We start from the raw sequence: 115,343 nt of genomic DNA on the forward strand, positions 1-115,343 counted from the left end.
GCGCCATCGGCTGGCTCGCCTGGGCGAGCTTCATCCTGTCCCTGCTGCTGCAGATCCCCGCGCAGCTGCGCGGAGTACGGGCGCCCGCCTGCCCGGCCTGCAGATCAGCCAGCGCGCCGCCGCCGCGCTCGTCGGCTCGCTGCTGGTGCTGCTGCCCACCAGCACGGCACTGGCGGCCACCTGCCGAAGCCGCACCCGCACCGTAGCCTCCGCCAGCGCTGCCACACAGTCGGCCGGCGGTTCCCACCAGGCTGCTGTCGCCTCCGCCGATGCGGCAGCAGCCGGTCAGACGGCGAGCGACCGCGATCACCTACACCGTCCGCGACATGCGCCCGGCCGAAAGTCTCTGGTCGATCGCGGAACACCTCTACGGCAACGGCGGGTTGTACACCCACCTCGCCGACGCAACGAAGGCCGGCCGATGGCCGACGGCAGCATCTTCCGGGCCGACGCGCCGATCCGCCGGCTGGATCCTGCGGCTGCCGTCGGCATCCCGCGCCACGACACAGCCTCTTCAGCCGACAACGCGGAAGGCGGGCCGTCGCGCAGACCAAGGAGACCCGGCCCGCAACTCATATCGTCGCACCCGCCGAGACCTTCTCCCAGATCGCCCATCAGGAGACGGGTGACGCGGCGAACTGGCCGAAGCTGGCTATGCCGCCAGCCGCGGCCACAACCCGACGGACTGCCGCGCATCACCGATGCCAGCCTGATCCGCCCAGGCCAGCACATCACCATCCGGCCACACCCCCGACGGCGACCGAGACGCCCCGCCGGCGACCAGCACGAGAGGCAGCCGGATTCCGAAGAGCGCGGGAAGCAGCCTGATCGCAGCGGCGCGGGGGCAGAGCAGGACGGTTCCGACACGGCGCGCGACCCGGAACGGGGCAGCGACACGGACGCGCGGGGCAGCCGCTCCCCCGACATCGACTCCGTCCGCAACGCCCAGCCAGCGCGGCGTCCCCGTCTGCGCGGCCTGGGGGTGCCGAGGGCGCAGGGTCTCTTCGGCCCGCCTCCCGACGAGCAGGCCCGCCGTCGGCTGCCACCTCCGCGTGCCATCGGCATCGGCATCCGGCTCCGAGCGCTCACGGCCACGGCACCTCCTCGCCGGGACAGGCCGGTCCAGGAATCTTCGAGTGTCTCGCTGCAGCAGGGGGCAGGCGTGGGCGCGGTGCTGGCTGCCGCGCTGACCGGAACGCTCGCCTGGAGGCGGCTGCGGCAGCGCCGCTCCCGCAAGCCCGGCGCAGACCCTTCCCGACACCGTGCCAGCGGCGGGCAGAGGAGCGAGAGTTGCGGACGGGCGGCTCGCGGCGGCGCCGACGGCATCCAGCGGCTCCAGGCCGCGCTGGCTGCCCTGGCGAGCAGGGCGAGGGCGCTCCGCCGCCGTTGCGGAGCGCGCGTGTCACCGCCAACGGAGTGCGCAGAGTTCTGCCCGACGAGGTCACCGCCGAGCCGGCCCGCCGTTGCACTTTGTCGCGGGCGGGGTGGTGGCACCTGCCCGACGACATCACACTGCCCGCTGTATCTGAGGAGGCAGACCGCCTCTCCGGCGCGCTGGTCACCCTAGGCACCGATCCGGCGGGCAGTTTGGTGCTGGTGAACCTCGAAACCCGCTCCAGGTGCTGCTCGTCGAGGGTAATCCGGCCGACGGACCGAAATCATGGCTGGTCTGGCTACCGAGCTGGTCGATCGGCCCGCACGCCGAGCACGTCGAGGTTCTGGCCTGTGGCCTGGGCGCGGGGGGCCGACCTCGGAGACACTCGGGGTGCGCTACCTGCCCGATCCTCGCCTGGTCGCCGGGAGTTCGCCGCACGCATCCTCAGAAGCCCACCAGGACGCTGAAGACCGCGGCATCCCCTACATCGTGCTCTGCGCCGGCGGCCTGGACGACGACACCGCCTGGCAGCTCGCCGAAACCCTCGACCGCTCCCACGACCTGACCCCGTGTGTCCTCATCCTGCCCGCCGCTGCTGCTGCGGTGTTCCCGGACGCGGAGACAATCTGACGCCGGCGTCTCCGACGCCCAGCGCATAGATGCACTCGGCGTCGATGTCGTTCTGCAGCGCCTGGACGCCGCATCCCTCGCCGAACTCGCCGACGCCTTCCAGCAGACCAACCGCCCGCCGAAGACCCGCACGGCGTAGTGAACACGTCCCTCAGAGCCCGTCGAAGTACCCAACTCGGCCCCCGCCGTGCGCGCCGTCCTCGACCCACAACAACACACCGATTTCGACACCGGAAGGTTCCCCAGCCCGCCGGACCGTTCCGGAAGCCCTGCGCGCGGATGCCCCGGCGACCGCAGAAGGGCACCACCGTCGCATTCCAGGTCCTGCTGAATGCGTCGGCCGACCCGGGCGGGCAGCGCTCGCAGCCGCCCCAGCTGCTCCCGCCGAAGGCGGCGACGGGCCGGCCGAGCAGACAGAGCGGATCGGGCCGCGGTTCCTCATCCCGCCGGTCCACGCCCTCCTCGCCCCCGAACGCACCCCGCCGATCCCCGAGTCCGATGCCGACCAGGCACTCAGCCAGGCCGGGCCGGACGACACCGCACCCCGCCTGCGGGCGCTGGGAACCCTCGACATGCAAAACGCCGACGCCCTGGAGCCGCGTCTGATCGAACTCGCCGCGCACCTGCTCCTGAAACCGGACAGCGGCGCCGACCGGCTGTGCGAAGACCTCGGCGACGGCGCCCCCTGGTCCCCGAAGACACTCGGCTCCCGGCTCCGGGAACTACGCACCCGCCTCGGCACAGACGTCGACGGGAACCCCTACGTTCCCCAGCGCAAGGGCAAGGCCTCCCCTACATGCTCTCGGAACAAGTGCGCTGCGACTGGTGGGAGTTCGAGCGACTCGCCACCCTCGGCCTCACCCGCGGCGAAGACGGCCTGCCCTACCTGGAGCGGGCCCTGGCCCTGGTCGACGGAATCCCCTCAGCCAGCACCCCGCCCGATGGATGACCGGGCTGCGCACCACGATGCAGGCCCGCATCGCCGACGCTGCCCACACCGTGGCCAGCTACCGCACAAGTGACGGGCCCCACCAGGACTTCCACACCGCACGCCGGGCCTGCACAACCGGCCTGACAGCCGACCCCCACGCCGAACCCTCTACCGGGCCCTCATGCGCACGGAAGCAGCCGCTGGCAACCGCAGCGGGCTACAGGCCGCCGTCGCCCAATGGCACAACGTGAACGGACACCTGAGTCGCGAACACCTCGACAAGGAGACTCTCGCGCTCGCCGACAAACTGCTGGCCGCCTCCTGATGTCCGCTTCAACAGGCAATCCCAGACCGCCGAACGCTGAAGGGCAGCACCGCGAAACCGGCACCAGGCACACCGCCACCTCAGGTCACCCGTGCCCATCGGTGGCTGATCGGGATGATCGTTGGCGGGGCGGTGGTGATCGCGGGTATCGGTTTCGCCGGTTCGTACGCGGCAGTCCGCGAGCTGGCCCTGGCCAGAGGGCTTCGGGAACTTCTCCTACGTCCTGCCCATCGGCATCGACGCGGGCATCTGTGTGCTGCTCGCCCTCGACCTGCTGCTGACCTGGATCCGGATCCCGTTCCCGCTGCTGCGGCAGACGGCGTGGCTGCTGACCGCGGCGACGATCGCGTTCAACGGCGCGGCGGCCTGGCCCGACCCGCTGGGCGTCGGCATGCACGCCGTGATCCCGATCCTGTTCGTCGTCTCGGTCGAGGCGGCCCGGCACGCGATCGGCCGGATCGCGGACATCACCGCGGACAAGCACATGGAGGGCGTGCGCATCACGCGCTGGCTGCTCTCCCCGTGCCCACGTTCCTGCTGTGGCGCCGGATGAAGCTGTGGGAGCTGCGTTCCTACGAGGCCGTGATCAAGCTGGAGCAGGAGCGCCTCGTCTACCAGGCCCGCCTCCACTCCCGGTTCGGCCGGGCCTGGCGCCGCAAGGCCCCGGTCGAATCCCTGATGCCCGCTGCGCCTCGCCCGCTACGGCGTCCCGCTCTCCGACACCGCCCCGGCGGGTCTCGCGGCCGCGGGGATCGAGCCAGCGCGGCAGTCCAGCGATCCGGACACACGCACCAACCACAACATGCCGCCACCGCCCGAAATAGCCGCCACAGCACACTCCGCGGCAAGCCCCTTCCCTGCAACCAGATCCCGAACATGAAGAAGCAGAGCGGCACCCGCGGAACCCGTGTTTCGCACCCACCGAGACGCTGCTGGATCAGACACCCAACACGAAGGCCTCCCCGGCGCCCTCCAACAGCCTCCGACAGTCCATGGAGCACCAGTCGGTCTCAACCAGTCCGCTCACGGCCAGCACCACGTACATGGCGCCGTCCAGCCCGGCCAAAGCCCAACGATGCACCGGCCAGAGCCCTTCCTCGCTGAGAACACCGAACTGCCCAACCTGGTCGGGCGGGCCCTGGACAGGGCCACCACGCCAGAGGCCCAAGTGGGCGCCGACCCAGAGGCGGAACAGGTCGAGTCGTCGCTCTACCAGGAGGACGACCAGTACCTGAGTCAGCCGAGCACTCACCTGCGGCCGGACCAGCCCCACGGGTACCCGCCACCTCCGAAGCCGGAGCCGGAGCCGGATGAGGCACCGGACACGACGCCCAGATCAGTCGTCCCACCGGCCCCCGTGCCATCCAGGCAGCCCCGCAGCACGATTGACGTCCCACTCGGCCAGAACGCCGCCAGTGCATTTCAAAGCACACCGTCGGAAGCGCCGCACCTCACGGCCCCCGACCAGTACTTCCTCGCCTACCAGCACTACCTCAACACTCACAACAACACAGAACCCAAAGGCGCGGCCGCTTTCGAAGAACTCTCCCAACACCTCGCTGACCTGGGCATTCGCGGAGCCAAAGGTAGGCCAGTCAGTCCCAGTACCCTGCGCCGCTACGCCCTCGAACAACGCATCTACAAACGGTGGCCGAGCAATACGCAGAACTGGGCGAGCCACCATCCCCTGAGGCTCTCCTCAAACGACTGGCCCAGGACGGCATCCGCGCCGCAAAGCCGCCACCCCACCCTCGACGACGTTAAGCAGAGCGCAACAACTAGCCTCCGGCTTCCGACGCCGCCACACAACCCTGCGCCACCACCAAGAAGACAACACTCGCCCGTAGTTCCAATCTGGAGCGTGTCTGACTCCCGCCCGCAGGGCGGGACTCCAGGCCGCCATCCGACGTCTGGCCTACCCTGCTCAGGCGGGACCGATCGCCGAGCGCTGCGGGCCGCTCGCGCGCGTGTCGGCCCGGAGATGGGCCTGCAGGGCCCGACTGCTCCTACTCTGCGGCCTCGCGCTCGCGCCGCTCCTCCATCTCGCAAAGCTGCGATTAACGGTGTCAGCGAGCCCAGGTGAGGCAGAGAGGCCGGCATTGTCGGCACCGCGATAGCGACCCATCCAGTGAGAACACATCGTGATTTTGCATGTGATGTCATGAATGAGCGTGTCCTCTTGAACTAACCGGCCAAATATATGACAAAAGTATGTACCTACAACAAGTGCAGGATGGGGTCACGTGGTCAGCAGCAGTCCAGTCAGCCGTCGCCGGGTCCGTACCGCGCTGCTCGCCGCCGCGCTCGCAGCCTCTGTCGTGGGCCCGTCGGACCAGCCTGGCCCACCTTCCCGGCGGCTGGCGCTTCGCCGCCTGCCAGGGGCAGATGTCGTCGAGAACGCCGACACCGTGAAGATGGCCTGGGTTGGAACCCCGCTCAACGCCCTGCGGATTCCAGCCTGTTGACGCTTCAGGCCGCACTCAACGCTGCCGCCGACGGGCGAGACGGTGTCGTTCGACCCGAACGACTACGTCTTCGCCAAGCGGCTCACCGTACCGCGCCGGGTGCTGCTCGACGCGTCGGGTGCGTCGACCCTCTTCGCCCAGTTCACCGTGGCCGGGGGCGGGTTGAGCGCCGCGAGTGCTGTGACGTTCGGTGTCTCCGCGACGGGCGCGACGGTTCTCGTGAACACCGCGGACGCCGCACTCGACGGCATCAAGGTCGTCAGCCAACGCCGTCCTGCGGCCCACCGGCATCCAGCTCGCCGCCGCTGCGACCGGTGTGAGCATCAGCCGGTTCACGATGCACGGCGGCGACCAGACATCTCCTCCTACGGCATCAACCTGACCACCGGCTCCGCCACGGTCACCGACCCCGCCATCAGCGGCGTGGCCACCGGCATCACGGCCACCGCCGCCTCGACGGCCTCCGGCATCGCGATCAAGGGCGGCACCGTCTCCGGCGCGACCAGCGGCATCTCGCTGGGCACCGCCACCGCGCCCGCCGTCACCGGCACCACCGTGACCAACACCGCCACCACCGGCACCGGTATCGACCTGGCCAACTCCAGCAGCGCCACCCTCACCTCCCCGACGGTCACCGGCTTCTCCCGAGGCATCGGCGCGAGCACGACGAGCACCGCGCCCGGACCGACCATCGACGCCGCCAGAGTCACCGGCGCCGGGAGGGAGGGCATCGCCCTCGGCTCCACCGACAAGGCCACCGTCACCTCGGCACACGTCACCGGCACCGACACCGCGAACTCCGTCGGGATCCAGATCCACAAGGCCACCGGCGTCACCCTCGACCAACCCGTCGTGAGCCACTTCAGCAACGGCGTCTACACCCACCTCGACAACGAGGGAGCCGGCCCGAAGATCACCTCCCGGTGGTCACCGCGCGTGACGACCGGCGCGCATCGCCCTCGGCTCGACCCAAGGCGCGAGCGTCACCGAACCGGAGCTCACGGGCGTCGGCACAGGAAGCGGCATCAACCTGATGAACGCCGGCCGGGCAACCGTCACCGGCGCGACAATCAGCGACTTCAACACCGGCGTCGCAACACAGAGCTCCTTCACGCCCGCCTCCGACCGCACCGGCATCACGCTCAAGGATCTGAAGATCACCGGTCCGGTGGCCTCCTCCACCGGCATCTCGCTGCTCGCCACGAAGAGCCCCGAGATCAGTGACGTACAGGCGGAGGTCACCGGAGGCGCCGTCGTGGTGCACCAGTCCACCGATGTAGACGTCAGCAACGTGACCGTCACCGGGCATCTGAAGGGGCCACCGGGCCCGCCGGTTCTCGCGATCCTCAAGGCATACGACTCGCAGGACGTCGCCGTCGACCGCTCCTCGATCGACGGCGGCGCCTGCGGTTCTTCTACTCGGGGACCTCGGGCGCCACCGTCACCGCCTCGAAGCGTCGCGAACGTCGCCGAGAACGCCCTGTACAGCCGGGGCGTCGCCGACCTGGAGGTGAGCGGCTCGACCTTCAGCGACAACAAGGCGCTCGGCAGCCTCAGCGCCGGGGACGCGGCCTTCGGCGTCAGCCACGACATCGACGTCCACGACAACACGATGAGCGGCAACCGCGCCGGGCTGCGCCTGTACACCGGCACCAGCACCGTCACGTTCACGAAGAACACCGTCTCCGGCCAGCCGAGCACGGTTGTCGCCGCCCCGGCGCACGGCGTCACCGTCGCCTCCAACACCGTCACCCAGTCCGAGCCCGCCGAGAGCCAGGCAGCGGTCATGGCCGCCCCGCTCTACGAAGACGCCGCGACGTCCGGCTCGTACTCCTCCTCGGACATCGACGTACGCGACAACACGTTCAAGGGCACCGGCACGTGGATCAGGTCGGCTCCCGGACGCGAGCGCACCCGACGCCGCCCGCCGGACCCTGCGGGACCCGCTGCTCGCCGTCGGCAACACCTTCCCGGCGGACTCGACCGCCGTACGGAACTACGCGAACGCGGTGGCAGGCGACGACACCGCAGCCACGGCGAACCGGGCCCGCCAGCGCGCGGCGGACACCCCGTCGCCGTCGACGCGCGCGACTATGACAATCCGAACGACTGGGGTTCGCCGTGCCGGGCCACCGGGTACCGCGATGGGAGCCTCGTCTTCGACGGTGGTGGGGCGCAGGTCCACGAACTCACCGAGGCGCCCGCGCTGTATCCGACCGACTGTTCGGAACTGTCCCTCACCGAGACCGTCACCGGCAAAGACTCCGCGGACCACCACGTCGGCGACCTCGTGACCTGGGAGCTGACACCGCACAACGACGGTCCCGCCGCCGCCCCCGCGGGCTGGTCCATCCACCAGCTGCTGCCCGACGGCGTCGACCTCGTCTCCCTGAGCGGCTCGAGGCTACACGGTGAAGGGCCTGACGGCGACGGCCGGCACCGCGCTGCCTCCCGGCGCCGACGGGCCCGTGCTCACCGTCACCGTACGCATCACTGCCGAGCCGAGCGCCCGTACGACGATGAAAAACGTCGCCTACGTTGCGCCCCTCCCCGAGGACGAGGCCACCGACCTCGACGGCGACGGGTATGCGGACGTCATCGCCGAGCACCTCAACCCGCTCGTCGTGCCGACGCTGGACACGGACACCGACCGGTCCGACACCGACAACGACGCCCAGGGTGTCTGGACCGTCGAGGGAGCGGCCCTCAGCCCTCACCCAGTCCGACCCCCACCTCAACGGTCACGCCTTCGCCGGCGCCCAGCCCTTCGGGCGGGAATTCGGGGTCCGGCGGCGGTCTGGCGGACACCGGCACGGACCGGACGGCAACAGCGGCGGCCATCGGTTCCGTCCTTCTGCTGAGCGCCGGAGCCACTGTCATGACGGCCGTACGGCGTCGACGCCGCCGCGTCTGAACCGGTTCCGCGTGCGGGGTGCTACGAGACGAACGGGTTGGTGTGTGCCCGTCGCTGCACCGTGTTCCCCTGGCGGGAAGCCGGGCCGTCATCAGGTGTTGGGACGTCTGGTCGACACTGCAGGGTGCAGGAATGCCGTGCCCGAATCCGGTGAGGGGCACGAGCGCGGAGCGGCGAGCCGGGCGCGGCCTTCATGCGCTGGGCCCAGGCCAGGGACGTGGCCTGGTCGTGGGTTTCGTTGAGGAGGAGGACTGGGCCCTTGCCGCGGTTCCACGGGCCGGTGTAGCGGGGCAGGTTGGAGCGGTCGCGCAGGCTGCGGCAGGTCGCGTAAGCGGCGGTGATGCCGGAGCCATCGACCAGCGAAGCGGCCCGGGCGGCACCCAGATGCCGGCCCATCCGGCCTCGGTGCGCGGGGTGAGCGGGAAGTCGAGGCAGTTGGTGACGATCGAGACGTCCTCGCTGGTGTGGTCGGCGCTGTAGGAAGCCAGGGCGCGCTGTCCGAGGGCGGCTCGGGGACGGGCTTCAGCTGCGGCAACCGCAGTTCTCTTCTTCCGTCGGTGGGGAACACCGCCTGGTAGAGGCCTGGAGGTTCTCGGCGGCGGGCCGCGCTCGTTCGGCCGGAACGTGTTGCCGAGGGCGCAGGGCCGTGCCGACGGTCTGCAACCACGCCTGGAGGAAATCGACGCCACCTGCGCCGGTGCTGCCGAGGCGCTTGGTGAGCCGGTCGTACTTGGACTGCGCGCCGCCCGCGAACGCGCATGCGGACCGGCCCGCCCGGTCGCAGGCCATGAGCATGGCCGACATGGTGCGGTTCGACTCGTAGGCGTCGGAGACGACGTAACGCCGGAAGTCGTTGAAGCGGGCCGGGTTGTCGACAACGCCGTGCAGCACCATCGAACGCACCGTGTTCGGAAAGACGTTGCGGTACACCGCGCCGATGGTCGTGCCGTAGGAGACGCCGAAGTAGTTCAGCTTCGGGTCGTGGAACGCCATGCGCAGCCGGTCCAGGTCGCGCACGTTCTCCATCGTCGACATGTGCGGCAGCAGGGACGGGCGGGGGTGGCGCGCAGTCCGTTGACGGTGGCAGGACGCGGCCAGGGAGTCGGACGTACGCAGGGTGCCGTTCAATTCCTTCGTGGTGCGCGGCGCGCTGTAGGGGCCATCGCTTCGTCGAGCGCGTCGCGGGCCTGGTCGGTGGCCGCGCACCTCAGCGCCGGGGTGCTCTCACCGACGCCGCGCGGGTCCCAGGTCACCAGGTCGAAGTGGCGTTTGACCTGCGGGCCGACGTAGTTCTCCCAGCCGCCGCCGCGCGCGATGTCGATGCCGGAACCGCCGGGTCCGCCGGGATTGAAGAACAGGGCGCCGATCCGGCCCTTGGGCGTGTCGGCGGGCCGGTGAGCGATGGCCAGCCGCACCGTGGGTGCGGCGGTCCGGCCGGTGCGGCCGTAGTCCAGCGGTACGTCGACGTAGCCGCACTTCCAGCCCTGCGGCATCGGGTCCTCGCCGCTTGGGCTGGGTGCAACGCCGCGGGTGCACGTCCGGCGGCTGGCCGTCACCGCCGGCGTTCGGCGCGCTGTACGCGGTCGTGGCCGGGCTCACAGCCGCGCCAACCAGCAGCGCGATGCCGACCAAGCGAGCCATCAGCCCTCTGCCGCGCGGCAGTTGTGCCTGCACACCCATGGACCTGCACCTCCATGTCGGGGCGGCGCGGGTGCGAGTCACCGGCGCCGGCCGTCCCGTGCATGCATGTCCGTCTCGCCGTGCCCGCCTTCGGCGGACGGGGCGTCAGACCACGGATGCCGCCGAGGATCACCCGGGGAGTCGGTCCCGGGGTGCGAGGTGCCCGTGGCCGCTCTACCTTCGTGCGACAGCCACCACCACACGCTCCGACCGGCGGAGGGCCATGCGTGTCACGATCGTCCTGCTCGCTCTGACCGTCCTGCTCAGCGGTCCGGCATCGCTGCCGTCCGGCGCCGCCGCTGCAGCGGCCGAATGCCCGGCCACCACCGGGGTCAGGACCGCTTGTGTCGACCTGACCCACCAGCGGATGTGGGTGCGCCAGGGCCGCAAGGACGTCTTCGGGCCGGTCGACAGCCGCTCCGGCAGCAGGACATATCCCACCCGTACGGGCTGGAAGCGGATCCACCTGCGCAACCGGCATCACTACTCCACGCTCTACAACGTGCGCATGCCCTACGCCCAGTTCTTCGACGGTGGCCAGGCGTTCCACGGCGTCGACTACCCGCTGGATCTGCCACCCGGCTCCCACGGATGCGTCAACCTCTCCGAGGCCGACGCGGAAGAGCTGTGGAAGGTGCTGCGTCTGCAGGGATCCAGTGGCCATTTGGGGCCGCAAGCCCCGCAGTTGACACTTGGCCGGAACCGTTCACCCGATCGCACGCTGTACGTGCAGGCCGCAGCGAGAAGGCTTTCCTGTCGGAGAGACAACCGCCGACCCGAGGAGTGCAGCGATGCCCCCTGACGCAGCCCGCCCCGACTCCGCGGAGCCGGGCGTGGCCGTCGGCTGGGATTCGGGTCCGCTGCCCGGAACGAGGGAGCCCAGGGCCAGTGCGCAGGCGTGGCCCAGGACCGCTACCGGGCGGGGCGCGGCAAACGGTTCGCCCAGATGACCTCGCTGCGCGGCGGCGGCGCAGGTGGCGTACAGCGTGTGGTCCTCGAAGACACCGGGGCGACGCGCGAGCAGGACGTCGCGCAGCACGCCGCCGCCGACCGTGATGGTGCCCAGCAGGATGGCGGGCAGCCACCCGAGCCCGGCGGCCAGCGTCTTCTGCGCGCCTGCTGTGGTCCAGCGGCCCAGCGCGAGTACGTCGAGCAGCAGGTAGGTGCGTTGCCACAGGCGTCCGCCGAGCGCTATGAAGAACGCGACGAGCGCGGCGGACACGGCAACGGCGAGCTACCAGAAGTCGGTGAGGGCGACGGGCGTGCTGTGCTGCCGCAGCACATCGCGGATCATGCCGCCGCCGAGCCCGGAGATGATGAGCGGCGGAAGACGAACGGGCCTTGCCCGCACCGAGGACTGCGTTGGCGTCGACGCCGGCCAGGTCGAGTCCCCGGGTGACGTCCGCGATGGTCACGGCGGAGACCAGATCGGCCACGCCGTCCCCCCTCTAGGGCACTTTGGGCCGGTATGCGCAGACGTTCTCGGAACCGCAGACTGACCGATATGACGGGCACGAGTGAGCGCGAGGCGCCGGGTGACGAGGTGCTCTGGCCTGGTCGCACGGCTGGCGGAGTTGCTGGTGGCCGGCGGGTTCGAGGGCACCTGCGCTCCGAGGACCGACTGCGTGCGGTGGCCGCCGCCTATGGGCGACGGGCCGAGGTGACGGTGCTCGCGGAGTCGGCCGTGGTGGCGATGGACGGCGCGACCCGCGTGGTGACCGGGGTGCCGGAGATCCCGCAGCTCGACCGGGTCAGCGCCCTCAAGCCGTGGCTGGCCGCGGTGCGGTCCGGGCAGCTCCCGGTGACCGAGGCCAGACAGCGGCTGGAGGAGATCGCGGCATCGCCCGCGCCCTACCCGCGCCCTGGCTGCGGGTGCTCGGCGTCGTGCTCTTCTCCGTCGGATTCGGCGCGCTCGATCCAGCCCACCCTCCAGGAGGTCTGGATCACCGCCGTCCTGGGCCTTGCCGTCGGTCTGATCCAGGTCGGCGTGCAGCGCCTGGGCCGACCGGGTCGACTCGCCCCGCTCGTGGCGTCGGCGGTCGTCGGTGTGGTGGTGCTGACGGCGTCCCACGCGGGCTGGGTGACGGGCGGAACGATCGAGCTGATGATTCCGGTGCTGTTCGTGTTCATCCCTGGCGACGCGATCACCATGGCGATGATCGAGCTGTCCGTGGGGCGGATCACCGCCGGCGCAGCCCGGCTCGCGCAGTCCGTCGCTCTGCTCGGCGCCCTCGCGTTCGGCCCCGTCCTCGCCTCGGCCGCACTGGGCATGCCACAGAGCGAGATCCCGACTCGCCCGTCGCACCCGACCTGGGCTGGGTGGCGGCCTGGCTCGGCTGGGTGGTCTTCACCGTCGGGGTACTGCTGGTCTTCGGCATGCGCCGCGGCGACCTGCCTGGGCGCTGGCCGTCGTCCTGGTCACGTACGGCGTCCAACTGCTCGCCGTACGCGCTCTGTCCACACTCGCCGGAACCTTCGTCGCAGCCGCCGTGATGGCCGCGGTCTCGCCTCCTCCTCGGACGCCGCCCCCGTACACCGCCGCCCTACGTGCTCTACCTCGCCGCCTTCTTCGTCCTCACCCCGGCTCGCACGGGCTACGCGGCCTGGACGCCTGGCTCGGCGGCAGCCCGATCCACGGCGTGAAGGACATCGGCACCATGTTCGCCCTGATCGCGGCGATCGCCCTCGGCATGCTCACCGCCGCGACCCTCGCCCCCAGCACCCGAACGACCCCGCCCACAGGACTGGTTGAGACCGCCCACGAATCGTGAACGAACTGCGATTGGCACAACGCGCCCACTGCGTGCGGACTTCCTTCCTGCCGGCCCGGCGGCGGGAGCTCAGTGACGGGCTCGCAGTCGTCTACAACCACCTGCCCAAGCTCGCCCTCGCCCAGATCCCACAGCTGTTCCCCGACTCGCCCGACCGCCTCGCCCAGACCTGCCACAACGCCATCCTGCTCGGCAGCACACACCTGGACGAACAACTCGCTCCCACGACGACCTCGCGGGCTTACCCCTCTCTGCACCCCACCCGAACGGCCCAGTTCACCAACGCCGACCGGCCTCTCCAGCGGAGAGCTGGGCGCAGTCTCATCCCGCCCCCGGAGGCGCGCATGAGCACGATGGACGTGCGAAGACCTCCCACAGCGCCAGATCAGCGTGCCCGCCACGGCCGCACCGCCCGCCGCACCTCCACGATGACATGGGTGACGCTGGCGCTGATGACGACGTCGTCCGTGGCCAGCCTGCGGGCCGCACGATGGCCGTGTACGGCCTTGCCTGCGTGTTCCTGTACATCGTCCCCGCGATCGTGTTCCTGCTGCCGACGTCGCTGGTGTCCGCGGAACTCGCGTCGGGCTGGAGCGGCGGTGTGTACCGGTGGGTGGCCGAGGGGCTGTCGAAGCCGCTCGGGTTCCTCGCCGTGTGGTGCCAGTTCGCGATGACGATCTTCTACTACCCGAGCCTGCTGGCCTTCGTGGCGAGCACCATCGCGTACGTGATCGACCCGGCACTCGCAGCGAACGGCGTCTACACGGCGATCGTCATCATGGTCCTGTACTGGACCGGGGTCTGGGTCTCCTCACGCGGTACGAAGGCGCTCGCCAGGGCTCTCCTCGTGGGGCCTGGTCATCGGCACGCTCGTGCCGGGCACCGTACTCGTCGTCCTCGGCCTGGTCTTCCTCGGCCAGGGCAGCCCGTCGGCCGCGCCGATGGACAGCAGCCATCTGCTGCCCCGGTGGACGGGCCTGGCAAGCCTCGTCCTCATCGTCAACAACTTCCTCTCATACTCCGGCATGGAAATGAACGCCGTGCACGTGTCCTCGCTCAAGGACCCGGCGAAGGAGTACCCGAAGTCGATGTTCATGGCGATGGGGCTGGTGCTGGTGATCTTCATCCTGCCCGCCCTGGCGATCAGCTGGAGTGGTGCCGGCTCATCAGCTGAGCCTGACCGCCGGTGTGATGCAGAGCCTTCGACGCCTTCTTCTCGTACTTCCATGTGGGCTGGATGACCCCGATCGCTGCGGTGATGCTGATCTCGGCCTCGCTCGGCGGCATGCTGACCTGGCTGGCGGGACCGTCCAAGGGCCTCTGGAGATCTCCCGCAGCGAGGGTTATCTGCCGCCGTTCCTGCAGAAGCTCAACAAGTTCGGCATCCAGCAGAACATCCTCGTCACCCAGGGCATCGTCACCACGGTCATCGCCCTCATGTACGCACTGATCCCCAACGTCTCGAACGTCTACTGGATCTTCTCGACCATCACCACGCAGGTGTACCTCATCGTCTACTCTGCTGATGTTCGCCGCCGCGATGCGGCTGCGGAAGACCCAGCCGGACCATCCGCGCGGCTATCGCGCCCCGGCACTCGGCCTGTTGTGCACGGTCGGCCTGCTGGCGTCCATCGCCGCCCTGGCCATCGGCTTCGTACCCCCTCACGGTTCGGCAGCGGCAGCGTCTGGGCGTACATCGGCATCATCGGCGGCAGGTCTGGCGATCCTCGGCCTGCTGATCCCACTCGCCTTCCTCAAGCTGCGCAGACCTGACTGGAGCAAGCAGGATGGCGGTGAAACGGCATGAGCTCCCACCCAGCTCGCCCAGCCAGCACATGTGGCTGTACATCGGCGTGATCGATCGTCCTGCTCGCCTGACCGTCACGTCGGCATCATCCGGCACGAGAACGTGAAGAAGACCAACGACGCCACCGCAAGGAAGGCGAACCAGCTCGCCGACGCTGCACAGTCCGCCGGCTACCCGAGGCCGAACACCGACGCGATCGTCCGCGCCCTCGGCACGGTCGGACGGCGGGACGGTGCGCGACGATCCGCGTCCGCGCTGGAAACCGCCCTGTGGAAGATCAACATGTCCAACGGGGCGACGGGCCCAGGTCAGCGGCCCGTGATCGCCGACACCAAGGCCGTACGCGCCGAGGAGAAAGTCCTCGAGATCTACTGCCCCGACAAGCTCTCGACGACTTCCGCGACAAGGTCGACGACCCAAGACCGAGCACACCGTGAGGCGATGATCACGATGACCGCCACGCCGACGAACTGGGCCACCGCATCACCGGATTGATGGCGCGCGCCCGACCGATCTCACTCGAACTCGTCGCCATCCCTTCGGTCGCCGACCCACGCCAGTACCGCCGGAGGAGTGCGCCGCAGCAGGCAGCACAATGGGTCGCCGACGCCTTCACCGACGCGGGACCGCACGACGTACGCCTCGTCAGAGACCCCGACGGCACACACTCGGTCGTCGGTCACCGCCCACTACCACCACCCGGCGCGCCGACCGTAGCTCCTGTACTGCCACTACGACGTGCAGCCACCGCCCGACGACAACGCCTGGACCACTCGTTCACACTCATCCGAGCAAGCGACGGACGCTGGTGCGCTGACGCGGCACAGCCGACCGCAGGCGGGCAACATCGTCATGCACCTCACGGCACCGCGAGCCCTCGGCGACGACATCCCGGTAGGGCTGAAGTTCGCCGCCGAAGGGTCAGAGGAGCAGGGCACGGGCGCGGGCTCGAACAATACGTCGCCCAGCAGCCCTGAGGAGTTCCTGGCCGACGCGCTGCTGGTGTGCGACACCGGCAACGCCGAGGTCGGCGTGGGGACCGCGACGATCACCCTGCGAGGCCTCGCGAACCTCGTCGTCGCCGTCGACACGCTCCACGGCGAGGTGCACTCCGGCATGTTCGGCGCGCCCGCGCCCGACGCGGTCGCCGCCTCTGAGTCCAAGCCCTGCCGACACTCAAGCGACCCAGAAACCGGCGCGCGACCCGCATCAACGCGCCTCGACTGTGACGGCACATGGGAAGGCGTCGGTTACGACGAGCGCACAGTTCCGAGCTTCGACGCCGGAGTCCTCGACGGCGTGCAACCGACCGGAACTGGCAGCGTCGCGGACCGGCTCTGGGCCCGGCCCGCCGTCACCGTCCTCGGCATCGACTGCCCGCCGGTGGTGTCCTCGGCTTCCGTGCCACTCCACAGCACGGGCCGGGTCAGCCTGCGCGTGCCGCCGACCGACGCCGACGAAGCTCTCACGCCCTCTCACCGCCCATCTGACCGACGCTCGCTGCCCGTGCGCGGGTCACGGTGGAGCCGGAAAGCACCGGGTCCGCGCCTCCGCGCGCGCTCACCGACGGCCCGCCGGCGCCGCGCTCGCGAAGCGATGCACGTGCGGCATACGGCAAACCGCTGGCATACCTCGCGGCAAGGCGGCTCGATCTGTGCAACGTGCTCGCGCAGATCGCATCCGGCTGCGCGAAATCGTGCTCATGGGTGTCGAGAGCCATCGCTGTCTCTATCCACGCTCCGAACGAGAGCGTGGACCGACCGAGATCCAGCACATGGCACACGTGGAAGCACTGTTCCTGCAACGCTACGCCACGGCGTCGCGCACGAACTGACCGTTTGCCTCAAATGCGACCCGCAACTGTGCTCCACAACCCGGAGGGCCCTCCCAGCGGGTGCGTGCCCCGGCCGAGACCGCGACGCCTGTACGGGACAGCGATCCGCCCGACAGCAGCGACTGGAAGAGTCCGCTCGCGAGGCTGGGCAGCCTTCGGTCGAGTCCGCATCACTCAGCACGCTCTGTGAAATCAGGGCGAGCGAGCTGGTCAAGGTCGTGACCATCAGGACGGTGCGGGAGGTGAGGGAGCCGACGACTCGCGGGGACAACGCCGGCGCAGAGGCCCGCGACCGGGTTGAACCCGGCGATGGCCGCGTACGCCGTAGCTCCCCTCCGGGATGGAGAACAGGCCGGTGACGACTCCGGAGCCGACATCGGATGACGTCGGCTTCCCGAGCCCCGGCAGCCGCTTCGCAGACGGCCCGGTGTTTGCACACTCACCCGGCGAGGCCGCTGATGGCGTCCCCACGTACTTGGCTCCGAGCACGACGAGCAGCGTGGTCATGATGGCCGCATTGTGCCTGGCCATCCACTCCTTCCAACTGGCAAGCACATGGGCGGAGTTGGATCCGCCCAGCACATACACGGCGAGCGGCGCAAGCGCGCACAGTGAGCCGATGACGACCATCAGCGCGGCGGCGACGGTCCTGCCGCCGGCCGAGGCGTCGCTGCTTGCGATGGAGACCGCGCCGCCGAGGGCGAGGACCAGGTTCTTCGGGTTGGCGACGGCGAGCAGCGCGGCCAGGCCCGCCGCCTTGGCGGGGGAACTTGTCGATGGCCTGCATCCAGCCGGGCGTCTCGGCCTCGTGGCCCTCGCGCGGGCGCCCCTTCCACTGCTTGACGCCGAGCAGCAGGAACAGCACACCGAGGACCAGCTTGAGCCAGAGCGTCCAGGTGGCGGGACCGTCGTCGCCGGAGTGCGTCGGCGCCCGAGCCGAGCAGTACGACGGCCGTCACGACGACGCCGAGCGAGATCACCCAACTGACCGTGAAGGCCGTGCCGTTGACCTTCCCTCGCGGTGTGGCCAGCATCAGCACGACGGCGATCAAAGGCACCGGACTGATGGCGATACCGACCGCCGAGGCCAGCATCTGCCCGATGGCGTCACCCACCGTCGGCACCTTCGACGGGCTCGAACTCGCCGGGCCGCCACGACCCGTCGAACCACGGCTCCAGCGGCCCGTACAGGCGCAGCATCCCGAACCACGACTTTCCGGGCACGGTCTGGATCCAGTTCGTCTCCTGCCCGCGGGTGCGACGGGCCCGAAGTGGAGGTCGGTGGAGCCGTCGTCGTTGGCGGTGACCGTTCCGGGCAGGCTGCTCAGCGCCGGGTAGGGGTTGTCGGTCTGCAGGAGCGACCGGGATGCTGGGTGTCGTACAGGTCCATCGCCCAGAAGTTCTTCGCCGGAACGCCGGCGGGCAGTCGCGGCCGGTAGGTGCGCCCGCCGTCCAGCCAGGCCCCTGTCGAGTCCTCCGCCGTGTATGCGTACTGCGATCCGGTGCCGACCGTCTTGGCCGCCATCGCCGGGGTGATGACGGTGGCGAAGTAGTGGAAGAGGGTGCGGGCGTCGAGCAGTCGCGCCCCGTCCCGCAGGAACGCGTAACTCCCGCCCACGAAGGGCGTCTTCCACGACGACTCCCCGGATACAGGTAGACGGCCGGGTCGCGCGGCTTGTAGACCAGCGCGCGGGCGATCCCGGCGGCGATCGGCGCGGCCTGGGCCAGCAGTCCGCGCAGCCGCTCGTCGGGCGCGAAGGGCTTGCCCTTCACGATCCCGATCGCCGCCACTCGCCCGGCTCGCTCCGGGTCGAGGGCCTCCACCGGCTCCTCCTGCACGAGCGCGTCGATTTCCTCGTAGTACGAGAAGTCGTTGGAGTGGACGGTGTTGTGGCGGGTGTCGGCGATGTTGAGGTGGGTCATCGGCGGCGGGTCGTCCGCCTGCGCGAGCGGATACACCTTCGTGTTCTTCAGCGCGGGTACACCGCCCAGAGCCCGCACGACGAGCCAGTTGGTGAAGGTGGGCGAACGGAAGACGAAGTAGCCCTCGGGCACCTCGCCCTCCCAGCCTGGCGGCAGGAAGAGGTATTTGCCGCCCGCCCCTTCGTCGGGCCCGGCCATTCCGAGGTCGGCGACGTAGCGGAACCAGAAGTCGTCGACGACACACAGCGACTCTGGGCGGATTCTCGACGACGGTCGGCCCGTCCGCGCGCAGATCCAGGAACGTCGTCCCGTACGTGCGTCTCGGTGTTCGGCGTGAGGTAGTAACTCCCTGAATTGGCTCCGGGGATCGGTGAAGGCGAGGGTGCGCGCGTCCTTCACCCCGACCGAGCGCAGCCCGGCGCGCAGCGCGACGAGGGAGGCGCCCGGGATGGTGTTGAGGTAGACGTCGATACCGCGGATCAGGTCCAGCAGGTCGTACGAGGAGGAGACCGTGGCCGCGTCCGGAAGGCCGTCGAAGAAGGTGAGGCCGCCCAGCGGGGTGGCGATGTGGTCAGGCATCGCGATGGAGCGCAGGGCATCGGCCGGCATGGCGTCGTTCGAGCCGTTCATGAGGGCCTTTCGGAGCGGATGCGGATGCGGGCGGGGCCTCAGTCGGCCGGTTCGATCTCACCCGGCTGCCAGGTCTTGTCGAAGAAGGACGGCAGCGGGCTGTAGAAGCGCAGGATCGCGAACCAGTTGTGACCGGGGGCGGTCTGCACCCAGTTCCCCTCGGACACGTCCGCGGGACGCTCGGGAGCGAAGCGCAAAACCGTCGAGCCGTCGGACTCGGCCGTCGCGGCCGGGGTCGGATAGGCCTGCGAGCCGGCCCGCGGGAAGCGCTGCGGCGTGGCCAGCATGGAGCGGCTCTGGTTGTCATAGAGCGTGATCGACCAGAACTTCTCCGCCGGGATGCCGGGCGGCAGGGTCAGCCGGTAGGAGCGGGAGCCGTCGAGCGCCTCGCCACGCGCGTCCATCGTGACGCCGACGTACTGCGAGCCGATCCGCGGGAGGTTCATGCACATCGCCGGGGTGATGCCGGTGGCCAGATAGAAGAACGAAGTGCGCGCGTTGAGCATCTTCGCCCGCGGGTCGGGGAACGGCTTCACCCCCTCCTGGGTGATCAGCGGTGGCGGGGTCTGGAAGGTGTGGCCGCCGGCGAACAGCGGGGACGTCCACCGCGAGCCCGTGCCCGGATAGAAGTGGAAGCCCTCGTCCGGGTGCGGGCGCATCGCGACGGCCCGCGCATACGCGTTGGCGGTTGCCGCCGCGTCGTCGAGAACCGCCTCGACGGCGGGCGTCCGGCTGGAACGGCCGGTCCTTGACGATGCCGATCGCGGCGGCGCCGGCGACAACCTCGGGATCGAGGGCGGTGGCGGGCTCGGCCTGCACCGCCTCGTCCAGGAGCGTGAAGTACGTGGCGTCGACCGGCGCCACCGTGTTGATCGACAGGCCGCTGCCCTCGACGAACCGCGGGGTGCGCGGTTCACCGAGCAGGGGCGAGCGCGGCCTCGCCCAGGAGGAACGAGCCAATCGAGGTGCCGTAGCCGCCGGGCACGTACGGCGTGATCTTCAGCTGCTCCTTGATGCGGCGGGCCGCCGGCGCCGGATCGTCGTCCTCCAGGAAGCAGCGCCCCAGCATCCACACCCGTGTGGTGCGGACGTGGTGGACGAACATGCCGCCCTCGGGAAGCGGTCCGGTGTGGCCGGGCCCGACGAACAGGTAGCGCCCGCCCGCCCCGCGGTCCGGCCCCGAGTACGCCCAGGTCGGTCACCCAGCGGAACCACATGTCGTCCGCGACCGTGAGGCAGTCCTCGGGGATGTCGACCACGACCGGCCCTTCGGACAGGTCGACGAACGTGAAGAAGTGAGACGGTGTCCGCGTTCGCGGTCAGGAACAGCGACGCGCAGTCCATGAGGTCGGAGAAGAGCAGTACGTCGTTGTCGGCAACCCCCGCGCCGAGCATCGCCTTACGCATCGCCCACAAGGAAACCGCGGGCAGCCCCGCCAGATACGCCTCGACGCCGTGCATCCGATCCAGCTGCGCGTACACCGCCTCGACCGTCTCGGCAGTCGGCATTCCGTCGGAGAAGGTGAACGCGCCGGCCGAAGACTCCACAGTGTCGGGAGTGACCAGGGACGCGGGAACGTACTCACTCTCGGGCACGAGCCCCTCTCGGCACGGTCCGGTGGCGCCCCGGCGGCGCACCGATGGGAATCACGCTAAACGGAGCCCTCAAAAGCCGCATTTCAGTCGGCTTTTGACCGTGCCGTCTGCCCGTTCGTCCGGCTTCGGTCACGGCGCCCATCAAGACGTCGTCACTTGTCTGTGTCCAGGGCGTCGGCGAAGCGTTGGTGGGTTCGGTTCGTGGCCTGGGAGTCCGTGTCTGGACAGAGGGTGGTGGCAGTCAAATCCTGGTCCGTGAGGCTGTGGGGTGGAACAGAGCGGCTGGATCTTTGAGCGAGTAGCGGCAGTGTTGGTTTCCGTATCCGCCGACCGGCAGCATCACGATGCGCTGCGCTCCGGCCGCCTGAGAGCAAGCGAGGCGTTTATCCAGGTCAGCCCTGCGCACGATCCAGGCGTAGTCGGAGCAGGCGCACCACCGACGTCCGCCTGTCCCCTGGGGCTGGTCGTAATCGCTACGGCGAACCCCCAGCAAGCGCGATGCATCGCCGTCTTCCGCCGCTGTTCGCCCACGGCCGGCGTCGACACCACCCCGACCACCCGCCGGCCGTCCCGGGTCCGCGCGAGAAGAATCCCAGCTCACCAAAGAAGCCAGCACCGGACGAGACGGAAGCGGGCGGATCGGGGGCGCTCGTCACGACCTCTGATCGCGCGCAACATGGTCACCCCAAACAGGGAGTGCCGGCCCGTCCCAGCCCTCGACTGACTGCCTCGGCTCACTGCCACGACTGCGCAGGACGGCGTCCTCTCCCCGCGGCGCTCACGACGTCCCGGGCGCCGGTTCCAGGCGGTGCTGACCTGGCCACACCGGCCACCCCGGCCACGAGGGCCTCGATCATGGCCCGTCGGTGGCGCCGGATGGGTGAGGGCTGGTCGCGCGGTGCGGTCTCTTCTAACCCGGCCAGCAGGACAACCCCGCTACCCGCGTGCCCCTCGCCAAGTGGCACGCCGACCGCGAGTGACCCCTTCGGGAGTGGCCTACTCCTCCGGCTGCGGAGGGTTCCGGGTGATCTGCCGCAGCGCCTTCTCAACGTCGAACCGGGTGAGGGCCTTACGACGCGGTCGCCGCCGCGCCGCGTTGCACCCTGAAGCCGGTCGCGGTGGCGAGCTGCTGCCGATTCACCGCGACCGCGGTAACTTCCGCCGAGGCCGAGATCAGCGAATTGCTGCGCGGTATCCAACATCGCGGAACGGCGCGCGGCACGCGCCACAAACGTGTTCACAGACAGGCCAGCCGCCTCCGCGGCCTGCCGGATCGCAGGAGCAAGCTCGGCAAGGAAACGAAGCGTCATCGCGGAACAGATGTGACACCACTTGCTGGTGGCGTAACCCAGTAGCGCAGCTGGCAGCACGAGCGGACCCACGAGCTGGCCGGTCCGCTCGCTGGCCAGCGCCCTGACCACATAGGTTCGTCGGGTTGGTGGCCCTGGCGGTTGCATGGGCGTTGATGTTCTCATCAGCTTGCCTTCACCACCACACAGACCGCCCCCGTCTGCGTGATACCGGAGTCTGCGGGATCCACCGACAGGGTACGACCACGTACCCCGGAGACGGACGTGTTGTGGAGAACCAGGGCCTAGCTTCGACCGCGCTGATCTCCAAACGTCGCACGGTCACTGTGGCCGCCGTGCTCACCCTGGCCCTGTCTGCGCCGCTTCTCGGCGCCACACCGGACGCCTCCGCCAACGCAGCGCAGGCCGCGCCCCAAGTCCCGTACAGCAGCGGGTTACAGCTGCCGTCCCCTACCGGCCCGTTCCCCGTGGGCCGCCGTACCCTGCACCTGGTCGAGCGGAACCGCACCGATCCATGGGTGCCGACGGCGGTCACCGGCAGCTGATGGTGACGGTGTCCTACCCCGGCACGTTCGGCGAGCGGATTACCGGCGGCCTACATGACCGACGAGGAGGCGCAGCTCCTCCTGAAGGCGAGGGGACTCGGCGGTGTCGTGCCCCCGAAGCGGTTGCCGGGGCGCGTACCCATGCGTACCTGGGCACGCGCCCGGCGCCAGGTCGTTTTCCCCTGGTGCTGCTCTCCCCGGGGTTCTCCATGCCGCGCACCACGCTGACCTCGCTCGCTGACGATCTCGCCAGTCGCGGCTACGTCGTCGCATCGGTGGACCACGCGTACGAATCCGTGGGCACGGCCTTCCCGGCGGCCGGATGCTGACCTGTGTGGCCTGCGAGCGGGTCGACACCCCGGAGGAGCAAGCTGCTGTCGTACGCGGGCGCGCCAAGGACATGTCCTTCGTGATAAGCGAGTTGACCAGCGGCCGAGAAGGCGGGCGCGCTGTCCCGCATGATCGACCCGAGGCGGATCGGAATCGGCGGGCATTCGATCGGGTGCGACCGCATCGGCAACCATGGCCGCCGATGGTCGTGTGCGGGCCGGGGTCGACCTGGACGGCGACTTCTTTCTGCACCCTGCCGCGGCAGGGCTCGGTAGGCGCCCGCTCATGATGCTCGGCGCCGAATCCACGCACCGCCCCGACAGCCGGAGTACCGACTGGCCCGAGGCGTGGAAGCACCTGAGCGGGTGGAAACGCTGGCTGACCGTGTCCGGCGCTGAACACTTCTCTTCACGGATCTGCCGTATCTGGCCGGACAGCTGGGCCTGTCGGACCCGCCATTCCACTGTCGGGAGAACGCGCGTGGTACATCACCCGCGACTACGTGTCAGCCTCCTTCGACCTTCACCTGCGGGGCATATCGCAGCCGCTCCTCGATGGCCCCAAGGCCACGCATCCCGAAGTCGCATTCCAATGAGCGGAGCGTGAAGGTCCCCGAGTTCGGTGCCGTGGGTGCGTTGGTCGCGTCAGTTGCCTGCCGAGCGCCCGCGGCGCCAGCCGATCCGCAACGCACACACCCAGTCCCAAAGCCCTGCGCAGTGGTGGCAGGATGCGCCCGCCGGCTCAGCCGATCAGTGCCCGCCGCGGCGCTCTGGACGAAGCAGGACCAGCCCTGACCGCCCACCACGAACGGCCCGATGTCACGGTCCTTGCTGTCGCGCACGGCCACGCTCCCCTCCCCAGGAACGCCACCTCCACACACGCCCCACTGCCGTTGGACGCCTGCGCCGTGAACCAGTGAAGACCTTGCAGGTGCTCAAGACACTCACTCATGCCAACTCCTCAGCGGCACACACCAAACGCACAGGGAGCTCGCGCGAGCTCGGGGCGGCGGCTTCCCCGCAAGGGCAAGACGGGCTGCTGCCGCCCCGAGCCCATGTCGTGGAAAGCCGGTGCATCCACCCGCCCTGCACGAGCAGAACTACCAGCAGAGCTGCACGCGCCCGACCCGCATCGGTGCCCCACCTCCGCTCCACAAAAGGAACTCCAACCCTCCTGAGATTCCTCCGCATTTAGGCGGATGTCAATGGATTCGCAGAATAAGGCGATCCCTGGTGTTTCAGAGTCCACTGGTGGACGCGCGTAGGGCCTGTCGGCACCGAGGGACCCATGGCACGGATGATCGCTGCGAGATTGCCGGGGAATGAGGGACAGCACCGCCGCGTGCGGTGACGGCCGTCCTCGGCCAGAGTGTCGTCGACAGCGGAGTAGGGCGTGCACCAGAGATGGCCGGGGCCCCTCTCGAGAGAGGGGCGGCCATCTTGACCTCTCACACAGGGTGAGGACCTGGATGTACGTGGTCGGGGCGGTCCCGCCGATGTCTTTGAGGGCTCTGTGCGGCGTGAGTGCGCCGTTCGTCGAGATTCGAGGTCCCACTGTGCGGCAGCGGCATACTCGTCGATCACTCTGTGAGGCTGCCCCGCCGCTGTCACTACCTGCGGCGCTGAAATCAGCACTGATCGAGCGGTCCCCATGAGACCGCCCCCGCACCTTCGGAGTCCCGCTACACTCCCGCAACCCGACGAAGACCAGGTCAGACAGCGAACTCCTGCTGCAGTGCTCAGTGTCCTGCGCCGGAGATCCGCTGGCAGAAGCGGGCGAGTGAGTCGAGATCTCTTCGGCCGTCTTGGTCCAGGTGAACGGGGTCGAGGATTCTCGTTCCACCGCTTGACCCACGCGCGGATGTCGGCCTCCAGCGAACGCACGCTTTTGTGTGCGCCGCGGCGGATCTTCTGGTCGGCGAGGAAGCCGAACCACCGCTCCGCCTGGTTGATCCAGGAGGAACCTGTGAGGCGTGGAGTGCAGGTGGAAACCGCAGCGGGTGTTTGGCGAGCCATGCCTTGATGACCGGAGGTCTTGTAGGTGCCGTAGTTGTCGCAGATCAAGTGGACCTGCAGATGCTCAGGGACCTCATTCTCGATCTTGATGGGGAACTTCTTGAACTCCGCTGCCCGGTGCCGGCGGTGCAGTGAGGTATGATGACTTCGCCGGTCGCGACGTCGAAGGCTGCGAACAAGGTGGTCAGACCGTTGCGGACGTAGTCATGTGTGCGGCGCTCGGCGCACGCCGGCATCGTGGGCAGCACCGGCTGGGAACGGTCCAGGGCCTGGATCTGGGACTTCTCGTCGACCGACAACACCACCGCACCTTCGGGCGGTTGAAGCACAGGCCCACGCACGTCATAGAGCCTTCGCGACGAACAACGGGTCCGTCGACAGTCTGAAGGTGTCGGTCAGGTGCGGCTTGAGTTGGAACTTTCGCTTCAGCTCCGGCCCACGGTCGGCTTCGACAGGCCGCTGCGGTCGGCCATCGATGAGACGCGACCAGTGAGTGGCATTCTTCGGAATGTCACTCCAGCGATGCTGACCACAACTGCGTCCACTTGGTCGACGCTGATGCGTGGGTGGCCGGCACCGAGCCGCTCGTCCACCAACCCGTCCAGTCGGGCGGCCAGACCGGCGGCGCCATGCTTGCGGACCGTGTCCGCCGCGATCCGTAACTCCTCGCCACCACAGCAATCGGTGGGACATCAGCACCATCACACGCCAGCGTCAATGCGGGCCCGCAAAGCCACTGCCTGGGCGAGATGGCGCCCGCCGGGCCCAACGTTCCAACACCACACGCTCATCAGCGGACAGCTAAACAACGGTTCCAACCTCGGGCCACGACGGGGCACCGGCACATCTGAAGAAGCAGTCATACACAAACTAACGACGGATCTCCGGCGCAGGACACTAGCCTCACAACGCCTGTGGCCGCCGGAATTCACATGGCCCCCTGACTCGCTGGATGATCCGAGAGTGGTGCCAGCGCCACCCCCTGATTCGGGGCCTGGGTCAACTGCTTCAGCGAGCGACGGCGGAGGTAGGGCTGCTCCGTCACCAGATCTGCGGCCGGCAGAACCGGCAGCGACAACGGAGCGGAGGCCTGATGGCCAGTCACACACGGCGGAATCTGATCAAGGGCGCCGCGGTTGCGGCAGCGGGCAGTGTGGTCGGGAGCGGCCCGGTCCTGGCCTCTTCACGGCTGCGGCGCAGACGAGGGGCGCGACCGGGAAGATCGGTGTGGCGGGGGCAGTCCGTTCCTGCAAGGCGTTCGCTCCGGTCACCGAGAGTTGACCGCTCGACCTCCAGGTCACCGGCCGCATTCCGCGGGACCTGGACGGCCGTTACCTGCGCAACGGTCCGAACGCTCTGGGCCTCGAGGACGTCCGCGCCCACCACTGGATGCTCGGCGACGGAATGGTGCACGGGGTCCGTCTGCGCGGCGGGCGCGCGGAGTGGTACCGCAACCGCTGGGTCCGGTCCTCCCAGGTGACGACGAAGCTGGGAGAGGCGTACCCGGGCCAGGCGCCGCCGGACGACTTCGCGTGCAACACGCGCGTGATCCCGTACAAGGGCCGCATCCTGGCGATGCAGGAAGGCGGACCGCTGCCGTACGAGTTGGACGGCGAGCTGAACACCGTGCGCCCGTACGACTCCGCTCCACTCTCCAGGGCGCCTTCACCGCGCACACCAAGTACGACGCGCGGCCGACGAGCTGCACGCGATCGCGCACTACCCTCGCCTGGGACCATGTGCGGCACATCATGATCGACCGACTGGCCGGGTGGCCCGGACGACCCGCGTTCCCGTCGCGGACGCGCCGATGATGCACGACTTCGCGCTCACCGAAAGTACGTGGTGATCGTGGACGTGCCGATCACCTTCGACGGCGCCGCCGCCGAGGCGGGCGCGATCGTGCCGTATGTGTGGAACGACGAACATCCCATGCGCATCGGGCTGCGCTGCCGCGCGCCGGTGGCAGTACACGCTGGTTCGAGATCGCCCCGGTGTACTACTCGCACACGCTCAACGCCTACGACCAGGGCGACACGGTCGTGGTGGAGTACACCGGGTTCCCCGCGCCTCTTCTACGCGGCCGGCCGCGGTGCCGGCGGGCTTCGGCGACCGGTGCGCCGACACTCGACCGCTGGATGATCGATCTGCGCACAGGCCGGGTCCGAAGCAGCCGGCTGGACGACCGTCCGCAGGAGTTCCCCCGCATCAACGAGTCCCTGGTCTCACGACGGCACCGCTATGCCTACACCGCGAGCGCGGCCGAGATGTGGCGCGCGTACGGGACCGTCGACGGCGCACCGCCGGACGAGAAGTTCAGCAACTACCTGATGAAGCACGACATGCCGCGCGGCAGAGGCAGGTCCACCGCCTTGCCCGGGGCGCGGCGGCCGGCGAGGCGGTGTTCGTCCCGCGGCGCGGGGCGCGGGACGAGGACGACGGTTACGTGCTGTCGTACGTGAACGACCCTCGACCGCGGGGCGACCGACTTGATGATCTCCCGGCCCAGGACTTCGACGGCCGCCCGCTGGCCCTGATTCACCTGCCCGGTCGGGTACCAGCTGGGTTCCATGGCAGCTGGATCGCGGACGCCTAGGGACTATGGCGTACCGGCTTCTGGGCGCTGGCACCTCGCCCACACCGACCGGCCGGAGCATCACAGCGGAACGCGACGAGGCCGCATCCGCTGGTGGCGGCCCGGCAGGCTCATGAGGTTACGGGCACCTCCGTGTATGGCCGACCGGAGTCGGCAGCTGCGTGGGGGCCTGTCCCGTCGATGCGGCACCTAGGCGGTCCGGTGCGAGTTCGGCACGGCCGAACAGCAGCTGCGTAGCCAGAGGAGCTGGCGCAGGATACGGAGTGAGAAGGTCAGGACCGGCATAGGGCTGCGACGGCGCACAGGACGGAGCCGACGCGTCCCAGCGCGTAGGACCCACGGCGCCGCTGCGGGTGGCGAGTGTCCTGACGAAGGCCCAGCCGGTGAGGGGCTGGATGTCGGGGATCTGGGCAGTGAGGACGCGCGCAGCTTCGAGGGGCAGGCGGGCGGCCAGTTCGACGCGTTCGTCGCCTGTCAGCCGACGTCCGAGTCCGGCGAGGACCAGATGGACGGCTTCCCGGCTCGCTCCCGAGTGGGGTAGGCGCCTTCATAGCGAACCTTCTCCAGCATCTGCTTGTACGTCATGACGGGCAGATGCTGGAGGGTGCACGCCGCTCGGACATCACTGCGGTGTTCGCCTTCTGTTGCTGAGAGTGGTGGGGCCCGCACCCGAAAGGGGCGGGCCCAGGGCGGTCAAGTGTAGGGGCTGAGGGCGGCCGAAGAACAGGTCGTAGCCCGCGGGGAGCTGAACAGAATCTGTCCCAGCAGGTCGTCGCCGGCCGCGTCGGCGACCGTGCTGAGGACGGCGCTGACGTCCCAGGTCGCCGTCTGCTCGGTGGCGCCCTCGATCCAGGCCGCCGTTGCGCGCACGAACCGCTCCGGTGGAAGGTTCCGCGCTTTGCAGCGGATTGAGGAGGATCAGAGCGAAGCCTTCCGGCAGGCGCGCCGCCAGCTGGGCCCGCACCTGCCGACCAGGTGGGAGCCCAGCAACGCGAGGACGACACGCGCCGCGCGTTCCGCTTCCTGCTGACTCTCGTACTTGCCGCGTTCGGTCACCTGGTCGAGAACGCGTCCCGTCGCAAAGTCAGCGTCGGTCGCCCGTCGCCGCGTGAGTGATGCGGAGGACGGCACCAGTGAAAGTCAGGCGCCCGTCCTCCGCCATGGTTCGACTCCTCGTCATCCGGCTCAGCCGAGATCTCCTTGCGGTCGGCTCCTCCGCCGATCGCGATCTTGCAGGGGCTTGGCGCGTTCGGCGATCGGGATGCGTGCAGGGTGAGCACCCGGCGTCGTACTCGGCCTTGATGCGCTCGGTGTCCAGGGTGTCGGCGAGCACTGAACTGGCGAGAGAAGACGCCCAGTGGCCGCTCCGCCAGTTCCATCTGCACGTCGTCGGCTCCTCGCCGCGGGGCGGCGCTCGGCCTTGACGGTCAGCATGTTGCGTTCGACATCGATGTCGATCGACTCGGCGCTGACGCCGGAAGGTCGAAGGCGACCACGTACTCGTCGCCCTCCCGGTAGGCGTCCATCGCCATCGTGGCCGGCCGCGACCAGGTGCCCGGGCTCATCAGCTGCTGAGCGAGCCGGTCGAGCTCACGGAAGGTCGGTGCGCACTGCAACATGGTTGAACACCTCCAGCAGGTTCGGGCAGTTGCTGCCAATGCGCTTCACTGAATCCGTTGTAGCATGTCATCCAATGGATGACAACCACTCCGCGTCATCCGAAGGATGACAACCCGAGGGAGGAGGCACCCGTGACAGCAGCCGACGAGCCGGGGCCTGCCGATGTCGACACCCAGAGCCCTGCATCATTCCTCGCCGCCGCCACGGCCCTTCAAGCCATAGATGACGCCCTGCACGCCGCCCGGCAAGGCGTTCCTTCCGACCCGGACCCCGGCCCCGGCCCGGAGCAGGCCCTGGCCTCCCTCCTGCTGCTGCGGCAGGTGCGCGAGCAGCTTGCGGACTGGGAGACCGGCCTGATCGAAACGGCCCGCCACGCAGGAGCCAGCTGGGCCGATCTCGCCCAGCCCCTCGGCGTCGCCAGTCGGCAGGCCGCCGAACGCCGCTATCTGCGCAACCGGCCCGGCCCTGCCGGAACCACCGGCGAACAACGCGTCCAGGCGACCCGGGAACGCCGCGCCGTCGAACGCACCGTCGCCACCTGGGCCCGCGACAACGCCGCGGACCTGCGCCGCCTCGCCGGTCAGATCACCGCCCTCACCGACCTGCCCACCGCCGCCCGCCGCCCCCTCAGCCAACTCCACGCGGCCCTCGCTCACGACGACCCCGCCACGCTCATCAACCCTCTCAACGCCACCCGCCCCCACCTCGCCACCACCCACCCCGACCTCGCCGCTCACCTCGATTCCCTCACGCAGCCGACCACGTCCCCCACCGCCCCCGACTGACCGGCCGGGACGACCCACTCGACGAGCATGGTCGCCAAAGGCGCCCGGATAACGAGTCGGTCACCCGACAGCGGCCGGACCCCGCTCAACGCGCTGCGTGCCCATCAGGCTCTGCCAACGGACCGCACTGCGGGACCTGGGCAGCATCACGCACCGGCGTGTGGGTCAGCGGGCCGCGTGCCTGCGGAGGTACTGACCGACCACCTCGTTGAACTCCTCGGCGCGTTCGATCTGGGATCAGTGGCCGCACTGGCTGAAGAGGTGTGCGTCGGCGTGCGGGACGGTGTTCTCGAGTTCCCACCACGCGGGTTCGAGGCGGGAGACATGCCGACGAGGCACTGATGGCTGCCCACGCCGAAGTCGGTATGCCCCGAGGGGCCCCGCCCCTGTGTCAGGTCGAAGCGGCCAGGGCCGGCTCGGCGTCGCGGGGATCGGCGGGCGGGGCCCAGTCGCCGAGCCGGTCAGCGCCCTGAGGTGGCCTCATCGCGTGGCGCCCCTGCATCGGTACGTCACCCGGAACGTCACCGGGTCCGTTCGCGGATCATCCGTCGTGCACCGGCGACAACAGTCCGCCCACCCGCGCCGCCGTCTCCCGCAGCCAGATGTGGGCGGCGTCGTGCGTGTGCACGGGATGCCACCACAGGGCCTCCTGCAGGGACACCGCCTCGTAGGGCGGCTCCAGTACGCGGACGGCGGCGACCGGCGCCAGCAGGCGGGCGAGGCGGGCCTGAACGAGGGCGATGCGCCGGGTGCGCGCCACCAGCTGGGGCAGCAACTGGAAGCTGTCGACGGAGACTTCGACCCGCGGCTCGATACCGAGCATGCCGAGCTGCCGGACGGCCGGGGCGTCGTAGGTGCGCTGGTAGGTGACCCAGGGCAGGGCGGCCAGGTCCTCGCGGGTGAGCCGGTCGCCGACGTCCGGGTGGTCGTCGGCGACGAGGAAGACCCACCGGTCGTCGTAGAGGTCGGTGGCGGGGAAGCCGTTGATGACGCCGTGCGGCATGAGCAGTCCGTCGACGGCGCTGAGCAGGGTGGCGGTGTCGTCGACCACGGTGGGCGGGGTCTGCGCGAAACGCAGCCGGATCCCGGGGGCCTCCTCGTGCACGACGCGGGCGAGTTCGGCGCCGAACACCGAGACGGCGTAGTCGGAGGCCACCAGCTTGAACTCCCGGCTCTCCTCGGCCGGGTCGAACTCGGCCTGACTGGAGAACAGCCGCTCCAGGACGTCGTAGGCGGTGGAGGTGCGGTCGAGGAGGACCTGGCCGAGGGCGGTGAGTTCGTAGTGTCCGCCGACGCGGGCGAGCAGATCGTCGTCGAAGTGGCGGCGCAGCCGGGACAGTGCGGCGCTCATGGCGGGCTGGCTCAGTCCGACGCGCTGCCCGGCACGCGTGACGTTGCGTTCCTCCAGCAGGGCGCGCAGGGCGACGACGAGGTTGAGATCCAGGCGGGCCAGGTTCACGGACTTTCCCTTGCTGTACGGCGTCACACGACGCTGACCACGATAAATCTGTCCCGCGGATGACGGCTATCCACACAATCTATTTCCCTGATCTCTGGTGGCGGGTCCAGATTAGTCCCACCGCAATCAGGAGGACATGCCCGTGAAACCTGCACCCCCACCCGCGCCCTTCGTCGGCCCCTTCGCCCTCGCGTCCCTCTCGGCCCCGGACAGCCCGGCGTTCCCTGCCCTGGTCACTCCCGAGAAGCAGGTCATCGATCTGCGGGCCGCGCTCGGCGACGAGCGGCTGACCGTGCGCCGGCTCCTGGAGGACTGGCCGACGGTGCTGCCTCGGCTGCGCTCCCTGGCCGCCGACGCCTCCGCCGAGCGCAGGCCGCTGGCGGAGTTCCGTGTGCACGCGCCGGTCGAGCCGCGCCAGGTGTTCCAGTCCGGCGCCAACTACCGGCAGCACGTGATCGATCTGCACGTGGCGCACAAGGCTCCGGACGACGACCGCCCCGAGGCGGAGCGGCGCGCCGAGGCGGCGGAGATCATGGACCGGCGGGCCGCGGAAGACCTGCCGTACGTCTTCATCGGGCTGCCGAGCGCGATCACCGGCCCGTACGACGATGTCGTGCTGCCCGCGTGGGCCGAGAAGCCGGACTGGGAACTGGAGTTGGCGGCCGTCATCGGCCGCCCCGCGCACCGGGTGTCCGTCGAGGAGGCTCTGGAGTACGTCGCCGGGTACACGATCGCCAACGACCTCACCGACCGCGCCACCGTCTTCCGCCGCGACATGCCCCAGATCGGCACGGACTGGCTGCGCAGCAAGAACGCCCCCGGATTCACGCCGCTCGGTCCGTGGATCGTACCCACGGAGTCGATCGCGCACCCCGACGACCTGCGGCTCACGCTCAAGCTCAACGGCGAGACCATGCAGGACGAGTCCACCAAGGACATGATCTTCGACCTCGCCCGCATGGTGTCCTACGCCTCGCAGAGCGCTCAACTCCTGCCCGGAGACCTGGTGTTGACCGGCTCCCCGGCCGGCAACGGCATGCACTGGGGACGGCTGCTGTGCGACGGCGACGTGATGGACGCCTCGATCACCGGGCTCGGCACGCAGCGCACCCGATGTGTGGCGGAGGTGACGGCGTGACCCTGAACCGGGAGGACCCCGAGGGCGCGATCGCCAAGGCCGCCAAGGCGTACTCCAACTGGGGGCGTTGGGGCGAGGACGACCGGCTCGGCACCCTCAACTTCCTCGACGAGGCCAAGCGCAGGGAAGGCGCCGCGCTCGTGCGGCGGGGAGTCAGCTTCTCGCTCTCGCAGCGTTTCGACATGGACGGCCCGCAGAAGGGCTGGCGGCGCCGCACCAACCCGGTGCACACGATGCTCGACACCGGCACCGACGCGGCCCTCGGCAACCAGGGCTTCCCGCACGGGCTCGGCGGCGCCGACGACGTCATCGCCATGCCGCTGCAATGCTCGACACAGTGGGACGGGCTCGGCCACATCTTCGACCACGGCAAGGCGTGGAACGGGCGCCCGGCCGAGCAGGTCGTCACCTCCGACGGCGACCTGGTGACCGGCATCGAGCGCATGGCCCCGTACGTCGCCGGACGCGGCATCCTCCTCGACGTCGGCCACGTCGTCGGCGAGGCGGGCGAGTTGACGGACGGCTTCGCCATCACCGAGGAGCACCTGACCGCGACCGCCGAGGCGCACGGCGTGGCCGTCGGCCGCGGCGACATCGTGCTCGTGCGCACCGGCCGCCTCGCGCGGGCCCGGCGCGAGGGCTGGGGCGAGTACGCCGGCGGTCCGGCGCCCGGCCTGTCGTTCACCACGGCGGGCTGGCTGCACCGCACCGAGATCGCCGCGATCGCCACCGACACCTGGGGCTTCGAGGTCCGGCCGAACGAGTTCGAGCACGCCTTCCAGCCGCTGCACCAGGTCGCGATCCCCAACATCGGCCTGCTGATCGGCGAGATGTGGGACCTGGACGGGCTCGCCGCGGACTGCGCGGCCGACGGCGTGTACGACTTCTGGCTCACGGCCGCTCCCCTGCCGATCACCGGCGCCGTCGGCTCGCCGGTCAGTCCCATCGCGGTCAAGTAGTCCTCAACCACCTAGCGGAACAAGGGAGTTCCCTTTATGAGCACACCCCGCACGGTCCTCGTCATAGGCGGCGGCGCGGCCGGCAACGCCGCCACGATCCTGCTGCGCCGCGCCGGGATCAATGTCGACCTGATCGAGGCGAAGGACGACTGGAACGCCACCGCAGGCTCCGGCATCACCCTCCAGGGCAACGCCCTGCGCGTCCTGCGCGAACTCGGCGTGTGGGACCAGGTGGAGAAGTCCGGTTACGGCTTCGGCGCGGTCGGCATCACCGCGCCCGACGGCACCGTCCTGCATGTCGCGGAGGACCAGCGGACCGGCGGCGACGACCTTCCCGCCACCGTCGGCATGCAGCGCCCGCTGCTCCAGCGCATCCTCAGCGACGCGGTCCGCGCCAGCGGCGCCGGCATCCGGCTCGGGGTGCGCGCCACCTCCCTGGACCAGGACGGCAGCGGCGTCACCGTCCGCTTCACCGACGCCAAAGAGGGCCGCTACGACCTGGTGATCGCCGCCGACGGCCTGGGCTCCACCACGCGTGCGGCCATCGGCATCACGGACCGGCCCGAGCCGACCGGCATGGCGATCTGGCGCATCGCCGCGCCTCGACCGGTTGGCGTGACCCGCACCGACCTCGCCTACGGAGGCCCCGCCTACATCGCCGGGTACTGCCCCACCAGCGAGGACACGATCTACGCGTACGTCGTCGAGGCGAACCGGGACCGCGCCGCCATCCCGGCCGGCTCGTACGCGGACGAGATGCGCGCCCTGGCCCAGCACTACGGCGGCCACTGGCCGGAGATCACCACGAACATCACCGACCCGGCGAAGGTCAACTACACCTGGTTCGACCGGATGCTGGTCGAGGGCTCCTGGCACCGCGGCCGTGTCGTCCTCGTCGGCGACGCCGCACACTGCTGCCCGCCCACCCTCGCCCAGGGCGCGGCCCTGTCGATGGAGGATGCCTGGGTGCTCACCCAGATGCTCACCGCCACCGACACCTGGGACGACGCGCTCCTCCAGGCGTACTACGAGCGACGGATCGCCCGCGTACGCCCCGTCGTCGAGGCCTCCGTCCAGATCGGCCAGTGGCAGCTCGACGGAGTCCGCGACGCCGATGTGCCCGGCCTGATGGGCCGCACCATGACCATGCTCCGGGAGCTGCCGTGACCACGACCCCGCCGACCGTCGACGTGCACGCCCACGTCCTGCTGCCTCAGATCGAGGCGCTGGTCGAGGGCCTGCCGGGCCGCGCCGACGCGAAGGCCCTGGACGCCCGCCGCAACGGACCGGACGCGCTGAAGGTCAACAGCCCGATGGTCGGCGAACGCATCCCCCGCCTCACCGATCCCGCCCTCCGCCTCGCCGCGATGGACGGCCAGGGCGTGGACATCCAGCTGGTCAGCCCCTCCCCTTCGCACTACCACTACTGGGCCGACGAGGAGACGGCCGAGAAGGTGTACCGGCTCGCCAACGAGGCGACCGCCGCGCACTGTGCGGCCGCACCGGACCGGCTGCGCGGCCTCGGTCTCGTACCCCTGCAACACCCCGCGCAGGCGGTACGCGCTCTCGACCACGCACTCGCCCAGGGCCTGGTCGGCGTCGAGATCTCCAGCCATGCTCCCGGGCGCGAACTGTCCGACCCGGCCTACGACCCGCTTTGGGCCAGGGCCGAGGAGACGGGCGCGATCGTCTTCCTGCATCCCTTCGGCTGCACGCTCGACGAGCGGCTCGACCGGTGGTACCTGTCCAACTCGGTCGGCCAGCCCACCGAGAACGCCGTCGCGCTCTCGCACCTGATCTTCTCCGGTGTCCTGGACCGCTTCCCGGACCTGCGGATCATCGCGGCGCACGGCGGCGGCTATCTGCCCACATACATCGGCCGCGCCGACCACGCCTGGTCCACCCGGTCCGACGCGAGCTCCGGCTGCGACCACCTGCCGAGCAGCTACCTCAAGCGGCTCTACTTCGACTCGCTGGTCCACGACCCCTACGTGCTCCGCGAGTTGGTGCGCGTCGCCGGCGCGGAGCGGGTGCTGCTCGGCTCCGACTTCCCCTTCGACATGGGCACCGAGGAGCCGGTGGCCGCGCTGCGCGCCGCCCGGCTGCCCGACGCCGACTTCCACGCCGTCCGGGGCGGCACCGCCGCCGCCCTCCTCCGGAAGGACTGACCCCTCATGAGCAACCGTCTGCTCACCCACCTGCGGCACGTCGACCTGGCCGTGCCCGACTACGACAAGCAGCTCGACTTCTACTCCGGCGTCTGGGGCCTGACCAAGGTCGCCGAGGACTCCGGCATCTCCTTCCTGTCCGCCGAGGGCAGCCCGGAGAACTACGTCGTCCGGCTGCGCAAGGCCGAGGAGAAGCGCCTCGACCTCGTCTCCTACGGGGCCGCGTCCTCCGCCGACGTCGACACGCTCGCCGGGCAACTCCTCGCCGGTGGCGTGCAGTTGATCTCCCAGCCGGGGAAGGTCGACACTCCGGGAGGCGGCTACGGTTTCCGCTTCTTCGACGTCGACGGGCGCACCATCGAGGTCTCCGCCGACGTCGAGGTCAGGCAGCACCGCAAGATCGAGGAGAAGGAGGCCATCCCGGTCAAGCTCTCCCACGTCGTCCTCAACTCCCCCGACCTGAACCGGACTCGGAAGTGGTACGAGCGCCACCTCGGCTTCGCCCTGTCCGACACGCTGTCCTCGCCACACATGGGCGAGGTCATGCACTTCATGCGGATCTCCAACCAGCACCACTCGATGGCGATCGCGCAGGGCCCGCACACCGCACTGCACCACGTCTCGTTCGAGATGCGCGGCATCGACGAGTACATGCGCGGATCCGGCCGCGTGATGCGGGCCGGGTTCAAGAAGATCTGGGGGCCGGGCCGCCACCTCGCGGGCGACAACACGTTCACGTACTTCCTCGACCCGCACGGCAACACCATCGAGTACACGACCGAGTTGGAGTGCCTGGACGAGGACACCTGGCACCCGCACGTCTACGACTTCTCGCAGCCCGAGGTCACCGACCAGTGGGGCACCGCCAACGCGATGAACGAGCTCGTCGCCAAGGAGTCGTTCAACGACCCCGACCGCGGCGTGTTCATCGCCCCGCCGGTCTGATCCGACCGGCTCCGCCCCGAGTTCCGGGGGCGCGGCGGCCCTGTCCATGCCCTGGCTCCGCCTGCCGCGCCCCCGGTCCCTGCCTGCGCCAGGAGTACCCCGCATGCGTTTCGCCACCTACACACACGAACACCCCGCCGACGTACGCGTCGCCCTCGTCGGGAAGGACGGCACGCTCTTCCCGCTGCCCGGCACCGCGTCCCTCACCGAGTTGGTGCACTCCGGCGGCGGGCTGCCCGCCCTCCTCGACGCGGGCGCCGCCGCGCTCGCCGCACCGCCGGGACCGCACGTCTCCGAGGTACGGCTGCTGCCCCCGCTCCAGCCGTCCTCCATACGGGACTTCGTCACCTTCGAAGAACACGTGGAGGGCGTACGCCGCTCCGTGGACGGCGTCAGCGGCGTACCCGAGCAGTGGTACGCGGCCCCCACCTTCTACTTCACCAACCCGCACGCGATCTACGGTCACGGCGACGCCATCCCGATGCCACCCGGCTCCGCCGTCCTCGACTACGAGCTCGAAGTCGCCGCCGTCATCGGACGCGAGGGCCACGACCTCACCCCGGAAGAGGCCCGCGGCCACATCATCGGCTACACGGTCTTCAACGACTGGTCCGCCCGCGACCTCCAGTCCGCCGAGATGAAGGTCGGCCTCGGCCCCTGCAAGGGCAAGGACACCGCCACCACGCTCGGCCCGTACCTGGTCACCCCCGACGAACTCGACCCGTACCGCGATGGCGACGGCCTCCTGCGCCTGGCCCTGACCGCGGAGATCAACGGCCAGGTGGTCGGCAAGGACCTCCTCTCCAACATGAGCTGGACGTTCGAGGAGATGGTCGCCTACGCCTCGCGCGGCACCCGCGTCGTGCCCGGCGACATCCTCGGCTCCGGCACCTGCGGCAACGGCGGCTGCCTCGCCGAACTGTGGGGCCTGCGCGGCGAGCAGACACCGCCACCGCTCGGCCCAGGCGACACCGTCACCCTCACCGTCGAAGGCATCGGCACGCTCACCAACACTGTCGTGCCCGGTTCCGCGCCCATCCCCCTGCCCACCGGCCGACGCCGCCCCCGGGAGCGGCCGTGAGCGACCTGTACCCCACGCGGCTCCTCGGCAAGGTCGTGGTCGTCACCGGCGCGGCCCGCGGCCAGGGCGCCGCTGAAGCCGCGGCCCTCACCCGGGAGGGCGCCCGCGTCATCGCCACCGACGTCACCGAGGCGGCCGGCATCCATCCACTCGACGTCACCGACGAGGCACAGTGGACCCAACTCGCCGCCGAACTGCGGGAGTCGCACGGCCAGATCCACGGTCTGGTCAACAACGCGGGCATCACCTGGCGCGCCCGCCTCGACGAGGTACGCGCCGACGACTTCGCGCGCATCCACGCTGTCAACGTGACGGGCCCGCTGCTCGGCATCCAGCACCTCACCCCGCTGATGCCGCCCGGCGCCTCCATCGTCAACGTCGGCTCGTCGGCCGCGCTGACCGCGCACTATCCGGTCGCGTACACGGCCAGCAAGTGGGCGCTGCGCGGCCTGTCGAAGACGGCGGCGCTCGAACTCGGGCCGCGCGGCATCCGCGTCAACACCGTCCATCCCGGCTTCATCGAGACCGAGATGACGGCGTCGGCCGCCCCCGCCTTCAGAGAGGCCAACATCCGCGAGACACCGCTCGGCCGCACCGGCACGGTCGACGAGATCACCCCGCTGGTCGCGTTTCTGCTGTCGGACGACGCCTCCTTCATCACGGGCGCCGAGATACCGGTCGACGGCGGCTTCACCGCCCACGGCGGCGCAAAGTCGATCTCCGACGCCCTGCGGCCGGGAGCGCAGCCATGAAGCGTCTGGAGGGCAAGGTCGCCCTCATCTCCGGGACGGCCCGCGGCCAGGGCCGAGCGGCGGCGCTGCGGTTCGCCGCCGAAGGAGCGCTCGTCGTCGGTGGCGACCTGCTGCACGAACAGGCCCTGGAGACACAGCGGTTGATCGGTCGCGAAGGCGGCGTCGCCCTCACGCCGGCACCCCTCGACGCGACGGACGAGAACTCCGTGCGGGCCTGGATCGAGGAAGCCGTGTCCGCCTTCGGCGGTATCGACATCCTCTCCGCCAACGCGGGCGCCGTCCGCTTCGGCGCCGTCGGCACCCAGCCCTACGCGGACTAGGCGTTCACGATGCGCGCCGAACTCGACTCGGTGCGGCTCGCCGCCCATCTCACCTGGCCCCACCTCAAGCGCAGCCACGGCAGCACCGTGACCGTCGGCTCGACCGCGGGCCTGACCGGCTCGCTGAGCAACCGCCGCACCGCCCATTCCGCGTCCAAGGGCGCCGTCATCGCCCTCACCCGCCAACTGGCCGCCGAGGGAGACCCGTTCGGCATCCGAGCCAACGGTGTCAGCCCCGACATGATCGACACCGAAGGATCCCGCGGCGACCTCCTCGCCGAGGGCCACCCCCTGACGCGCCACAAACGTGTTCACAGACAGGCCAGCCGCCTCCGCGGCCTGCCGGATCGCAGGAGCGAGCTCGGCAAGGAAACGAAGCGTCATCGCGGAACAGATGTGACACCACTTGCTGGTGGCGTAACCCAGTAGCGCAGCTGGCAGCACGAGCGGACCCACCAGCTGGCCGGTCCGCTCGCTGGCCAGCGCTCTGACCACATAGGTTCGTCGGGTTGGTGGCCCTGGCGGCTTCCCCGGACTCGTTCCGCCGTCTGTACTCCGCCCCTTGCCTCGTGAATCCCGCCTCACGCATCACAGGAATGACGTACTCCCGGAGGAAACTGTTGAGACTCAGAATGTCGCGCACCTCTAGCCGACCGAGACCACGGGTTCGGGCCCTGGAAAGTCCGGAGGGAGCCCGTGCGGTTCGGCCGTCCCGGAACACAGCCAGGCGAGGTAGCTCGAGAGGCTGCCCTCGTGGTGGTACCAGTCGTCATTCCGCCCGGCCACCACGACTGTCCAGTCGTTGGGCTGCCCTGCTGTACGCCAGTGGAACCCGTCCCCATCCATCGAGCCGCCCCACCGCAGCAACCCACCCGGTTCCGGGAACGCGGGGTAGCCACCGAGCATGTCCTTCTGCGCCATGTCCTCGGCACCGGCGAGATCCACTCCCCTCCTCTCGACGAATCCGGCTTCGCGCCCCGGGGCCGGCGACAACACACGGAGGAACTGCCCGATCTCCAGCCGCGGGTAGGACTCCGCCAAAGTGATGTAGTCGTCCGGCAGCCCAGTCCCCAACCCGTCGAAGACCATCTGCCAGTTGATGCGCTGTGGAACCGCGAAACGCTGCGCCATCAGCCCAGGCAGCGCAGCCTCCAGGCATTCGATACTCAACAGCCACCCCTCCTTTATGTTCCTGCACGCGGCCCGATACGACTGCCGCGGGCCAGCCGTAACGGAAGAAGACGACGGTCGCCCCCAGGGAATCCCAGGGGCAACCGCTGTTCACCCGCCCCTGCGGACCGTCACCAGTCAGCCGACGCGGTCACTCAGCCCCTGCACGTCCGGGGCGTCACCGGGAAAGGCGCCGGGCATGCCGGGCACGGCGATCGTGTGCCCGTACACACCGGCCAGGAACCCGACCGCCCCTACCGGGAACTCGATCCAGTCGGCGTTGTCCGTGCGGACGACCACCGTCCACGCGTCGGGGTCCGCGGGGATCGTCCTCCAGTAGAAGACGTCACCGCTGCTGGACTCCGCCCAGGCAATCAGACCTCCCGGCTGCGGATAGGGGACGTAGTCCTCCATGTCCTCCATCTCGTAGAGGTCCTGGAGGATCTCGTCGTCCCCGGCCTCGGCCGCCCAGGACTCCTCGCCGCCGGGGCGCGGAAGGGACACCGTGAGGAAGTCGCCGATGACCAGCACCGGATACGCCTCCGCCAGTGAGCGGAAGTCTGAGGGCAGCGGCGTTCCGAGGCCCGCCTCCAGCGCACCCCAGTCCACTCCGCGCCCACCGGGCACCCGCCACCGCGTCATCCCCGGAAGCGCGCCCTCCAACCTTTCCAACATCCGGCTTCCCTTCCTACTTGATGGAGACGAGCCCGTCGGTGGTAATCGTCGGACGGCCGCTCGCGCCGACCACGATGATCTTCACCTGGTGCGTGGCGCTGCTGCCGAGCCGGTTTACAGCAGCAGTCGGCCCACCCGCCACCCCCAGGACAAATTGCGAGGAGGGGCTGTGCCGGATCATCCGACACAGCCCCTCCTCGTACGCACTCCTGCGATCAGAGCTGTCCGGAAACGCTGATCACTCGGTAGACACCGGCAGCGACGATCGCCACGCAGACGACCTTGGACAGTCGCCCTCGCGAGCGCGTCGTCACCGCACCGACCGCGGCGGCCGCGGCGAGGGTCACGCACACGACCGCGCCGAAGGCCCCCTCGCTGTCGTGCCGGCCGGGAAATGCCGCCGGGTCCTTGAGCGCCTCGATCACTTTGCCCTTCTGGAACGACGACAAGTCTCCCGAGTCGCACCCGAGCAGATCCGCGGCCGTGTCCACCTGCATGCTCACTTCACCGAACGAAGTGTTGGGGTCGTTGGTGAGGATGTTCTTGCCATCGTCCGCGCGATGGCCGGATCGTCCCGGCACCGGTCACTGCGGCAGCGTGGCCACGACGACCTTGGTGGTGCCCTGGTCCTTGCGGTCCGTGGCGTAGAACGCCACCTGGCCGTGGTTGTTGATGCCGACTCCTTCGGTGGGCACCCAGTGGGAGGTGTCGACCATGGCAGACAAGGCGTACATCCGGCCGTCGGGGTCCCACACCACGGCGGTGTCCGCGTCGGGCTCGGTCTCGGCGGTGCCGATGATCCAGCCCGCGTCGTTCACCTTGAGCGCCTTGGCGTCGAACCCGAAGTCGGGCAGCCGGGTCATGGTGCCGCCCGGCTTCAGCACGAAGGCGTCGTCGCCGCTGGCTCCGACGACGGTTCCGGAGGCGTTGACGGACGTGGCGTAGCTGTCTGCCATGCCGGGCAGCAGGCCCAGATCGGTGATCCTCCCGTCGGCATCCCAGCGCACGGCGTGCCTCTTGCCCTGCACGGAGGAGTGGCCGACCACGACGCCCGCGTCGTTGATGGCGAGCGGTTCGGTGAGCGTCCGGTTCTCGGTGAGGTGCGCCAGCTGGGTGAAGCCGTTCTTCGCGTCCCAGCGGAAGGCGTCGTTGACCTGCTGGTTGCCTCCGCTGGTGGGGTTCTTGATGTATCCGGTGGCGTTGCCGACGAGGACGCCCGACGCGTTGGCGGCGAAGCCCCGGTCGAAGGAGTACTGCTCCCAGTCCGGCAGCGGCAGGGTGGTCAGTTTCCCGTCGGCGTCCCACAGGCCCGCGCGGGTCCCGGCCGCCAGCGTGAGCTGGCCTGCCATGAAGTCGCCCGAGGCGCTCTGCCCGAGGACGTACGCGGAGCGGGCGCCGCCGTCGTCGAGGACCGTGACGCCGGTGTCGGGGTCCCACCGGATCGCGCGGCTCGCGCCGGAGACCTGCTGGGATCCGCCCACGCGGCCCGCGTCGTCCAGCCCGAACCCGATGGCCGGGCCGAAGCTGGAGGTGACGGTCGCCTGCGCCTGGGTGACCTTGCCGAGCAGGACGTCGCTGCTGCCGAGCACCGTGCCGTCGTCGTCGGCGAGCGAGAACCGGCCGACCAGACGGCGTCCCGACGGCGGCTGGGTGTCCGCGACGAGACGTCCGCGCACCGATGTCGACGCGCCCGACGCGAGGCGCACGGGCTTCTCGTCGTCCACGGTCACCGAGCCCAGCGACCTGGAGAACATCGTGTCCTGGATGTCGAACTCGGTGCTGCCGGAGGGCACATCGGTGCCCGCGATGTAGAGCAGGTAGTAGCCGGGCGCCGGGTTCTTCACGGTCAGCGACTCGCGGGCGCCGCCGTTGGTGGACGAGGCGACGACCGCACCGGACTGGGCGATGAGGTACAGGTCCAGGTCCGCGTCCGGGTCGGAGGAGTTGCCCGTCGACACTTCGAGGCGGGTCGCGTCGCGGGGCACGGTGACCTGCTTGCCGGTCATCTGCTGGTCGCCGAGGGTCACATGCTCCTGGGCGAGGGCGCCGAGCGCTCCCCCGGTCGCGTGCGCGGTCACCGGGGCGAGGCGGTTGACGGCGGTGAATGTCTTCTCCACGGCGGAGTGCGGCGCGGCCTCGTCGACCACGGACGACGCCGGGTCGAGCTGCGCGCCCTGCACGGCGGCGGTCAGCCGGAACGGGTTGTCGAGCACCATCGAGGTGCGGCGGCTCTCCACCTCCAACTCCCAGACGCCAGGCATCGGTTGCTCGTACGTACGGGAGTCCGCGTCGCAGTCCTCGGTGTCGGAGTAGTGCGTATAGCAGCGGGCGGCGGCGGTGTCGTCGACCGGCATGCCCTGCGGGTCGACGGCGAGGAACCGGGTCTGGCTGTCGCCGGTGATCCCGGCGAGGTCGACCTGGAGCGCGGCGGCGCCCTCGGGCACGGTCACGAATACCGAGTGCGTCGCGTTGCGCTGCACGCTGCCGCGGTCGCTCACGGTGTACGAGGGCTTCGCCGGGGCGTCCGCGACGACCACGGTGACGGGCACGACGCGGTCGACGCCGGGCGTCGCCGGGTCGTCGACGCGCAGCAGCGCCGAGTGCGCGCCGGTTTCCTTGGCCCGCGCGCGGACGGTGACGGTCGTGGCCGAACCCTTGGTGGTCCGCACGCGGTGCGGGGCGCTGAACGTGCCGTCGTTGCCGACCCAGGAGAGGTCGGCGGTGCCGCTGCCCACGCCGGTCCGGGTCAGGCGCACCTGGTAGTCCTTGGCGCGGCCCGGCTCCTGGCCGCCGTCACCGGCGGCGCAGCGGTTGTACACGCCGGTGCCGGTCTTGGGCGTGGTGAGCAGTCCGGCGAGCACACCGCAAACCGGGGCGCTCACGTCGTACGCGGTCGGCTCGGCGCCCTTGGCCAACTGCCGCCAGGCCGCGGGGACATCGAGCAGACCGTTGCCCTGCGCGTAGGCAGGGGTGTCGTCGAGGAAGCGCGCGGAGCCGGTCAGTGCGGAGCGCAGCGCGGCCGAGGACACCTTGACCTTGGTCTCCTTCGCCGCCGAGAGGAGCAGCGCCGCGGCACCCGTGGCCTGTGGCGACGCCATCGACGTACCGTTGAACATGCCGTATCCGGCGGGGAGTTCATAGCCCGTCTGCGGGACGCCCTCGCCTGCGAGCCAGGTCGGTATCGAGGAAACGGCGGCGCCGGGGGCGACGACCTCGGGCTTGAAGCCGCCGTCCTCGCGCGGGCCGCGCGCGGAGAACGGGAACAGTGCCTGCTTCGCGCTCACCTTCGAGCCGTAGTCGGCCCACCAGGTGTCCTTGCTGACGGAGGCGCCCACGGCGACGACCTTGTCGGCGACCGCCGGGTCGCCGACGGTGTTCATGCCCGGGCCGTCGTTGCCGGCCGAGGCGAAGATCTGGACGCCGTACTCGTCGATGAGCCGGTTGTAGAGGACCGCGCGGACGTTGGCGCCGTCGTTGAGGGCGGGCAGGCCGCCGATCGACAGGTTGACGACGTCGACGTGTTGGTGCACGACGGCGTCGATCATGCCTTCCGCGAGGGCGTACGAGGTGCAGCCCGACGCGAACAGGCAGACGCGCTCGGAGACGATGCGGGCGCCGGGCGCCGCGCCGTTCATCTTGCCGCCGAACAGGCCGTGGCCCGCGGTGATTCCGGCGACGTGGGTGCCGTGCGCGCCGGAGACGATGCCGATGTTCACGAAGCTGGCGGTCTTGCCGACGCTGGTGCCGCCGCGCGGCGACAGGTCCACGTCGTCGCGGTACTCGACGGTGAACGGCATCGCCTCGGTGACGTCGGTCGCCGGATCGTCGGTGCCGAACCGGCCCCACGTGCCGCTCTGCGCGTAGGGGGCGATCACGTCGGTGTCGCCGAAGGTGTGGTCGAGGTCGGCGTCGACCCAGATCTTGTGGTCGGAGGGGCGGTAGAGGACCCCGAACTTGTCCGTGTAGTCGCCGTCGCGGTTGACGTCGCCGCCGAGTTCGCTGCTGTAGGTGGTGGCCTCGGCGAAGGTGGCGAACTGGTAGTCGCCGTCGGGGGCGTTCCAGGTGATGCCGCCGGACTTGAAGGTGCCGCCGGCCGCGGTCACCTTGGTCTTCATCTCCAGCCAGGTCGGGTCGGCGTCGGTGGCCGGGTCGGTCGCCGTCACCCAGTCCGCGATCTTCGGCTCGCCGGTGGTCGTCTTCTGCAGGGCGGGGTGGGAGGGGTCGACGCCGGTGTCGAGGATGCCGACGGTCACCCCGCGGCCGTCCCAGGTGGGGTGGGCGACGGTGAAGTCGGTGGCGCCCGTGTCCTGGGTCGGCAGGTACGGGTTGGCGGCCGGGGTCTTCTTTCCGGGCGCGGCCGGGGTGTCGGCGGCGCCCTGCCGGTGCGCGGCGTCCTGAGTGTCCTTCGAGGTCACCGGCGACGGGTCGTCGACGGCGATCTTTTCGTCGAGGTCGACCGCGCGGACGGAGCCGAGCCCGGCGAGCGCGTTCACCTTGCCGGTGGGGACGGTGGCCCGTACGTAGCCGAGGGCGTCCTCGACCTTGTCGATCCGGCCGCCGAGCTCCGTCATCTGCTTGCGCAGCGCCTCGGTGTCGCCCTTGTCGGTGGCGAGCAGCACGGTGACGGTCTTGCGTTTCTTGCTCTGCGCCTTCTGCAGCAACGTACGGTCGTGGGCGCCGAGTTTGTCGCGCCCCTCCTTCAATGCCTTTTTCGGACTGTCGGGGAAGGCGGCGCCCAGGGGCTTGGGCACGTGGGCTGCCGCCTGTGCGGTCGGTGCCGACAGGCTCAGCAGCGAGCCGGTCAGGCCCGCCGCGAGGACGGCGGCGGCGAGCCCGCGTCTGCGGCGTGGGACGGAACGGGACATGAGTGCCCTCTCGAGGTTCGAGGTCCGCAAGGGACCGGGGCGGAGGCTGCGGCGAACGTGGGGCCGCGTGCTGCGGGTCTACCGACCCCGGCGCCTCTGCGACAGCCGAAACGGCTGTCGGATTGCGGCCACGTCGTGAAGTCGCCACGCCGAACACGCGGTGGACCGTGGCGACTTCACGACATGTCGTACGGCCGCCAACGGCACGCCTTCCGCCAAGATCGCCGACTCGCCCATGCTCGTCCGATGCCGGCCTCTCCCGCCCCTGTGGCACCGGGGAGGCACTGTCCTCGTCCAGAGCGGAGCAAGGAACCATGAGGCACGTCCCGAGACCAAGCCGCCTCGCCGCGGCGGTCGCGGTCACGGCGCTCGCCACCTTGGCGGCAGTCGTGAACCCGGCAACTGCCGCCCCCTCAGCGACCGGACCGACCAACGCCCGGGACGTGCTCGCATCCCTGGACGGTCAGGAGCTCGATGCCCTGCACCGGACCGCGTCCCTGGATCTGGGCGGCCTGCACATCACGGACAAGAAGGCGCTGCGCTCCGACGCGTCGCTCGACGTCATCGTGCAGCTGCGGACGCCGCCGGCCCGCACCGCCCGGCTGCTCGCCGCCGAGCAGGGGCAGAGCCTGAGCGACAAGGACGCGCGGGCCGCCGTCGACAAGGCGCAGGACGGGTTCCGCGACGCGCTGGGCGACATGTTCCCGAAGGCGCGGCAGGGCAAGGGCGCCAAGTCGCCGCGTCTGGGACGCACTTACACCCACAGCTTCGACGGCGTCAGCGTCAGCCTGCCCGGCGACCGGGTCGCCGATCTGCTGGACCACGACGAGGTCCTCGCGGTGTGGCCCGACGCCGAGGTGAAGGCACTGGCCGTCCCGGACAGCCCGACGGCGGACGCCTCCACCGCGCGGTCCGACGACGACGGCGTGACCCGGCTGCACGCCGAGGGGATCACCGGCAAGGGCGTCAAGGTCGGCATCATCGACACCGGCATCGACTACCACCACCCCGATCTCAAGGACGCCTACGCGGGCGGCCACGACTTCGTCGACGACGACCAGGACCCGATGGAGACCACGTACGCCGACTGGAAGGCATCGGGCCAGGCCGAGACGAACCAGGGCTCGACGTACTACACCGAGCACGGCACGCACGTCGCGGGCATCGTCGCGGGCCGCGGCGCCGCCGACAAGGAGCGGGCCGCGCACGGCGTCGCCCCGGACGCCTCGGTGTACGCCTACCGCGTGCTCGGCCCCTACGGCTCCGGGCGCACCAGTGACATCGTCGCCGCGATGGACCGGGCGGCGGCCGACGGCATGGACGTCGTCAACATGTCGCTCGGCGCGTCCGTCAACGACCCGCTCAGCCCCACGGCGGTGGCCGCGGACAACCTCGTCCTCTCCGGAATCACCACCGTCGTGGCCGCCGGAAACAGCGGACCCGGCGCCGGCACCCTCGGCACCCCGGGCGCCGCGGCCCTGCCGCTCAGCGTGGGCGCAGCGCAGCAGCCGATGACGCTGCCCGCCTACACGCTGGCGGCGGGCACGGCAATGGCCGAGGGCCGGCTGCTCGCCCAGCCAGACGACGGCACCCTGGACCGGCTGGCCGACGGCAGCTACGCGTTGGCGGACGTCGGCACCGGTACCGCCGCCGGGTACGCCGGCAAGGACGTGACCGGCAAGGCAGTCCTGGTCCGCCGGGGCGGCATCAGCCTGGACGAGAAGGTGCGCCGGGCCCAGAGCAAGGGCGCTGCCGCCGTCCTCCTCGTCAACGACCAGGCCGACCAGGGCCACATCCCCGCCTACCTCGGGGAGAGCCAGGCCTACGTGCCGGCCTTCTCGGTGACCACCGCGGACGGCGCGGACCTCGCGGCGCAGGGCGCCGACGCCCGCCTCACGGTCACCACCGCCGGGACGTTCACGCTCGGCGACGGCTCGCTGGCCGACTTCAGCTCGCGCGGCCCGGTGTACGGCACCGCCGCCATCAAGCCGGAGGTCACCGCGCCCGGCGTGAGCGTGCTGTCGTCCGTGCCGCTCGACACACTCGCCCCCGGCACCACCGACTACGGCCGCGCGTACGCCCGGCTCAGCGGCACGTCCATGGCGTCGCCGTACGTCGCGGGCGCCGCCGCCCTGCTGCTTCAGCACGACCCGGGGCTCAGCCCCGACGACGTCAAGACGGCGCTGATGAACACCGCTCGTGCGCTGCCCGGCAAGGTCAGTGTCTTCGAGGCGGGCGCGGGCGGCGTCGACCCGTACGCCGCCGTGCACGCCACCACCACACTCCAAGTGCCGTACACCACGGCGTACACCGCGCTCGACGGCACCAGCACGACGGTGGACGCCCGCTCCGGCGCCCTCGACTACGGCATGCTCGCCGAGGGCCGGTCCGCGCGCGTGGAGAAGCGGCTCCGGCTGGTCAACGACAGCGGCAGGCAGGTCACGTACACGGCAAGCGCCGTCTTCACCCGGGGCTCCGGCTCCGCGCAGGACGCCGACGCCGCGCACGTCACGCTGGGCACGGAGCGCCGCGTCACCGTCGGCGCGCACGGCAAGGCCTGGGTGGACACCACGCTGCGGGTGCCCGCCGATGCCCCGGCCGGCTACTACGAGGGCAGTCTGACCCTGACCCCGGCCGACGGCCGGGCAGGCACCACGCTGCACGTTCCCTTCGGGATGCGGGTGGCCCGTACCGGCTTCGACACGATCGAGATGACCAAGTCGGTGACCTCCACGAGTCAGTTCTCGGACGCCGGTTCCGCGGACGGCGGCACGGCTACCTTCGACATGAAGATGGCCGGACAGCTGCGCAGCGTCGACGTGTTCCTCGCCGACCGCAGCGGAAAGGACATCGGCTACATCGGCGGCCTGAGCACCGTCGGTCTGAGCGAGGGCGTGCTGTACGGCCCCGTCTCGGTGGGCCCCTGGTACTACCCGGTCACCGGCCGGGCCGCCACCCCGATCGACCCGCGCGGCCGCTGGGCCGACGACGGCGCCTACAAGCTGCGCATCGTCGGCACCGACGCGCAGGGCGGTACCGACACCGAGGTCCGCGACATCTACGTCGACTCGCACGCGCCGGCGTACGACGACGCGTACGGCGCCACGGACCCGGCGCACCCGCAGGTCGTCGAGATCCCGGCCAACGCCACCTCGTTCGATGTCGGCGGCACCCTGAAGGACGGTGAGACGGAGACCATCCGCCGCTCCGGCCTGGACATCGGGGCGGACGACAACACCCTGTACTACTCCGTCAACAGCCCCATCGCACCCACCGGGCACACCACCGCGGACAACGAGGGCCGTATCGACCGCACGATCGCTCTCCCCGTCGGACCGCCCACCGCCCTGGTCACGCTGTGGCCGACGGACGCCGCGGGCAACATCGGCGGCGTGCGCACCCTGAAGCTCATGAAGAAGGGCCTGCCCTACGTCGCCGGCGACGCCGACACCTCTGCGGCGCGGGCCGGGGACCGGGTGACGTACACGCTCACCGGCCACAACCTGGACCACTGGAAGACGTTCAGCAGCCAGATCCGCTACGACGACCGCAACCTGCGGCTCGTCTCCGTCGAACCGACCGCCGAACTGTCCGCGCACGGGCCGTCGGAGCTGCGCACGACCGACGTGTCGGCGGGCGCCTCCTCGTACCGCACCGTCGCCTTCGACGTCTCCGACACCGACGGGCTGACCGGTGACGCGATGCCGCTGCTGAAGGTCACGTACGAGGTGACGAACACGACCTGGACGGCATCGGCCGGGCTCAACACCGGCACCACGTCCGCCGTGAACACCACGGGCACCAAGGTGCCGTTGAACACCCAGTTCTACGGTTCCGTGCGGATGCTCAACCCGAAGTCGTCGTTCGGCGCCCGTCCCGCCGCGCAGGCCCTGCTCACCAAGGACAGCGCCTTCGACCGCGGACGCGACTACAGCGCCGACGGGTTCACGATGTCCCTCGTCGCCCCCGACGGCACCCGCACCCCCCTCACGGCCGACAACACGGCCCGAGTGAAGGCGGACGGGCTGGCTCCGGCCGCGCAGCCCTACCGGTTCGAGGTCGCGGTCCCCGGCCACTTCACGTGGCACGAGGACATCGACCTTGGGCTCGACGGCAGTTGGGGCGTGGCCGGCATCAGCGGCTCGTCGGCGCCCGCGCTGGTCGCCGGTGACGTGAACGGTGACGACGTCATCGACGTCCGCGGTGCCGCGCTCGTGTACGCGGCGCGCGGCACCGCCGACCGGGCCGCCGACATCGACCACAACGGCACGGTCGACGCCCACGACCTCCGGTGGGTGGTCACGAACTACCTCCAGCACAACACAAAGTCCGACCGGGTCACCGACGCCGTCACGTCCTCGCGGGGCAGGACGCTGGAGTACTTCGTGGACCGCATGTGAGCGACCGCCGGGTGCGCCTTCGGACGGCGAGGGCGCACCCGGCCGGCTCAGACCCAGTTGTTGCGCATGGCGTACCAGCCGAGCTGCACCCGTGAAGTGACGGCCGCCAGGTCCATCAGCGCGCGCACCCGTCGCTGCACGGTCCGCGACGAGGTGCCGAGCTGGTGGGCCGTCGCCGCGTCCGTCAGGCCGGACAGCATCAGCTGAAGGATGCGGCGGTCCGTCGGGCTGAGGTCGCCGTCCTCGCGCAGATAGGGGCGCGAGCGACGCCACACCGCCTCGAACAGCTCGACTGTCAGGGCCACCAGAGGCGGCCGCAGGATCATCGCCCGGTCCGATTCCACCTGGACCATCGCCCGCTCCTCGTCGGCGACGATCAGCTTGATCAGCGGCTGGTCGACGACGCGGACCTGATGGCCGGACGCGAGGCGTTCGTCGAGGGCGCGCAGCGCCTCGGGCTCGGCGAGAAAGTCCCGGTCGACGACGACGCGGTAGGCGGCCTCGGGGTTGCCGGTCTTGCGTCGGGCCGGATCGGGATGGACCGGCTCCTCCTCCGCGGTCATCGTCGTGGGCACGGGAGCCACGGTGTTAGCACCCGACTGGAAGCCGAAGATGGAGGCACGGGCCCCGTACTCCAGCTCGTACAGGCGCTCCGCCATCACCTCGCGTTCCTCGATGAACTCCATGAACCGGTCCTGTCCCACGGAGTGTTCGGGACCCCAGCAGCCCAGCGCACGGGTCAGAGAGTCGTCGGCCTTGCGCAGATCCTCCTGAAGTCGGGTGAACGAGGCGCGCAGCGCGGACACGGAAGCAGCTTGTGGCTGAGGTGTTCCCAGATCGGACGGCATGACTCCAGTGTCGTAGGCCGTCTTCCCACGGCTCACATCGGCCTCGGTACACACCCTGCTCACCGTGTCGGGATTACGCCATGGCCACCACCCGCCACCGTGAACCACCCCGTCGCAGCGGCGAGTTGGCCAGGCTGCTCCCACCGGTTCACGCCCCGCTCTTGGAGATCCGCATGAGACGCCCCAGACCCCGCAACGGTCACGCCGGCTGGCTCGCCGCCGCCGTCGCCCTCGCCCTCGCCTCCCCCGTGGCCGCGGCCCACGCCGACACCGACGACGGCTCCATGCCCATGAAGGCCGACGAGGGGCGGGCCGTGACCGTCACCCTGGTCACCGGTGACGTCGTCGCCGCCCGTGTGGACGCGGACGGCCGGGTGCTGTCGGCCGCCCTGCGCGGCACCGACGCCACCGACCACGCGGCGGCCACCTGGCGCAGCGGCGGCCGCACCTACGTCTTTCCCGAGGGCACCGAACGGCTCGTGGACCAGGGCCTGTTGGACGCGCAGCTCTTCGACATCGGCACGCTCGTCGCCGACCGCTACGACGACGCGCACACCGACTCCGTCCCGGTCATCGTCACGTACGCGGGCGGGCACGGCCCGCGCTCCGCGCCGCGGGGTACGAGGACCACCCACCACCTCGCCTCCATCGGCGGCGCCGCCGTCACCGTCGACAAGGACGCCGCCGACGACGCGTGGAAGAAGCTCGCCCCGCGCTCCGGCGGGGTCACGAAGATGTGGCTCGACAAGAAGGTGACCGGTACCGCGGCGCCCGAACTCGGCACGCCGACCGTGCCGCTCACCGGTGCCGCCACCGCCCACCGCGCCGGACTCGACGGCAGCGGCGTCAAGGTGGCTCTCCTGGACACCGGCGTGGACGCGGGCCACCCCGACCTCGCCGGGCGAATACGCGAGAGCAAGTCGTTCGTGTCGGGCGCGGACCCGGCGGACACCGAGGACCGCACCGGCCACGGCACCCACACCGCGTCCACGATCGCGGGCACCGGCGCCGCCTCCGACGGCCGCTACGCGGGCATGGCCCCGAAGGCCGACCTGATCGTCGGGAAGGTGCTGGACGACGACGGTTCGGGCACCCTCAGCAACATCGTCGCCGGCATGGAGTGGGCCGTCGGCGAGGGCGCCCAGGTCGTCTCCATGTCGCTCGGCGCCGACGGTTCCACCAGCTGCTCAGGCCCCGATGTGGACGCCGTGCAACGCCTCGGCGACAAGGCCCTGTTCGTGATCGCCGCGGGCAACGCCTCGCTGCACGGCACCGTGTCGACGCCCGGCTGCGCGCCGAAGGCCCTCACCGTCGGCGCCGTCGACCGCAAGAACGACACGGCCTCCTTCTCCAGCCGCGGCCCGTCCGCGGACGGCGTGAACGCCAAGCCCGACATCGCCTCCCAGGGCGTCGGCGTCGTGGCCGCGCGTGCGGGCGGCCGGGGCGACGAGGCGTACCAGTCGATGTCCGGTACGTCGATGGCGACGCCGCACGTCGCGGGCGGCGCGGCGCTGCTCCTTCAGCAGCACCCCGATCTCACCCCGGCCCGCCTCAAGGAGTTGCTCACCTCGGCCGTGCGGGACACCGGCGCCCCGGTCCTGGAGCAGGGCGCGGGCCCGATGGACGTGGCCCGTGCGCTGACCCAGCCGGTCGTGGGCGAACCGAACACGCTGCTCGGCGACTTCGCGTATCCGCAGTCCTCCCTCGACCCCGTCGACAAGCCGGTCACCCTGACGAACGTCACCGACGAGGACGTCACGCTGAACCTCGCGGTGCGGGACGTGCTCGGCGACGACGGCTCGCGCGTCCTCGGGTTCGCCTCGGCGGGCCGCGGCAAGGTCACCGTCCCGGCGCACGGCAGCGTCGACGTCCCGGTCCGCATCGACCCGGCGGCCCGCCTCGACGCGGGCGACTACGGCACGCTCACCGGCCGTCTCGTCGGCACGGGCGCCCACGGGGTGCGGGTCACCGTTCCGTTCGGCGTGCACCTGGAGGTGCCGTCCGCCGATCTCACGGTCAAGGGCCTGGACCGGCACGGCGATCCGGCGTCGTCGCCGTCGGCGTTCCAGCTGTTCGACGACCACCGCGACACCGCGAAGCGCTACACCCTCGGCTACCCGTCGGCGGGCAGCACGACGATCCGGTTGCCGCTCGGCACCTACGACCTCAGTGGTCTGATCATGACGCGGGACGAGGCGGGTGACGTCGGCAGCGTGGCCTCCGTGGCCCAGCTCTACCGGCCGAAGCTGACCGTCCCGGGCGACACCACCGTCACCCTCGACGCCCGCGACGCCGAGCGCGTCGCGTGGGACACCGACCGGCCGAGCCAGGCAGGCGGCTATGCGATCGGCCTGACGTACGGCCTCGACGACAGCAAGCAACTGCTCGCCGGTTACGTCACCTCCGTCCCGTCGTACGTGAAGGACATCTACGCGCAGCCCGTCCGGCACGCCGACGGCGTCACCTTCCTCGCGTCGGCCCGGCTGACCGCGCCGCTCGCGCGGCTCACCTCCTCGGGCGGCCGCGTCCTGGACTCGCTGCCGGTGCAGAAGAGCACCGAGTTCGACGGCAAGGGTTCCGCGGAGGTCGTCGCCATCGGCAAGGGCTCGGACGCGGGCTTCGCCGCCCACGACCTGAAGGGGAAGATCGCCCTGGTCGACGCGGGCACCGGCGGCGGCAACGGCTACACCTGGAGTTCGGCCGCCGCGAAGGCGGGCGCCGTCGGCGTGCTCGCCGCCGCTCCCGACTCCAGGGGCCGCTTCCAGACCACCGGCCCGGAGGGCGTGCCACAGGCCACCATCACCTGGGCCGACTCCCTGGCCCTGAAGGCCGAGGGCGACGGGGCCACGGTGTCCTGGTCCGGCACCGCGACCGCCGACAGCCCCTACGTCTACAACCTGGCGGCCGTCTCCCACGACGCGATCCGCCCGGGCACCGAGCGCGTGCGCGACAGCAAGCTCGCCGTCTCCGACGCCGGCTACCACATCCAGCAGGCCACCGGAGACGCCACGTACTGGTCCGACGTACAGGTGGGCCTGCCCGGCATGCCTTCGGTCTGGGCGGGCGGCACCACCCTGCCGCTGCACGCACCGCAGGAACGCACCGAGTACTTCACACCCTCCGGCAGCAACGGGCTGACGTGGACGACCCTGATGCGCCGTGACCTCGGCCCCTACGGCGGCACCGCCTACGACGGCCCGCACACCTTCCAGCAGGGCAGGTCCACCGCCACCTGGTACAAGGCGCCCTACGGCCCGGTCCGCAACACCTACAGCGCGCCGCTGATGAAGCGCGACAGCAACCGGCTCACGTACACGATCGCGCCGTTCGGAGATGCGGGCGGGCACGACTCCACGATCGCCCTGAACGACTACGGCACCCGCCAGCTCCTCGTGAACGGCGTGGCGCCGCTCGCCACTTCGGGCAGGTACACGCTGCCGCAGGAGGAGTCCGACGTCACCTTCCGGCAGACCTGGCGCCGCCCCGCCGCGGTGGGCAACCGCACCGGGCTCGCCTACAGCACCGAGTGGAACTTCCGCTCCGGGGCCGCCGACCAGGGCGCGCAGCGGCTTCTCGTCCCGGTCGTCGATCTCCCGTCCGACCTGCGCAACACCCGCCCGGCGGGGACGGCGACCACGGTCGGCGTGAGCGCCGTCGTGGACGGGGCGGACGCTCCCGTCGCGCTGGACGACGTCACGGTGGAGTACGCGTACGGCGACCAGGCCACCGTCGAGTCGGTCACCGACTGGTACCCGGCCAAGGCCGAGCGCGTGCACGGGAGTTGGCGGGCGAAGCTGCCCGGCGACGCCCCCGCCGGCACGTTCGTGCACCTGCGCGTCACCCTCGCCGACGGCGACGGGGCGCGGGTCGCGCAGACGATGGTCCGCGCCTACCAGGTCAGCTGACCCAAGCGACGGGGAGGTGCCGTCCCGGATCTCGGGACGGCACCTCCCCGTCATTTTTGGAACTGGGGTCTATAATCTGGAACTTGAGTGCGGCTCAGTCCGCATCCCCGACGAACCGCAGCCAGTACGGGTCGCCGATCCGCTTGCCCACCCGCAGGGCCGCATCCCGCACCGCCCTGCCGAAGCGCTCGGCCGCGTCGTCACTCAACTCAGGGGCGGGCAGGGCGATCCCGATGCCGAAGATCTGGCCGGTGTCGGAGTCGACGACGGCGGCCGAAAGACCGCCCACGTTCGGCACCCACTCGCCGCGGGACACGTCCACCCCGTCGGCCCGGATCCGGGCGAGGACGGCGAGCAGCTCCTTGCGGGTGGCCGGGGCCGTGCCCGTGGAGTGCTCGAGCCGGGCGTCGACGAGCCGCATGACCTGCGCGTCGTCGAGGCGGGCGAGGAGTGCGCGCCCCATGGAGGTGGCGTAGCCGGGGGCACGGGTGCCCGCCGGGGTGTAGGCCTGCAGGGCGCCGGCCGCACCGATGCGCATGTGCAGCACGAGCGATTCGGCGCCGTCGAGCACATCCACGTAACCCGTGTACCCGGTGTCGGCGACGAGGCGGGCGACCTCCTCCTCCAGCAGGGAGACGGTGCCGCGGGACGCCCTGAAGTGGTACGAGGCCTCCATGATCAGGCCGCCGGGGCGGTAGGCGCGGGTCGCCGGGTCGCGGTCGAGGAAGCCGTACTCGGCCATCATGCTCAGCGTCCGCGACACCGAACTCTTGGGCAGCCCGAGCTCCGCCGCGACATCGGTCACGGTGACATCGCGCTGCAGATGCGCCATCAGGCGCAGCACGTCCCGTGCGTTGGCGAGTGTGCTCACCGTCTTCTGCCCTCCCCGTCTGGTCAGGGTTCGATCGTATGTGCCGGTCAGGTGCCGTCCGCACCGGGCCTTCCGCGGCCGCTCCCGTCGGTTCACATGCTGAGAACACACCCGGAGGGCTTGACGACCGGTCCCCCTCCTCCGCATGATCCAGGCTCAGGTCCAGATATTGGCATCTGGTTCCAGATTCTAGAACAACCTTGTGTGGGTGCAAAGACATCGCCCACCGTTCGTCCGTCAGGAGCACCACCATGAGCACCGACGCCGCTCGGTCGGGTCCGCCCGGCACCCGGGCCCAGCACGACGCCGGCGCGGGCCATCCCCGCGCTCTCGCCCCCGGCAATCTGGTCCTGACCCTGGTGCTCAGCGTGTTCGGCGCGATCGTCGGCGTACAGCTGATCGCCACGCTCGGCGTCACCCCCAGCACGTCACTGGTCGGCGCGCTGGCCGCGATGACGCTGGCCCGGATCCCGCTCGTGGCGTTCCGTCGCTTCCGCTCGGTGCACGCCCAGAACCTGGCGCAGACGAGCATCTCGTCGGCCACCTTCGGCGCCGCGAACAGCCTGTTCCTGCCGATCGGCATCCCGTTCCTGTTCGGCTTCGACGACATGATCGTCCCGATGCTGATCGGCGTCAGTGCCGCGATGCTGGTCGACGCCTGGCTGCTGTACCGGATGTACGACACCCCCGCCTTCCCCGCGAGCAATCCGTGGCCGCCGGGTCTGGCCGCCGCCGAAGCCATCAAGGCGGGCGACGAGGGCGGCCGGCGCGCGAAGGTGCTGGGCCTCGGCCTGGTCACGGGACTCGTGGGCGCCGTGTTCACGCTGCCGATGTCCGCGTTCGGCGTCGCCCTGATCGGCGGGCTCGGCGCGATGGCCGCGTTCGGCGCGGGGCTGCTGATCATCAGCTACGCGGAGCCGGTGTCCGGCCTCGACCTGAACGCCATGTACCTGCCGCACGGCATGATGATCGGCGCCGGTCTCGTCGCCCTGGTCCAGGTCGGCCGCACGATCCTCCAGGCCCGCCGCACCTGCGGCCCCACGGCGGCCCCGGTCGCCGCGCAGGACGGTGCCCGCCGCCTCGGCACGTCGATGCGGCTCGGCTTCGGTGCCTACCTCGTCATCTCGATCCTGCTCGCGCTCGGCACCGGCGCCGCCACACACATGAGCATCGGCATGCTCATCGGGTTCATCGTCTACGCGTCCGTCGCCGCGTTCCTGCACGAGCTGCTGGTCGGCATCGCGTCCATGCACTCCGGCTGGTTCCCGGCCTTCGCGATCGCCCTGATCACGCTGCTGCTCGGCATCCTCATCGGCTTCCCGCCCGAGGCGCTCGTCGTCCTGTCCGGCTTCACCGCGGCGACCGGTCCGGCCTTCGCCGACATGGGCTTCGACCTCAAGGCCGGCTATCTGCTGCGCGGCGAGAACGCCGACCCGGCCTTCGAGCTGGAGGGCCGCCGCCAGCAGTTGATCGCCGCGATGATCGGGTTCGTCGTCGCCATCGTCGTCGTCGCCGTCTCGTACCAGATCTTCTTCGACAACGGGAAGACCGCGCCGATCGACGCCGCCTACGTGGCCGCCATCAAGGCGGGACCGTCGACGCACACCGCCGTTCAGTTGGCCCTGTGGGCGATTCCCGGTGCGCTGATCCAGTTCATCGGCGGGCCCAGGCGCCAGCTCGGCATCATGCTCGCCACCGGCCTGCTGATCACCACGCCGATGGCCGGCTGGATGGTCGTCGCGGGCCTCGCCGTCCGCGTCCTCGCGCCGCGCATCCTGGGCCACAAGGCCAAGGAGAACCTCGAGATCTTCGCCGGCGGCGCGATCGCGGGCGACGCCCTGTACTCGTTCGGCCACGGCATCTTCACCGCAGCCAAGTAGCCGCCCCGTCAGGGGCGCGGGGAACTGCGCGAGAAGCCCCGCGCACCCGCACCCGGCCGACTCACCCTCACCACCCGTACCACCCGCACCACCTCAAGGAGCCCCCATGAAGCGCCAGCTCACCCCCGACGACATCAAGGCCGCGGTCTACGGCGGAGCCATCCTCGGCGGAGGCGGCGGCGGTTTCGTCGAGCGGGGCCTGCGCACCGCCGAACTCGCCCTCCAGGTCGGCACGCCCGAGCTGTGGACCGCCGACGAGTTCGCCCCCGAGGAGCTGACCGCGACCGTCGCCCTGGTCGGCGCCCCCGCCGCGCCGGACCCGCTGGTGCTGCCCACGCACCTGCTGCGCGCGCTGGAACTGCTCCGCCGTGACCTGCCCCGCCCGCTCGCCGCGCTGCACACGAACGAGAACGGCGCGGAGACCACCATCAACGGCTGGTTCCACGCGGCGATGACCGGCCTCCCCGTCATCGACCTGGCCTGCAACGGCCGCGCCCACCCGTCGAGCCAGATGGGCGCGATGGGCCTGCACGTCCGTGACGGCTACCGCTCCTACCAGGGCTACGCGGGCGGCAAGCCGCACACCTATGTGGAGGGCTCGGTCACCGGCAGCCTGGACGGCACGTCGAACGTGGTGCGCCGCGCCTCCGTCGAGGCGGGCGGCTGGGCGGGCGTGACCCGCAATCCGGTCGAGGTCGGCTACGCGGTCGAGAACGGCGCCCCGGGCGCCATCAGCTTCGCGATCGAACTCGGCCACCGCTTCCTGGCCGAGGGCCCGGCGGCCGCGGCCGCGCACCTGGGCGGCGAGATCACGGTGACCGGCACGGTCCGCGCGTACCGCTGCGAGCAGCGCGAGGGTCTGGACGTCGGCGTCGCGGTCCTTGACGACGCGGCGGGCACGACGCTGCACTTCGTCAACGAGTACATGACGTTCGAGGCGGGCGGTGAGCGCAAGGCGTCCTTCCCCGACCTGATCACGACGTTCGACGAGGCCGGGCAGCCCCTCGCGTCGGCGGACGTGGCCGTCGGCAAGGAGATATCGGTCCTGGTCGCTCCCGCCGCGAACCTCCTCCTGTCCCCCACGATGTTCATGCCGGAGCTGTACGCGCCGCTGGAGGACCTGCTCGGCTTCTCCTTCGCCCCGGCCGCGAAGATCCTGGCCGATGCCTGAGCGAACCGCCGACCCCGTACTCGTACGGGAGTTCTGCGACGCCCGCTGGGACGCGCAGATGCTGCCCCCTGCTCGTCGGCGTACGCGGTGACATAGTGGCGATGTTGCAGCGGGTGAGGACGGCAACAACGTGGACGCGCGGCAGAATGCAGGGCGACGAGCGGAGATGTTGATCATCCGTTCGCGTCGGTCGCATAACCGGGTTGCCGGGGCGCAGCACCCCGCCGCCGAGCACTGAGGGAATCGCACACATCCAGGAGCGGCCCTCGCGGTTCAACCGCCCCGACCGTCACGGACTTGCCCGGCGGGAGCCGTGCGGGTCCAGGAGGCTTCGTGGAAGGGCGGGGCGCGAAGCCGGTCGGCCGCGCCTCCGCACCACGTGACGTTGACACGGCACGGCGCCTGTGGATGGCCTCGGAGCAGCTGACCGGAGTGGCGCTCCCGGTCAGCGTCGGCTGACCGGGAAGCCACGGAGGGCGGGCCCGGCTCGCCGCCCCGCAGCCGGCCGTCCGCCCTTCACTGCCCGCCGCAGTGACCCGCCGCTCAGGCCGCCACCGCGGCTCCCTGTTGCGCGTAGAAGATGTCGATGTCGACCTCCTCGCCGCCGACCGTCCGAGTGTCCCACGGTCCGCTGCGAAGAAGGGTGTGGAGCGTCTCGCCGCGCAGCGTCTCCAGATGGGCGCGCAACTGGGCGTCGTCCGGCATGCCGGGCAGGCGCGGCGCCAACCGGTCCCGGATGGAGCGCAGTTGATCCATCAGCGCCTCCAGATCAGCCTCCCGGCTGTGCGTGCTGTGGGGGCCTTCGGCGCTGTCCGCCGCTTCCGTGATGCCCTGCTCGATCACTTCCTTGATCGCGGCGGTCTCCCCGTTCCCGTCCGTGGTGATCATGGCGTTCCAGGCGCGACTCTTGTGCCGGTACTGCAGCATCGACATCGCCGCCTCGTGACGAACGAAGTCGGCGTCCCTGAGCGGACGCCCGCGCCATGTCCCGCTGAGCGTCCAGGCGAGCGAAACCGCTGATGCCAGACCGCTGTTGAGGCCACGCCCCGGCCAGAAGTGGATGGCGTTGGCGGCGTCACCGAGCAGGAACCCGTACGTTCCCGGAGTCGAAGCCGTGGCCGCGTACAGGCGTGCGGTGAACCTGGTGCGCTGCACCATGTCCAGGCGAAACGCGGTGACCGCGGTCAGGTCCTCCTCGGCCACGCCGAACAGCCGCAGCCCTTCCCCTACGCGCTTCCACAGGGCCGAACTCTTGATCAGCGCGGGCAGGAACAGGGTGCGGTGGGTATCGCAGAGGAAATCGCCGTCCGCGCCACGGTTCATCACGCACGGGCGGGAGGCGATGCACTCCTCGAAGACCTGCCGGACCGGGTCGATCCCCACCACCTCCCGCGCCTCGCTGTCCGTGAGCCGCATGTTGAGGAACCCCTCGCCGCGCAGCGAGTTGAGCAGGAAACGGTTCTGCGAGACCGTGAGCAGCACGGACATCGGGTCACTCAAGCCGGACTTGACCTTGAGGCCGAGGACCACGTCCTGCAGGTGCGCGCCGTCGAGCGAGTAGATCGAGGAGTCGGCCCGGCCGAACTTGCCCGCGAAGTGCTCCCTGGTCCGCGAACGGCCTCCCTCGCAGACGGCAAGGACATGAGAGGCGGCCGCCACCTCCCGGTGCTCGACGGCGTCGAAACGCTCGGGAACCAGCCGGATCCGGCCGGACTTCTCACCGGCGAGTTCGAGAAGTGCGTCCTCGACATGCGCGATACGTATGTTGCGCGGGGCGCGGCCGTCGACGGAGTCCGCACCCGACGGCCACATCTCGCTGTACTCGCCCTCCTGGAAGAGCCGTTCCCTGATCTCCTCGGCGAGCCCCATGTACTGCCGGCTCTGCACCGTGACCACCTGCTGGCGCCGGACGTTGCCCTGCTTCGCGTCCTTCCACACCACCCGGCCACCGTCACCGTCGCCGTCCCGGGTCCAGCGCCCGTCGTACACCGTGATGTGAACCCGCCGGCCGAGCAACGACTCCAGTTGAAGCGCGAAGGCGAGACCGACCGGGCCGCCGCCCGACACCGTGACCTCAAGGACCGGACCCGGCTCTTCCACCGGCGGCGGGGTGAGCGCGTCCAGGACCGACAGATCCAGGATCGTCTCCATCGGGTCGGCCGCCTCGAAACAGAACGACTCCTCTCCGATGGTGAACAGATCGCCGGGCTGCAGCACATGCGACGTGGCCCGTTCCCCGTTCACCAGAGTCCCGTTGGCGCTCCCCCTGTCATAGAGGACGAAGCCGTGCCCCTCGCGGCGCACCTCCGCGTGCAACCGCGAGATGCTCGCATCGGAGATCACCACACTGTTCCCGCTCCTGCGCCCGAAGGTGAGCGGCTTGCTCCCGATCGCGAACCTCTGTCCGGCCAGCGCTCCCCGATGGCCGACAATCTCTGGAGGCATGTCCCCAACACTCCGTCCCAATCGTCCCGTGAGCCACACTGCCCACGCGCCCTCATCGGGCACCCCTCCGCGGACGCCGGTGGCTCTCCCCTGTCGGTGCGGTACATACGAAGGTACGGGGCAACTCGCGCACGTGTTCAGGGAACCGCCTTCCGACTGCCGTAACCGTTTCTTTCTGCTCCGGCTGCTGCAACCACTCGCCCTGAACGTCCGGGGAAACTGGGCCGAGTAGTCGGTGTCCTCCCGGACCCGGTGTCCGGGCAGCAACTCCACGTAGGATCCACCGCTGCCGGCCGCCCGGCCCCAAGCCCATGGACCGCACGGCCGGGACGCGGGCGTCGCACGGGCAAGGATTGGACCGGGGGCAGTCACCTTCCGCCTTGCTGGAAGGGGTTGGTTGGCGGGCTGTGCGGCCAGGGCTAACCATGCTGTGGCCCCGATGTGCAGGCTGGCGTACAGCTTGTCGCCGCCGCTGGTGTCCAAGCTGACGGAGGATGCCGCGACGATGCAGCACCGTCGGCGTTCGGGGAGTGCGCCTGTACAGAGCGCAGCGTGGACAGCGGTTGGTCTGCGTGTCGCTGTCGCCTGAACTGCCGCGCGTTCGCAGTACGGTCACCAGGTGGGCGGTGCCCTCGGACAGGAGGGCTCTGACCGGTGGCAGGCGATGAAGAGGTTTTCGGAGCGTCCCCTTCACCTCCCTGCGCCACGGACAAAGCCTGTGCCCAGGACCCGCACGGCCATGGCGACCGGGACGCCGAGGTCGTACTCAATGGGCCTGACAGGGAACGTTTCGTCAAGGCGTCCGCTCTTCACGGTATGAGACGTGGCAGAGAGCGCAAGGCGGGCGTGAGGCGTTCGTCGGGAACTTGACCCCTCGACGAAACGAACGCCGGTTACGGCATCGACTCGGGAGCGGCTGCCGTCGCGCTCTCTCTGCTGAAGCGTGCGAGCCAGGGGCCGTTCCGTTGCCGCGGGACAAGAACAACACTGAGCTGGTCGCACCGAGTTCTTCGGGACCCAATCGCTGTTCGCGCCGAACACTCTGACCGGCTTCGGCCGGGTGGCCAGCAGTCACGGCAAAGACCGTTGCAGTACCGGGGGGTTACTGAAGTGGCTCCGGGGCGCTCGGTCGGTGCCCGTGGGCCCGGAGCGTGTCCACGGCGATGCGGGCTGCCGTGCCGATGACGGCGTCGGCGGCAGGCAGGATCGCGGCCGTGCGCACGGTGCGGGTGAACACGGCGATGGCGTAGCGGCCGGAATCCGGGTATTCGACGACGCCGATCTCGTTGCGCAGGGTGGGCAGGGAGCCAGTCTTGCCGGCGACGTGGACGTCGTCGAAGGGGAATCCGGAGGCGAGCCGGTGAGGCCATACCTGAAGGCTCATCAGGCGCCGGATGGCGGCGCAGTGTTCGGCGGTGCCCGCGGTGTCGTTCCAGATCGCGGCGAGCAGTCGGGTCAGTTCCCGGGGCGTGCTGCGGTTGGTCTGTGCGGGGTCGAGTGCGCGCAGGCGGGCGATCACGTGTGGGTCGGCGAGGGCTTGCGCGCCGCCGAGGCCCGCATCTTCCCTGACCATGGCCATCATCGTGGCGAAGGAGTGCTGGGCCCGGGTGCGGGTCAGGCCGAGGCGGATTGTGGTGCGGTTGACGGTGTCCAGGCCGACGCGGGCCAGGAGCAGGTCGGCGGAGGCGTTGTCGCTGACGGACATCATCAGATAGGCGAGGTCGCGCAGGGACAGGCGCGCGGCGTCCTGCATCGCCGCCAGCCCGGTCGGCCCCGCGGTCCGTCCGTGCGGCCGGATGTCGATCTGTTCGGTGAGGTCGAGGGCGCCGGCGGCCGCCTGCTCGTGCAGGGCGACCAGCAGGGGCAGCTTGTGGACGCTTGCGGTGACGACCAACTCGTCAGCGTGCCAGTCGAGTTCGGCGCCGGTGTCGAGGTCGAGTGCGTGCAGCCATCCGGTGACCCCGGCGTCGGCGAAGGCCGCCCGGATCGCGGCGGGGGCGGGGGTCTCGGTCATAGCCAGTACTCCGCTGCGGGGCGCAGGTGCGTGGGGCGTGTGGGGGTGTCGGGGCGGGCGTCCGCCGTTGTGCGCAGTGCATGGTCGGCGGCGTCGGCGAAGGCGCGCACGGTGGCGTCGCCGTGTCCGCTCGGCCAGGCCGAGGAATGTCGCCACGCTAGCGGCGCCGTGGCCAGCGGGCGCCACACGAGTTCGGGGTCGGTGATCTCGGCCCGGCTGTCGCTGGGAGTGAAGGCGACGGCCGCGGCGGACAGGACCAGGCCGCGGACGAAGCTGGCGCCGCGCCCGTGCCGTACGACGGGAGGCGTGTAACCGCCGCGTGCGCAGGTCGTCAGCACATCGTCGTAGAGCCCGGGAGACCCCTCCCGGGGGAAGAGGACCAGATCGTGGCCGGTGAGGGCGGCCAGTGGCACTTCGGGGTAGGCGGCGGCGGGCGCCTTGCAGGGCAACAGGACACCGAGGTCGCGGCGGAGCACCGGGCCGAGTTCGAGGCCGGTCACATCGCACGGATGGTGCAGCAGGCCCACGTCCAGCTCGCGGGCCGCGAACCGCTCGAGCTGCTCGGCGGTCGACAGTTCGTGCAGCTCCAACTCGGTGTCCGCGTTGCGTTCCTGGAAGTGTGCCAGCACCGCGGCGACCGTGGCCCCCGCGATGTCGGGCGGCAGCGCCGCGCGCAGCAGTCCGCTCTCCCCGTCGCGGACGCGCCGGGCGGCGGCGCGCAGGGTGCCGGCCCGGGCGAGGAGTTCGCGGGCCTCGGGCAGGAGCAGTGTGCCGGCCTTGGTGAGGGCGACCTGGCGGCTGGTGCGGTCGAACAGGCGCACTTCCAGCTCCCGCTCCAGACGCTGGATGCGCTGTGACAGAGGTGGTTGCGCCATGCCCAGACGCGCCGCGGCCCGGCCGAAGTGTGACTCTTCTGCAACAGCCACGAAGCACTCGAGATGCCGGATCAGGTCCACGAACAGGAATCATATCTATTCTTGATCAATTCACAAACCATATCCGTCTTGGACATGGCTTGGTCTGTCCTGTTCTCTTCGCCGCATGACGCACCTTCCCCTCACCAGGAGATCCGCCCGCTCTCCGCTCAAGGCCACCATCGCTGTCGCCGTGGTCTGCGCCGTGGCCGCCTCCGGTGCCTACGCGGCGGGAGTGGGCCCCTTCGACCACGGTTCGGACCCTCTCGACCCGGCGGCCGCCGCGCAAGCCCGGGCCTTCCTCGCCGACTGGTCCCACGGCCGCTACGACCAGGCCGGAGCTCGCACCACCGACCCGGCCCGGGCCGAGGACGTGCTGCAGAGCTTCACCGCGGGCCTCGACATCACCACGCCGAAGCTGACGCCGTCCACAGCCAGGAGCGCCGACGACGGCACCCTTCGCGTGCCCTTCACGGCGAAGATGCCGGTGAAGGGGCTCGGTACCTGGTCCTACACGTCCCAGCTGCCACTGAGCGAGGGCAAGGACGGCAGCTGGAAAGTCGACTGGTCCCTGGGAATCATCCACCCGCGCCTGAGCGACAAGGCCAAGTTCCGTCTCGAGCGCGAGGACGCCGGCCTGCCCGAGGTCGCCGACCGCAACGGGGAGCCACTCGCCGGTGATGCGTATCCGTCGCTGCAGCCTCTGCTCGCCCAGTTCGCCGGCGAGGGCAGCTCCAAGCCGAGCGGCGCGATCCGTCTCATCGACCGCCTCACCGGGGAGACCAAGGCCACGGAGACCACGTTCGGGGCGCGGAAGAAGGACGGGACTACCCAGGGTGGGAAGGCGGACTCCACGGCGGTCAAGACCACACTGGACGCTGCCTGGCAATCGGCAGCCGATGCCGCGCTCGAGGCCGAGGCCGACGGCAGGAACGCGTCACTCGTCGCACTGCGCGTCGACAACGGCGAGGTCCTCGCCATGGCCAACTCCCCCGCCACCGGCTTCAACCGGGCCGTCTCGGGAACCTACGCGCCCGGCTCCACGTGGAAGATCGTCACCAGCAGCGCCCTGCTGCTGAAAAACGCCGTCACCCCCCAGACGGTCGTGGACTGCCCCAAGCACCTGATCGTGGGCAAGGAGTTCCACAACGTGGAGACGTCCGAGTTCCGCGGCGCCACGTTCCAGAAGGACTTCATGGAGTCCTGCAACACCGCGTTCATCAGCCTGCGCGGCAAACTCGGTGACGCGGAGAGCGGCGACGTGGCGCGCAAGTACTTCGGCATCGGCCAGGAGTGGCACGTCGGGATCCCGTCCTACGACGGGTCGGTGCCGGTGCCGAAGGACGAGACCGAGAAGGCTGCGGCCATGATCGGCCAGGGCCGCATACAGGCGAACCCTCTGATCATGGCCTCGGTGACCGCGACCGCGGCCTCCGGGCGCTTCCACCAGCCGACGGTCATGCCCGGCGCCAAGGACAGCACCTCCACCACCCCTCTCCCCCCGGCGGTGGTCAGCCAGCTCCGCACGATGATGCGCGCCACCGTCACCGACGGCACGGCGCATGTCCTGGCCGACCTCCCGGGCGAGATCGGCGCGAAGACCGGCACCGCGGAGGTCGCTGAAGGGGAGGACAACAACGGCTGGCTCGTGGCCCGGCGCGGCAACGTCGCCGTGGCCTGCGTCGTCGAACAAGGCGTCACCGGCGGCGGCTCGGCCGGACCGATCCTGCACCGCCTGCTGTCGGCCGTCCCCGACGCCCCTTCGTCAAATACCCCGCGCTGAAGCGCGGGGCTTGCACAGCGGGGCGCCACTGGCTGTGGTGCTGCGCTTGAGTCCAGTACCACGTCCGGGTCTCGGGCGTGGGGCAGGGGTGACTGGCTGCACCCCGCAGCGCCACAACTCTCGCGGCCCCTTGCGGCCGAACTTGCCCTCACCGGGCATGCCACTGTCATCCTTCGGATTCTCGTACTCGATCTCTCCAGCCGGACACGCTCCACCGGCACGGCCTCTGGAAGCGGCCGTCCTGACCGGCAAGATCCGCAACACGCGTCCCTTCACGCGTCCCTTGCCGCACACGTCACCCAGGACGGCGAACGTCTCTCCGTCCTCGTGGCCGGCACCACAGCAGCCTCTCGTCTCCACGACGCCACCATGATCACAGCGCCCCTATGCCATCGCCGACCACGTCCGCCCCGCTCGACAGGCCACTCCCCCACCTGTGGCACCTCACACAGTCCGGTGCCAAAAGCACTCACCGTCCTGCCAGCGGAGGAGGCGAAGTGGTCCGCATCGGCCGCCCCTGACCCATCTCCGTCACCGCTGGCGCAGCTCATCGAACCAGCGCACGATCGCCGACGTGGCCGCGACGTTGGACCCCAAGTGCCGGGAGCCCTGGTAGTCGACCGCACCGAGGTCGACAACCGGGGCGTCCACTCCGTTCCTGAGCAGAGCCGTTTGGCAGTGCTCGGTATTGGCGGTGACGGCCTGTTCGTCGCCGCTCGCCATGTACAGCCGAACCTGCGCGTTAGGGGCCCAATCAGTGCATACAGCGTCGGTTGTGCGCAGCGCCGCCGCTAGCGCCCCCGTCGGACGGGCGAGCAGTTCGTGGCCGTGATCGGTCAGCAGCTCATCCAGGGTGCCGGGGGTACCCCGCATCAGCTGCTCCCCCGTGTGGGCGCCGTCGAACAGCGCCTCGACGGTGCTGACATACGGGGGTCGGAAGACCTCGCCTGGACTGTCGTAGACATGGTGAAGCCGGTTGAATGCCACCAGGGTGTACGCCGCGTACAGCACGCTGGACTTGGGGTCCAGCCTGCCTTCGAGAAGTGCGGGCAGTTCCGCGCCGCCGAAGTCGTACGCGCCGCTGACGGGTGCCAGCGCAGCCAGTCTGAACCAGTGGTCCTCACCCGCCTCCAGAGCCCGCCCGAGCCCCAGTGCCGCCGAGGCGCCCTGCGAGAAGCCGGTGACCATGACGTTGCGCTCCAGCACATGTCCGGTACGGGGCGCGTAGGCGCGGGCCGCCCGCAGCATGTCCAGGGAAGCCGTGGTCTCCGAGCCAATGTCCATCCAGGGGTGCAGGCCAGGTCCCGTGCCCATCCCCAGATAGTCGGGCGCGACCCCCACAGCGCCGGCCGCGGCGTGCGCGATCACGGGTGCGGACACGAAGGCTCCGCGCTGCATGGACGGGGAGTCCCTCTTGTGACTGCCCGTGCCGTGCGCGAAGGAGACCGCGCGCAACCGTCTCTCGCTGCTGAGCGGCAGCACCAGGAGCCCACTCGCCGTGGTGGGCCGCCCGTGCGGATCGACGGTCCAGTAGACCAGCCGGTAGGCGACCACGCCGTAGCGGACGGCGCCGGCCTCGAACCCGGCCACGCCGAGCTCGGCGGCCACGGCCTGCGGAGTCTCCAGCGTGTACAGCTTCTCCGCGGACACCAGTGTGCCCCGGCCACGCTCCTTGGCCTGCGCCTGCGCGTGCACCTGGGCGTGAGCAGGAAGCGCAGCCGCGGCGACGACAGACCCGCTCAGCAGTAGGCCGCAGCAAAGGGCTGCCACGTGCCCTCTGAGACCACCGAGGTGTCGGGTCCTGCTGCGCGGCGAGAGTGAAGCAGGAATGTCCACGAGTTGCTCCAAGTGTGGGTCAGCAAAGGCAGGTTCAGCCTCCCCTGTTGCGGGACTTCGCAGCACTGGTGCAGCCCCCCGCGTTCCTCCTGGTGCCTGCCCCCGCTCTCGCGACCTCTCCAAGTTCGGGACAGCCAGATCACTGAAATTGCGCCTGGCCCAGAATGAGCTCTGCCGCTGATCTTGTAATGCTGGGCGGCTGAGCTGGGCGCCTTCAGGCGTGCGGTTCTGGGGATTTGGTGCGGGTTGTTTCCACATCTGTCGACTGTGGTGATGGAGTCGATCTGGCCTGACACGGGCTGATTATGAAGATTCCTGCATCAGAACGAATGGGGCTAATGAGGCCAGAGGAACTTACGGTGCAGAAGTCGCGGCCTCCTGGCTGCCCGCACCGCCCGTTGCCCACCGGCAGGAATGGCTGCAGCCGCCCTCACTCCACATCCGACAGACCACCACGTTCACCTCGCCCCATGCCCACTTCAACAAACAGATCAAGCGGCGGTCACAGATCGGCCGGACAGCTCCTACACTCCTGATGTAGCCGCTGGGCATGCGCCGGGCTGGTGCACTCATCGCAAACGCTGGCGTCATCCGCGTCGACGGGTCGTCGCGGATCAGCCACGGATCGTCTTCGCCGAAGAGCCGACCGGGGCGCTCGACCTCAAGTCCGGTCATGTCGTACTCGATCGGCCGCGTGCCGGGTTCGAGGCTGCGGCCGACGTGGTTTGCAGGACCGCGGTACAGCACCTTTCCTTCATCATTGGATCGGGCTGCACCGGCGTTCGATCCCAAGAGTGCACACAGCACACCAAATGCCTCACGGGTACCTATCCTCGCAGACACGGACACCGAAGCTTTGAGCACCCGAGCTCAGTCGAGGCTCGCCGGCGATGGCGTCTTCCGGCTCTGCACCAGCTCCGCGTACGCCCCATCGGCGGCGCTGAGCTCTTCATGCGTTCCCTGCTCCACTATGCGCCCCTGATCGACAACGACGATCAGGTCTGCTGAACGCACGGTGCTGAGCCGGTGCGCGATTACTACGCGGGTACAGCGGAGTTCTCGCAAATTCTGTTGGATGGTCTCCTCGGTGAGCGTGTCGAGGTGGCTGGTCGCTTCGTCCATCAGCAGGACACTCGGTCGCCCGACGAGGGCTCGGGCCAGCCCGATCCGCTGGCGCTGACCGCCGGACATTCCGCTGCCCCGCTCTCCGAGGGCGGTGAAGTATCCCATCGGCATGCGCTCGATGTCGGCCTGTAGGCAGGCGATTCTGGCCGCCTCGACCACATCGTCGGGACTCACGTCGGGACGGTTGATCCTGATGTTGTCGAGAATGGTCCCGCTGAACACTGCGTTGTCCTGGACGACCACGCCGAACCGGGAGCGCACCGACTCCACGTCGAATCGGTCGATCGGCGCGCCGTCGAGGAGCACGCGTCCCTCCACCGGCTGGTAAAGCCCGAGCATGAGCCGCGCCAGCGTGCTCTTGCCCGACCCGGACCTGCCCACGACGGCGACCGAGCTGCCGGCGGGTACGTGCAGGTTGATGGCATCGACCGCGGGCGGTGCGTCCGGCTGGTATTGGTAACGCACCGACTCCAGGCGGATATCGCCACGGACGACGGGAATCCGGGGCCGGGGCTCGGGCTGTTCCGGCGGTTCGGCAAGCACGTCGCGCAGGCGCCGTACGTGTACACCCACTCCTTGCAGGGCGTGGTACGTCCGGGAGAGCGTGGAGATGGGGCCGAGTGCCATGCCGGCCAGCGTGTTGGCGCCGACCAGCGTGCCGATGGACATGTGTCCGTCCATCACCAGCCAGGCGCCTGTCCACAGCAGCGCCAGTGGGGCGCCCAGTCGGGTCAGGTCCATGACGCCGTCCATCGTGTTGCTCACGGTGCCCTTGCGCCGGGTCGCGGCGAGTTGCCGCTCGTACAGCTCCTGCCAGCGGTCGAGGGCGACTCGTTCGGCGCCGGCCGCCTTGAGGGTCTCGATACCGGAGAGCGACTCCACGAGCTGCGCTTGCGCCAGTGTCATCTCTCCGATCTCCTGACGGCTGGCCTCTCGCACCCGGGGGGTGAAGGCGAGCGCAACGATGATCTGGCAGACGGCCGCTCCCAGCACCACCAGGGCGATGGCGGGGGCCACTTGCCACAGGATGACGATGTACAGAAGGCCCATCCCGCCGTCGAGGACGAGGGAGAGAGTGTGGGAGGTGAGTACCTCGCGCACCAGCATGCTGCTGGAGACACGCGTGAGGATGTCACCGCTGTTCCTGAGCTGGAAGTAGGGATACGGCAGCCGGAACAGGTGCCGCAGGAAAGACGTCATCAGGGTGTGATCGATCCGGTTGCGCATGTGCAGCAGCAGCTGGTTCCGGATGAAGCCGATCAGCGCCTGCCCCAAGACCAGAGCGGCGATGCCCAGCCCGATGGTGTGCATCGCCTGGGGGGAGTTGCTCGCGATCACGTCGTCCAGGATGTGCTGGGTGATCAGCGCGGGGAGCAGTCCCAAAGCGGTCAGGAGCGCGGATACACCCAGGACGCCGGCGATGAGCGAGGGACGTCGCGGGGCGTACTGGGCGAGGAAGGACAGAACCTCGCCGCGTGGTCTGGCCTTGGCCTGGAATGCGGGGCCGGGGGTGAGAGTGAGCACCACGTCGCTGAAGGAGCTGTCGAACTCCTCGCGGGAGATCTTCTTCCGGCCTTGGGACGGATCCACGATGGTGGCGCGGTGCTCCTTGATTTCCTCGAGTACGACGTAGTGGTTGAGGTTCCAGTGCAGCAGGGCGGGGAGTCTGAGCTGTGTGAGTGCCCATGGCTCCGCCCGGTATGCCTCGACCGTCATGCCGTATTCCTCGGCGACGGCGGCGAGGGCGGCGGCGTTCGAGCCGTCGCGACCGATACCGAGGCGGTCGCGCACTTCGGGAACGGTCACATGGTGACCATGCGCGCACACGAGCATGGCGAGTGCGGCGGCTCCGCACTCGGCGATGCTGTCTTGCAGAAGTACGGGTACCCGGGTGGGGGCTCCGCCGGGCCGGAACCCCACCCGCCAGCGGTCACCCATCAGAGGGCTTCCTGCCTTGACGGCGGGTCGAGCAGCAGCACGGAGGGGACCTGGTCCGGATAGGCCAGCCGCAGCAGGTTGTAGCCGACGCCGGCCCGGCCGTACATCAGCCCGGGCAGGGCGTCGGGACTGAGCTGGCCGGTGAGCCAGCCGTTCTTGCCGAGCTCCAGCAGAGCGGCGACTCCGCGCTGGACACGATGTGCGCCGGCGTCGTCCCCGCGGTGCCGGGCGGCCAGGTGTAGGAATTCCAGGTTGCCCAGGTCGCCGTGGCAGATGCTGTTGTTCCCGCAGGAGCGGAACGCCCCGTCCAGGCCGAAGTGGACTGTTTGTGCGGTGCGTTCCGCGGTCCGCAGATCCTCGTCGGCCAGGGTCCGGAGCGAAGGCGTGGTGTCGTCGGCCTGTCGGATGGCGTGGAGAATCCCCAGGCGGCTCACGCCCACGCCGGGGGCGCCGTGGCACCAGGCCATGCCGTATCCGCCGCCTCCGCCCATTTCCTCATACCGTAGATCGGGCCAGTTGCCCAGGCTGGCGTCGAGAGTGGACCGCTCGTAGCGCAGGACCTGTTCGATGATCTGGAGGTATTCGGGGCGCGGCCGCACGGCGTGCAGGCGGGCGAGCGCGTAGGCGATGCCGGCGGCGCCGTGGGACATCCCGGTGAGGGGTGCGGGGCCGAGCCTTGTCTGCCATCCGATGCCGTCGCTGGTGTGTCCGGCGGTGCGCAACAGCCGTTCGGCCGCCAGTTCGGCGGTGTGCAGGGCGGCAGACTGCGGACGTACGGCGTGCAGCGCCAGCGCCGTGAGGATTGCTCCCGCGCTGCCTCTGATGATGTCGTAACTGACGTCGTAGGCGATGTGCTGGTCGAGACTGGTCAGGGTGCGCTCGGCGGCGTCGAGGAGATCATCCCGTGCGTGGAGTGCAGCGGCGTGGGTGAGGTAGTAGATCATGCTGCCGGTCACGCCGAAGGCGCCGGCGTCGGCGTGCTCCGTCAGGGCTTCACGGAGCAGCGGGGCGGGTGCGTCCTCCATCTGCTCGACGAAGGCGATTGCCTGCCTGTGCAGGGAGTCGGCCGTGAGTTCCGCGTACTCGAGCAGGCGTGGATCGCCGCTGAGCCGCGCCGCCGTGGAGAGGAACAGGCCCATCCCGGGTGTGCCGGAGTACAGGTCTGTCGTGGTCGGGCCGACCTGCCAGATTGCCTCGTCGATGAAGTTGAGTCCGATCCAGCCCAGTCGCTGTTCGTCCTTGATGGCCGCGTCGCAGAGGCTGTGTGCCAACTGGACGGCTGCCGCCAGTGATTCCTCCGGGGCGGTGGGCCGGTCCGGGAGGCTCAGGGTGACGAGGCCGGCGTGGGGCGCCGATGCCGGCTCGAGGGAGTCGAACGCCCGGCGGATCAGCATGACTTGGGTGTCGAGGTCGTTCTCGTCGAGGCGAGCGAGCCGCCGGTGGGCGGCTTCGATGGGCGGCTCGTCGAGAACGTCGGGAATCCTGATGCCCTCGCTGTCCACCAGATCACGGGAGCCGGGCAACGACGAGAAGAAGGGGACGTCACCCCTGCGCAGGTCGCGTACCTCCGCTGGCACCAGCTGTTCCCACGACTGGGTGCCGTCGGCGGTGAGCGCCAGGCGGGCGAGAACCGGTCACGGTCCAAGGCATCGCGCAGGAAGTCGGGGTGCTTGCTGTCCTCCAGGAGGCACTGGTAGTACGCCGTGGCGCGGACGATGTGCCTCATCTCGACATCCGTGAACCGGTCGAGTACGGCCGACCAACTGCTCTTGTCCTTGACGATGGCGCGGTGGGTCCAGAGCGAAGCCCGCTTCGACTTCGGAGGCATACCCGCGGGCATCGACCACCTCGTCGCTTAGCTCGACCCTGCTGCTGGTATCAGCGGCCATCTCCACGTGCTGCTCGACGAACCGCATCTCATCGGTGCCGGTGTTCTGCGGAACGGGAACAGGGATGAGGGTCTTCTGTTGCCCTCCACTCCCACAGGGCTGGTCTCGAGCGCGTGGGCAACTCCCTCGTTACGGACGATGAGTTTGGAGGGCAGCAGACCGACTCGCAGCACGCCGTCGACCATGAGGTCATCGGCCGGCGTGGACCAGAATCCCCGGCTGTCGGCAGAGCGCCAGTGGAACAACGCCTCCATGTCGACCATCACCAGAGGATAGGCGCCGTGCGCGATGACGTTTTCGTGGTGGACGTCGACGCCGCACAGAGGGACGTGTTCCGGGGCAGAAAGCAGCGCGCGGTGCGCCAGAAGAATCCTGGAGCGCGCAGCTGTCGGCCATCCGAGCGGCACGGACTGGTGGTCCATGAAGCTGGACCACCGTAACCCTCGCCCGCCAGTGTCCTCGGCGCAACGAGGTCGTAGTCGGGGTCCTGGCCGTGGAACCAGCTCAGAACCTCTCCCCAGGCGACGTCGGAGGCAAGACCGGGAAGCTTGCAGACGAGCTTCTTGCGCGTGAAGGTCACGATGGCGACACTGCGGCCGCGGCGGTGGGTGTCACCGGCCCGCACTGGCTGTACGTCGACGAGGTCACCGAGGCCTCCGTCACGCACCGGGTGTCGAGCTCGTCGAGGTCGGCAAGAGCCGCTCGGCGAACTCGGCCCGGGACTCGACAACGTGAGGATGTCGCCGAGGTGACGCTGGGAGAACGGAGTATTCGGCCCAGAGCTCGCTCTGGGCCGAGGTACTCGCCGAGCTGCCGGACGAAGTCGGCGAATCGGTCTTCGGGGGTCTCCCCGTGCAGGCGTCCCTCGACCCGGGCGACGTTGAGCTCCAGACACCATGGTCCGCACGATGGCCGCATTGATGTCCTGCTGTGGCCAGGCTGCGCTCAGGGTGTCGGCGATACCGGCGATCCGGGACGGTAGTTCAAACAGGCGCTGATGGAGTTCGCGCTGGCTGCCGTGGATCGGAGTGCCGCGGCAGGGGCCGCCAGCGAGGTGTCGCGCCGTGGCGAGACGGGACAATGCCTCGTCCGTCTCTCCTGCTTCACCGCACGCCGCCTCAGATCCCGCGCGCCAGGAGGGACGGGTATCGACCCGCTCGCCGGCCAGACGGGCCTGGAAGTCGTCGAGGCCGAGATCCCAGAGCCACCACCGTGGCAACGGATTCGCTCCGAGCCGAAGACGTCGAGCCACCGCTTCATCTCGGCTGCTCAACGTCGGTGGCTGGCGACGGGGTCGCTCGATCTGCGGAGATACGCCACCGCGTTATGTGCCAGGGGAGAGTTACGAACAGACATGTCCTGCCTTTCCAAGGGTCCTCCCGCGCCGCCGGAGCGGCGGCGCGGAGGACCGGCGCTGTCCGGGTGCTGATCGGCAGACCACCGACAGGTGATGCTGCAGAGAGCCGGGTTGGATCATCGTGAACGTCTTGGGAGACGAGCAGCGAGCCGATGCCGAGTAGCGATCTGGGTACCGCCGCCGGCAGCGCCGGCGAGCTCGGTGACCTCGAGGTGGATCAGTCCGCGCGTCCCGGAGGTGCTCGGGCTCGCCGGGAGGGTGCTTCGGTACTCCAGGGTCTTTCAGAGCACGGACGATGTCCATGTGTTTCTCCTTAAGTGGTGTGAGGTCAGCAGCAGCCGAGGCTGGAGTAGCCCTTGGTGCCGTCGCGGGCTGCGACGCTGAGGGTCACCCCGGCGCACCACCACGAGGTCCCGCCGGCCACTTGCGACAGCTGCGTGCGGGACGTGCCGACGAGTCCGGCCGGGTTCGCGGAATCGCTTCCCGGTCAGCCCCGGAAGGGGTGGCCCGGTACTCCGGGTTCTTCATGCCTTCACTGTGTCCATTTCTTCCTCTTCCTCTTTCTCTCTTTGGTGACGGGATGCTCTCAGCACACGGCGAGACTGACAACGCACCAGGACGAGACCAGAGTCGCGGTCTTGGTCACGCCCCGAGCCCCGCTTCGCCGCCTCCTACTACTGCCGCGAGCCCTGCGAGTCGAGCTTGCTGACCCCGGGGTTCCCGACGGATGCCGTGGAGGGGTCGCCAGAGTCCGGCGGTACTCCGGGTCCTTCCAAGCTCGTACGGAATCCATTCCGATTCCTCCCTTTTGAGCTTGCTGGTGCGTGGTGCGCTGAGAGTCCCTGCCACTGCCGCTGATTGCATCAATGACGGACCGGCGGGTTCCAGATGATTTCGTTGGAACGTAATCGGAATCGACCATTCCGAGCCAGTGTCGGGACGTGTCTGTGCGTGGCGGTCCGGACAGAGGGTCGGTAGGGAGGACACGTGGAGCTGGATGACGCCGGACGAGTGGTGAGGATCACCAGGCCGCTGATTTTGGAGCAGCGGAAATGTCCGCAAGGCGGCGGGATGCAGAGCACACCTGAGGGACGATGTTCGCAGCCATCGCTTACTGTATGCGCGCCAGCGAGCGCTGCGATCATTCCCGATCTTTGTCCCTGGGATGACATCTGGGAGCCGCTTGGGTGATGCGTGCTGTCCGCCTGGATGATTCGGCCTACTCGACGCCGTCTACAGCACAGAGGGGTGGTTGGATTTCTTAGCCCCACGGAGCTGGTTGGCGGATACCAAGATGTACGTCCCGGGCATGAAAAGAATGCGGTCCGTGTGACCTCGGGTCGAATTCTCACCTGCGTCGCTAGCACCCGTTCCCTCTGCCTCGCCAGACGACCGAACGCGCTATGAATGACCGATGCGGGCATGCGGTGAGGTTGTCGAACCCTGATCGGGTTTGAATGGAACGACGATGCAAATTTTGTCGGGTACTGATGCGCGCTGAAGAAACACGGGCATCGCCGGGTAACCGTTTGCTTGCCCGAGATTTCCTGCGGCATGGACATGGTCATCGACCTCTGAATTTCTCTTCCCTGTCACACTCGGCATCAAAGGGAAAACATCTGCAATGTATGGCGGAAAATTCAGTCGAGACTCAGCAGCTCGCGGGCGCGTCGCGCTGTGCAGCATCGCGTGTCCCTTCCGGATGCTCACCACGGGGCCGGCATCCACGCAGCGCGGTCGCATGCCTGCTGGCCGAGGCGGGTGACACGAAGCGATGCGGCGCGCCAGTTCGTTGGTCGAGCATGGATGGGCCAGCGCAGCAAGAGCGCCGCTCGAGTGCGGCCCAGCAGACAAGCCGTCCGGCTGGGCCGGCGCATATGGTTCTCGCCCGAGAGTGGGTAGACCAGCACGGGGCGAAGCTCTGGGTCGATAAGCGTCACCGGTGTGCCGCTGCAGAGACCAGGACGGGTTAACTGGTGATTCCGCGCCTCCAAGTACCGAGGTCTCTGTCGCGCGCGGTAATCGACGCTCAACACCGAGTCCTCCCAATGTGCGGCAGGCATCCAGCAGAGGTCAGCATCTGCCCGACGCCTCCATCGAGGATCTCCTGTCCGACCCTGGTCCGCTCAGCCAGCACGGTATTTGTGAGGGTGGAATTGAATGGATCGATGAGTTCGCGATGATACTGGTCAAGCGCTTTGCTAGATCGCTTGAGTGGTTCCCGTCTCCTCGGTTGACAGTAGGCGAGCAGGCTATGGGAGCCCTTCGGTTGGCGAAATACCACTTCAAGTTCGGCTCTGTATTCTCCGGACGGGAGTGCTGCGAACTATGTCGATCAATTCTCCCGTCTCTCCCCCACGGTCCGTTGCGAAATCAGGAAAGCTCCATTCGGCGGCACCAGCGACGTAAGCACATTCGGCATTCGATGGGAGTCTCGAGAGCCAGAGCGAGGGCCGCGCATACCGAAGCCAACCCTGGTGCCGCGCTGCGTTACGTCCGAACGCAGTCGATTCAGGCTGGTTGCGATTTCCGCATACTGCTGGGCGTGGCGGCCATCTGGATACGCATCAAGTCGGCCCCAGTGAAATGGATTCGCAGTCTCTGCATAATTCTTCCAGTCTCATGCGAACGTACCGTTCCCCGCTTTGCATGCCGCATTCACATCTTTAGAAGTGCCCCAATGTGCTATGAGGCTGGTCACTACATCACGGCCAGAAACAGGAAATGGCTAGGGTGTCGAGATCACTCTTCGAAGATGCGGTCCTGCCCAGTCCAAGGGCGGCCGTAGCCAGTCGAGGTGTTCACCAACTTGGGGACGGTTATCGATTCGGTGGCAAGTTCCTCGCACCAAGCGGGATCAACGTAACCTTACCTTTTAGACGATGCAGTCTGCCCGTGTATCGAGAGCTACATCGTCGGCCGAAGAAAACCCGACGCCTTATGCCAATGCCGATGGAATCAGAGTTGCGCTCATCCTTACCCGCCACCGCTGCGGAGAGCGCGCGACCGTGCGAGGTATCAAACAATGCGACTGCACGTGCCGGCCTTGTGACTGCAACGCCTCAGACCCTACCCGCGCCGCTCGATCCGATCGACGATCGTCCCCATGAATTGAGCTGAAACTGAGGTTCTCCTCTCGGTAGGAAGACCACCCGCCGTGCCAGAGGCGACCTCGGCGTGCTGCCCAAGGCTGCGAATCGGGACCGTGCCAGCGAGCTCCGCCGCCTGCCTCACTGTGGAGCTCAGCGGGGCGGCGAACTGCCGCCGGCGCAACAGGAGCGTGGCGAGCACCGGCCTGCGTCTCGGTACCGCCCATGCTTGCTGGCCCCAAGCAGTCTCAAGAGCATCTGGTCCTTGCCTCCCATGAGAAGTGCCGGGGAAGGGCGCTGCCTGATGCGAGGACAGCCGACGGCGTCCGTCCGGCTGGTTCGCTTCGCAGGCTCAGCACCATCCCTTCGCCGACACCGAATATCGCAGGTGCCCGAGGAGCGGAGGAACCAGGAACGGTGGCCAGATCTGGTCGGCTGGTCGCAACATCCTGCCTGTTCACGGCCTGTCACAGGGACGCCACGGCTCAGTCACCGGGCCAGGTGACGTCTTCCGTCTCGCGCATCTCGGCTCCTAAGCTCCAGGCACCACCCACTGGCGGATCCATCGCCCATCCCCACGGAGTGACTCTTGCCTGCGCATCACATGGCCGTCCTCGGCATCACCGCGGTGGAGGAGGAGATCTACCGGCTGCTGCTGCGCGCGCCCGGCATCGAACTCTGCGAGGTTCACGTTCTGCCGCGGCAGGCACCGATCGTGCTGGACGCGGCGGTGCGCTCGACTGAGAACTGCACGTCATTCGCGAGGATGGCGGCAGGTCTGGCCGCACTCCCTGACGTGGTGGTGAACCGGCTGGCCCAGCAGCGCCTCGAGGAGCTCTACCACACCATTCGCACGCTCTCGGATCTGAGACCCATCGTGGATTCCCTGACGCTCGAGATCAGGCGAGCGGGGTCGGATCCCGAACACGCCCCGGTGGAGCGGCTGATCGGCCTGCCCGCCATCCGTGAGCGCCTGGACGAACTGGCCTTCTTCGCCCGCTCGAGATTCTGGCCTGCGGACCGTACGACGCGCTGACCCTGGAGAACATCGAGAGTGCCCGTCCGCTGGATCTGCGCTGCCTGCGCCGCGGCGTCGTCGTGCGCAACCTGGTCCGCGCATCTGCGGTGAAGGACGACACCACCCGGGCCTACCTCCAGGAACTGACCGCCGCCGGGGCCCACGTCCGAGTGATTGAGGACCTGAGTGAACTGATGCTGGTGTACGACCACCGCACGACGCTCGTGCCGGTGGACCCGAAGAACTACGTCCAAGGGTGCCCTCTGCTCGAGCGAGGAGGGGATCGTCACCACCGTCGTCAACAACTTCGAGCGGCTGTGGGCGGGAGCCGATGAGTTCACCGACGTGGTCGGGCCGGGGAGCAATCGTCCGACGAACCCGAACTGACCACTCTGCAGGCCGAGGTGTTGCAGGCGATGTGCACGGTCAGCAAGGACGAGACCGGCGCGCGCCAGGTGGGCACGGCCCTGCGCACGTATCGCCGCTACATATCGGAGCTGATCCGGATCCTCGGTGCGGAAAATCGCGCCCATGCGGCGCTGCTGGCCCGGGAGCGGGGCTGGATCTGACGCACCTGGGCGTGCCTGCCGTCAACCGCCCGGCCACATCTGGGCATCTGCCCACAGCCGCTCGAAGTGACGGACGACAGTGCTCACTGTTCTGGGTTCCGTGGTGACAGAACATGCCCTCGGCGAGGTCCGACGGTGCGACGGGCACCAGCGCGGTGTGTCCGTCGCACACGGCCGTCGCACTGTCCGAGGTGGGCAGGACCCGCACCTGCGCCCCTGCACCGGCCAGCCGGCCCAGGTGGGCGGCGGCCGACGGCACGGCCGGCACGGCCTGCCACACCAGAAGGCGCACGGTGACTCCACGGTCCAGCATCCGCAGGCACAGCGGCACGGTCAGTCGGGAGACCCAGCTGTCGGTCGCTGGGCAGGGAACGCACGCCAGCACCTCGTCGCGGGCGCTCCGGGCGAGCTCCTCCACGCGCTGCCGCAGCACGGCGGAATCGCTGATCCGTTCCGGCGGCCGGCGGGCGGGCACCAGTGCGTCGTCATCCTCCCAGGGACCGCCGGCCGCCGCCGACTCGTCCTCCAGCGAGCGCACTACCCCGTATGCCTGGGAGAGGCTCTGCATGATCGTGTGCAGCTCGGCCAGCAGCTGCTCCGTCAGCCGGCCGACCACTCGCTCGGGTTGCTCCGGCCACAACAGTCCGTCCTGCTCGACCACGGCTCCCAAGTCCTTCAGCCGCCTCACGGTGGCCGCGCCGGTTCCGTGCGGGTGCCAGGACGCGGCGACGATCGTGCGGGCGCTCCGGCCGGGGTGCCGCAGGACGTGCCGGTACGCCTCCTCTTCCGCAGGCGTGAGACCCAGGGCCTGCATGCGGTGCATCGGCGGTGCTCCTCGGGGAATCGGCAAAGAGGTACTGCACAGGCGACGGTCCGGGCACCGTGCTCGGCGCCCGGACCTGGACCGGCCCCGCGCGGCGGGGCCCTCTCGCTCGAAGGATCAGGTCTTCGGCCCTCCTGCCAGCCGTTGGCCGGCCCGCAGGCACTGTCCTGGGATCGAGACAGGGCTGCGACACCACGGTGCCGTCGCCGCTCGTGGACGTGAGGCCGCTGGCGGCGGCGAACACCCCGCCGCCGCCAGCGCAGTCAGCACCGCCGCCGTGATCCCCCGACCGACCCTGCTGGTGACGGTACGCATCATGGGTCTTCCCTTCCAGCGCCCCTGGACGCCGCTTCTCGAGAGCTGTCCGGGCCTGATCCCCGGTCGCCCCCAGAAGCATCGCAGCGATCTCTCCCGTCCCACAGGTCTCCCGTTGGCAGGCTCCTGACGCCTGTCGTGCACGATCCTGCCAACTGCCCCTGGCCAACAGGTCCCGCACGGGCCGGGTCACAGCCCTTCAGCGCCTCAGTGGGGGACCTACGTGTCGCTCCACGCGCCGGGGCCACCGAGACCGCCGTCAGCAGGAACACCGTCAGGCCAGGCACCAGGAACAGGGCGCCCGCAGACGGGAGCAGAAGCCACCCCTGACGTACGGTGCCAGGTCCGCACTGCCCCGCAGCAGAGCGTCGGTGCCACCGCCAAGCGCCGCACCGAGTGCCATGCCCCGAAGGGCGGCCACGGCACCGACCGCAGCCGTCTCCGTGATAAGGATCGTCACGACCTAAGCTCCCATCTCTGAACCGCCGTTGTACCCGCACATGCGCCACCGTGAGGGCAACCTTTCCGCCACGAGGACGGTCCTGTCTTCATGATCCTCTCGTCCGAAGACGCCGGTATCTGGATCCTGCCCGTGGTGTTCCTGCTGGGAGCAGCGATCGTCGCGCCTGTCGTCTGCGTGGTCCTTGCCGCACGCGTCGCCCTGCGTTTCGCACGCGCTGCCGCCGCGGGCGACGCCTGGCGAGCGGTCACCCCCAGCACGTGGCTTGTCGCCGGCGGATCAGGCGCATGCGCTGCCGGATGCCGGTTCACCGTCTCGTTGTTCACCGCACCGGCTGACTGGTTCCTATCCGTGACCTTCGTCTGCGGCTGCTTCGCGCTGGCCGCAGTGGCGATGGCCGCACTTACGGCAGCACAGAACCGGCTCCTCAAGAATGACGGATAAGAGTGCTGGCCAGCCGGTCTGGCGGATGCCAGAAACGGTCGATACAGCCTGACGCGGCAACACCCGCCCTCGGACGGACAACGGGGGCACGAGGTCGTCAGGTCGTCTACGACATGCGACCGCGGCCCGCCCTGCCGTGCGCACACGGCGGCGACGCTGCGGGAGCTGAGCCACAGGGCGGGCCAGTCGTTCGGGCGCTCGATGCTCTGCTGGTAGGCGACCCACTCTCTGGTGTCTTCCTTGGTGTCGTACCCCGCCAGGTAGAGGGCCTGGCGCCGCAAACGGACGGACAGAGCCGCAAGAGCGGGACCAGGAAGGATTGCTGACGAACAGACGACATCGCGAGTGCTCATCCGACACCGCTGTCAGGACGCTCAAACAGGCAGCGCGTGCAGCTTCTTGCCGTGCAGGGCGAACACGTACTTGCCGTCGGTGGCGACCAGCCACTGGTGGTAGTCACCGCTGCCGTCATTGAACGTCCAGCGGAGCTTGCCTGTCTCCGCGTCGATGGCGTGCACACCGCCCTTCTCGTCCAGTTCCGTCGCCGCGTAGAGCGTGCGGCCCACCTTGACGTACTGCCAGGGGGTCTTGCCGTCCGCCTCGGCGATGTCCTGCGCTCTGCCAGATCTTCGCGCCGGTCTTCGGCTGGACCGCCCAGAGAGTACGGGAGCTGTCAGCGACGTACAGCACGCCGTCCACCAGGCCGGGCTGCTTGAACGAGCCGAACCGGCCGGCGTCCAGCGTCCACTTCCTCGCGCCGTCGGACAGTGCGAACGCCTGGAGTTTGCGACCCTGCGCGAGAATCACCAGGCCGTCGTGGACGGCGAAGCCCTTGAAGTTGGTCTCGTTGGTCTTCTGAGTCCAGACCTGCTTGCCGGTAGCGGTGTCGCGGACCGTGAGGTTCTTCCTGAAGTCGGTGTGGACGAGCCGGTCGCCGTGCACGGCGGCGGTGACGCCCGTCTCCTCGGTGCCGAAGTCACGCTGTTCCCGCCACACATCACGGCCCGAACGGGCGTCCAGCGCGGCGATGACGTTGCGCTGGGAAGTGAAGTCCTTCTCCAGGATCCCGGCGATGACGTACACCTGTTTGCCGTCGGCCGCGATGACCCGCGGTTGCCGGAACGCCTTGCTCGCACGGCTGCGCCAGGTCTCCTTGCCGGTGGCCGGGTCGTAGCCGATGACGCTGTTGTCGTACTGGGCGCTGGCGAGGTAGAGCGTGCCGTCGGCCGTCAGCAGCTTGCTGGTGGGCACGGTGCCGTCCGGCAGCGACCACTTCTGCTCTGCCGGACGCGCCGTCCCGGGCCACCATCGGTTTCCCGGCAATGAGCACCAGGTCGGACGCGGCGGTCAGGTGGCCATCACCCAAGCGACGGGTGCACGGCGGCGGACTCGGTCCAGACGGGCTTCGGCGCCCCACCAGCATCCGCGTCGGTCTCTTTGCCGCCCCCGGACGGCTGCGGCGTGGCGCCGGCAGCGTTTTCCGCTTCTCCTCGCAACCGACAGCTCCGGCACCGAGCAGCGACAGCGCGACGCCGCCGCCGGCCAGGCGGAGCAGCCGTCTGCGGGACGATATGCCGTGGGCCCGGCGGCCGTTCGTCGTCATGCTGTGTGCCTCCGTTGCTTTGGCGAGTGAACGCAGCGAACGCTAGCCCTTGCACGCGACCTGCAACCTCTTGCGAACGCCACTGTCACCATGCCGTGAAGTGATCGAGACACACCCTGGGACGACAGTGCGCCGACAAGCGAGCAGGAACTGCCGTCCGCGAACGCGCGGAGGGGCTCGAACAGTTGAAGTCCATCGCCCCGGGACGCCTCCGTCCCAGACCGCGCACTTCAACGGAGGAGGCCAAGGACGCCCGCATCGTCACCGGACCCGCCGTCGACTGGCCCACCTAGAGATCCGAGAAACAGGCGAGTCCATCGCCCACGTCGACCCTCAGGCCCGACGGCGGCGAACTCCCTGCCGGAGACGGCAGCTGGGTCGCTGATCATCGTGCGGGCCTCGCGAGCCGCGAGCGTGATGCCGTTCGACGATTCGAACCCGGCCTCCCGGTGGGCGCGCTGATAGCGACTGATCGATGCCCGCATGATGACGCCCGTGCTGAGCCCGAGGAGAACGACGACAGCGAGCGACCCCAGCGTCAAGAACCCGGTATCGAGGCCGGCCCAGGCGACACGATCCCGGCCACGAGCCCTGCGAGAGCCACGTAGAGGCCAGGTACAGGAGGACCCTCGACCTTCGCTCGCCGGAGGTGCTGCGCACGCTGCAGCCCCTCCTCCATGGCATCGAGCTGCTCGATCTCGGCGTCCGCGCCGTCGCAAACTGCTGGAACAGCTGCTCGTGCTCCGCGCTGCCCCGGGACCGCTGCTTGATCACCGTTCCATCTGCGGCAATATGCCACTGGATCGTCCATGGCTTCTTCTGCTCCACGCTTCACCCGTCTTATCAGCAAGCAACGGCCTTCACTTCGCCACGTCGGCGACGATGCTACTCTTCCTGGCACGCCCCGATCCGCTCGCCCGTCTGCCTGTGGCTGCTCACACCCAGCCGGTTCTGCTCCTCCTCGATGATCCGGCGGGGCGAGCTGAGTGTCGGACACGTCCACCGCGTCCAACGTCGCCTCGGCCCGCCGTCACGCGTCGCGACCTTCGGCACGATGGACTTCCACCAGGTCAAGTGGTAGCCGCCTCGGCGGCGCTGGGCGCCTTCGTCGTCTTCGAGGACGAGGCCGGATTCGTATGGCCCCGCCGCGCGCCCGCACCCGGGAGCCGGCACGGGCCCACGCCGGTGGCGCGCGCGCGGCAGGCCCTGGCTCCGCTACTCGCGCGCTGTCCTGTGCTGCGCCACCGACCGCGCCGCCACCGCAAGTACCGCCGCAGAGGGCGCAACGGCTTCGTCTGGACACCCACGACGATCACCTCGAATGCACCTCTCCGCCGCGGCCGGCTGCGCATCCCGCACCGCCCCTACTTGATCGGCAGATGCCTCACTGGCACCACACTCAAACTGCCCCACTATCCGACAATGCCCGATACGGGCAGTCATCACGAGGGTCGTTGCGGTGCGGCGTGCCTCAGCTGGTCCAGAGGACGGGGCTGTCGCTGTAGGCGTCCGCCTCGCCGTACTCGGCTCCCGTGACCGGGTCGCCCTTGGTGGCGCTCAGGCTGCATCGTCTCGAATGAGGCGCCCTTGGTGGTGAACTCGGCCGACGCGTTCTCGCTGTCGCACTTGCACGGGGATGTCGCCGGTCAGAATGACCCGGTTCCCTGTCCGTTCGCAAGGACGCCTCTCAGCTTCAGCGAGGCGTACGAAAGGTCGGTGCCGCCGACGTTCTCCACCTTCAGCTTGATGAAGTAGGGCGTCATCCCCTTCGCCTTGGTCCCGAACTTGGCACATGTCGGACTCGGCGCCCTTCGTGATCGCCGTGACGGTGACCGCGATGGTGCCCTTCTTCTTGCTGGTGTACTCGAACGGCAGCACCGCTCGGTCGCCCACCTTCAGCTTCGCGCCCGGCTTCGTGACGTCACCCGTGGCCGGGACGATCTCCGCCCTCGCTCCCGCCGTCGGCCGCAGCCGGACTCTCCGAGGCAGGCGACTGCGGAGCGGACGCGGCGGGCGACTCCTTCGCCGAGCCGTCCGTGTCGCTGCCGTCGTCGCAGCCCGAGATCCCGAGTCCGACGGCGGCCAGAGCGGCCGCGAACGCGATAGGTGCCTTGCGCATGTGTAACTACCCACTTACTGGTGATGATCTTTTGCCGGTGGCGGCGGTCACCCCTGCCGCGCACGGCGGCAGACGGCAGGATTGGCACGTGCGCGCGCCGCTCCCGGCGAGCTTGCGGTCCTGAGGCAGGATCGCGTGGGCATCTGCACTGGATATCGACAAGATCTCCGCGAACACCCGCTGCGTGAAGGCCGTGGAGCCCCGGCACAGCGTGTCGGTTCAGTTGCCGCGAACACGCCGATCTGACGGCCGTCGATCTCGACGCCGGTGTCGCGGGGCCGCAAACGCTCAGCTCCTGGAGCACGCCGAGGCGGACGCAGAGTGCGCGGCGGATCAGTGCCTGCCAGTGCTGGGGCCAACAGATGGCACCGCCCCACCGGATGCCTGCTGCTCGATCTTCGTCATGCTTGCAGGCCGCCCTGCCGATGCCGCCGCGGTGCTGTTGGTCATGAGCGGCCGGCCTCCTCAGCACGACTGGTTCTCATCGTTCGGGTTGATGGGCTGGGCCCCCGGCGAGCGGCTATAAACCGTCCCCACGCTGCGGCCACGCATGAGCGCTCAGTGTCCGCCCGTGAGGGGCGTGATCGGGGCTTGCCGAGAACGCTGCTTTCACCGGCGACCCCGACGATCGCCTCCTTCACCATGACGATGCTCGGCACTCGCTTCTCCGCTGACAGACCTGGATCCCTCAGTTGGGCCGTGGTCCATCGGGTGGTGCCGGTGGAACGGTCCAGGGCGAGCAGACGGCCGTAGCGATTGGCGAAGTAGAGCATGTCGTTGTTCGGCGACTTGGTGGGCGCGGAGAGGTTCTCGACTTGGGTGTTCTTGCGCCACAGCGTGGTGCCGCCCGCCGCGTTGACCGCGGTGACCGTGCCGTCGGGCCTGACGAAGTAGACCACTCCGGCGATCAGGGTCGGTGTTCCCCGGACGGTCTCCTTCAGGGGCGTGCGCGTGAGGGCCTTGGTGCGTGGGTTCACCACCAGAAGAGCCGAGTACGCCGGGTCGCGCCTGTTGTCGTCTGCCGTGTCCTCGCTGGCGCAGTACAGCGAAGAGTGGCCGTCCGAAGGCCACACCGAGGGGCTGTGCCGTGAGAGGGAGGGCGCCGATCTCCCGTGCGGTGCCGTCGGCCGGGTCGAAGTGCAGGAGACTGGCCTTGCCGCTGAAGGGGTCGGTCGCGTCGGTGCACACCCCATAGGGATCACCCGCCACCACCAGAGGCGAGCAGTTGGTGCCCTGCGACGATCGGGCGGGCACCGCCACAAATCTCTGCCGCTCGCTGCGTCGAGGGCGACGAACTCGCTCGCGCCATCAGGCACGGCAAGCGACGCCGCCGCTGAACAGGGCGGCGGGATGGCTCACGTCGGCGGTGCGGGTCCAGGCCTGTTTGCCAGTGGCGGTGTCGATGGCCACGAGCCGCTGGGCGGAGTCCATGGAATCCGCGTCCAGGGGTACGGCGACGTACACGCGTCCGTTCCTGACGCCAGGGGGCGCTGCGCGGCCTCGCTGTTGTCGCCGAGCGCCACCGCACGCGGCCGGTGGCGGCATCGATCCGCGCGACGGTGAAGCCGGTGCCCGCGCAGTACACCGAGGTGCCGTCGGCGACGCATCCGGAGTCCACGGTGTCCACGTTGGTGGCCGTCGGCTCGCTCTTGGCGTCGCGTCAGGCTGGTGCGCCAGGCGCGCCAGCCGGGCGGCAGATCGACGGCGGTCGACTGTGGTCGGTGACTTGTCGCGTCGGCCGGCCCGACGTGAAGTGGTACCCCACCACGCCTGCGACGGTGACGACCAATGCGACGCTCACGGCGAGCGCGATATGACGCCGGCGACTCTGTCCGATCGCGCGGGGCGCGGACCGGTTCGTCGGTCCGCCGACATCGTGGCTCCCCGGTGCGGGCGCGGTTTCCTGGCTCGCCAGGTGCTGCGCGGCGGAGCCCGCGGCCGACGGTGACAAGGTGTCCGGCAACGTGGGAACAGGGCCTGCAACTCGTTCAACGCAGGCCGCTGTTGCGGGTCCTTGTCCAGGCAGCGCTCCACGATGGAGCGCAGTGGCCGAGGCGTGCGTTCCAGCGCGGGTACCTCGTGCACGATCCGATAGCCCGTCATGTACGGACTGTCGCTGTCGAACGGACCGTGCCCCGTAGCCGCGTACACGAGCAGCTGATCCCAACGAGAACACGTCGGATGCCGCGGTGACGTCACGTGGCGAGGCGAACTGCTCCGGTGACATGAACGGCGGGGTGCCCATCAGCCGGCCGGTCACCGTGAGGGCCTGGTGATCGGCCGCATGCGAGATGCCGAAGTCGATGACGCGCGGACCGTCCTCGGCCATCAAGACGTTGCCAGGCTTGAGATCCCGGTGCACCACACCCGCCCGGTGGATATCCCGCAACGCCTCGACCAGGCCCAACGCCAGCAGGCGTAGTTCACGCCCGCCCAGCGGTCCAGTCTCGGCCACGACGCTGCCCAGTGTTCTGCCGGGCACGTACAGCGTCGCCATCCACGGCTGCTCCGCCTCGGGGTCAGCGTCCACGACGGGGGCGGTGAACGCGCCGCTGACCCGGCGGGCCGCCGCGACCTCCTGCCGGAACCGGACCCGAAATTCCTCGTCCTGCGCGTACTGCGCGTCGCACGACCTTGACCGCCACCTGGCGTCCGGAGGCCGCTTGCCCCAGATAGACGGCTCCCATGCCGCCGCTGCCGAGCTTGCCGAGGATCGCGTATCCACCGACGGCTCCCGCCGCCCCGGACTCTCCGATACTCATCGGCATATCGGCGCCACGTCCAGAGTCCCCGCATCACGTACCTGTTCTGCCACAGAGCGGCACGGCCTATCGCCCTGCGGGAAGCGGCCGGTAGGCGACCGAGCCACCGACGCCAGAGACAGGCATCACATAGCGGGAGACCTCGAGTGACATCGCGCTGGCCGTCCCACACCGGCAACAAGCCGTCCAAGGCAAGCAGCAGCTCAAGGGACTCGAGGTCGGATACCGAACTCAGCGGCCGACTCGGCCAGTTCCGCCCCAGCAGCCTGACGCCTTCTCCCACAACGAAGGCCCTCGCCAGCCAATTCCTCCTGCCCTGTCAGAGCTTGCCTTCGAGCAATACGGTGCGGTGGCCACCGAGACGGCGTGAGAGGTCCACGAGGAACTCAGGCCGCAGTTTGGAGCGGTTCCAGAACGTGAAGCCGAGATGGCCAAACGCGAAGTAGTCGTTGGCCCAGTGCCACGCGTGCACGGGAGCTGTCCGGCCACAGGACGGACACGCGACGGGCTCTATCGTGCTCCCCTCAGCCCAGGGTTCCACTGCCTCCTTGAACCGGTCCCACGCCTCCTCGATGGGCGACCAGTACTCGTCGACGAGAGGCACCTCCGCTGCGCAGTGTGGGCAGGTGACGGCCGAGGGTTCGCCCTGCCCAGCGTCGAAGACCGTACGTCCCACGGTGACGTGCAGGCCGTTGCTCCATACTGTTTGGCCAGTTCAGGATCCGGGACCTCGACGGCTTCGCCGTAACGCGTCCCTGGCGCGCTGCCCGGCTTCAGCGCCGAGAACGCAGTCGGTACGCTCTGCCGAGATGAAGCCGTCCGCAATCAGCCAGTCAATGATGTTCGCCGCGAGCCCTGCGCCTCCCCGGCGTGGCCTCGGTGTCGACGATCGTCTGGAACCAGTCGCCCATGATCTCCCCTCCAGCACTCGTGCCTGCGTACCGTAAGTCTCAGCACGCATTTTACAGTGGCCCGCCGATACCGCGTTCGCACCGCAACTGTCGTCCGGGGCAGCCCGCGCACTGGGCCGGAGCGGGGCCGCCGTCGCAGTCTTGTCAGATCATCTGCAAATCGCGAATCACACTCGCAACATCCCACGACCCAAGGCAACTGCATCCCATCAAGTCCCCCATGCTGCCAGTCACCACTGACAACCAGCGGGCATCCCGCGACGCTGCGCCCCATCGGCCCCAGACATGCGAGAGGGCTCGCGCGGCGTGCGAAGCAATGCGCGGAGCCCTCCAACGATGGGTGCGACGGCGCTGCTCCTCGAAGGGCATGTATGCTGTTGCGAACGCCGGGCGGCACCCTCGAGCAAGATCATTGTGGCTTTGGAGGTGAGAGCTGACACTGATTGTGCGACGACTTCGGGCAACTCGTGCGGTGTCAGTGGGTAGGGCCAGCGGCGCCGTGTTCGCCGTGGGAAGCGCAGTGGCGGCAGTCCCGACGCTCACGTCTCACCCGCCGGGTCCTCCGTGCAGTAGAGGGCCGCGCGTCAGCGCGGAGCCGCTCGCGTGACGCGCCTGCACGGTAAGAAGCCGCACGCTGCTGCCTGTTTGAGGATCCTGACAGAGGTGCCGGATGAGCACTCGCGATGTCGTCTGTTCGTCAGCAATCCTTAAAAGGCTCGCTGTTGTGACCTCACCGCCGGCAGTCGGAGTCGACGGTTCCGCCTGCCGTGGTGCCGCTTGTGGACGACGAGACTCTCCAGGAGCTTGATCTCAGTCTACAGCGCACGCCTCAGCAGCTCGGAGGTGAAGAGGAACCCGTCGCCGGGGCGGATGGTGCATCCCACGAACCATCGAGATGGCTCCCGCCCGGGGACTCGGTGCGGAAGGATGGACCTGTGGCGCAGCACGGTCACGCTCCGGGTGGGATGCGGCAGTCATTCCGCGGTGGCCTTCCCGCCGTCTTGTCAGTGACGATGTCGACAACCGCGCTGACCTACTGCCAGGCGGGAGCGTCTCCGAACAGCCCCGGGCTTCGACGGGGCAGGGCCGTGAACATCGGCCACCCTCGGCACTCTGCGCTCGGTCAGGAATGTGCCCCGACCTCCGCCGTCAGGTCGGCGAAGTCGCCCAGCATGTTGGGAGTAGTGCGGCTCGCAGCCGGTGAACAGCCGGAAGGACTCCGCCGCTTGGTGCACCAGCATGCCGCCACCATGCAGGACCTGACACCAGGGCATGTGCCGTGGTCAGGAGCGGAGTCCACAACGGGTGGTAATTGACATCGGCGACCCACAGGTGCGGTGCAGCGAACTCTCGGGCAGTGGCAGGCGGAGGTCGTGTTCGGTGCCGATGGGTGAGGCGTTGACGAGGCCGTTGGCGTCCGCCGTGCGCGCTTCAGCCTCGGAGCCATGACGGCCCGCGCCCAGTCGGTGCCCGCCGACGCGTTGAGGTTCTTGGCGAGGCTGCGGGCTCGCTCGAGGTTGGGGTCGGTGAGCCAGAGGCGTTGCTGCACCGAGGTCGAGCAGCGAAGGCGACCGCGGATCGGCGCCTCCGGCGCCGAGTTGGACCACTTCATCCATGCTTGCTCCGGGCGGCCGCATGTGAATGCTGCTCCTGTGGCCTTGACGTCGACGTGTTGTGGCCCACGGCGCCGGCGTCGGTGAACACCACGGTGTTGGCGGCTCCTGATGCGCTGGGCCGATGGGGCCAACCGGTGCGGGTGGAGGTATCGCCAGTTGTTTGTACGCTGGTGGGTGATGTTCAGCCGCAGAAGCCAGTTGGGACGCTGAGCGGAGTATCTCGTCGAGGCGCCCGTCGGTTCTGCGTGCAGTCGACCGGCCCGATGTCCAGGAGCCGGTAGAGGCACCGTGCATGCCGTGGCGGCGCGCCTCGCCTGCCGTGCAGCGCGGGGCTGGCGGTGACTGCGCGATGCCACCGCCGACGCAGGGCCAGCAGCTGTGACCGTGCATCCGCGACCATGGCGGCTCCCCAGCGAATGTACGAACCAGTTCGTTATCTTTACCAGTTCCTAAGCAGGGCGTCGCGCCAGAAGGTCCCCGACGTCACTTCCGCAGACCGAGATAGACCTCCGCACTCGGGGATCATGGCTCAGGGCTGCCGAACTGCCGTCCGCATGACCGCCTCACCGTTCTCCATGACGATGCAGTGACTGGTGACGCCGAGGCGTCAGCTTGGCGTTCTGCTCCACCAGCAGCAGGCTCAGGCCGTCCTCACGGAGCTTCAGCAGCACATCGAGGATGCTGCCGACTAGCTTCTCGGCGACAGGCCCATGGACGGCTCGTCGAGGATGAGCAGGCGGGCCTGCTCATCAAGGCACGCCCCATGGCGAGCATCTGCTGCTGACCGCCGGAGAGGGCTCCTGCGAGGCGATGGCGCATCTCCCCAGGACCGGGAACAGGTCGTAGATCTCGTCGGTGAGTTGCTGGTGCGTCTCCTTGTTCCAGGCGCGTGCGTAGGCGCCCAGCAGTGAGGTTCTTGTCCACGGGCAGCCCGGGGAAGCATGTGCCTCGCCTTCGGGTACGTAGCCGATGCCGTGGCGGACCATGTCGCGCGCCTTGTCCTGACAGGTCCTGGGCCGCCCAGGCTGATCCGGCCACGCCGCGCGGAACGAGCCCATCGCGCCTTCAGGTGGACGTCTTGCCGGCGCCGTTGGCTCCGATGATCCCGACGGACCGCCGGGCTCGACTGTGAAGCCGATGTTGCTCACCGCGCACACGCCCCCGTAGTGCACGCTGAGGTCTGCCACGGTGAGGCGGGGAGCTCGAGCCGAGTCGGTGAGGTTCACGAGGTGGCTTCCTTCGTGCGGTCCTGCTGAACGCTCGCCTGGTCCGCTGGGAGTTCGCTCAGCTCTCGGAGTCAGCCGAGGTACGCCTCGAGTGACCTCGGGAGCGGCGACGACGCCGGGGCGTCTCTGCGTTGACCTTTCCACTGGTCGGCACGGTGACTTTCTCGCACAGCGAGCATGACGGCAGTCCGTGTTGTGTTCGATGAGAACGACCGTGGTTCCGCCGGCCCGACTCGAGCGCACGATCCCGATGAGCTGCTGGACCTCCTCGCCGTTGAGGCCCGCCGCGGGCTCGTCCAGGAGGAGCAGGCGGGGGCGCGCGGCCATGGCCCGGGCGATTTCGATGCGGCGCTGGATGCCGTACGGCAGGGCTGCCGGAGGCGATTCGGCGAAGTCGGTCAGCCCGTACCGGTCGAGGATCTCGTCGGCCTGGGCACGCAGGCGGCGTTCCTGTGCGATGACGCCCGGCTGCCACAGGGCGTAGCGCCAGATGGCTCGGGTGCGCGTGCGGTCGAGGGCGACCAGGATGTTCTCGCGGACCGTGAGCTGTCCGAACAGACGCAGATTCTGGAAGGTTCGGGCCATGCCGCTCAGCGACAGGACGTAGGGGCGGGCGGTGGTCGTGTCGGTGCCGGCGAAGTGGACGGTGCCCGAGGTGGCCCGGTAGAAGCCGCTGATCACGTTGAACAGGGTTGTCTTTCCTGATCCGTTGGGGCCGACGATGCCCCGGATCTCGCCGGCGTCCACGGTGAGCGAGACCTCGTCGAGGGCTCGCAGACCGCGGAACTGCTTCGTGACGGCCTCGATGCGGAGCAGGCCTGGCTCCTGGGCGAAGTCCTCCACCGGTTCGTAGGGAGTGAAGGGCCGCAGTTCCGCGCGGGTGGCACGGTGGCCTCGGCGGTGACGGCGGAGGGCCCGCAGCCGTGCGGGGATGCCGGCGAGTCCGGTGGGGGCGAAGACCACCATGAGTACGACGACGACGCCGTATCCCAGTTGGGCGTAGGTGGAGAAGTCGGAGAGCCATTCCCGTACCAGCGTGAGCCCGATCGCTCCGATGACGCATCCGACCAGTGAGCGGCGGCCGCCGATGATGACCATGGCGAGCAGGATGAACATGTTGCTGATGGAGAACGTCTCGGGCGCCACGTAGCGGATCAGGCCGCCGTAGAGGATGCCTGCCAGGCCGCCGTAGAAGCTGGCGAGGAGGAAGGCCGTCATGCGCAGCAGCGGGATTTCTGCGCCCATCGAGCCCGCGGCCAGGGAGTCGTCGCGCATGGCGCGCAGCCGTCGGCCGAGGGAGGTGTGGACGACGAAGAGACCGAAGGCGAGTCCGACGGCGAAGACGACAGCTTCGAGGTAGTAGTAGAGGTATTCGCTGGACAGGTCGATGCCGGGGATGGTGGGCACGGGGATGCCGGAGATGCCGTCGGCTCCGCCGGTGATGTGCGCGTTGGTGATCCAGTTGATGAAGCCCAGGGCGAGTCCGAGGGTGACGATGCCCAGGTAGTGGGACTGCATGCGCAGGGCGGGAATGCCGACGAACAGTCCGATGGCGATGGTGGCGAGGAGGGCCAGGACCGCGGCCGCCCAGAAGCCGTGGCCGGAGTGGGTGGTGAGGATGGCGACGCCGTAGGCGCCGACTCCGAAGAAGGCGACCTGGGCGAGGTTGATCTGGCCGGAGATGCCCATGGCCAGGCCCATGCCGATGGCCAGGAGTGCGTAGATGAGGGCGATGTTGACGACGTGGATGGTGTAGGTGCCCAGGCCGTAGGGCAGGGCCCAGGCCGCGATCACGAGTGCGGCGAGGCCGGAGAGACGTGTTTTCATGCGCGGCTGACCGTCCTTTCGCCGAAGATTCCCGTGGGCCGGATCATGATCGCGACGGTGAAGACGAGGAAGGTCACGAGGACCGAGTAGCCCTGGAAGTGGCCGGCGGCGTAGGAGTCGAGGACACCGATGGCGATGCCGCCGACGACGGCGCCGTTGATGGAGCCGAATCCGCCGAGCATCGCGGCGGCGAACCCCTTGATGCCCAGGGCGCCGCCCAGGGAGGCATCGACGTAGAGCATGGGTCCGACGAGGCCGCCGGCGAGGGCGGCCAGGCCGGCGCCGATGGCGAAGGCGAGGGCGTTGCTGCGGCCGACGTCGATGCCGACCGCGGTGGCGGCTTCGTGGTCCATGGCGACGGCCTGCATGGCGGCGCCGCGCTTGGTGCGGGACAGGAAGAAGCTCAGGGCGACGACCGCGAGTGCGGCCACACCCATGACCAGCAGATCGTAGGTGCGGATCCGGATGCCGAAGACGTCCAGGGGGGCGGAGGCCAGCGGCGAGGGGACGGCGCGTCCCGTGGTGCCCCAGATCAGGATGGCGACCGCTTGCAGGACGATGCCGAAGCCGATCGTGCCGATCAGCATCAGGTCGAAGTCCTTGTTCTCCAGCGGCCGCAGGACTCGTTCGATGACCAGGCCGATGGCGCCGGTGACGAGGATGGCCACGATCATGGCGACGGCGAAGGGCAGCTTGGAGGTGAGGTAGAAGGTGGACGCGGCGTAGGCGCCGATCATCGCGATGTCGGCGTGGGCGAAGTTGACCAGGCCCATGGTGCGGTAGACGAGGGAGAAGCCCATGGCGACCAGTGCGTAGACGGCGCCGAGGCTGAGCCCGCTGACGAGTGTCTGGAAGGTGTCCTGCACAGCGGCCTCACTTGTGTTCGACGAGCTTGCCGTCGCGGATGACGCCGATGGTGGTCTTGGTGATGCCGACGCCGTCCTCGCCGAAGCGGAACTGGCCGAGCAGGCCGTCGTACTGGGTGGCGCGGATCGCGTCGGCGAGCTTCTTGCCGGTGGCGACATCGCTGTTCTTGAGCGCCGTGAGCACGATGTTGGTGCCGTCGTAGGCCTTGGCTCCGTGGAGTTCGGCCTCCTCGCCGTAGGCGGACTTGTAGGCGGCCGCGAACTTCTGGGCGGCCGGGCTGATGTCGTTGCTCAGGTACGGCGAGCTGACGAAGGTGCCCTCGACGGCCTTCTTGCCGGCGGTGTCGATGAAGACCGGGGTGCCCTGGGGGGCCGCGCCCGCGAACGGCGCGTCGATGCCGAGGTCGCGTGCCTGCTTGACGATGAGTCCGGCCTCGACCTCCTCGGAGCCGATGAAGACGACTTCGGGCTTCGCCGAGCGGATCTTGGTGAGGGCGGCGCTGAAGTCCTTCTGGTCGGTGGTGACGACCTGGTCGGAGACCGGGTTGGCGCCCAGGCCCTTGGCGGCCTTGGCGAAGGCGTCGTGCTCGCCCTTGCCGAAGGAGCCGTTGTTGGAGATCATCGCGATCTTCTTGAATCCCTGGTCCTGGACCAGGAACTTGGCGAGGGTGCTGTCGTAGGTGGTGCTGGTGGGCCCGTTCAGGAAGAGGAACGGGCTCTTCTGCGCCACGAGTGCGTCGGCCTGACCTGAGGTGATGTTGGGGATCTCGGCCTGCTTGAGGACCGGCGCCATGGCGATGGTCACGGCGCTCTCCGCGGTGCCGATCATGGCGATGTACTTCTCGCTGGCTATCTTGCGGGCCAGGTTGGTGCCGGTGGTGGGGTCGCCCTGGGAGTCGAACGACTTCATCTGGATCTTGCGGCCGTTGATGCCTCCCTTCTTGTTCCACTCGTCGATGGCGAGCTTGGCTCCCTTGTACTCCCACTCCCCCAGCGAGGAGAGCTGACCGCTGCGCGCGTCGACGATGGCTATCTTGATCGGACCGGAGTCGGAGCCCGCCTTGTCGGCTGACTCGCCGGGGGCGCTGCAGGCGGTCACCGCTGCCACGAGGGCGATGGCGCCGATGAGCAGGGGGCGTGGTGCGGACGAGCGGGCGGGGCGGTTCATGCTGTCACCTCATGGATAGGTGGAGGGCTGGGCGGTGGGTGGGGGGAGGCGACTCGTTCCCCTGCCGTTCGCAAGGGCGGCCGGCAGGGCAGGGTGCGAGCGCGGGGCCGTGGTTCTCAGACCGTGTCGGCCGGGAAGTGCCCGGCGTAGATGTCCTTGATGTTCCAGTGGCCGGGGGTGGGGACCGGTTCGTTGACCATGGGGACGTCGAGGACGGCGGGGCGGCGGCGCTCGATGGCGTCCGCGAGGGCCTTGCGCAGGTCCGCGGGAGCGGTGACGGTGTAGCCGTCGGCGCCGCAGGCCTGTCCGTACTGGGCGAAGTCGGGGCTGTAGGACTGTCCTTCGGCGTCGGTGAACTCGCATCCGTAGGAGCGGCCGAAGGAGGAGGCCTGCAGGTCCGCGATGGTGCCGTGGGCGCGGTTGTTCATCACGACGAAGATGACCGGTGCGCCCTGTTCGACGGCCATGGGGACGGCGGGCAACTGGGCGCTCATGCCGCCGTCGCCGATCAGGGCGACGACGACCTTGTCCGGCTGGGCGATCTGCACACCGACGGCCGCGGCGGGTCCGAAGCCCATGGTCGAGGCGCCTCCGGGGGTGATGAAGCGGCCTTGCTCGGGCAGTTCGTAGCACTGCGCGACGCCGTTCTTGTTCCAGCCGACGTCGGTGACCAGCACGGCGCTGGCGGGGAGCGTTTCGCGCAGGTCGGTGAGGATGCGCTGGGGACGCAGGGGGAAGTTGTCGCTGCGGCCGGCGTCCGTGGCCGCGTCGAACACGCTGCGCCGGGCGGCGGCGATGGTCTCGCGCAGGCCGGGGCGGGTGACGGGGGTGTTCCGGCGGGCGTGGACGGCCGTCGTGATGGCTTCGAGAGCCAGGGCGACGTCGGCGACAGCCCCGATGTGGACCGGGTAGTTGCGGCCGATCTCGGCGGGGTCGACGTCGATCTGGATCAGTTTGCTGGGCGGGAAGTTCCAGGTGTAGGTGCTGTCCCAGGAACTGGCGTCGGTCTCGGCGAAGCGGGTGGCCAGCGCGAGGACGATGTCGGCGCCCTTGGTGTGTTCGTGGGTGGTCTCCAGGCCCCAGAAGCCTGGCATGCCCAGCAGCAGCGGGTGCTGGTCCGCGACGGCGCCCTTGCCCATCAGGGAGTGGGCCAGGGGGATGTCAAGGTGCTCGGCCAGGTCGAGGAGCGCGGTGCGCGCGCGGGGGCTGCGCAGTCCGCCTCCGAAGTAGATGAGAGGACGCTCGGCGGTGAGCAGCGACTCGGCGATCTGGTCGGCGGTGGACTCGTCCAGGCCGGTGGAGCCCAGGTGACGGGGCAGTGGGTGGCTGTCGGTGTAGGGCGCGACCGGACGATTGAACAGGTCCATGGGGATGTTGACGAGTACGGTGCCGGGGCGCCCGCTCGTGGCGGTCCAGAAGGCACGCTCGGTGATGCGGGGCAGATCCTGGACGCGTTGCACCTGCCACGTCCGCTTGCAGAAGGGCTGGTAGATGGCTGTCTGGTCCGCGTCCGCGTGGAGGTTGACCTCCTGGTGGGGGTGGCGTCCGTAGTAGTAGGAGGGGACGTCGCCGGTGATGACGACCAGGGGGACGGAGTCGAGGGCGGCGGTGGCAACTCCGGTGACGGCGTTCATCATGCCGGGGCCGACGTGGGTGAGCAGGACTCCGGGGCGGCCGGTGGCGCGGGCGTAGCCGTCCGCGGCGTGGGCGGCGGCCTGCTCGTGGCGGGCGATGACGAATTCGATGGGGCTGGGGCCCAGGGCGTCCAGGAGCGCGATGTTGGTGTGGCCGCAGGTGCCGAAGATGTACTCGACGCCGTAGGACTCGAGTTGGGCGACGAGGGCTTGGGCCGCGGTGACGGTGGTCACGGATTCTCCTTGGGCAGTTCGCGGTGCTCGCCCCAGACGGACAGGCCGCGCAGCATGAGGGTCTTGACGACGGTGTAGTCGTCGATGAGCCAGCGGGGGGCCTCCCGGCCGAAGCCGGAGTCCTTGACGCCGCCGAACGGGATGTGGTCGAGCCGGTAGTTGGAGGATCCGTTGACGATCAGTGCGCCGACCTGGAGGCGGCGCCATGCGGTGAGGATCCGTCGGACGTCGTGGGTGAACAGGCCGGCCTGCAGTCCGTAGCGGCTGGCGTTGCAGGCGTCCAGGACGGTGTCGAAGTCGTCGTAGGGGATGACTGCGACGAGCGCGCCGAACACCTCGTGCACGACGACGGAGGCGTGGGCGGGCGGTGCGGCGATGATGGTGGGCGCGGCGGTGGCTCCGTCGCGGGTGCCGCCGCGCACCACACGCGCGCCGAGCCCGGCGGCTTCCTTGGACCACTGCACAACCCGTTCGGCGGCGTCTTCGTCGACCATCGATCCGATGTCGGTGTGCTCTTCCAGCGGGTCGCCGATCTGGAGGGCGTCGACGGCGGCGGTGAAGGCGTCGAGGAAGGTGTCGAAGCGGCTGCGGTGCACGTAGACGCGCTGGACGGAGATGCAGCTCTGGCCGCTGTTGCTGTAGCCGTTCTTGGCGCACAGGGTGGCGGCCGCCTCGATGTCCGCGTCGTCGCAGACGATGGTGGCGGCGTTGCCGCCGAGTTCGAGGGCGAGGCGTTTGGCCCCGGCAGCGCGGGCGACGGCGGCGCCGGTGGGGGCACTGCCGGTGAAGCTGATCACGCTCACCTCCTCGGCGGCGCACAGGGCCGCGCCGACGTCCCCGCCGCCGTGCAGGAGTTGCACGGCCTGGTGCGGCATCCCGCTGTCCAGCAGGAGGGCGACGATCGCGGTGGAGATGGCGGGAGCCTGGGGCGGGGCCTTGACGAGGGTGGTGTTGCCGGCGGCGAAGGAGGCGCCCAGCTTGTGGGCGAGCAGGTTGGCCGGCGCGTTGAACGGGGTGATGGCCAGTGCGACGCCGGCGGGGGCGCGGTAGGTCAGGGCCGTGTTGCCGATACCGGTGTCCCAGCCCGCGACGGGAAGGTTCTCGCCGTCGATGCGGCGGGCCTCGGCGGCGCATACGGCGAAGGTGGCGGCGACGCGGTCGATCTCGGTGCGGCTGTCCTTCAGGGGCTTGCCGAGTTCCAGGGCGAGCAGTCTGGCGAGCCGTTCGCGGTGCGCGGTCGCGGTGTGGGACGCGGCCTGCAGGATGTCGGCGCGGGCGGCGGGCGCCAGGGAGGCGACCTGGTCGGCGAACGGGGTGCTGTGCTGCAGGGCGTGGGCGATGTCGGCAGGTGTTGCGGCGGGTGCCCGGCTGACGGTGCGTCTGAGGTAGGGGCCGGTGCGTTGCAGTGGCGGTCCGTCGCCGCCCCAGGTTCCGGCGACGAGAGGCAGGGCGTCGACGATGTCAGCTGTGTCGGCTGCCTTGAGGAGGTCTTGCAGCATCACATCTCCAGAGAAAAACCATCTAGTGGTTTCCGTGGACTGCTCTGTGGACTGGCGTGTAACGTACGGGCGCCGAGAGGCCGTGGCAATAGGTCGGCGCAAGGAAGTTCAGAACAGCGATTTCCCCTGAGAGCAACGCTGTTGGAAGCTGGCGCCCCGGTACCGTCGCCGACTCGACGGCGGTTGCCCCAGACACACGGAGGAGACATGGACGCGGAGCAAGGGCAGAGCGGGGTACGCAGTGTTAGGCGCGCTCTGGACATCCTGTCGCTGCTGACTGAAGATCAGCCCACGGTCCCGCTACGGGACATGGTCGAGGCCACCGCTCTGCCCAAGACCACGGTGGTCCGCCTGGTGCAGACCCTGGAACAGTACGGACTGCTGTGGGCCACGCCCGGGGGGTACACCGCCGGGCCGGGCCTGTGGCGCTGGGCGCATCTGGCCCACACCAGCTGGGAGTTGCCGGCCGACACCCAGAAGCTGCTGCGCGAGCTCGCGGAGCGCCGCGGCGAGACGGCCAACCTGATGATCCGGCGTGACATCCACCGGGTGTGCGTCGCCCAGCAGGAAAGTCCGCAGCCGTTGCGTCACGTCGTGCGCGTGGGCGACGAACTGCCCCTGTGGGCGGGCGCGTCGTCGAAGGTGCTGCTCATCGGCGCCACCGACGGGCTGCTGCAGCGCGTGGCGGCTGCCTCGCCGCACGGCGTGGCCCATGCGGAGCAGCTGAGGCTGTGGGCCGACGAAGCCGCGGAGCACGGGTTCGCGGCCAGTCACGGAGAGCGCGACGTCGGCCTCACGGCCGTGGCCGTGCCCATCCGTTCCCAGTCGGGGGTGGTGGTCGCCTCCCTGTCTCTCAGCGGGCCCAGCGCCCGTATCCCCGACGCAACGATCGAGGAGTTCGCACAGGACCTCATGGAGGTCGCCGCGCGGATCGCCTCCCAGGGCTTCGCTCACCCCCTGGGGCCGCGCACCTAACTCACGCGCGCCGCACCGGCGCCCGGAAGGAGACGTACATGCACGGACGACCACTGAACGGCATACGCGTTCTGGACCTGACGAATGTGCTGGCCGGACCCTACTGCAGCTATCAGCTCATGCTTCTGGGCGCGGAAGTAGTCAAGATCGAACGGCCGGGACAGGGGGACCTCGCACGGAACCTGGGCCCCGATGCGGCGCTGAACCGGGATCGCATCGGGGCCTCCTTCCTCGCCCAGAACGCGGGCAAGAAGTCCGTGGAGCTCGACCTCAAGGACAGCGCCGACCGCAGCGTCTTCGAAGACCTGCTGGCCGGCGCCGACGTGCTGCTGGAGAATTTCCGCGCGGGCGTCCTGGCGCGGATGGGCTTCGGCCCCGAGCGGCTCGCTGACCTCAACGGCCGGCTGGTGTACTGCTCGATCTCCGGATTCGGGCACACCGGGCCGATGAGCGATGCCCCTGCCTACGATCAGATCGTCCAGGGCCTGACCGGCATGATGAGCGTGACCGGCACCACGGAGACCGCCCCTCAGCGCATCGGCTTCCCGGTGTGCGACACCACCGGCGGACTGATGGCGGCGCTCGCCATCACCTCCGCACTGCTGCATCGCGAGCGCACCGGTGAGGGAGTCAGACTCGACGTCTCCATGCTGGAGGCATCGATGTCCACGATGGGCTGGGCGGTGTCGAACTACCTGGTCAGCGGTGTGCCGCCGCAGCCGTTGGGCGATCAGAACCCGACTGCCGCCCCCTCGGGCACCTTCCAGACGCTCGACGGCCCCCTCAACATCGCCGCCAACCAGCAGCGTCAGTTCGAGACGCTGTGCCGCCTCGTCGGCGCACCCCAGCTGGTGGCGGATCCGCGCTTCGCCCAACGGGAGAACCGCAAGGTCCATCGCGAGGAACTCAATGCCGCACTCAATGCCGCACTGGCGCTGCGCCCTGCGGCCGACTGGGAACGTGACCTCAACGCCGCCGGGGTGCCCGCGGCCCGGGTACTGACGGTCCCCCAGGCTCTCGAGCAGCCGCAACTGGAGCACCGGGGGTTCGTCAGCGCCCTGCCCCACCCCGGCCGCCCCGACCTCGCCCTGCACGTGGTGGGCAACGGCGTGCTCTTCGACGGGGAGTCCTTCGTCCCGCCCTCCCCACCCCCGCTGCTGGGCCAGCACAATGACGAACGCACGGAGCTGGCACGAGCCTGGGCTGCGGCGGCCGACGTCGAAGGGGCGGCCGCATCATGACCAGCGCCCAGGACGAGGCAGCCCAGTGGTGGGCGACCGCGGTCAGTCATATCGAGCCCGGCAGCATCGAGCTGCGCGACCGGCCCATCGAGCAGCTGATCGGCGAGGTCGGGTTCGTCGACGTCATCTGGCTCCTGCTGCGCGGCGACCTGCCCTCCCCCCGCCAGTCGGCGCTCCTCGAAGCGGCACTCGTCGCCGGCGTCGACCACGGCCCGCAAGCGCCCTCGATCGCCGCCGCCCGCATGGCCGCCACCTGCGGAGTCGGCCTGAACAACGCCATCGCCACCGGGGTGAACATGCTCGGCGACGCGCACGGCGGGGCCGGCCAGCAGTGCGTGGAGATGCTCACCGACATCCGTACCCTGCACGACACCGGCAGCACCTGGGACGAGGCCGCCCGCCGGGCCATGGCCACCTGGCAGAGCCGCTCGCGCTACCTGCCCGGCTTCGGCCACCGCTTCCACCCGCGCGACCCCCGGCGCGATCCGCTGCTGGACCTGGTGGACCAAGCCGTCGCCGACCACGTCGTCAGCGGCGACTACCTGCACGCCGCCCGGGCCGTCGAGGCCACCCTTGCACGCCGCCGGGAGGGCGCGCGACCGGTCCCCATGAACATCGACGGCGCCACCGCCGTCATCTACGCCGAGCTCGGCTTCCAACCGCCCCTGGCCCGGGGCCTGTTCGTGCTCAGCCGCTCGGTCGGCATCCTCGCTCACGCCTGGGAGGAGACCGGTCAGGGACGGCGCAACAAAGGCCCCCTGCCCCGCTCCGTCCTCCCCGCGCGCCTCACCCCCACGCCACAGGTGTGAACAAGTCAGCGCCGACCTCTTGCCACGCCCCCGCCCCGTCCCTAACGTAGCTTTTCGCCAAACGGCAACCATCACACGGATTATCCGAACCGCCTAGCGGACCATGATCCGTTTTGCTCTCCTCCCTCCCCACCTGACCATCAGCGGCCGCCCTTGACGGCCCGTCAGGCACCTTCCTGAAAGAGGGACCATGGACAGACGCAGCTTTCTCACCACCACCGCGGCCTCCACGGCAGGCACCGTCACCCTGCTCAACTCCGCGCCGGCCCAAGCCGCTCCGGCATCCGACACGCTGGCACGTCCCGTACCCGCCCAGACCCACGCCGCGACCGGCCAGGACTTCCCCAAGGCCGGCGGCAACCTGGGCAACCAGAACTACTCCTCGCTCAAGCGCATCCACAGCGACAACGTCCGCAAGCTGGGCGGTGCCTGGCACATCAACCTGGAAGGCGGCTCGACCTCCTCCCACCAGCAGTGCGCCGTCATCGCCCAGGACGGCACCCTCTACCTCGCCACCACCCAGCAGAACGTCTTCGCCGTCGACGGCCGCACCGGCAAGATCAAGTGGAAGACCAAGGTCGGCACCGACACCACCAACATGCGCGGCCTCGCCCTGGGACAGGGCCTGGCGTTCACCATCACCGGCGACAACAAGGTGATCGCCCTCGACCAGAGGACCGGCACGATCACCTGGACCCGCGAGCTGCTCGTCGAGGACCAGGGCGACCCCGACTGCGACCCCGCGAGCGGCCAGTGCGGCGGCAGCAAGGGCGGACTGGCCGGCGCCGCCGTCTACTGGGACGGCCTGGTCTACATCGGCACTCAGGGCAGCACCGCCGGAGCCCGCGGCCGCGCCTACGCCCTCGACGCAGCCACCGGTGAGGTCGCCTGGACCTTCTGGGGAACGCCCGGGCCGGGCGAGTTCGGCCACGACACCTGGGAGGGCGACTCCTGGAAGACCGGTGGCGCCGTGTGCTGGATCCACCCGGCCGTCGACCCCGAACTGGAGCTGGTCTACTGGACGTTCGGCAACCCCTATCCCCGCACCGACGGCTCCACCCGCGGCGGCGACAACCTCTTCGCCAACTGCCTGGTCGCCATGGACGCCAAGACCGGCAAGCGGCGCTGGCACTTCCAGTCCGTCCACCACGACATCTGGGACTACGACGGCGTCATGTCCCCCGTCCTGGCCGACCTGCTGATCAAGGGCCAGAAGAAGCGCGTGGTCGTCTACGGCAGCAAGACCGGCATGTACTACATCCTGGACCGCGCCACCGGCAAGCCGGTCCACGGCATGGAGGAACGCCCGGTCCCCCAGCACACCGCGCAGAAGACGTCACCGACCCAGCCCTTCCCCGGCGGCGAGCCCTTCGTCGAGACCGAGCCGCGTCTCGACAAGGCCACCCGCCCCGTCCCCTTCTACCCCACCGGCGGCCTGTTCGAAGTCCACTGGGACCGCGCCACCATTCTCTTCCCCGGCGCGGGCGGCGGCGCCGACTGGTCCTTCCCGTCCTTCAGCCACCGCACCGGCCTCGTCTACGTCGGATACGGGCTGATCAACTCCGCCTACTCCAACACCCACGGCGGGCGCGTCAACACCGCCCGCCCACTCGGCGAGTACTTCGCCGGAGGCCTGGCCGCGGTCGACCCGCGCACCAACACCGTCGCCTGGCGCCAAGAGGGCGACTGGTCCCTCGCCCACGGCAACGGCATCCTCAGCACCGCAGGCGGCATCCTCTTCCAGGGCCGCCCCGACGGCATCCTCACCGCGCTCGACGACCGCGACGGCAGCGAACTGTGGACCTGGCAGTGCGGCGCGGGCGTGAACACCAGCCCCCTCACGTACGAGATCGACGGCGAGCAGTACATCGCGGTCCTGGCCGGCGGCAACGGACTGCCCTACCCCGACATCCCCAAGGGCGACCACCTGTGGGCCTTCAAGCTGGGCGGCTCCGTGAAGCCGGCCGCCGCGCCCACCCCGCCCTCCAAACGCAACCAGATCCGCACCGCGGCCGTCAGCGGCGACACCGCCAAGAACACCGTCACCCTCGGCCGCGTCTGGGACGCCACCAAGAACGCCCCAGGAACGACGGAGAACCTCGTGGCGCAGAACGCCATGGCACCCCAGCACCTGAGCATCGCCAAGGGGACCACGGTCACCTTCACCAACCCGGCCGACAACAAGTCCGCGCACGGCGCCGTCTCCTTCTTCGAGGCCGAGTTCGACACCGGCCTGCTCATGCCGGGCCAGACCTACAGCTACACCTTCAACACCCCGGGCGAGTACTTCTACAACGACCCCGCCGCCCCGCAGAACACCGGCAAGATCGTCGTCAAGTAGCCGCAACTCCCCTCCCGGCCGCCCTGCTGCACCACACCCGCGGCCCGAGGCAGACCCGGCCCCCGCACAGCAGCACACGCCGCGCTGCGCGCGAAGCGATCCGGACCTCGCCTGCCGTGCCTCTCCCTCGAACTTCCGCACCCACCGCTGAGGACAGTCACATGACACCTCCTGCCCAGAACAGACGCCGCCCGCGCCCTGCGACCGCCGCCCTGGCCGGCGCAGTGGGCACCGTCGCCATCACCGTCGCCCTGGTCGCCACCGGCACCCTGAGCGTGGCCCAGGGCCGCATCGGCCAGGGAGCCCAGGAACTGGGCGATCCCGACTACGGAGTGTGCCGCGGAACCGACGCGCGCTGCTACCACGACTGGGGCAACTTCGACACCTCCAAGGGCTTCAAGGTCCTGCTGTACACCCGCACCGCAGGACCGCGTCACGCCAACCTCGGCCCCGCCCTGGCACCGGGGCTGAACCCGCCCCTGACCGACACCAACACGGTGCAGAAGGCCCTGCTCAAGCTGGGCGCGGACAACGGCTTCCAGGTCGACTACACCGAGGACGTGTCCCAGCTGGCCTCCCCGGCCACGCTCTTCAAGTACAACGCGGTCATCTTCTACTCCACCAGCCGCGACGCCCTCGACGACGCCGCCCAGACCTCGCTGCGCCAGTACGTCCGCGGCGGCGGTGGCTTCGTCGGTGTCCACAACGCCTTCGGCACCGAGTACAACTGGCCCTGGTACGAGGGCCTGCTGGGCAACGCGAACTTCTACGACCACGGCGCCAACCAGCCCGGAACCGTACGCACCGTCAACCGCAAGGACGTCTCCACCAAGAAGCTGCCGTCCTCCTGGTCCTTCTCGGACGAGTGGTACAACCTCGTGCCCGCTCCCACCAAGGTGCGTGTGCTGGCCGAGGTCGACGAGAGCACCCTGGCCAAGGGCGTGGCCGGCAACTACAACCACCCCGGCCACGGCGACAACCACCCGGTCGCCTGGTGCCAGTACTACGACGGCGGCCGTGCGTGGCTGACCACCCTGGGCCACGACGCCAAGGACTTCACCACCGACGGCTCGTTCCCCGGAGCCGCAGAGTTCCAGAAGCTCTTGCTCGGCGGCATCGAGTCGGCCATGGGCAAGGCGCCTTCTGCAAGTAGGTCTCCGGCAGCGGACATCCCGAACGCCGGCAGCCGCCCCGAGCCGGGACGGCATCCTCCTCATCCGCGCGAAAGGCGGTCACTCATGCAGGACCACACCTCCCCAGCCCAGAGCCAGCCGGCCGAGACTCCCGGCTGGCAGACGCCCGACTTCACCATCGTCGACACGGCGATGGAGATCACCGCCTACGCCCTGAGCACGAAGTAGGCATCACGCCGTGCTGCTGCGCATCCTCGGAACAGCAGCAGGCGGCGGTCTCGCCTCAGTGGAACTGTGCGTGCCCCGGCTGCAGCGGGGCACGCCGCTTCCCCTCCGCCGACGCCTGCACGACGGCTCGCCATCCATGGCGCCCGCCCGACGAGTGGTTCCTGGTCAACGCCACCCCGACATCGCCGAACAACTCGAATCACACACCAGCCTGCGGCCCGCGGCCGGACACGACCGCACCGCGATCCACGTCGTACTCACTGACGCCGAGCTCGACCACACCCTGGGCCTGCTGCGCTGCGCGAGGCGGCCCGCATCGAAGTGTGTGGTGCACCCAGCCGGTGCGCGCCGCGCTGGACGGACGCCTCTCACCTCTCCGACGTTCTCCTCCCCTACACCGAGCTGATCTGGCACGATCTGCCCTCCGCCGGCGCACACCCACACGCATCGCCGGATCTCGACGTCGACGCCGTCGAGTTGTCCGCCAAACGCCCCCGCTACGCCGCGCAGAACCCCTCGCACCCCGCCTGGAGCGTGGCCCTGCGGGTGCATGATCCCGACAGCGGCGGCCGTCTCCTGTACGCGCCGGCGGTGGCCGCCTGAGCGACCGCCTGGGGCAGAGCTGGCGGCATCGGACTGCGCCCTGCTCGATGGCACCTTTCTCGACGACCTCACGAGCCGCGGCGCACCGGAATCTCCTCGCGCACGGCCACGGGCATGGGACATCTCGCCCATCCTGGGGCCCGCTGGCACTCGCAGCGGTTGGCCGGGTCCACCACGCGCATCTACTACACGCACGTGAACAACACCAACCCGCTGGTGGACCCGGACGCCGCGAGCACTAAGCAGCTGGCCGATGCCGGCCTGGCCATCGCGCACGACAGGATGGTGGTAGAGCTAGTGACGACAACCGATCTTCGCAACGCGGCCAGTACCGCGTCATCGGTCAGCGCCGATCCGGCGCCCTGGCATCCCGAGGAATTCCGAGCAGCGGCTGCGCGGCCTGGCCGCAGCCGGTACCACGACCGCCACCCTTCAATCAGCGCATGGCGCACGAGGGTGCCCTGTCCCGCGGAGAACTGCGGATGTGGGTGGCTAACCGCTTCTACTACCAGTGCAACATCCCGATCAAGTCGCTCTGATCCTCAGCAAGCTGCAGGAGCACCGCTCACCGGCGTTCGTGATCCGACGGATCCAGGACCTCGACGGAATCACCGACGCGGACGGGGCATCGAACGCTGGCTGCGGCTCGGCGAGGCCGTCGGTCTCGACCGCAGCGAACTCACCGATCACCGGCACCTGCTGCCCGGAATCCGGCTGGCGGTCGACGGCTACGTCAACTTCTGCCGCAACCACAGCGCCCTTGAGGCTGTGGCCTCCTCGCTCACCGAACTGTGCGCCCTCCATCATGCTGACCCGACTGACACCTTCCCTCAGCACTACCCCTGGGTCACCGCTGAAGGACTGGCTACTTCGAGAGCCGCGTCCTGCAAGGACGACGTGCGACGGCAGCGAAGCCCGCCTGGATCAAAGAGCGGGCCAGGACACGCACCCTTCAGAACCAGGCTCTGGCAGCGCTGTCGTTCAAATGCGACGTGCTGTGGACCCTCCTCGACAGCATCCAGCAGCCACTTCGAAGCAGCCGCGATGACGGCCACCGCTGGCGCCCCGCCCTGCCTCCCGGCGGCCTGCTGCGCACGGACGCGGCTCCGTGGGCAGCAGTGGTACTGCTCCTGCCCGAGCGCGTCGTGGTCCTGCACGGCTCGGCCCGGCGCGTACTCGAGCTTCGTGCGACGACAACACACCGTCGACGACATCACGACACAGCCGCACCAGCAGTGGGCCCGGGCGCGCTCGTGCCGAGGACATCGCACACTTCCCACCCTGCCTCACGCACAGGATGCCCGCACTGACCACGCCCGCCCGCCCCTGGGCCCTGCTCTGCCGGTGAACTCACCCATGCTCTCGCCCCCTGCACTGCGGCTACTGCTCCAACCCCCTTGAACTGACGCGTCGTTCGACCGAACTGTCTCACCCAACGATGGCCGAGGTCTTCGCCAGGCGGCCGCCATGGGCGTGCTGCACACCCACCTCTCCGGCGGCGAACCGCTACCGCGCGAGGTGACCTGACGCCCTCACTCCGAGCCGCGGTCGACGCAGGCCTGTACACTCCAGCTGGTCACCAGCGGTGTCGGCCTTCGACCAGCCGCCTGGACAACCTCGTCGACGCGGGCCTGCACAGTGCTCTTCAACTGTCCGTGCAGCACGCCGATCCGCTCCCGGTCCGACACCATCGCCGCCGCGCACCTCCTTCCGGAACAAGTGAGGCCGCCGCCCATCTCGTCAAGCAGCGTCGGCTGCCACTGAATCTACGTCGTCAACTGCACCGGCACAACCTCGACGCCCTCGACGATCTCCTGCACCTCGCCGTGGCCTGGCAAGCGACCGGATCGAACTGGCGAACACCCAGTTCTACGGATGGGGTCTCCTCACTCGCGCCGCCCTCATGCCGTCCCGCGAGCAACTGGCAGATGCCGCCGCAACGGTCGCTCGCTGGCGATCAGCGCACTTCCGACGTCGAGCTCGACATCACCTGTCGAGCCCGACTCACTTCGCACCGGAGTGCTTGCCCTGCATGGAGGCTGGTGGTGCGGTCTCCCTCACCGTCACACCTGACGGCACGGTCCTGCCCTGTCCGGCCGCCGCATCCATCCCCGGCCTCGACGCCCCAACGTGCTGGAGCACCCGCTGCCGTGGATCTGAACGAGTCCCCGGCCTTCTCAACCGCTACCGAGGCACCGACTGGATGCCCTCCCCTGCCGAGACTGTGCGCACAGGAACGAGGACTTCGGCGGCTGCCGCTGCCAGGCGTTCGCCTCGCCGGCGACGCTCACGCACGGATCCCGCATGTTCGCGCTCCCGATCACGACGTGATCGCTCGCTGGCCTCCGCAGATTCTCCTCCGCCGAAGTCGTCCGGCGCCGCCCCACACGCCGGTCGACCTCGACCGTCGGAGGCTGAGAGGCCGCGCACGTCCGAGAAGCCCCGCGTCACCGTCATCGAGGGCGCCTACGGGCCACAGTCACTCCTGTGCCCTCTACGCCGGGAACGGGCCGCATGCCGCGCGGCCAGATAGCCGAACGTCAGGCCCGAACCGACCTGGCAGCCGCTCCCGGGTACTCGGAAGCGCGCCATGGAGCCCGCGCGTCGCCGCCGCAGGCGTAGAGCCCGGGCACTGGCGAGCCCTGTTCGTCAAGCGACCCGGGCCCGCGTCGGTGCGCAGGCCGAGTGCAGTGGCCAAAGGTGTGGGGACGACGGCGAGGGCGTAGAAGGGCCCTTCTCGACCGGGCCGAGGTTGACGTTCGGCGTGTGGGCCGGGTCGCCGTACTGGTGGCCGAAGGTGGGTTCCCTTGCCGAACTCCTCATCGACGCCGGTGCGTGCCGCCCGGTTGCTGTCGACGACGGTGCGCTCCAGGCCGCTGTCCGCGTCGACGCCGATGGACGCTGCCAGGTCGCGCAGCGTACGGCCGTGTGCAGTAGCCGGAGGCGAGGTGGCGCTTGAGGCGGAAGCGCGCGGTGTGTGCGGGTGGATCATGCCGAGTCCGTACTTCGTGAGGGTGCGGGCATCGGTGATCAGCCAGGCCGGGATCGTCGGCGCCGACTTGTGCGCGTCGTACATCGCGCGCACGAAGCGGTGATGCGAGACGGATCTCGCCGACGAACCGGCGCCCCGCCGCGTCGACCGCGACGATGCCGGGTTTGGCCGGTCCCAGATGTGCGGGAACACCGCGGTCGTTCCGTCTCTGCGGCGCCCCACGGAGCTGGGGAACCACAGGGCGTTGTCGTCGCCGGCGTCGCCGAGGGTGCCGCCGACCGCGCGGGCGAGGGTGATCGAGTCGCCGGTGGCGCCCTCGGCCGCGCGGGTGAACTGCCGGGCCGGCCTGGGGAGATGGGTGGCGCGCAGTTCGGGGCTGGCCGAGAAGCCGCCTCGCCGCCAGCACCGACTCCCCTGCGCGCGGCGACCGGACGGTGCGGCCCCGGTGCGAGACGACGGCGCCGGTGACACGTCCCGCGTCGTCGGTGACGAGTTCGGTGGTGTCTGCGGTGAACCAGACGGCGCCGCGGCGGCGCAGGAGTTGGCGGTAGAGGTGGGCGACCAGGGCGCTGCCCATGGCCAGGCGGGTGCCGCGTGGCCAGCCCAGGACCCGGTCACGGGCCCAGCGGACACCGAGGCGCAGGGCGACGCCAGGCCGCGCGGCGAGCCGTGGAAGAGGGTGAGGAGTTGGTTGACCTCGGCGCGGCGCACCATCAGCGTGCCTCGGAACAGGGCGAACTCGGGACCGGGCGGCGGATGCGGCCGAAGCGAGTTAGCGGCCCAGTTCGCGCCGTCGAAGGTGCGGGGTTCGAGGGCGCGGCCGATGCCGTAGCCAGGGAGTTCGGGGTGGTAGTCGACGACCGTCGCGGAGTGCCAGAAGCCCACGCCGAGCTTGTTCTCCAGGTAGTCGAGCATCTCGGGGCCGTGGGCGAGGTAGCTCTCGCGCAGGGCGCGCGGCGCACGATCACCGATCAGTGCCGAGGTAGCCGCGGGCCGCTCGGTGTCGGCCGCGGGATCCGGCTGGTGGCGGTGGCCTGGGATCCAGGCGGTACCGGCCGAGTAGGCGGTGGCGCCGCCGAGCCACTCGGTCTTCTCCAGGACGAGCACGTCGAGGCCCTCCTGGCGGCGACGGCCGCCGCGCTGAGTCCACCGCTCCAGAGCCGAGGACGAGGAGGTCGACTTCGTGGTCCCAGTGATCGGTGTGGTCGGTGTCGTCGGTCATGATGCGGTCTGCCTTTCCTGATGCGGGGCGGTCGAGGCGGGCGAGGCGGCCGCGTCGCGGCCGGTACCGAGGTCCTGAAGCGGAACACGCAGGTCTCCCTCGCGCTCCACGCGGCGGCCGCGGACACCAGGCACAGCACGGCGGTCAGCGTGGCTACCGGCAGCCAGCGTTGCCGGAGTCGTCGCCCATCAGAGCGGTACCGACAGTGGGCGCGAACCCCGCTACGAGCAGCGAGAGTTGGAGTCCGACGGCCATACCGTGTAGCGGACCCGGACGTCGAACATCTCGGTGAAGAAGGCGGGATAGATGCCGTTCGGCAGGGAGTAGCACAGGCTCGTGAGGGCGATGCCTGCCACGAAGATCAGGACGACGTGCCCGGTGGTGACGGCAGCGAAGTACGCGTAGATCATGGCGGCGCAGCCGAGGCAGCCCACGATGAACACCGGCCGCCGGCCGAACCGAGTCGGCGAGCATCCCCGCGCCGGTCTGGGTGAACATCGCCACCACGTTCGCGACGATGGTGGCCCACAGCATGGTGGACCGTTCCAGGCCGACGCTGTCGGTGGCGTAGGCGAGGACGAACACCGAGACGATGGTGTTGGTCGTGGTGAACAGGGCGCACGCGGCCAGCCGAAGACACATCCCGCCAGTGGTCCTTGACCAGCGTGACGAGCGGCAGCCCGCTCGTGCCTTCCTGTGTCGGGCCTCCTGAAACACCTCCGGCTCGGCGAGCGTGCGCCGCACGAAGTAGGCGAGCAGCAGCACCAGGACGCTGGACCAGAACGGTACGCGCCAGCCCCACGAGTACAGTGCCTCGTCGGGCAGGGAGCTGATCGGGAGGAAGACCAGGCCGGCGAGGACGAATCCTGCGGCGATGCCGTTCATCGTCCAACTGCCGTAGGTCGCACGGCGGTTGTCGGGCGCCAGCTCGACGGTGAGGGCGCTGGCCCCGGCGGTCTCACCGCCCGCGGAGACGCCTTGGGCGAGCCGCAGGACGACGAGGAGGGCGGGTGCCAGGGCGCCTGCGGTGTCGTACGAGGGGATGCAGCCGATGGGTACGGTCGACAGGCCCATGGTGACCAGGCAGGCGACCAGCACCCGTTTGCGGCCGACGCGGTCCCGAAGTGACCGAGGACGAGGGCGCCGACCGGGCGGGCGACGTAGGCGACGCCGAAGGTGGCGAAGGACAGCAGCGTGCCGCTCGTGCCCGTGTCGGCGAAGATCACGTGCGGGAAGACCAGGGCTGCGGCCGACGCGTAGATGAAGAAGTCGTAGTACTCCAGGGTGCCGCCGAGGAACGCGGCGGCCGCGGCTCGACGGCGCGTGGTGGTACGTCGTCATGGGAGGCTCCTTGAGCGCCCGGCCGGTGCGGGCCGGGCGCGAGGTGTGGCAACGACAGTGGTGCGCACATGCGCCGACAGGCGCGAGAAGAGCGGGACGATGGGGCCGCCGTCCCGTGGCGGCCCCTGGACCACGTCGTCAGGCGACCGAGGCCAGGTGCTCGCCGACGGCGAAACCCCTGGTGATCGCGGAGCCGAGGGTGGCGCCGCCGCCCGGGTACGCGTCGTGGAAGACGGTCGCCGAGCAGTTCCTGCGGCGTACAGGCCGGGCAGGGGTGCGTCCTGGTGGTCGAGAACGCGTCCGTGGCCGTCGGTGCGCAGCCCACCCGCGGTGCCGAGGACTCCGGCGTGGATCGGCACGGCGTAGTACGGACCCTTGTCCAGGGGCGCCAGGCGAGGGTTGGGGGTGATCGCGGGGTCGCCGAGGTGGCGGTCGGTGACACTGGAGCCGCGGCCGAAGCAGTGATCGGTGCCGCGGCGCGCGCCTCAGTGAACTCGGCGACGGTCACAGCTAGTTGCTCGGCGTCGATGCCGCAGGACGCGGCCAGTTCGGCGAGGGTGTCGGCGTGCGTCATCCAGGGTTCGACGGTGCCGGGCGGCGATCCTGCGACGGCGTAGCGGTCTCGGTAGGCCTGGTCGAAGACGAGCCAGGCGGGGGCGTTGGCGTGACGCCCGGTTCGTGGATCGGTGGTGCCGAACACCCGGTTGAGTCGTGGTAGTTGGCGGCCTCGTTCACGAAGCGTTCGCCCGCCGCGTTGACCGCGAGGGAGCCGGGCAGCGTCAGCTCGACGTTGCCCATGCGGCCGGAGCGGGCCCCGTCGTAGACCTGGGCGGGCGCGCAGATCACCGGGACGCCCCAGACGGCGGTCATGTCGGCGACCGACGCCCCGGCACGGAGGCCGAGCCGCAGCCCGTCGCCCTCGTTGGAGGGTGCGCTGATGGGGCGGACGGGGAACGGCAGGTAAGCCGCGCGCAGTCGCTCGTTCCACTCGAATCCGCCCGAGGCGAGGACCACCTGCCGGGCCCGCACGGCGCGGTCGGCGACGCCCACCGTCCACTCGTCCTCGGCGTGGTCGAGGATGTCACCGGCGCACCGGCCACGATCCGCACACCGCGCTCCAGAGCGGTGGCGACCAGCGCGCCGACAAGGGCTCCCCCATGGTCCGCACCCCCGACTCAGCGCGTTCGGCGAGGAGATGAGGGTCGGCAGCACCCTGCAGCGCGTCGCGCTCGGCCATCGTCAGGAGCGGGAAGTACGTCGGCGGGCGCAGTGCCTCGGCCAGGCCGGGGCAGGTGGCCGTGTCGAAGGCGGCGTTGTCCAGAGCCGCGTCCAGTGGCGGCACCAGGCCACTCGGGGTGGTAGTCGGGGCGGGCGAGAGGCCGGTAGGCGACGCGGGTGTGCTCGTCGAGGTAGCGGACGGCGGCGCGGGAGGTGCGCAGGTACCAGTCGATCTCGGTCTCGTCCATGCGGCCCTCGGTGCCGGCACGGAGATACGCGGCCGCGGTCTCGGCGCAGTCCGCGTGTCCGGCCGCGCGCATCAGGTGGTTGTCCGGCGCCCACATCACGCCGCCGCCCGCGGCGCTGGTGCCGCCGAGCCGCTCCGCCTTCTCCAGGACCAGGACCCGGTGGCCGGCGTGCGCGGCGCGTACCGCGGCGACCAGGCCGGCCGCCCCGGAGCCGACGACCACGACGTCGTGGAACGCCTCGATCTCGTCGAGAGGAACGGTGACGGTCACGACGCGGCCTCCGTCAGGTCGACGGCGACCTTGCCGACGAGCTCGGTGCGCGAGCGCATCGTCTCGAAGGCGTCTGCGGCCTTGGCCAAGGGGAAGCGGTGGGTGACCAGGGCGCGCGCCTGCTCGGGGTGGCGAGAAAGCAACTCGGCCGCCTCGCCGATGAGTTCCTGACTGTTGCGCGAGCCGATGAGCTCGATGTCCTTCACCGGCAGGGTGCGCATCGACAGGGTCACCGGCCGGTCGGAAATGCCGACGGCGACGACGCGTCCGGCGGTGGCGACGAGGCGGATCGCGCTGTCGAGCGAGCTGGGTTGGCCGGTCGCCTCGACGACGATCGCCGGACCGAAGCCGCCGGTGTTCCGGTCGAGCAGCGTGGCTGCCCGGCCGTCGGGAACTCCCGTTCCAGGTCGACGTGGAGCGTGTCGGCTGCGCCGAACCGGCGGGCGAAGGCGACCCGCTCGGGTACGGTGTCGGCTGCCACGACGTGCACGCCGAGCGAGGTCAGGTACAGGGTGGCCAACAGGCCGATGGGTCCGCAGCCGAGCACGAGGGCGTGCTCACCGGCCTGCGGCCGGGACCGGTTCACGGCCTGCATGGCGATGCTCGTCGGCTCGCACAGCGAGGCCAGCTCCATGGGGAGGGTGTCCGGCACGGGAAGAGCTTGTGCACGGGGACGGTCACATACTCGGCGAGCGCACCCGGCACGTCGTAGCAGCCGTAGACCGACATGCGGTCACAGGCGTTGGTGCGACCGATGGAACGAGGCGTAGCAGGCACCGCAGTTGAGGATCGGTGAGACGGCGACGCGGTCGCCGACGGCAAGCGTGGTGTGCGGTTCGGGCGGTGCCTCGATCACGCCGCAGAACTCGTGGCCCTGCACCATGGGCAGCGGGGTTGCGTAGTCGTCCTCCCAGATGTGCAGATCGGTGCCGCACAGGGTGACGGTGTGCACCCGCAGCAGGGCTTCGCCGGGGCCGGGCACGGGGATCGGGCGTTCCTGGTGGTCCAGGGTCTCCTTGGCGACGGTCTCGGCAACACGCATCGTTCGATTACTCGTCGGTGTGCTCTACTTGAGACCGCCGAAGAAGATGTTCCAGGCGCGCACCGTGCGTTCCGCGACGAGGCCCTCGCGGTGAAAGGGGTCCTGGTCGAGGAGCGCCGTCACGTCCTCGGCGCTGTCGGCCTCGAGGACGAGGAGCGCGCCGGGGACGTCGTCGGGCCCGAAGGGTCCGGAGGCGCGCAGCAGGCCCGCCTCGTACTGCGCCTCCAGGAAGTTCTTGTGGGCGGGGCGGTGGCGGTCGCGGGCATCCGCCGAGTCATCGGCGTAGCGGTAGGTCACTGCGAAGACAGCCATGGGGAGAGTCCCTTGCGATGGTGCGGGCGCCCGCGTCCGGGCGTCGGCCCTGCGGCTCGGTGACGATCGTCACGTGGCAGGAGCGTCCCTCCGGCTGACTGGCCGTGTCCAATACAGAATCGGACTGGGTCTGTGTGCCGATGGCACTCAATGCGCGCGGCGGCTTCGACGGGCCGGGATCGAACGGTCCTGGGTTCGGTCGGGCGGGCCGAGCGGGTTCTCGGAGCGGCTCAGCCCGCGGGCTCGGGCAGGACCTCGGCGGCGACCGCGAGCACCGCACGCAGTGCCTCACCGTCGCTGGTCCTGGCGCCAGGCGATGCCGCTGCGCAGTTCGGGGACGGGCGGGGCGAGCGGGACGTAGACCGCACCCTCGGGCATGACGGGCCGCAGGCACTCCGGGCCAGACTCACGCCCGTACCGGCGGCCACCAGCGACAGGATGAGATAGGGGTCGACGACCTCCTGGGTCACGGCGGGCCGGAACCCGGCGGCGAGACAGGCCCCTGAGCAGGACCTCCCGGTAGGCCGACCCTGGGTGCCGGGGCACGGCGACGAACGGCTCGTCGGCGAGGTCCGCAGAACCACCTGGTCCGCCTCGGCGAGCGGGTGCCCCAGCGGCAGGACCGCGCCGAAGGGTTCGACGGCGATGGCCCGCGCGGTGATGCCGGCGTGCCGCACGGGCAGCCCGACGAAGCTGAGGTCGAGCCGCTGTTCCAGTTGGAGCACGGCCTGTTCGGTGACCACTCCGCCGACGAGAGTGAGCCGACGCCGTGCAGCTCGCGCACGCGGCGCGTCAGCGGCGGCAGTGTGCGCGGTGGTTGAGAGTGCCGGAGAACCCGATGGTGACCTGCCCGTACGCACCTCGCTCCGGCCGCTGCGCACCGCGCGGCGCGCGAGGTCGACTTCTGCTGACGATGCGGCGCGCGCGCGTGCGGCAGAGAGCGCCCGCCCGCGGACGTCAGCGACACCGAGCGGGTGCTGCAGCTCGAACAGCGGGCGTGCCAGCTGCCGTTCGAGTTTGCGGATGGTCTGGCCAGCGGCGACTGTGCCACGCGCAGCCGCTCGGCGGCCCGCCCGAAGTGCAGCTCCTCGGCGACGGCGAGGAACGCCTCGATCCAGCGGATCTCCATACGCACCTCTCTCGTGGGACCGCTTGTTGGCACACCGGCCAGCGACTGGTCAGTGGCTCTGGGGCG

82 protein-coding genes and 19 pseudogenes (2 of these 101 running past the window's edge) are annotated in these 115,343 nt (G+C 69.6%); 42 read left to right on the plus strand and 59 right to left on the minus strand.

The features are described from left to right. The 5 genes and pseudogenes from RBJ77_RS49365 to RBJ77_RS49385 form a co-directional block, all read left to right on the plus strand. Window positions 1-206 carry the 3' portion of a hypothetical protein gene (locus RBJ77_RS49365; RefSeq protein ID WP_372350944.1) on the plus strand. It extends 121 nt beyond the left edge of the window, so the window shows 206 of its 327 coding nt (coding positions 122-327); the start codon falls outside the window, past its left edge; its stop codon occupies window positions 204-206. 1,559 nt (window positions 207-1,765) lie between these two features. After that, window positions 1,766-2,005, plus strand: coding sequence for a hypothetical protein (locus tag RBJ77_RS49370; protein WP_372350945.1), 240 nt, complete (start codon window positions 1,766-1,768; stop codon window positions 2,003-2,005). A 796-nt stretch (window positions 2,006-2,801) separates the two neighbouring features. Beyond that, the gene (locus RBJ77_RS49375) at window positions 2,802-2,954 is read left to right on the plus strand and encodes a hypothetical protein (protein ID WP_372350946.1); all 153 of its coding nucleotides are present in this window, start codon (window positions 2,802-2,804) and stop codon (window positions 2,952-2,954) included. 163 nt (window positions 2,955-3,117) lie between these two features. Next, window positions 3,118-3,261 carry a hypothetical protein gene (locus RBJ77_RS49380; RefSeq protein ID WP_372350947.1) on the plus strand — a complete coding sequence of 48 codons (144 nt, stop codon included), beginning with the start codon at window positions 3,118-3,120 and terminating at the stop codon, window positions 3,259-3,261. 114 nt (window positions 3,262-3,375) lie between these two features. Beyond that, window positions 3,376-4,024, plus strand: a pseudogene (locus RBJ77_RS49385) (DUF2637 domain-containing protein); the annotation flags it as partial. A gap of 174 nt (window positions 4,025-4,198) precedes the next feature. Here the strand turns inward: RBJ77_RS49385 and RBJ77_RS49390 are convergent. Continuing rightward, the gene (locus RBJ77_RS49390; protein ID WP_372350948.1) at window positions 4,199-4,534 is read right to left on the minus strand and encodes a hypothetical protein; all 336 of its coding nucleotides are present in this window, start codon (window positions 4,532-4,534) and stop codon (window positions 4,199-4,201) included. 1,234 nt (window positions 4,535-5,768) lie between these two features. Here RBJ77_RS49390 and RBJ77_RS49395 point away from each other — a divergent pair. Both RBJ77_RS49395 and RBJ77_RS49400 read left to right on the plus strand, forming a co-directional pair. Then, a complete protein-coding gene (locus RBJ77_RS49395) occupies window positions 5,769-6,950 on the plus strand; it encodes a NosD domain-containing protein (RefSeq protein WP_372350949.1) in 1,182 nt (393 codons plus the stop codon). 67 nt (window positions 6,951-7,017) lie between these two features. Further along, window positions 7,018-8,640 carry a right-handed parallel beta-helix repeat-containing protein gene (locus tag RBJ77_RS49400; RefSeq protein ID WP_372351537.1) on the plus strand — a complete coding sequence of 541 codons (1,623 nt, stop codon included), beginning with the start codon at window positions 7,018-7,020 and terminating at the stop codon, window positions 8,638-8,640. A 522-nt stretch (window positions 8,641-9,162) separates the two neighbouring features. Here RBJ77_RS49400 and RBJ77_RS49405 read toward each other — a convergent pair. Together RBJ77_RS49405 and RBJ77_RS49410 are read right to left on the minus strand one after the other, a co-directional pair. After that, complete coding sequence (locus tag RBJ77_RS49405) at window positions 9,163-9,768, minus strand: alpha/beta fold hydrolase (protein ID WP_372350950.1); 606 nt, start codon at window positions 9,766-9,768, stop codon at window positions 9,163-9,165. Then, a complete protein-coding gene (locus RBJ77_RS49410; protein ID WP_372350951.1) occupies window positions 9,765-10,133 on the minus strand; it encodes a hypothetical protein in 369 nt (122 codons plus the stop codon). The genes RBJ77_RS49405 and RBJ77_RS49410 overlap by 4 nt, the downstream gene beginning before the upstream one ends. Window positions 10,134-10,543: 410 nt before the next feature. On the opposite strand from RBJ77_RS49410, the gene RBJ77_RS49415 reads away from it, so the two are divergent. Beyond that, complete coding sequence (locus RBJ77_RS49415) at window positions 10,544-11,122, plus strand: L,D-transpeptidase (protein WP_372350952.1); 579 nt, start codon at window positions 10,544-10,546, stop codon at window positions 11,120-11,122. Here the strand turns inward: RBJ77_RS49415 and RBJ77_RS49420 are convergent. Together RBJ77_RS49420 and RBJ77_RS49425 are read right to left on the minus strand one after the other, a co-directional pair. Then, entirely contained in the window at window positions 11,027-11,542 is a 516-nt protein-coding gene (locus RBJ77_RS49420) for a trimeric intracellular cation channel family protein (RefSeq protein ID WP_372350953.1), read from the minus strand. The genes RBJ77_RS49415 and RBJ77_RS49420 overlap by 96 nt on opposite strands. A gap of 12 nt (window positions 11,543-11,554) precedes the next feature. Further along, on the minus strand, window positions 11,555-11,614 hold the full coding sequence (locus RBJ77_RS49425) for a hypothetical protein (RefSeq protein WP_372351538.1): 60 nt from the start codon (window positions 11,612-11,614) through the stop codon (window positions 11,555-11,557). Window positions 11,615-11,824: 210 nt separating this feature from the next. Here RBJ77_RS49425 and RBJ77_RS49430 point away from each other — a divergent pair. The 5 genes and pseudogenes from RBJ77_RS49430 to RBJ77_RS49450 form a co-directional block, all read left to right on the plus strand. Further along, a pseudogene (locus RBJ77_RS49430) lies at window positions 11,825-12,562 on the plus strand (threonine/serine exporter family protein); the annotation flags it as partial. A 250-nt stretch (window positions 12,563-12,812) separates the two neighbouring features. Continuing rightward, window positions 12,813-13,091 carry a hypothetical protein gene (locus tag RBJ77_RS49435; RefSeq protein WP_372351581.1) on the plus strand — a complete coding sequence of 93 codons (279 nt, stop codon included), beginning with the start codon at window positions 12,813-12,815 and terminating at the stop codon, window positions 13,089-13,091. A 344-nt stretch (window positions 13,092-13,435) separates the two neighbouring features. After that, window positions 13,436-14,898 (plus strand): annotated as a pseudogene (locus RBJ77_RS49440) (APC family permease). Between the two features lie 102 nt (window positions 14,899-15,000). Further along, window positions 15,001-15,393, plus strand: a complete 393-nt coding sequence (locus RBJ77_RS49445; protein ID WP_372350954.1) for a hypothetical protein — start codon at window positions 15,001-15,003, stop codon at window positions 15,391-15,393. 243 nt (window positions 15,394-15,636) lie between these two features. Then, window positions 15,637-17,091, plus strand: coding sequence for a hypothetical protein (locus RBJ77_RS49450; RefSeq protein ID WP_372350955.1), 1,455 nt, complete (start codon window positions 15,637-15,639; stop codon window positions 17,089-17,091). A 172-nt stretch (window positions 17,092-17,263) separates the two neighbouring features. Here RBJ77_RS49450 and RBJ77_RS49455 read toward each other — a convergent pair. From RBJ77_RS49455 to RBJ77_RS49475, 5 genes and pseudogenes are all read right to left on the minus strand, one after another. Beyond that, window positions 17,264-17,826: pseudogene (locus RBJ77_RS49455) on the minus strand (GAP family protein); the annotation flags it as partial. Between the two features lie 230 nt (window positions 17,827-18,056). Then, window positions 18,057-18,257, minus strand: coding sequence for a DUF1214 domain-containing protein (locus RBJ77_RS49460; protein ID WP_372351539.1), 201 nt, complete (start codon window positions 18,255-18,257; stop codon window positions 18,057-18,059). A gap of 476 nt (window positions 18,258-18,733) precedes the next feature. Beyond that, window positions 18,734-19,285, minus strand: a pseudogene (locus tag RBJ77_RS49465) (DUF1254 domain-containing protein); the annotation flags it as partial. Window positions 19,286-19,323: 38 nt separating this feature from the next. After that, window positions 19,324-20,067: a DUF1214 domain-containing protein gene (locus tag RBJ77_RS49470; RefSeq protein WP_372350956.1), complete on the minus strand. Its 744-nt coding sequence runs from the start codon at window positions 20,065-20,067 to the stop codon at window positions 19,324-19,326. Between the two features lie 131 nt (window positions 20,068-20,198). Beyond that, a pseudogene (locus RBJ77_RS49475) lies at window positions 20,199-20,453 on the minus strand (DUF1254 domain-containing protein); the annotation flags it as partial. Window positions 20,454-22,493: 2,040 nt separating this feature from the next. Between RBJ77_RS49475 and RBJ77_RS49480 the strand changes: the two are divergent. Continuing rightward, a pseudogene (locus RBJ77_RS49480) lies at window positions 22,494-23,661 on the plus strand (alpha/beta hydrolase family protein). A gap of 1,143 nt (window positions 23,662-24,804) precedes the next feature. Here RBJ77_RS49480 and RBJ77_RS49485 read toward each other — a convergent pair. After that, window positions 24,805-25,882 (minus strand): annotated as a pseudogene (locus RBJ77_RS49485) (IS630 family transposase). A gap of 534 nt (window positions 25,883-26,416) precedes the next feature. On the opposite strand from RBJ77_RS49485, the gene RBJ77_RS49490 reads away from it, so the two are divergent. Further along, a complete protein-coding gene (locus RBJ77_RS49490) occupies window positions 26,417-26,836 on the plus strand; it encodes a carotenoid oxygenase family protein (RefSeq protein ID WP_372351540.1) in 420 nt (139 codons plus the stop codon). A 239-nt stretch (window positions 26,837-27,075) separates the two neighbouring features. Continuing rightward, window positions 27,076-27,677 (plus strand): annotated as a pseudogene (locus RBJ77_RS49495) (carotenoid oxygenase family protein). 199 nt (window positions 27,678-27,876) lie between these two features. Here RBJ77_RS49495 and RBJ77_RS49500 read toward each other — a convergent pair. From RBJ77_RS49500 to RBJ77_RS49510, 3 pseudogenes are all read right to left on the minus strand, one after another. Continuing rightward, window positions 27,877-28,262: pseudogene (locus RBJ77_RS49500) on the minus strand (DUF2267 domain-containing protein); the annotation flags it as partial. A gap of 37 nt (window positions 28,263-28,299) precedes the next feature. Further along, window positions 28,300-28,765 (minus strand): annotated as a pseudogene (locus RBJ77_RS49505) (DUF2267 domain-containing protein). Between the two features lie 102 nt (window positions 28,766-28,867). After that, a pseudogene (locus RBJ77_RS49510) lies at window positions 28,868-29,296 on the minus strand (Hsp20/alpha crystallin family protein); the annotation flags it as partial. A 132-nt stretch (window positions 29,297-29,428) separates the two neighbouring features. Between RBJ77_RS49510 and RBJ77_RS49515 the strand changes: the two are divergent. After that, window positions 29,429-30,082 (plus strand): type III effector protein, encoded by a 654-nt coding sequence (locus tag RBJ77_RS49515; RefSeq protein ID WP_372350957.1) that lies wholly within the window; start codon window positions 29,429-29,431, stop codon window positions 30,080-30,082. A gap of 541 nt (window positions 30,083-30,623) precedes the next feature. Here RBJ77_RS49515 and RBJ77_RS49520 read toward each other — a convergent pair. After that, window positions 30,624-31,541 carry a LysR family transcriptional regulator gene (locus tag RBJ77_RS49520; protein WP_372350958.1) on the minus strand — a complete coding sequence of 306 codons (918 nt, stop codon included), beginning with the start codon at window positions 31,539-31,541 and terminating at the stop codon, window positions 30,624-30,626. Between the two features lie 136 nt (window positions 31,542-31,677). Between RBJ77_RS49520 and RBJ77_RS49525 the strand changes: the two genes are divergently transcribed. The 8 genes and pseudogenes from RBJ77_RS49525 to RBJ77_RS49560 all read left to right on the plus strand — a co-directional run bounded on the left by RBJ77_RS49525 (window position 31,678) and on the right by RBJ77_RS49560 (window position 39,333). After that, window positions 31,678-32,679: a fumarylacetoacetate hydrolase family protein gene (locus RBJ77_RS49525; protein WP_372350959.1), complete on the plus strand. Its 1,002-nt coding sequence runs from the start codon at window positions 31,678-31,680 to the stop codon at window positions 32,677-32,679. Beyond that, window positions 32,676-33,638 (plus strand): cyclase family protein, encoded by a 963-nt coding sequence (locus tag RBJ77_RS49530; protein ID WP_372350960.1) that lies wholly within the window; start codon window positions 32,676-32,678, stop codon window positions 33,636-33,638. Before RBJ77_RS49525 ends, RBJ77_RS49530 begins: the two co-directional genes overlap by 4 nt. A gap of 36 nt (window positions 33,639-33,674) precedes the next feature. Beyond that, entirely contained in the window at window positions 33,675-34,805 is a 1,131-nt protein-coding gene (locus tag RBJ77_RS49535) for an FAD-dependent oxidoreductase (RefSeq protein ID WP_372350961.1), read from the plus strand. After that, a complete protein-coding gene (locus RBJ77_RS49540) occupies window positions 34,802-35,806 on the plus strand; it encodes an amidohydrolase family protein (protein ID WP_372350962.1) in 1,005 nt (334 codons plus the stop codon). Before RBJ77_RS49535 ends, RBJ77_RS49540 begins: the two co-directional genes overlap by 4 nt. A gap of 6 nt (window positions 35,807-35,812) precedes the next feature. Then, window positions 35,813-36,751, plus strand: a complete 939-nt coding sequence (locus RBJ77_RS49545; RefSeq protein WP_372350963.1) for a VOC family protein — start codon at window positions 35,813-35,815, stop codon at window positions 36,749-36,751. A gap of 103 nt (window positions 36,752-36,854) precedes the next feature. Next, window positions 36,855-37,832, plus strand: coding sequence for a fumarylacetoacetate hydrolase family protein (locus RBJ77_RS49550; protein WP_372350964.1), 978 nt, complete (start codon window positions 36,855-36,857; stop codon window positions 37,830-37,832). Continuing rightward, complete coding sequence (locus tag RBJ77_RS49555) at window positions 37,829-38,584, plus strand: SDR family NAD(P)-dependent oxidoreductase (protein ID WP_372350965.1); 756 nt, start codon at window positions 37,829-37,831, stop codon at window positions 38,582-38,584. The genes RBJ77_RS49550 and RBJ77_RS49555 overlap by 4 nt, the downstream gene beginning before the upstream one ends. After that, a pseudogene (locus tag RBJ77_RS49560) lies at window positions 38,581-39,333 on the plus strand (SDR family NAD(P)-dependent oxidoreductase). Before RBJ77_RS49555 ends, RBJ77_RS49560 begins: the two are co-directional and overlap by 4 nt. 216 nt (window positions 39,334-39,549) lie before the next feature. On the opposite strand, the gene RBJ77_RS49565 reads toward RBJ77_RS49560, so the two are convergent. The 5 genes from RBJ77_RS49565 to RBJ77_RS49585 all read right to left on the minus strand — a co-directional run bounded on the left by RBJ77_RS49565 (window position 39,550) and on the right by RBJ77_RS49585 (window position 45,614). Then, window positions 39,550-40,074, minus strand: a complete 525-nt coding sequence (locus RBJ77_RS49565; RefSeq protein WP_372350966.1) for an SMI1/KNR4 family protein — start codon at window positions 40,072-40,074, stop codon at window positions 39,550-39,552. Between the two features lie 138 nt (window positions 40,075-40,212). Beyond that, window positions 40,213-40,749, minus strand: coding sequence for an SMI1/KNR4 family protein (locus tag RBJ77_RS49570; protein ID WP_372350967.1), 537 nt, complete (start codon window positions 40,747-40,749; stop codon window positions 40,213-40,215). Window positions 40,750-40,762: 13 nt separating this feature from the next. After that, on the minus strand, window positions 40,763-40,930 hold the full coding sequence (locus RBJ77_RS49575; RefSeq protein ID WP_372351582.1) for a hypothetical protein: 168 nt from the start codon (window positions 40,928-40,930) through the stop codon (window positions 40,763-40,765). A gap of 34 nt (window positions 40,931-40,964) precedes the next feature. Beyond that, window positions 40,965-41,330 (minus strand): hypothetical protein, encoded by a 366-nt coding sequence (locus tag RBJ77_RS49580; RefSeq protein WP_372350968.1) that lies wholly within the window; start codon window positions 41,328-41,330, stop codon window positions 40,965-40,967. A gap of 3 nt (window positions 41,331-41,333) precedes the next feature. After that, window positions 41,334-45,614, minus strand: coding sequence for a S8 family serine peptidase (locus tag RBJ77_RS49585; RefSeq protein ID WP_372350969.1), 4,281 nt, complete (start codon window positions 45,612-45,614; stop codon window positions 41,334-41,336). A gap of 314 nt (window positions 45,615-45,928) precedes the next feature. Between RBJ77_RS49585 and RBJ77_RS49590 the strand changes: the two genes are divergently transcribed. Beyond that, window positions 45,929-50,014 carry a S8 family serine peptidase gene (locus tag RBJ77_RS49590; RefSeq protein ID WP_372350970.1) on the plus strand — a complete coding sequence of 1,362 codons (4,086 nt, stop codon included), beginning with the start codon at window positions 45,929-45,931 and terminating at the stop codon, window positions 50,012-50,014. 47 nt (window positions 50,015-50,061) lie between these two features. Here RBJ77_RS49590 and RBJ77_RS49595 read toward each other — a convergent pair whose 3' ends face one another. After that, the gene (locus RBJ77_RS49595) at window positions 50,062-50,862 is read right to left on the minus strand and encodes a helix-turn-helix transcriptional regulator (protein WP_372350971.1); all 801 of its coding nucleotides are present in this window, start codon (window positions 50,860-50,862) and stop codon (window positions 50,062-50,064) included. 173 nt (window positions 50,863-51,035) lie between these two features. Between RBJ77_RS49595 and RBJ77_RS49600 the strand changes: the two genes are divergently transcribed. Next, entirely contained in the window at window positions 51,036-54,767 is a 3,732-nt protein-coding gene (locus RBJ77_RS49600) for a S8 family serine peptidase (RefSeq protein WP_372350972.1), read from the plus strand. Window positions 54,768-54,861: 94 nt separating this feature from the next. Here the strand turns inward: RBJ77_RS49600 and RBJ77_RS49605 are convergent, their stop codons facing one another. Next, complete coding sequence (locus tag RBJ77_RS49605) at window positions 54,862-55,638, minus strand: IclR family transcriptional regulator (protein ID WP_372350973.1); 777 nt, start codon at window positions 55,636-55,638, stop codon at window positions 54,862-54,864. A gap of 251 nt (window positions 55,639-55,889) precedes the next feature. On the opposite strand from RBJ77_RS49605, the gene RBJ77_RS49610 reads away from it, so the two are divergent. Both RBJ77_RS49610 and RBJ77_RS49615 read left to right on the plus strand, forming a co-directional pair. Beyond that, a complete protein-coding gene (locus tag RBJ77_RS49610) occupies window positions 55,890-57,518 on the plus strand; it encodes an OPT/YSL family transporter (protein WP_372350974.1) in 1,629 nt (542 codons plus the stop codon). 106 nt (window positions 57,519-57,624) lie between these two features. Then, complete coding sequence (locus RBJ77_RS49615) at window positions 57,625-58,689, plus strand: DUF917 family protein (protein WP_372350975.1); 1,065 nt, start codon at window positions 57,625-57,627, stop codon at window positions 58,687-58,689. A 543-nt stretch (window positions 58,690-59,232) separates the two neighbouring features. Here the strand turns inward: RBJ77_RS49615 and RBJ77_RS49620 are convergent. From RBJ77_RS49620 to RBJ77_RS49630, 3 genes are all read right to left on the minus strand, one after another. Further along, window positions 59,233-61,134 carry an FHA domain-containing protein gene (locus RBJ77_RS49620; protein WP_372351541.1) on the minus strand — a complete coding sequence of 634 codons (1,902 nt, stop codon included), beginning with the start codon at window positions 61,132-61,134 and terminating at the stop codon, window positions 59,233-59,235. Window positions 61,135-62,236: 1,102 nt separating this feature from the next. Then, window positions 62,237-63,148 (minus strand): serine hydrolase, encoded by a 912-nt coding sequence (locus tag RBJ77_RS49625; protein ID WP_372350976.1) that lies wholly within the window; start codon window positions 63,146-63,148, stop codon window positions 62,237-62,239. Then, window positions 63,145-64,104 (minus strand): LysR family transcriptional regulator, encoded by a 960-nt coding sequence (locus RBJ77_RS49630; protein ID WP_372350977.1) that lies wholly within the window; start codon window positions 64,102-64,104, stop codon window positions 63,145-63,147. The genes RBJ77_RS49625 and RBJ77_RS49630 overlap by 4 nt, the downstream gene beginning before the upstream one ends. 85 nt (window positions 64,105-64,189) lie before the next feature. Here RBJ77_RS49630 and RBJ77_RS49635 point away from each other — a divergent pair, with 85 nt between their 5' ends. Next, window positions 64,190-65,845 (plus strand): penicillin-binding transpeptidase domain-containing protein, encoded by a 1,656-nt coding sequence (locus RBJ77_RS49635; RefSeq protein WP_372350978.1) that lies wholly within the window; start codon window positions 64,190-64,192, stop codon window positions 65,843-65,845. Between the two features lie 531 nt (window positions 65,846-66,376). On the opposite strand, the gene RBJ77_RS49640 is transcribed toward RBJ77_RS49635, so the two are convergent. From RBJ77_RS49640 to RBJ77_RS49675, 8 genes and pseudogenes are all read right to left on the minus strand, one after another. Then, window positions 66,377-67,453 (minus strand): lipase, encoded by a 1,077-nt coding sequence (locus RBJ77_RS49640; protein ID WP_372350979.1) that lies wholly within the window; start codon window positions 67,451-67,453, stop codon window positions 66,377-66,379. A 582-nt stretch (window positions 67,454-68,035) separates the two neighbouring features. Beyond that, window positions 68,036-68,488 (minus strand): hypothetical protein, encoded by a 453-nt coding sequence (locus tag RBJ77_RS49645; RefSeq protein ID WP_372350980.1) that lies wholly within the window; start codon window positions 68,486-68,488, stop codon window positions 68,036-68,038. Between the two features lie 63 nt (window positions 68,489-68,551). Further along, on the minus strand, window positions 68,552-70,744 hold the full coding sequence (locus tag RBJ77_RS49650; protein ID WP_372350981.1) for a peptidase domain-containing ABC transporter: 2,193 nt from the start codon (window positions 70,742-70,744) through the stop codon (window positions 68,552-68,554). Next, window positions 70,744-72,363 (minus strand): type 2 lanthipeptide synthetase LanM, encoded by a 1,620-nt coding sequence (gene lanM, locus RBJ77_RS49655; RefSeq protein WP_372351542.1) that lies wholly within the window; start codon window positions 72,361-72,363, stop codon window positions 70,744-70,746. The genes RBJ77_RS49650 and lanM overlap by 1 nt, the downstream gene beginning before the upstream one ends. Window positions 72,364-72,380: 17 nt before the next feature. Further along, a pseudogene (locus RBJ77_RS49660) lies at window positions 72,381-72,584 on the minus strand (DUF4135 domain-containing protein); the annotation flags it as partial. Window positions 72,585-72,599: 15 nt separating this feature from the next. Beyond that, window positions 72,600-73,004, minus strand: a complete 405-nt coding sequence (locus tag RBJ77_RS49665) for a DUF4135 domain-containing protein (RefSeq protein WP_372351543.1) — start codon at window positions 73,002-73,004, stop codon at window positions 72,600-72,602. Next, on the minus strand, window positions 72,896-73,531 hold the full coding sequence (locus tag RBJ77_RS49670; RefSeq protein ID WP_372351544.1) for a DUF4135 domain-containing protein: 636 nt from the start codon (window positions 73,529-73,531) through the stop codon (window positions 72,896-72,898). Before RBJ77_RS49670 ends, RBJ77_RS49665 begins: the two co-directional genes overlap by 109 nt. 1,045 nt (window positions 73,532-74,576) lie before the next feature. After that, complete coding sequence (locus tag RBJ77_RS49675) at window positions 74,577-74,912, minus strand: mersacidin/lichenicidin family type 2 lantibiotic (protein WP_372350982.1); 336 nt, start codon at window positions 74,910-74,912, stop codon at window positions 74,577-74,579. Window positions 74,913-77,683: 2,771 nt separating this feature from the next. Here RBJ77_RS49675 and RBJ77_RS49680 point away from each other — a divergent pair. The 4 genes from RBJ77_RS49680 to RBJ77_RS49695 all read left to right on the plus strand — a co-directional run bounded on the left by RBJ77_RS49680 (window position 77,684) and on the right by RBJ77_RS49695 (window position 80,708). Further along, window positions 77,684-78,115: a hypothetical protein gene (locus tag RBJ77_RS49680; protein ID WP_372350983.1), complete on the plus strand. Its 432-nt coding sequence runs from the start codon at window positions 77,684-77,686 to the stop codon at window positions 78,113-78,115. Between the two features lie 62 nt (window positions 78,116-78,177). Beyond that, complete coding sequence (locus RBJ77_RS49685) at window positions 78,178-78,432, plus strand: hypothetical protein (RefSeq protein WP_372350984.1); 255 nt, start codon at window positions 78,178-78,180, stop codon at window positions 78,430-78,432. An 81-nt stretch (window positions 78,433-78,513) separates the two neighbouring features. Further along, window positions 78,514-78,666, plus strand: a complete 153-nt coding sequence (locus tag RBJ77_RS49690) for a hypothetical protein (protein WP_372346592.1) — start codon at window positions 78,514-78,516, stop codon at window positions 78,664-78,666. A gap of 1,688 nt (window positions 78,667-80,354) precedes the next feature. After that, on the plus strand, window positions 80,355-80,708 hold the full coding sequence (locus tag RBJ77_RS49695) for a hypothetical protein (RefSeq protein WP_372350985.1): 354 nt from the start codon (window positions 80,355-80,357) through the stop codon (window positions 80,706-80,708). Between the two features lie 374 nt (window positions 80,709-81,082). On the opposite strand, the gene RBJ77_RS49700 is transcribed toward RBJ77_RS49695, so the two are convergent. The 13 genes from RBJ77_RS49700 to RBJ77_RS49760 form a co-directional block, all read right to left on the minus strand. Then, window positions 81,083-81,226, minus strand: coding sequence for a hypothetical protein (locus RBJ77_RS49700; protein ID WP_372350986.1), 144 nt, complete (start codon window positions 81,224-81,226; stop codon window positions 81,083-81,085). Continuing rightward, window positions 81,177-81,959 (minus strand): PQQ-binding-like beta-propeller repeat protein, encoded by a 783-nt coding sequence (locus RBJ77_RS49705; protein WP_372350987.1) that lies wholly within the window; start codon window positions 81,957-81,959, stop codon window positions 81,177-81,179. Before RBJ77_RS49705 ends, RBJ77_RS49700 begins: the two co-directional genes overlap by 50 nt. A 2,273-nt stretch (window positions 81,960-84,232) precedes the next feature. Then, complete coding sequence (locus tag RBJ77_RS49710; RefSeq protein WP_372350988.1) at window positions 84,233-84,430, minus strand: hypothetical protein; 198 nt, start codon at window positions 84,428-84,430, stop codon at window positions 84,233-84,235. Window positions 84,431-84,876: 446 nt separating this feature from the next. Continuing rightward, on the minus strand, window positions 84,877-85,407 hold the full coding sequence (locus tag RBJ77_RS49715; protein WP_372350989.1) for a PQQ-binding-like beta-propeller repeat protein: 531 nt from the start codon (window positions 85,405-85,407) through the stop codon (window positions 84,877-84,879). Window positions 85,408-85,738: 331 nt separating this feature from the next. Continuing rightward, complete coding sequence (locus RBJ77_RS49720) at window positions 85,739-85,894, minus strand: hypothetical protein (protein WP_372350990.1); 156 nt, start codon at window positions 85,892-85,894, stop codon at window positions 85,739-85,741. A gap of 196 nt (window positions 85,895-86,090) precedes the next feature. After that, window positions 86,091-87,155 carry a protein kinase gene (locus RBJ77_RS49725; protein ID WP_372350991.1) on the minus strand — a complete coding sequence of 355 codons (1,065 nt, stop codon included), beginning with the start codon at window positions 87,153-87,155 and terminating at the stop codon, window positions 86,091-86,093. A 356-nt stretch (window positions 87,156-87,511) separates the two neighbouring features. Next, entirely contained in the window at window positions 87,512-87,796 is a 285-nt protein-coding gene (locus tag RBJ77_RS49730) for a hypothetical protein (protein ID WP_372350992.1), read from the minus strand. A 1,311-nt stretch (window positions 87,797-89,107) separates the two neighbouring features. Beyond that, window positions 89,108-89,377, minus strand: coding sequence for a hypothetical protein (locus RBJ77_RS49735; protein ID WP_372350993.1), 270 nt, complete (start codon window positions 89,375-89,377; stop codon window positions 89,108-89,110). 1,091 nt (window positions 89,378-90,468) lie between these two features. Continuing rightward, window positions 90,469-92,772 carry an ATP-binding cassette domain-containing protein gene (locus RBJ77_RS49740; protein WP_372350994.1) on the minus strand — a complete coding sequence of 768 codons (2,304 nt, stop codon included), beginning with the start codon at window positions 92,770-92,772 and terminating at the stop codon, window positions 90,469-90,471. After that, entirely contained in the window at window positions 92,769-93,638 is an 870-nt protein-coding gene (locus tag RBJ77_RS49745; RefSeq protein ID WP_372350995.1) for a branched-chain amino acid ABC transporter permease, read from the minus strand. Before RBJ77_RS49745 ends, RBJ77_RS49740 begins: the two co-directional genes overlap by 4 nt. A 7-nt stretch (window positions 93,639-93,645) precedes the next feature. Next, on the minus strand, window positions 93,646-94,806 hold the full coding sequence (locus RBJ77_RS49750; protein WP_372350996.1) for an ABC transporter substrate-binding protein: 1,161 nt from the start codon (window positions 94,804-94,806) through the stop codon (window positions 93,646-93,648). A 116-nt stretch (window positions 94,807-94,922) separates the two neighbouring features. Continuing rightward, complete coding sequence (locus RBJ77_RS49755; RefSeq protein WP_372350997.1) at window positions 94,923-96,674, minus strand: thiamine pyrophosphate-binding protein; 1,752 nt, start codon at window positions 96,672-96,674, stop codon at window positions 94,923-94,925. Then, the gene (locus RBJ77_RS49760; RefSeq protein WP_372350998.1) at window positions 96,671-98,173 is read right to left on the minus strand and encodes an aldehyde dehydrogenase family protein; all 1,503 of its coding nucleotides are present in this window, start codon (window positions 98,171-98,173) and stop codon (window positions 96,671-96,673) included. The genes RBJ77_RS49755 and RBJ77_RS49760 overlap by 4 nt, the downstream gene beginning before the upstream one ends. A 207-nt stretch (window positions 98,174-98,380) precedes the next feature. Between RBJ77_RS49760 and RBJ77_RS49765 the strand changes: the two genes are divergently transcribed. The 8 genes and pseudogenes from RBJ77_RS49765 (at window position 98,381) to RBJ77_RS49800 (ending at window position 106,904) form a co-directional block, all read left to right on the plus strand. After that, window positions 98,381-99,148, plus strand: coding sequence for an IclR family transcriptional regulator (locus tag RBJ77_RS49765; protein WP_372350999.1), 768 nt, complete (start codon window positions 98,381-98,383; stop codon window positions 99,146-99,148). 38 nt (window positions 99,149-99,186) lie between these two features. After that, entirely contained in the window at window positions 99,187-100,389 is a 1,203-nt protein-coding gene (locus RBJ77_RS49770; protein WP_372351000.1) for a CaiB/BaiF CoA transferase family protein, read from the plus strand. Next, the gene (locus tag RBJ77_RS49775) at window positions 100,386-101,198 is read left to right on the plus strand and encodes a citryl-CoA lyase (protein ID WP_372351001.1); all 813 of its coding nucleotides are present in this window, start codon (window positions 100,386-100,388) and stop codon (window positions 101,196-101,198) included. The genes RBJ77_RS49770 and RBJ77_RS49775 overlap by 4 nt, the downstream gene beginning before the upstream one ends. A gap of 190 nt (window positions 101,199-101,388) precedes the next feature. Continuing rightward, window positions 101,389-103,539, plus strand: coding sequence for a PQQ-binding-like beta-propeller repeat protein (locus RBJ77_RS49780; protein ID WP_372351002.1), 2,151 nt, complete (start codon window positions 101,389-101,391; stop codon window positions 103,537-103,539). A 161-nt stretch (window positions 103,540-103,700) separates the two neighbouring features. Beyond that, window positions 103,701-104,645, plus strand: a pseudogene (locus RBJ77_RS49785) (ThuA domain-containing protein); the annotation flags it as partial. A gap of 165 nt (window positions 104,646-104,810) precedes the next feature. Next, window positions 104,811-104,900 (plus strand): annotated as a pseudogene (gene pqqA, locus RBJ77_RS49790) (pyrroloquinoline quinone precursor peptide PqqA); the annotation flags it as partial. Between the two features lie 321 nt (window positions 104,901-105,221). Beyond that, entirely contained in the window at window positions 105,222-105,503 is a 282-nt protein-coding gene (locus RBJ77_RS49795; RefSeq protein ID WP_372351003.1) for a hypothetical protein, read from the plus strand. A gap of 639 nt (window positions 105,504-106,142) precedes the next feature. Then, window positions 106,143-106,904, plus strand: a complete 762-nt coding sequence (locus RBJ77_RS49800; RefSeq protein WP_372351545.1) for a hypothetical protein — start codon at window positions 106,143-106,145, stop codon at window positions 106,902-106,904. A gap of 1,093 nt (window positions 106,905-107,997) precedes the next feature. Here RBJ77_RS49800 and RBJ77_RS49805 read toward each other — a convergent pair. The 13 genes and pseudogenes from RBJ77_RS49805 to RBJ77_RS49865 form a co-directional block, all read right to left on the minus strand. Continuing rightward, window positions 107,998-108,966: an FAD-binding protein gene (locus RBJ77_RS49805; RefSeq protein ID WP_372351546.1), complete on the minus strand. Its 969-nt coding sequence runs from the start codon at window positions 108,964-108,966 to the stop codon at window positions 107,998-108,000. Beyond that, window positions 108,941-109,072, minus strand: a pseudogene (locus tag RBJ77_RS49810) (hypothetical protein); the annotation flags it as partial. The pseudogene RBJ77_RS49810 and the gene RBJ77_RS49805, both read right to left, overlap by 26 nt. A 305-nt stretch (window positions 109,073-109,377) precedes the next feature. Next, a pseudogene (locus RBJ77_RS49815) lies at window positions 109,378-109,692 on the minus strand (FAD-binding protein); the annotation flags it as partial. 178 nt (window positions 109,693-109,870) lie between these two features. Further along, a complete protein-coding gene (locus RBJ77_RS49820) occupies window positions 109,871-110,815 on the minus strand; it encodes an MFS transporter (RefSeq protein ID WP_372351004.1) in 945 nt (314 codons plus the stop codon). Between the two features lie 239 nt (window positions 110,816-111,054). Then, window positions 111,055-111,468: an FAD-binding protein gene (locus tag RBJ77_RS49825; RefSeq protein ID WP_372351547.1), complete on the minus strand. Its 414-nt coding sequence runs from the start codon at window positions 111,466-111,468 to the stop codon at window positions 111,055-111,057. Window positions 111,469-111,628: 160 nt separating this feature from the next. Further along, the gene (locus RBJ77_RS49830; protein ID WP_372351005.1) at window positions 111,629-112,270 is read right to left on the minus strand and encodes an FAD-binding protein; all 642 of its coding nucleotides are present in this window, start codon (window positions 112,268-112,270) and stop codon (window positions 111,629-111,631) included. Then, window positions 112,234-112,794, minus strand: coding sequence for an FAD-dependent oxidoreductase (locus tag RBJ77_RS49835; RefSeq protein ID WP_372351006.1), 561 nt, complete (start codon window positions 112,792-112,794; stop codon window positions 112,234-112,236). The genes RBJ77_RS49830 and RBJ77_RS49835 overlap by 37 nt, the downstream gene beginning before the upstream one ends. Continuing rightward, window positions 112,791-113,129, minus strand: a complete 339-nt coding sequence (locus RBJ77_RS49840; protein WP_372351548.1) for a zinc-binding dehydrogenase — start codon at window positions 113,127-113,129, stop codon at window positions 112,791-112,793. The genes RBJ77_RS49835 and RBJ77_RS49840 overlap by 4 nt, the downstream gene beginning before the upstream one ends. Further along, window positions 113,024-113,446, minus strand: a complete 423-nt coding sequence (locus RBJ77_RS49845; RefSeq protein ID WP_372351007.1) for a hypothetical protein — start codon at window positions 113,444-113,446, stop codon at window positions 113,024-113,026. Before RBJ77_RS49845 ends, RBJ77_RS49840 begins: the two co-directional genes overlap by 106 nt. Window positions 113,447-113,527: 81 nt before the next feature. Beyond that, entirely contained in the window at window positions 113,528-113,836 is a 309-nt protein-coding gene (locus RBJ77_RS49850) for an alcohol dehydrogenase catalytic domain-containing protein (RefSeq protein WP_372344032.1), read from the minus strand. 24 nt (window positions 113,837-113,860) lie between these two features. Next, window positions 113,861-114,148: a YciI family protein gene (locus RBJ77_RS49855; protein ID WP_372351008.1), complete on the minus strand. Its 288-nt coding sequence runs from the start codon at window positions 114,146-114,148 to the stop codon at window positions 113,861-113,863. Window positions 114,149-114,378: 230 nt separating this feature from the next. After that, complete coding sequence (locus RBJ77_RS49860) at window positions 114,379-114,891, minus strand: LysR substrate-binding domain-containing protein (RefSeq protein ID WP_372351009.1); 513 nt, start codon at window positions 114,889-114,891, stop codon at window positions 114,379-114,381. Window positions 114,892-115,154: 263 nt separating this feature from the next. Then, a pseudogene (locus RBJ77_RS49865) lies at window positions 115,155-115,343 on the minus strand (LysR family transcriptional regulator); its annotated part runs 60 nt beyond the window's last position; the annotation flags it as partial.

The sequence above is a fragment of the Streptomyces sp. KL116D genome (assembly GCF_030766975.1).
Taxonomy (GTDB): Bacteria; Actinomycetota; Actinomycetes; order Streptomycetales; family Streptomycetaceae; genus Streptomyces; species Streptomyces longispororuber_A.

What these genes read in the sequence shown, in the direction of transcription:
- RBJ77_RS49690 (WP_372346592.1), top strand. Translation starts at nt 78,514, where the DNA reads ATGTGCACGGTCAGCAAGGACGAGACCGGCGCGCGCCAGGTGGGCACG.
- RBJ77_RS49675 (WP_372350982.1), bottom strand. Translation starts at nt 74,912, where the DNA reads ATGGTCGATTCCGATTACGTTCCAACGAAATCATCTGGAACCCGCCGG.
- RBJ77_RS49760 (WP_372350998.1), bottom strand. Translation starts at nt 98,173, where the DNA reads ATGCTGCAAGACCTCCTCAAGGCAGCCGACACAGCTGACATCGTCGAC.
- RBJ77_RS49625 (WP_372350976.1), bottom strand. Translation starts at nt 63,148, where the DNA reads ATGACCGAGACCCCCGCCCCCGCCGCGATCCGGGCGGCCTTCGCCGAC.
- RBJ77_RS49670 (WP_372351544.1), bottom strand. Translation starts at nt 73,531, where the DNA reads ATGGTGTCTGGAGCTCAACGTCGCCCGGGTCGAGGGACGCCTGCACGG.
- RBJ77_RS49375 (WP_372350946.1), top strand. Translation starts at nt 2,802, where the DNA reads ATGCTCTCGGAACAAGTGCGCTGCGACTGGTGGGAGTTCGAGCGACTC.
- RBJ77_RS49380 (WP_372350947.1), top strand. Translation starts at nt 3,118, where the DNA reads ATGCGCACGGAAGCAGCCGCTGGCAACCGCAGCGGGCTACAGGCCGCC.
- RBJ77_RS49750 (WP_372350996.1), bottom strand. Translation starts at nt 94,806, where the DNA reads ATGAACCGCCCCGCCCGCTCGTCCGCACCACGCCCCCTGCTCATCGGC.
- RBJ77_RS49535 (WP_372350961.1), top strand. Translation starts at nt 33,675, where the DNA reads ATGAGCACACCCCGCACGGTCCTCGTCATAGGCGGCGGCGCGGCCGGC.
- RBJ77_RS49615 (WP_372350975.1), top strand. Translation starts at nt 57,625, where the DNA reads ATGAAGCGCCAGCTCACCCCCGACGACATCAAGGCCGCGGTCTACGGC.
- RBJ77_RS49545 (WP_372350963.1), top strand. Translation starts at nt 35,813, where the DNA reads ATGAGCAACCGTCTGCTCACCCACCTGCGGCACGTCGACCTGGCCGTG.
- RBJ77_RS49695 (WP_372350985.1), top strand. Translation starts at nt 80,355, where the DNA reads ATGATCCTCTCGTCCGAAGACGCCGGTATCTGGATCCTGCCCGTGGTG.
- RBJ77_RS49460 (WP_372351539.1), bottom strand. Translation starts at nt 18,257, where the DNA reads ATGGCGGCCAAGACGGTCGGCACCGGATCGCAGTACGCATACACGGCG.
- RBJ77_RS49610 (WP_372350974.1), top strand. Translation starts at nt 55,890, where the DNA reads ATGAGCACCGACGCCGCTCGGTCGGGTCCGCCCGGCACCCGGGCCCAG.
- RBJ77_RS49410 (WP_372350951.1), bottom strand. Translation starts at nt 10,133, where the DNA reads ATGCCGCAGGGCTGGAAGTGCGGCTACGTCGACGTACCGCTGGACTAC.
- RBJ77_RS49855 (WP_372351008.1), bottom strand. Translation starts at nt 114,148, where the DNA reads ATGGCTGTCTTCGCAGTGACCTACCGCTACGCCGATGACTCGGCGGAT.
- RBJ77_RS49590 (WP_372350970.1), top strand. Translation starts at nt 45,929, where the DNA reads ATGAGGCACGTCCCGAGACCAAGCCGCCTCGCCGCGGCGGTCGCGGTC.
- RBJ77_RS49570 (WP_372350967.1), bottom strand. Translation starts at nt 40,749, where the DNA reads ATGTTGGAAAGGTTGGAGGGCGCGCTTCCGGGGATGACGCGGTGGCGG.
- RBJ77_RS49735 (WP_372350993.1), bottom strand. Translation starts at nt 89,377, where the DNA reads ATGCCCTGGTGTCAGGTCCTGCATGGTGGCGGCATGCTGGTGCACCAA.
- RBJ77_RS49650 (WP_372350981.1), bottom strand. Translation starts at nt 70,744, where the DNA reads ATGGGTGACCGCTGGCGGGTGGGGTTCCGGCCCGGCGGAGCCCCCACC.
- RBJ77_RS49680 (WP_372350983.1), top strand. Translation starts at nt 77,684, where the DNA reads ATGGCCGTCCTCGGCATCACCGCGGTGGAGGAGGAGATCTACCGGCTG.
- RBJ77_RS49525 (WP_372350959.1), top strand. Translation starts at nt 31,678, where the DNA reads ATGCCCGTGAAACCTGCACCCCCACCCGCGCCCTTCGTCGGCCCCTTC.
- RBJ77_RS49635 (WP_372350978.1), top strand. Translation starts at nt 64,190, where the DNA reads ATGACGCACCTTCCCCTCACCAGGAGATCCGCCCGCTCTCCGCTCAAG.
- RBJ77_RS49765 (WP_372350999.1), top strand. Translation starts at nt 98,381, where the DNA reads ATGGACGCGGAGCAAGGGCAGAGCGGGGTACGCAGTGTTAGGCGCGCT.
- RBJ77_RS49770 (WP_372351000.1), top strand. Translation starts at nt 99,187, where the DNA reads ATGCACGGACGACCACTGAACGGCATACGCGTTCTGGACCTGACGAAT.
- RBJ77_RS49550 (WP_372350964.1), top strand. Translation starts at nt 36,855, where the DNA reads ATGCGTTTCGCCACCTACACACACGAACACCCCGCCGACGTACGCGTC.
- RBJ77_RS49775 (WP_372351001.1), top strand. Translation starts at nt 100,386, where the DNA reads ATGACCAGCGCCCAGGACGAGGCAGCCCAGTGGTGGGCGACCGCGGTC.
- RBJ77_RS49435 (WP_372351581.1), top strand. Translation starts at nt 12,813, where the DNA reads ATGGCCGCGGTCTCGCCTCCTCCTCGGACGCCGCCCCCGTACACCGCC.
- RBJ77_RS49415 (WP_372350952.1), top strand. Translation starts at nt 10,544, where the DNA reads ATGCGTGTCACGATCGTCCTGCTCGCTCTGACCGTCCTGCTCAGCGGT.
- RBJ77_RS49575 (WP_372351582.1), bottom strand. Translation starts at nt 40,930, where the DNA reads ATGATCCGGCACAGCCCCTCCTCGCAATTTGTCCTGGGGGTGGCGGGT.
- RBJ77_RS49600 (WP_372350972.1), top strand. Translation starts at nt 51,036, where the DNA reads ATGAGACGCCCCAGACCCCGCAACGGTCACGCCGGCTGGCTCGCCGCC.
- RBJ77_RS49595 (WP_372350971.1), bottom strand. Translation starts at nt 50,862, where the DNA reads ATGCCGTCCGATCTGGGAACACCTCAGCCACAAGCTGCTTCCGTGTCC.
- RBJ77_RS49740 (WP_372350994.1), bottom strand. Translation starts at nt 92,772, where the DNA reads ATGAAAACACGTCTCTCCGGCCTCGCCGCACTCGTGATCGCGGCCTGG.
- RBJ77_RS49850 (WP_372344032.1), bottom strand. Translation starts at nt 113,836, where the DNA reads ATGCGTGTTGCCGAGACCGTCGCCAAGGAGACCCTGGACCACCAGGAA.
- RBJ77_RS49710 (WP_372350988.1), bottom strand. Translation starts at nt 84,430, where the DNA reads ATGCGCAAGGCACCTATCGCGTTCGCGGCCGCTCTGGCCGCCGTCGGA.
- RBJ77_RS49620 (WP_372351541.1), bottom strand. Translation starts at nt 61,134, where the DNA reads ATGCCTCCAGAGATTGTCGGCCATCGGGGAGCGCTGGCCGGACAGAGG.
- RBJ77_RS49780 (WP_372351002.1), top strand. Translation starts at nt 101,389, where the DNA reads ATGGACAGACGCAGCTTTCTCACCACCACCGCGGCCTCCACGGCAGGC.
- RBJ77_RS49585 (WP_372350969.1), bottom strand. Translation starts at nt 45,614, where the DNA reads ATGTCCCGTTCCGTCCCACGCCGCAGACGCGGGCTCGCCGCCGCCGTC.